This window comes from Chryseobacterium mulctrae (genome assembly GCF_006175945.1).
Classification (GTDB): Bacteria; Bacteroidota; Bacteroidia; order Flavobacteriales; family Weeksellaceae; genus Chryseobacterium; species Chryseobacterium mulctrae.
Genome location: NZ_VAJL01000001.1, coordinates 2249191 through 2364533, shown reverse-complemented (window position 1 = coordinate 2364533; position 115343 = coordinate 2249191). Strand labels below are relative to the sequence as shown.

The window sequence follows — 115343 nt, the reverse complement described above, 5'->3', positions numbered from 1 at the left end:
ATCTTTTCGGCAAAATATGCATCGCAAAACGGCGGATAAACTCCTCATGGCTCAAAACCATCTGCTTTTTGATGCCTTTTTGGCGGTAATCTTTGTACTCCAACGTTACATTTTCAGCATCAACTTTCCTGATTCTCTGGTTGCTGATCGCGATTTTGTGCGTATATCTTCCCAAATATTCCACCACAGATTTCGGGCTGCCAAAGGGTTTTTTAGCGAAAACTACCCAAGGTTTTTCCCAAAGTTTTTGTCTGAGTTTTTCATAAGTTTCTGCTTCATTTTTTCGGTTTTCAAATTGATTTTCATCATTTTCCGTCTGATTTTTATTACATTTTAATGATAACCGAACCTTCAGTTTCTCACAAAATTTAGCCCTGAAAACTTTGCTCAAAGCCTTTACAGGAAACAAAAAATTACCGTCGCTTCTGATGTTTTTCCAAACTCCGTTTTCATCCACGCCGCCACCCGGAACGATGCAGTGCAAATGCGGATGCAGACTCAGATTCTGTCCCCAAGTATGCAAAACAGCGATCATTCCCATTTTTAAACCTCGATTTTCACCAAAGGTTTGCAGCGTTTCCCAAGCCGATTCAAATAAAATATCATACAACATTTTCGGAGCATGAAGTGCGGTTTTGTTCAGCACTTCCGGAACGGTAAAAACCACGTGAAAATAAGGCACTGGAAGCAGTTCGGTTTCCCGGTTTTCAATCCATTTTTCGCGGTTTTTGCCCTGACATTTCGGGCAGTGCCGGTTTCGGCAGGAGTTGTAGCTGATGCTGATATTTCCGCATTCGTCACAAGCGTCAATATGACCGCCCAAAGCCGATGTACGGCACTTTTTTAACGCAAATAAAGTTCTTAATTGCCAGGAATTTAATCCTAAATTTTCTAGTTTTGAACCTAAAATATTCAACACATCTGCGACTTCGTATCGAGGTTGAGATTCAGGTTGAGCAGACTGTATTTTTGAGATTTCTAAACGTTGATTTTCATTAAATTTAAAGCTTGAATTTTGGCTTTTAACAAATTCAAAACCAACTACTTCGCTCTGCATTCCTCAAACAAAGTATCCAGTGGAGAGAAGAGTTTTTGGGTAGAAAGTTGGGCGATTTGAAGGTAAACGAGGGTCGTTTCGATGTTTTCGTGGCCGAGGAGATTTTTGATGCTCACAATGTTCATCCCATCCTCCAAAAGATGCGTCGCAAAACTGTGCCGAAGCGTATGAACACTCACTTCTTTCAATATTTTTGCCGTTTTTGAAGCCTGTTTCACCGCCCATTGTACGCCACGTTGCGAATATCTTGAATCGAATTCTCCACCTGCACGATTTGCTCGAGGTTCTCCAAAGAGAAAATCTTCCGGTTTTTCCGCTTCAATATATTTTTTCAAACCCCGAATCAAATGTTCCGACAAAGGCAAATAGCGGTCTTTTTTGCCTTTTCCCTGAACCACTTTCAGCTGTTTTCGGTAAAAATCCAAATCGCATAAACGGAGATTTCTGACTTCCAGACAGCGCAAACCGCAACCGTAAAGCAATCCGATTAAGATTTTATGTTTTAAAAGTTTACAGCAGGACAACATTTGCCAAACCTCCTGTTTACTGAGCACTACAGGCAGTTTTTTCTCTTTTTTAATTTCAGGTAAACTTAGATAATCGTAGCTCAAACCTTCCGATTTCAACAGAAAACGAAGTCTGTAAACCGTGTGTTTAAAATACGATTGCGAGGGTGATTTTGATTTTTTCTGAAGGTAAAAAAGGTAATCGTGGATCTGCTCAGGATCCAATTCTGTCGGGATTTTCCCGAAATGTAGCGCCACCGCAGCCACGTGTCGGGAGTAATTATTGAACGTACTTTGGCTTCTTCCCAGCACCGAAACGGTACGTTCAAAACGGCTTAAAAGTTCTGTAAAACCGGGAACTTCTCGCTTTTCCTGATTGATAATTTTGTTTTCTCTGAGCTCGTCTAAACTCTTTTTTTTGTAGCCATCCTAGTGATTTTTTAATTAACTTTACAAAGTAACTAATTTATGCGATTGGGAAAGCTACCGAAGGTTTAGTTCAACATGAACTGTGTAAAAAACCAAACATTTTAAGCACTTTTTACAATAAAATTATCCTGGTACGTTGTTTTGTTTTTTACTACCCCAAATACAATCTTGAGCAGCTTGTTGCACACCGCAATTACAGCTGCTTTTTTGTTTTTTCCTTTCTCTACCAGTCGGTCAAAAAGGGTCTTACATTGCGCATTGGTTTTCTTCGCATTTAGGGCACACATGTACAGAATATGGCGCAATTGTTTGAGGTAAGAAAATGAGCAGGGATAATCATGTTAGCGAAGCTTAAATACTTAAAGGGTTTGCCTATCTTATTCTGCTCATTTGTTCTTTCTTTTTTATAGTTTTATATTTAATAAATTTAAAGAATTGCAAACATAGGAAGGGTTTGGCAATAGCTGGCGGAAAGTCATCAGTTCACGTTTTCTGCTTCGGTAGTAATTTCTATTTTAGTTGAAAGTTTCAGCTTCGAAATGCCCGCCATCGCCAAGCCCCGAAACGTTATTAATTGCTATTAAAATCTCAAAAAACGATTCTAATTATGGAAGCATTTTATTATAAAAATGATGAGCCTTTTACATTAAATTTTTAAAAAAAATATAGTATTATAGTTTAATAGAATTTACGGCATAACAAATTATCTATATTCTGGTTCTTCAACATTAAAATTTCATATTTTTGCACTTAAAAAAGATGAAAAATAGTTTATATATCATTTTGATATGTTTAGTTAACCAATTAAACGCTCAAGTAGGAATTAATACGGCATCTCCCAAATCATCATTAGACATTTCTAAATCAGGCAATGCAGCAGTTCCGGAAGGTTTCTTAACATTAAGAATTACTGGACAAGAACTTGCTGCGAAGGATAATTTGTATGGTGCTGATCAGAATGCTACGACAGTTTATATTACAGCGATCCCTACATCATCAACAACTAAAACTTCAAATATAACAAGTCCCGGTTTTTATTATTACAAAAATAGCATTTCAAAATGGGTAGGTTTAACTATGCCTAAGTTTTTTTATATGCCTTCAATCCTTATTCCCACCACGACACTTGGTGCAGCTTCCCGCGATTTATATGCAGATTATCTGCAGCAATTTACAACGCCAGCAGTTTCGAGTGCTGGATCGTTGGGGAAAATACCAGTTTTGGAAAGAGGTGATCTCGAGTACTATGTAACATATCTCGATTCAACTGTTTTTACCAATGTTTCAATTACCAATGGTGGTGTTATGTCCTATACTGTGGCCAATAATGCAAATGAAAACAGTTTTATGAATATAGTTTTCGTAGTAAAATAAAAATGATATGATAAAAAAAAGAATAATTTTTTATAAAACACTTATTTTATTAATAACATTGGTTTTTTCTTTTGCTAGAGCACAATTTACGATCACCAATCCTCTTAAAACTCGAGATGCCAATGGTCTTCGTATCGGAGATAATGCCAAACTAACAGCAGCAGCCGGAATCGATCCTAATGGAGAGGGATGGCTTCGTCTAACCGAGGCTACCGGTAATCAGAAAGGGTATATGTATGTGCAACAGCAATTTCCTACAGGTTTAGGTGTCATTGCCGATTTTGAATATTTGGCATGGAGAAATGTTGATGATTTAACTTATGCTGGTGCAGATGGATTTTCTGTATTTCTGTTTGATGCATCAGTAACTGATCAAAATTTTAAGTTAGGTGGATATGGAGGATCATTAGGATATGCAACATACAGTAGTCCGGCAAACACTACAGGACTTTCAGGAGGTTATATTGGAATTGGTCTTGATGAATATGGCAACTATTCAAGAGCTGCTGAACAAAGGAATGGTGGAACTACCGGACTAAACCCAAACTCAATTGTACTAAGGGGACCTACCAATGCCACATTTACAAATTCTAATGTATATTTAACACGTCTAGATCTTGGTGATCGGTCAGGTACGGAAGGTGATATCAGAAAACGTGATGAAATTGATTTTAATACAACTACTCCTACACGACCTTCACCAGGTACATTCTATCGAAGAGTACAGATCAGTGTTACGAAACCAGGTAATGATTATGTTATCAATATAAAATGGAGGAAGCAAAATCAAACAACCTTCACAGATTTGCTAACGTACAATATGAATTCGACGACATATCCAATTCCTGCAAATCTAAAACTTGGCTTTGCAGCTTCAACAGGTGGAGGATTTAATTTTCATGAAATTAGAAATATTTTGTTAACGACACCAGGTAACTTGCGAGTTGACAGCAGATCAGATCTGGCATTTAGTTGTAATTCAAAGAAAAATACAATAACATTCAAAGTGGAAGTTACTAATGATACAGGGGCTGCTCTAAGTAATATTGGTGTAACTTCCAAAGTACAGGATGCTCTTAATAATGCTGTTCCAATTTCACTTTTTAAAATTACCGGAATTTCTACTATCGGATTTACTGCATCCACAATTCCGACATCCAGTCCAACATCCAATAATATAAGTGGAACTGTAAGTATACCTTCAAAATCTTCTGGTATACTGACTATCACAGGTGAATATACTAAAGGATTTAAGGCTAATTCTTCATTCAAACTTGTTTCTACTGTTGATCCGGGACAAATTCAAGATGATGATTTAACAAATAATACAGCAACTACCACAATTGATGTGCGTAAATGCAACGTGCCTACCAACCCAAGTTTGCCATCACGTTATTAAAATTGTATTTTTCTATTCTTAACGTGACAGTATTTTTTATAATTTTTTGTTTCATATATTGAATCTAAGTATCATTTTATTGCAAAACGATAAATTTAATATGTCTGTAATTATATAAAAACCAAACTTTATGCGAGAGAATATATTTGTTGAAACAGAGATTTCAGAATGGAAAGATTTTTTTAGATAAAAGAATCATTTATACGAAATTTCATTTTCAGAGGTCAAGGAGATAAAGATTGGACAATAAGTTCTTCTTTGGAAAGATTAGTGAACAGATTACATCCTCATTCTGTAGATCCCTTTCTAATACCTTCGCAGGAGTGGTACAATAAAAAAAGACGACACAGCACGCTGAATTACAATACAATTGAAGAATTTAATCATCAAAACAAAATTTATCAAAATGTAGCTTAACTGATACTGGACTTTTTGTTTGCATATCCAGATATGAACTTTTAACTAGTGTAACTGCTACTGTTTTTCCCAATATAAATGTTGCTCAAATGGCGGTAAATGAATTTAAGAGATTTAATCCCGGTATTGATGTTGACAATTTTAAATATGTTGAAGTTTTAAACTACAAAAAATAAATCTCAAAAAACGATAAAATGAAAAAGAAAATTCTTTTATTCCTAATTTTTAGCTACACATTGATTTTTAGCCAAAATAAAACAGTTCAAAACCATAATAATTTTTTACTAATGTCTAATTGGCCAAGAGTGTTTGTTAATAAAAAAGTAATTGCATATAGTTTTTATCAAAGTCATAAAATTAACGGGAAAGAGAAAACATCAACTAATAATCCTTCTTTAGATAATCCTTTCAATATTTATATCTCTTCTGATGAAGTGAAAGCATCTGTAAGAATAAATAACAAAAATATGAAAGAAGATATGTTTTTCTCCATTAATAAAATATACAAAGTACATGAAGATGCAAATGATTATGAATTTTTAGGAGATAAAAACTGTACAGTTAGTTATTCTTTACCAGGCGACCCAACCGACCATCAGAAATTAGTCATAGATTGCTATTATCCTAACGATGAACGGCTATTTCAAATATTCACAATATCACAGTATCACGAAATACCTAGATAAAATATTTAAATAAACAATGGATAAAGTACCTTTTACAACAGTGGACTACATAGTGCTAAATTTCTTTCAGGCGATGGCAGAACTCGTGAAGATGCAACGCGACAATATGGAACAGGCGGAAAAATGCAAGGCAAAAAATTTATGGTTTCTTCGACTTGGAACGCACCTAAAGCAAGTTTTGATGATCCAAGCAGATGCTTTTTGAAGGCAGAAGTACAGCAGATGTTTTAGTACAGATTACCAGCAACTATCGTTTTTGCGGTGTTGAAATTGTGGCTGATTATAATTGCTTTGACATTTTTAAAGATGGCGATATTGCGGGATGTTTAGAAAATTATCCTAAGCATCTGGTGAAAGTATTGAGTCTGTAACACGTTAGATTAATCGACCGTAAAGAAAAGTTTATAATACAATATAGGTAAGTACAAGGCTGAAGTGAGAACTTCAGCTTTTTTGTTTTGGTAAATTTGTATATTTATCAAATTGGAATATTTGAATTTTAATATGTTGTTTAATACTCCGAAAGTTAAAAAAGAAAAGTCTCAAAAAACGATACATTAGCTCAGGAATAGTAAATAAACTTATAATATGGACTCACGAAGAATAGAAAAAATTTTATTAGGTGCGCTTATAATAACGGTAATTATATTTCTAATGGAAATTAACTTCTATGATGATACTAATTACACGGCAAGTAAATTAAACGAAATATTGTTCTGGTCAATTATAAGAGGTCTAGTAATCTCTGGAAGTGTTAATATAGCAAACCATTATTTTTCGAAATTAAAAGATAAATAATACTGCATTTGCAATCTCAAAAAACGATAAAATATGATGAATTTATAATATTATTTTATGAAACTGCCACCAGAACTTGAGGATGAATATGTAAAAGAAGTTCTCTACAACTATTCTTTAGAAAATCTTCCTGATGAACAATGGAAGTCTATTGAAGGATTTGAGAATTATGAAATATCCAATTATGGAAGGGTGAAGAGTCTTAGCCGTCTTTCTCATACAACAATGGGAATAGAACATTGGATAACCGAAAAAATCCGCAAGCCGCATTTTACCAGACAGTATAATAACTACCTTAAAAACTACATTTACAATGTTAACTGTGGACTTTCTTCAGATGGATCTAAGTACACCAGATCTGTTGCACGTTTGGTATACTATCATTTTGTCGAAAGATTTGACCTGGAGGATCGTTCATTTGTGATTTCATGTAAAGATGATAACGTTTTTAATAAACACAGCAGCAATCTGGAGAAAATTTCAGCAAAAGAAAAGCGTATGACTATTTTTCGCAAGGATAGAACAAGAAACGTACATGTTGATTACATGAAACCAGTCAGCCAGTATACAGTAGAAGGGGATTTTATTGCTCATTATGAAAGTATCTATTCTGTAGAAGAAAAACTGGGTATCGCTTGTGAAAGCATTATGGATGTAATAAATAAGGTCATTCTGACGTCCGGAAAATTTCGATGGTTTTTGCAGGGAAATCCTCCAAAAAAAGAGGAATTTCAAATGGTCAAAATATCATATAATGTGAATAGTTTACTCAATAAATATCTCTGGGAGAAACTTGGTAAGCCGAACATTGACGCATATAACCCACCATCGTGTTTTAATTTATCCGTAAAAGATCTTTCCGGAGAATACTGGGTGCCTGTTCCTATTCCAGGCTTCGAATCCCGTTATCAGTTGTCTAACAAAGGACGGATAAAACGATTAAGCGGTTGGATTTCAAGAAACAAGTTTATTTTTTTACAGGAAAAAATACTGTCCCAGACCTTGATCATCAATAATGATAAAACTTACTCTTTGTCGTGCAAATTAAATAATGAAGGGAAATATATTCGGGTAGTAATGAGTAAACTGCTCTATTGTTGTTTTGTAGAAAAATTTGATTTATCAGACAGGAACTTGATGGTTGTCAATAAAAGCAATCCTCAATGGGATATTGATATTTCAAAACTCTCACTGCATCCGGCTAATGATGTGCTAAAAGGAAATTTTAGAAATTCTGATAAGAATGTAAATATAAGTAACTGAGTAAATAAGTTTACAACTATTCCGCGTGAGTTTATGCGTTACCATCAATCTTGAAAATATATTTATTATTCTTAAAAGGTCAATCAAAAACTCAAAACAACTCAATATGATATAGACATTATTGATAAAGCAGAAGATGCAAATGATATTGATTTACTATTAATAAGTAATAATTTCTCTTTTTCTTCTACTGAAAGTTTTGTCTTCAACGAATGTCCATTTAATACAATTAAAATAAATTCCTCTGAAATTTTAAATATTATCGCAAAACAGTTTAAACAAGGGAATTTTCTTGCTCATGCTTTTAAAACTGGAGTAGTAATTAAAGATGAGACCAGAGAGTTAATGCATATTAAGAAATACGTTATTGGGGATGTTCCTAATGCAGCAGCAGATGTAATAAGTTTTGATTTGAACGAAGTTAGATTCAAAATCAAAGATTACCTACAACCTATTAAAAAGGCTAAAGCATTAACGACGGAGAATTTTTTGCAAGCTTCGAGGGTCATTTCTTTATTAGTAGATTTTTTTCTTTTAAACAAAGGAATTTATTTAAAGACCGAAAAAAGTAAGAATAAATATTTTTTTCAAAATTTCCCTAATGAAGCTTTTGGTTTATCTACAGTTAACGAAAAATATTTATCTGAAGAAATCATTAGGGCAGGTTTAGGATGGTGGTACTTTAGGTATTCAGCTAATAAAAAATTAGGTGATTTGGAAAATATTGCAAGAAATAAAAAGGTTGGATTATGGAAAGATTCTAAAATGGTTGCGCCGTGGGAGTTTAGAAAATTAAAAAATTATAATTAATTCCTATATTTGTGTGATTCTCATGGTTAACTGAGTTTCATGGTTATTAGTTTTTAGTCCTCGAAATAGTCGGGGATTTTTTTTGTATTAAAAAAAATTTAACCGATGGCTCCAATCAAGCTGACAGAAGGCATTAACAAAGATGTTTAATCTCAGTGTCAACCCTTTTGTATATCAGCATTATTACTCTTAAATTTGTAAAATAAATGATCATAATATAAGGAAACTTAGTAATAAATTTTACCTTTTTGGAATCCGAAAATGCGCTTTGTATCTTTACAGTCTGAAAATACAGCCTAAAACAGCCAGAGAGAATTTTTAGTATCTTTGTAATACTGTCATCTGAAACGCCAATTTTCCAAGACAGTCAAACTTTTAAAATGTAAAAAACATATGAAATAAATCGTAGGTTCCACTTTTTGTATTCAAAAGCATCGTGCAGGGAACGCACTTTAATAATGCTTTTTGTCGGAGTATATATACTCAATTTAGGGTTAAGAAAATCAGTGATTACCAATGGAAATGATAACAATTTGGATTGTAGCGGTACTTTTATTTATATGTATCGTAGCAATCTGCTTGCTTTCACTAAAGAAAAAAAAGTTTAAGAGTACTCTTAAACTTTTTGAATTTAGTGTTGAAACAGAAGATTAGAAATAGATATCCGGAGCGCCGGATTAAGAATAAAAAAAAACTACCATCTGAAACGCCAATTCCCAAGGTAGTTTTTAAACTTTTAAAATGTAGAATCAAATGAAATAAATCAAAAGTTCCACTTTTGGCAAACATCGTGTACGGAACGCACTTTAATGATGTTTAGATGATTGTATAAATACAAATCAATATTTAAAGTTCAATATGAAACTCAGTGATTACCAAATTGCTGGGCTTCTTATTTAGTTTACAAAATTACAAAATTTTTTTTAAAAAAACTTAAAAATTATTTTTAAGTGGTTAAATCTCAATTAAACATTTATTGTATAAAAATTTAATTACGTCAAGTTCTGTCGTAGTGGGCATTTTGATTTGTTGCAGAAAACTTTAACAGGAAATCATAAATTAACTTATAAAAATCTGTCTAATTTTGTAGTGTGAAAAGTCCAATTCAATTATTAAAATTTACGGATGATGATAATATTATTATCCCTGTTCTCCCTGCCAAAGTAAAAGCAGGTGGTTACGGAAGTTTTGAAAGTCCTGCACTTGATTTTCCTGAAGATACAATAGATCTTCTAAAGCTTCTAATAAAAGATAAAGAAACTGTTTTTTTTGCTTTTGTTACAGGCGATTCACTAAATGGAATAGGAATTTTTGACGGTGATATTTTAATAATTCAAAAAGGAATGTTACCGAAAGAAAACGATGTAATTATTGTTTTTTTAGATGGAGAATTTTACGTAAAAAAATACAGACCAAGTTTCAAAGAAAATTCATCCAATCTTGAGAGTATTACACTGAAATCTGAAAATCCTGAATATTTGGATTTATTTATTTCATCGGATTCAGATTTTACATATTGGGGTAGATCAACATGGAACCTACATAGATTATAATAATGTTCGGATTAATTGACGGAAATAATTTTTACGCAAGTTGCGAACGCATTTTCCGTCCCGATCTTCGGGACAAACCTGTTATTGTACTTTCCAATAATGATGGTTGTGCTATTGCCCGAAGTCCCGAAGCTAAAGCACTCGGTATTAAAATGGGAGCTCCTGCCTTTCAAATAGAAGATCTAATCAAAAAATATAACGTAGCAGTATTTTCAGCAAACTTTGTATTATACGGTGATATTTCCAATCGAATTGTCAATATCAGCCGTAGATACTGCCGAGATATAGAAGTCTACAGCGTGGACGAATCTTTTCTTGATTTTCATGGATATGAATATTTAAATCTAAAAGATCATTGCAACGACCTTAGAAATACTGTTTTTAATGGTTTGGATATTCCTTGTAGCATTGGACTTGCACCAACTAAAACTTTGGCTAAAGTTGCCAATAAGATAGTTAAAAAACACTCTAATGAGTTAGGACACACTTACGTTATTGATTCTCAAAATAAGATAGAAAAAGCTTTGAAATGGCTACCATTGGAGGACGTTTGGGGTATAGGAAGAAGATACGCAGACAGATTTTCAAGAATCGGAGTAAAAAAAGCTTGGGATTTTACTCAATTGCCAGAAGCTTATTTACAAAAGGAAATGGGAATTTATGGTTTGAGAATGCACAAGGAGTTGCGGGGAATCCCTCAATATGAACTTTCCGAACATAAGCCAAAAAAAGGCATCGGTACAAGCAGAACTTTTGACAAAAGAACCGATAATTTAGAAGTTCTGAAGGAACGAGTGTCAACATTCGCATTTAAATGCTCAGAAAAATTACGCAAACAGAATTCTTGTTGTAATTTCATTACTATTTTTATTACTACAGATCGTTTCAAGCTTGATTTAAAGCAGTACAGCAACTCAATTACAATAGCGTTACCAAATCCATCAAGTTCTGCAATTGAATTGTCTGCAATGGCATTAAAAGGATTGGAAAAAATTTACTTACCTTTTTTTCAATATAAAAAAGCTGGCGTGATGCTCACAGAATTTGTGCCGGACACCGAAAGAATGACAAGCTTATTTGATGAAGATTTTCACGAAAAGCACAAGCCTATAATGACAGTAATTGACCGAATGAACAAAAGATTAGGTGCTGATAAAATAAAATTAGGCTCTATGGACGTGCAAAAGACATGGAAAATGAATCAGAAAAATTTATCTCCAAGACGTACAACAGATATAAATCAACTTTTAAGAGTGAAGGCATTGTAAATTTCATATCTTTTTGATATTTAAGTACAGATACAAATAAGCACAATTTTTGCACATTCATTTTGTCTAAATAATTAGAAAATGTGCTATAATTTTAATTCCAAAGGTGTAGATCTTAAAAAGGCAATTACTGATTTTGATGCAGAAGAAGCTGATACTTCTAATTTCAGTATAGGATTAATCAATGCTTTTGCAAAACAGACGAAACCAACAATTCCGGCAATTGTTAATCATAACGGCATTGTCCTGATGCCTACATATTGGGGTATTAAAGAAATAAAAAAATATCCTACCTCTGGTTTAAATTTAACATCTGAAAAAACATATCGGGATTATAAAAATATTCAAAAGAATGGATGTTTAATTCCTGCAACTTCATATTATGAAGGAAAAAAGGTGATTTTACCGACAAATAAATCAGGTTCCCAAAAGCACGAAATGTTTTGGAAAGATCACACTCAATTTTATATTGCCGGATTTTATGATTTTTGGTCAGATGGTAATATTGGTTTTGGACTTGTAACGACAGAACCAAATGAAGTACAGGCGCCAATTCATGACAGAATGATCATTACGTTAGATAAAAAAATGGGAAGAGAATTTTTAAATCAAAAACCAATTGAAGAATTTCAATTTCCTAATTTCTCGCCAAATCTTGATTTTCTAAATTTAGAACCGGAGAAAACTCCACAAACACTTTTTTGATATGAGCATACAAGATACAGAACAAGTGATAATGAATATCACTATGGATATGGCTGAAGATCCAGAAGGAGTTTACAATGATGTGATGGAACTCATCCGTGAAGAAGCGATTGAAAAAAAAATTGAATATGATGGTTATTATCGTATTAAATGGGAAGAAGAAGCTGAAAATGTAATGACCTTCGATAAAGAATATTTTGAAAACAAAGAACGGAGAGATTTATATGTTTTCAAGGCTGCTTTGGATGATAAAGAAATATTTCAATTATTGCATGGATATTACCTATATTCCAGTTCAGGGCGGCTATCTCTATCTTTGCGCGGTAATCGATCTGTACAGCAGGTTTGTGGTAGGCTGGAGCCTGAGCAACACGATGACTTCGGAATGGTGCCGCGATACCGTGGAGACGGCCATTGAAAAATACGGAAGACCCGAAATCTTTAATACCGATCAGGGCAGTCAGTTTACGGCAGATCTCTTCACCGAATTTATCACCAACCAGAGAATAGCCCTAAGCATGGATGGTAAAGGACGGGCGTTGGATAATATTTTTATTGAAAGACTCTGGCGAAGTGTGAAATACGAGAATGTCTATCTGTATGCTTATCAGGATGGACGAGCGTGCTATGACGGCCTGAAACAGTATTTTCAATATTACAACACGGAGAGAAGACATCAGAGCCTTGCATACGAAGTGCCCGCGCATGTCTACGACCGTACAAAAAAGGAAGCAGCATAAATGAACGTTCAAGCAGTTTTACACATTCCCACACTACACGGAAAAATCTTTGAAGGGATTTTCCCTATGTGGAAATGGGCAAAACTGCTACCCTCAAAACAAACAAAATCAAACTTAACTTTTACGATTTACTGTCCAAACTTTGGGGTTAACTATAGTGCGGGTAGTGAAGCTACCAAAAGTTCAGTTGGTTATTTTTTACAATATCGGAAATCACTTGCAACGATAATAGCGGTTTTTCGATGGAAATTTTAATCTTATTTCAAAAATAAATTACTTCAAATTATTCTATTTTAGTACTACGCAAGGCCTAAATCGGAATTTTAGAATCAATAATTACGTCATCAAACATTTTAAATTAATCAATAAAAAAAATAATGAACACATTTAAATTCTTATCCTTAGCAGCACTGACCACCTTTTTTATTTCTTGCAGCGACAGCAAATCGACCGCAGATGATGGCAATAAAGAGCAGACAAAAACAGAGGCAAAGCAAAATAATGATTTTTCGACAGGAATCTACACGGCAACATTGCCTTGCGCAGATTGTATGGGAATCGAAAACTATATTACCTTTCAAAAAGACAACAAAGCGGTTAAAAGCACCTCGTATTTAGACAGCGATGGTACTTCTGAGAACGAGTATGGTACCTGGACAAAGAATGATGATATTATTGAACTATCCATCGCAAATTCGCCCACAGAATATTATTTGGTAAAACCCAATAAAACCTTGGTAAGACTCGATGCTGATAAGAAAGAAGTAAGCGGAGAATTAGCCAAAAATTATATTTTTAAACAAATAAAAGCATATACGCCGGCCCAGTTGAACGGTACGTATCATAGCAACACCAGTGAGAAAGGATACAACGAAATCCTGACATTGACATCTGAAAACGACAGTATTTACTCAGTAAAAATTTCATTTACGGGTGCTGCGAAAGGGTGTACGTTTGAAGGAAAAGGAAAGTTAGTGAATAATCAGATTGATGTTGATTTAAAAACCATCAATAAAGATTTAAAAGGGACGATAACTATTTTATTTAAGGAAAATACAGCTGAAGTATTTACTTCCAAATTTGAAGATAGATTCGCATTAAATTACTTTTGTGGTGGCGGTGCAAGTTTAGCCGGAGATTATCATAAGAAATAGCATAATAAAGGTTTTATAAATAGCCTCGGTAAAAAACTTCGGTTGATGCATGGAAGTCCATTAACGAAAGTGTAGCTGAACATAAGGTTATTGAGCATTATATATTTTACCCTAAAAATTTTTAAAAAAATGGAAGAGACTTCCAGAAAGGTCTCTTTTTTTTGCTCGTGGTTTTCATCCGTTTTTTCAAAAATTCACAAATCCATTAGTATTTTATCGACACAATTTCAAACTGCTTTTCCGCTTTTCCCAATTTCAATGTCACGCGATCGCCGACCTTTCTGTCCATAAAGGTTTTCGCAATAGGAGAGGTAAACGCTATTTTCCCTTCTGCAACATTTGCCTCATCCACACCCACGATTTGATAATGCTGGGTTTTGGGATCGGAGTCAACTTTAAAGTACACTTCAGCACCGAACTTCACTATATTTTTGGGTTGTTTGGCAAGGTTAACAATTTTCGCAGACGAAATTCGATCGAGTAACAATTGCAATTTCGCGTTGATTAAATTTACGGCAATGCGATTTTCATTCTCGTCCGAAATCGAGGTATTGTCGCGCTCGTGAATCATTTGGTCACGTTCGGCGAGTAACTGACCGTATCCGACCTCTGTAACGAAGTTTACCGTACCGCGCGGTAAATCGGCACGGGGCGGAATCATCGGAATTTCCTCCTGATCACCCTCTTTCACAAATCCCCTACTCATATATTCCAGTTATACATTTATTCTGTTACACTTAAAATTATTGATATGTTTTGAGTTAAAAAACTACCAGATAAACATAACCGTTTTAAGGCTATAAAGGTTGCAAACCTGTTTCGAAAAGCACTTAACTACAAAGTGCGCAATTCAGACAACCGCTGTTTAGCCGCAATTGTTTCATTGTCTGCAATGTAAATATACATTTTTTAAGGAACTTCGCATTCTTCAGACGCAAGAATAAAATCTTTACAAAATGCACAATTATTTTTCGCACCGCCACTCAAGCAGCATCTCTGTCTGTACTTTGATATCTTTTCTAAACCTCACTTCTGATCCTACTCAAAGTTTCCTGAGAAATGCCAAGATAAGAAGCTATCATCCCAAGCGGAGCACGCAAAAGTATATCCGAATTATCTTCTAAAAGCTGAATATATTTTTCCCTTGCCGTCATATACTGCAAAGAATTGATGCGCCTTTCCATATTCGACATCAGTAGCCCCAACACACGGCGACTGAAATTGGCGATGGTAAGCGAAGTTTCGCAGAGTTCTTCCATTTTCGAGTAAAGGAAAAAGACAACTTCACTGTCTTCTATCGCTTCAATGGAATGCCGCGCCGGAATTTTCTCAAAAATGGTGTCTTTATTGGCCAGAATGCTGTTTTCAGGATAAAAATTGGTGGTGATGTCTTTTCCTTTTTCAAAATAAAACGAGCGCAGAAGTCCTTTTTCTACAAAATACACCTTGCGGTTTAAAGTGTTTTGATCGCTGATAACGGTACCCTTTTTCACAGAAATTTTTTCGGTCTGGGTGTTCAGAAAACTGCGGATATCATCGTCGATGGTGATGTAGGTGGCAAGCATTTCGGGAAAAGTCATCAGGATTCAATTTGTACAAAAATAAAAATAATGCCCCACAAATGAGGCATTATTCACAAACTAAACATTAAAAATAAACTATTAAAAATCAATCTCTTGTAACCACCTGAAAAGTTCGTCATACACTTTTATGCGCACCGGTTTTCTGGAAAGCACCAAATCGTGAATGCCGCCTTTTACGGGAACTATCGTGACATTCCCCTTAAAATTTTCAGCATTTTTATGAATATCATTCACGTTCAGGATGATATCGGTGGTCGTTACTTCCTCATTCCAGACTTTGGGATAGCCCGATTTTTCAGAATGCATCATCAATACCGGAACCTTGAGTTCTACATTGCGGATGTCTCTCTGTGCACGGTGAATAGCGCGGATAAAGCCAAAATTCACTTTCCCGTTGGCATTGGGTTTCAGTTTTAAATCATAATTCCATTCGCCCTTGAAATTTTTATGCAGGCTTTCACCGTATAACGTGGAAAATCCACCGCCAATTTTCGTGTCAGGATAATGTTTTCCCAAACCACTGATGATGGGAACCCCAATTTTTTTTGCCATAAACCCCATATTGAAATCGTAAAACGGACTGTTCACCCAAAGTCCGGCAATGTTCGGATTTTCAGTATGATATTTCATATACCGTGTCGTAATCAAGCCGCCGGTTGAGTGTCCTGCCAACAGAATTTTGTTATGATTTTCGGCAGCAATGATTTTTAAAGCCTCATCGATTTCGGCATTGTACTCGTCCAGATTTCTGACATTGTTAAAAGTTTGATGCGGCAAATAAGAACGCCCATATTTTCTTAAATCCAAAGCATAAAAGTCAAACCCTTTTTCATTGAATTTTTCGGCCATTTCTGCCTGAAAAAAATAATCGTTAAACCCGTGAATATACAACACTGTTTTATGGGTGGGACTTTCCGCTTTTTTACGGATGACTGTTGCGGTAACTTTTCCTTCGTAATCGTTTGGAAAATTCAATGTTTTCTGCTCAAAACCGTTTCCCAAAATATCCGGCTTATATTCCTGCGAGAAGAAAAACCCCGAAAGGAAAATCAGCAGCAGTAAAAAGTTCTTTTTCATTGTCCAGTTGTTTGTTAACGCAAAGTTCGGGCTTCTTTTGAAATTTGGCTTTGACATTTATCAAAAAAAAACGCTCGGAAATTTCCGGACGCTCTTTCTATAATAATGAAAACTTCTATTTCAAAAAGTCTTTACCCTGAAAAGTCGGGTTGGGATATTTATAAAAACCTTCGCCGCTGGAAACGCCAAGTTTTCCGGCATCGATAAACTGATTTTTCAGCACGTTGACAAATTTCATTTTTTCCTCATTTCCTGAGCGTTCCGCTTCGGTTTTAAAAATGTGGTATACCGTTCCCAAACCAACCACATCCAAAATACCGAACGGTCCTATTGGCGAACCGGTTCCGAGCATCCAGGTTTTGTCGATGGTTTCAATGTCCGCAACGCCTTTCGCATATAAAGTGATTCCTGAACTCAACAGCGGCACCAAAAGCGTATTGAGAATATAGCCAGGCTGTTCTTTTTTCAGTGGCAGCGCAATCATTCCGATTGATTTGGCGAATTCCACGAGTGTTGCAAATACTTCGGGATCGGTCTTTTCAGTGCCCATAATTTCCGCCGTGTTGTGTTTCCAGATTTCGTTGGCGAAATGCAAAGCGAGAAATTTTTCCGGCCTTCCGGTTTCATCCATCAATAAACTTGGCAAAAGCGTGGAAGTATTGGTGGCAAAAATGGTTTTTTCGGGGGCGATTTTGGATAAATTTCTGTAAAATTCCTTTTTAATGCCGATACTTTCCGGAATGGCTTCAATCAGCAGATCCGCATCGGAAACCGCGTCGTGAAGGTTGATTGAAAACTGCAGTTTTTGATAGGCTTCTTCCAGTTTTTCGGATGAAATCTGCAGGTCCGATTTGTATCGGGGCAGAAAAGTGTCAATCAGTTTTTTGGATTTTTCAATGGCTTCCCCATTGATGTCGTAAATGGTCACGTCATAGCCGTGCAGTGCGGATTGGAAAGCAATTTGCGAACCCAAAACGCCGCTTCCGGCTACGGTAATTTTTTTTATTGTTGTCATTTTTTTTTAAATTTTAGAAAACCTTAGAGGTATTCAAAACCTATAAGGCTTTTCAGGTTAAATAATTACTCCCCTTCTTGCTTATGCTCAAAGAGACTTTTTAGTTTGTCCCACTGCTGCGCGAAAAAACCATCGGCTTCGTCGTGCGAAATTTCCGGCAGAATATGCTCGAAATAGGTATCCTTCAAAACTTTATTCAGAATTCCGCTGCCCGGAAAACCTTTGCCGTCGTTCAAAGTATTGGCGGCTTTTAACAAATGACGGATGTCGTATTGCAACGGATTGATATCAGGGACCTGTTTGTTACTGTCAAGAAGTTCATAAACCGCAATTCTTGCCGTTCTTACTGAACTTTCCATTGTAAAAACTACATCGTTATTGGTTTCCACAAACTGTCCTACCAATCCGAGATTCACACAGCCATCGGGAACAACCTGTGGACGGTCACCTTTTGCACGCGGTAAAAACATGGAAGTGATATACGGCATGTAAGAGGTTTTCACGATCGTATTTTCTATGATATTATCCAGTTGATTTTCAATTCCTAAATGATAGGCCAACTCTGCCAAAATCTCGTTTCCAGTACATTCCGGCATTGTTTTCTGAACGAAATTTCCTTTTTCGTCCATCAGCAAAGCATACACCCAGATGACCAAAACATCATCCGGCTGATTCGGGAAATGAGGCTGTCTGTTGCAGGTAAAACTCATCACCCAGTTGCTGTCGGTAATCGAAATAATACCTCCTGTAACGGTTTTGCCGGAATAGGGATCGTTCACCGAATACTCTTTCAGTTTTTCTACAAAAGCAGACGGTTTACAGGTAAGCGTTGCCGACATCCATGCCGATTTGGAAACATCGGAATTGAATTTTTCAGGTTTGCCAAAAACTTCAGATTTTTTTGCCAGATTGTTCCAAACTGTCCATCCTTTTGATTTTCCGGAATTTTCTTTGGTAAAATCTACCAAGGGTGCCGTAACATTATCGCCGTAGCGTGTGTCTTCCGTCATAGAGCCGGTTGTGACGATCACAAAATCATTTTCGCGTACTGCAATGTTCACTTCAGAACCGTTCTGTTCGGTAATAATATTTCTGACAGTTTTTTTATCGCCTGCGATTTCGATATCCAGGTCTTTTACCACGGTATCAAACTGAATTTTGACGCCCAGTTCCTGTAAATGTTTCCGTAAAGGAACTACGAAGGTGTCATACTGATTGTATTTTGGAAAAACCAGCGAGGAAAGGTCATTCAAACCGTCAATAGCGTGCAGGAAACGGTGAAAGTACAGTTTGAGTTCCAGTAAACTCTGCCAGTTTTCGAAAGCAAACATGGTGCGCCAAAACCACCAAAAATTACTTTCTAAAAATGTTTCGGAAAACCAGTCTTCTATGGTTAAATCATCCAGTTCTTCCTTTTTCGCGAGCAGAAGTTTCATCACCGCCCACTGGTCTTTTTTGCTAAGCCCGAATTTGCTGAAATCCTTTACTTCGCCTTTGTTGTGAATGAGCCTTGCTTTGGAATGGTTGCGGTCGTTGTCGTTTACAATCCGGTATTCATCGAGCACGGAATAAGGCTTGGGAAGTTCCAAAGCGGGAATATCCTGAAACATATCCCAGAAATTTTCGTAGGTAAAATCCATTTCACGTCCGCCGCGAATAATGTATCCGGTTTGTGCGTTTCCGGAGCCGTCCAAAGAACCGCCTTCAATTTGGAGTTTTTCCAAAAAAGTAATATTTCCGGCAGGAATTTGGCCATCCCGAATGAAATAATAGGCAGATGAAAGTCCGGCGATTCCGCTACCTACAATATAAACTTTGCTGTCTTTAAATTTGCCGTCCGGAAGTCCTATATTTCTTTGGTAATTCCCAATCTGATCAGGAAAAGGCATTGTGTCGGTGGGAACATTCTGCAGGCGCGTTTGGCTTGCATCGGGTTGATGATTGACTTTTCTGTGATTTTCGGTTGTGTTCATAATTAATTTTTTTGTAGATTAATGATGACTCGAAGGTACGGTTTTTTTATCTTTTGACATTTGTCAAAAAGTGATTTTAACTGAAAGGAGCAAAGTTTGATAGGAGTTAGAGGTTACAGGTTAGAGGTTAGAGAAAGCGTGCTAGAACATCCACTAGTTAAGAAATTCTTTACCATAAATTTAGATTAGATTTATTTCGTACATCCTCTCAAAAACAAAAAAAACGTCCGGAAATTGCTTCCCGGACGAACAAACAAACTATAAAGAAATGAAAACTTTATATTTCTTGCGGTGTTGAGCCGTTTTCTTTGAGGTTATTTTCTGATGCTGTAATTTCATCAAAATCATCGCTTTCATCATCTTCTGAAATATGGTATTTTTTGTAGAGTGAGTTGATTTTAATTTTAAGCGCAATCCATCCTAATACAAAATACACTAACGCCAGGATCAAAAGATGGATGAAGTATTTTTGGGTTAAATAATCCGAACCACGCTCCACAACCATGATTTTTAATGCCTCGAGATAAGGCGTCAGGGGAATAATGGAATTGAAATACTGCACCAACTGAGGCATCGCCGACGTGGGCCACGTAAATCCACTTACGATGAACGCCGGAGAAGCAATCACCATCAGATATTGTGTCGCCTTCAGCGCGTCAGGAACCAGAATACTGAACAGCACGCCCAAATTGGTAGATGCCACCACGAAAATTGCGGTTAGCAGAAAAAAGTTGGGTACATTCACCGGTGACGGAATTTTAAAATAAAGGCTGCACAGGTAGAAAAAGAGGATATTGAAATTAGCAAAAACCCATACCGGAAGGCATTTTATCGCCATCACCAAAATCGCATATTTGTGTTTACCGGCAAAATCACGTTTAAAACTATCGCGCTTGAATTCCTCAGCAAAAGTCACGGCCATTGCCATCAAAATTACCTGCTGCAGTACCACCGCCATCATCGCGGGCCACATAAAAATCAGGTAATTACTCGTGGTGTTAAACAGCGTGATGTAATTGGCTTTAAACGGTTCGTACTGGGTTTTCGCAATTTCGGCATTCATGCCTTTTCTCTGCAGCCCCTTGATCTCTGCACCTGCCGAAAATGTTCCCAAGATCTGCTGAATCGCTTTCGTAGCAAAATTGGCAGTGAGTACATTGGACATGTTGACGTAAACCGTAATTTCAGGATACTTTTTCTGAAGCATCAGCGCCTCAAACCGTTCCGGAATGATGACAACAGCAGCCGCTTCGGTTTTAATGACCTCATCTTTCAGGGGAGCCGGCTCATCGATATAATTCAGGACTTTAATGGTGTGATTGTCCTCAAACATTTGGGTTACCTGGTCGGAAAGCGGTGTTTTATCGTGGTTGATGAGGATCACCGGAATATTTTCAACCTTCCCTTTTTTATACGTGAACCCAATGAGCAATGCGTAGAATGCCGGTGCCATAAAAAACACCGAAAGCATGGTTTTGTTGGTAAAAAAGAGCCGAAATTCTCTTCTCAGTAAACATGTTAACTGTTTCATTTTTAATAGAATAAAAATTCCGTCACTTATTTTAAAACCACATTGGCGTTCACCAGAATATTACCCAATTGGGCTCGATTATCTGGAATTACTTTAATCTCATAAACCGCATCTTCAGGATTATAATCCGGAAAAGCCGTCGTAATATCGGCGTATTTTGCCAATTGTTTGATGGAAACAATGCGCCCGGTAATTTCTTTTTGGTTGTAATTTACGACCATTTTTACGGTTTTCCCTTTTTGATAAGATGAAATTTTACTTTCCGGAACGGTGAATCTGAAATAAGTCGTGTCCGGAATATAGCCTGAAAAAAGCGCAAAACCGGCAGTCGCGAGTTCGCCTTTGTTCAAAGAAACTGTTTCGATTTCCATATCGTTTGTAGCGATCACGTACCTTTCAGAATAAGCCACATTCGCTTCCTGCAGCGCGCCAATCGCCTGATTGGCCTGTCCTTCCGCCATTTCTATTTTTTCGTATCGCGTACCGATCTGAACGTCGTGGAGTTCGGCATTTGCAGCGTCCAACTGTGCTTTAGCGCCTTGGTATTTCGCAAAGGCTTCATCATAATTTTGTGGCGAAAGCAGGCTGTCGCGGTACATATTTCTTGCCCTATTGTACGCTTTCTGCGCATACTGGTACTGCTCCTGAAGCCCTTTTTGTTTGGCTCTCAACTGTCGCATTTGGTCGGCGGTAGCACCGTTTCTTGCCATTAGAGCCTGTGCCTTGGCTGCGGAAGTCGCCCCCTTTGCCTGTGCGATTTTTGCAGAAACTTCAGGCACATCGAGTTTTGCCAGCGTATCCCCGGCTTTTACGGTTTGCCCCTCTTCCACATAAATTTCCAGTATTCTACCGGTTACTTTTGGTGAAAAAGTAATAAGGTCTTTTCTGGTTTTACCTTCAATGGCACGTTCTGCGGGCTTTTCGCTGCAATTGACCAAAGTTAACAGGGTAAGAACAGAAAGTATTTTTAATGTAGATTTCATTTCGTTTGCTTGTTTTTTAATTTTTTTAATTAATTAAAGATTTTCAAGATTAAGGTTTTGGGTAGATTTCATCAGTTCAATAGCGGAAACTCTCTGATTGAAAATCGCGGTCTGCAATTCCAGTTCGGCATTCTGTAAATCTGTTTCAGCGTCGATAAGGGCGGCGGAAGTTTTGGTGCCGTATCTGAATTCCTTTTCCACCTGTTCCAAACCTTTTGCTGCGATCTGTCTTGCCTTTTCTTTCAGTTTTATTTGTGCGTTCGCGATGTTGTAATTGGTTTGGTTGTTGGCGAGGTTTAAGTTCAATTTTTTAATTGCGTCTTTCTGTTTGCTCTCCAGAATTTCTTTGTCTATTTTGGCTTTTTCAATGGCGTGTTTACCTTCATTACCGTCGAAAACCTCCCATTTAAAACCAATCCCTGCGGTAAACATGGGAAATACGTTTATGGCACTGGGATGCAAATCGAGTTTTTTTTCTGTGCCGGGAAAAATTTCATCCGAGGTTGTAATGTGGTTGTTGTAAAGTCCGAAATACGACAGCGAAGTCTGCGCCTGAACTTTCGGAACCCACCATCTTTCTTCGGCTTTAATTTTAAAATCTGTCGCGTTAATACCATGCTGAAGCGCTTTCACTTCTGCCCTGTTTTCTACGGTTTCGTTCAGAACATCGTAGTTTATCGGCTGAAGGCCGTGTTCAATCATGGCAATACGCTCCCTTTCAATGCCGGTCAACAGATGGATCTGAGTGATCAGAAGATCCTTTTTACCTGCATATTCCACCATTTTGGAATCCAAAGTGGCCTGTGCAAGTTCTATTTTTTTGTGGTCGTAAGGCGTAATCAATCCGTAACCCAAGGCTTTGTCGGCCGTTTTTTTATTGATTTCCAAACGTTTTTTGGACTGATCCAGAACTTTTTTGGATTCATAGACCAGCGACAATTGGTCGTATGCTTTGGAAATTTCAGTAATGACGTCGTCCTTGGTTTTCTGCATCATCACTTCTTCCGAAAGATTTTTTTCGCGATTGGCTTCTTTCAGGTATTTTACCTTTCCGCCGGAATAAATCACCATACTGGCTTCGGCTTTTGCAGAGGCAGAAAGACCGGAAATATTGAATGTATTACTCAGTTGTCCTTCAGGCACCACCGCTCCCGGAAAAACCGGAGGAACTGCCGGAACTTTAATTTCCGGTGAACTGATATGCGCCGAAGTGTACATATAACCGGTTTTCCCGGTAACCTCCACTTTTGGGAGAAACACATCATTCAGTTTTTCGTCGTCGAGTTTTGTATACTTATTTTCTAAAACCTGCTGGTTCAGGGTTTCATTATTCTGCAGCGCACTGCTGATGAGTTCCTGCAACGTAGGTGCCTGCTGCGCATAGAGCGTGAGCGGCAGCGAAAAAACTGCGCTCATAAGGAGTTTGTGTATAGTTTTCATTTCTGTTTGTTTGTAAAATTGAACGTGCAAATTTGCGACCGCTGCAAATAAATTCCTTTGACAAATGTCAAAAAAAAAACCGGAAGCCCAAATGTTCCGGTCTATGTATTAAAATTTAAAATCATGAAATTGTTTTGGGTTAAACATTATCCGATTTTTGAAGCCTCGCATCAATGATTTCAAATGCCTTTTTTCATCTTCGAGGCTTACCATTATTTTCAAAGTGTTCGCCGTCGGCGTTGTGGTGAAGGTCATATATTTGTATTCGACCGTGTTTTCGATACCGGCATCCGCTAGTTTAGGTTTCACCAGCTGAATCTCCTGCTGTACTTCACTTTCAAATACTGGAACTTTGGTTTTGTTGGTTCAATTACCAGAGTTTCGGTGGGCTTGAAAAGCCAATAATGAATTAGAAAATCATCGAAACGAAATAAATAAATAAAAACGCTGAGATAAACGCCTGTTGGAGGGAAGCTTCGGGAGCTTTTCAGAAATTATGGGTTCATCGTAAAAAGTTTTAAAGAGATGAAGAGACCTCTAGAATGGTCTCTTTTTTGTAAGCCTGCTGTAGCCTTTTTTAATTGATCTTTACAAAGTTGTGCGAGTAGTTAAGCGACCAAAAATTAAGTTTGTTATTTTTTGCACTATGGGAAATCACCTGCCACGATAACAGCTGTTTTTCGATGGAAATTTATTCTTATCTCAAAAATAATAACTTCAAATTCTTCTATTTTAGTACTCCGCAAAGCCTTATTGGGTCTTTTAAAATTATTAATTAGGTCATCAAACATTTTAAACTAATCAAAAAAAAATAATGAACACATTTAAATTTTTAACCGTAGCAGCACTAACCACCATTTTTGTTTCTTGCAGCGACAGTAAATCAACCGTTGACACTGCAAATAAAGAGCAGACAAAAACAGAGACACAGCAGAATAATGATTTTTCTTCAGGAATCTACACGGCAACATTGCCTTGTGCAGATTGTATGGGAATCAAAACTTATATTACCTTTCAAAAAGACAACAAAGCGGTTAAAAGTACATCGTATTTAGACAGCGACGGTACTTCTGAAAACGAGTATGGTACTTGGACAAAGAATGATGATATTATTGAAGTATCCATCCCAAATTCGCCCAAAGAATATTATCTGGTAAAACCCAACAAAACTTTGGTAAGATTGGATGCTGATAAGAAAGAAGTAAGCGGAGAATTAGCCAAAAATTATATTTTTAAAGAAGTAAAAGCTTATACGCCCGCTCAATTGAACGGTACCTATAACACCAACGTCAGTGGGAAAGGATACAACCAAATTCTGGAATTGAAATCTGAAAATGACAGTATTTATTCAGTGAAAATTTCATTTACCGGTGCTGTGAAAGGCTGTACTTTTGAAGGCAAAGGAAAGTTAGTGAACAATCAGATTGATGTTGATTTAAAAACCATCAATATAGATTTAAAAGGGACGATGACGATTTTATTTAAGGATAAAACAGCTGAAGTATTTACTTCGAAATTTGACGATAGATTGGCATTAAATTACTTTTGTGGCGGCGGTGCAAGTTTAGCCGGAGATTATTATAAAAAATAATATTAAGGGTTTTATCAGTAGCTGATCGATAAAAAACTTCGGTTGATCGCTGGTAGTCCAATAATGAAATTGTTGTTGAACGGAAGGTTATTTAGCATTATAGATTTTACCGTAAAATTTTTTTAAAAAAATTGAAGAGACTTGTTGAAAGGTCTCTTTTTTTGTACGTCGTTTTCATCTGTTATTTTAATTAACTTTCTAGAGTAATTTTAAGCTGCCCAAGGAATCGTCTGAACTACTTTCTGCTGAACAGATTGTAGGTGGGCAGCACAATTTGATGCTGATTTGCGATGATCCACATTAACGTTGTTTAACATCTTTTGTATTTTTAGATTGATTAGGAAAACTTATTTTTGTTAGAAAGAGTTGAAGAACACTCTTAATAACATTAAAATTTTAAATTATGGAAAAGTTTGCAGTATTAGCAAGAGTAGAAGCAAAACCAGGTAAAGAAAATGAAGTATTGGAATTCCTAAAGTCAGCCTTGCCGCTTGCGGAAGGTGAGCCAGGAACCGTAAGATGGTATGCTTTACAAATTGGCCCTTCTACTTTTGGTATATTCGATACGTTCGAAACTACAGATGCAAGAGATGCTCACTTGAATGGTGAGATTGCAAAGGCTTTAATGGCCAATGCTTCTGAATTACTTGCTAAAGAACCTGTACTTGAAATGGTAGATCTGCTAGCAGTAAAGTAAGCAATCGAACACAAATTTTTAATACAGTTAAATGGAGCAAGGCATTTCCCCGGCTCCATTTTTTTTATATCATTTTGTGAAAGGTTGAACCTTTGCTGTGTATACAAGATTTATCTTGATTATTCAAAGAAAATTTTAATTTCGCATTAGTAATGAGGAACTTACTAATGATTCAGGTATCCAAATCTCAGGCGTTATGCAGCTAGTATAATAGAGGTAAACTTGCATTGGAGATCTTGTTGATTAAGAAAATATCTAAAACTATAAATATGGATTATGCACTAAATTATTGAGAAAAAATAAGTGAAAATGTTTTATAAAAAATTTTAAAAATAGAACGAATTAAATATTAAAATTTCTTATCCCCCCTTTGTTCCCCCTTAAAATAAAAAACTCTCTGTTAAGCGTAGTTACAGAGAGTTTTAAGTACCCCAGACGGGACTTGAACCCGTACATCCGAAGATACAGGATTTTAAGTCCTGCGTGTCTACCAATTCCACCACCAGGGCGTGATGTGAGCGAAAAACGGGACTCGAACCCGCGACCCCAACCTTGGCAAGGTTGTGCTCTACCAGCTGAGCTATTTTCGCAATAAAGTAGTGCGGATGAAGGGACTCGAACCCCCACGCCTCACGGCACCAGATCCTAAGTCTGGCGTGGCTACCAATTACACCACATCCGCATTATTATTGAGTTATTTTAAAGAACTTGTTTCGTTTTTGTGAGTGCAAATATAGGGCAATTTTCTTTACTTCCAAACCTTTTTGAAAAAAAAATTAATTTTTTGTAAAATTTATTTCCGTGTTGCTTTATTACATTTCAATTTACTACTTTTACAAAGTTAATATTTACGATATGGAATTACAAGGAACAGTAAAGAAAATCACTGATGTTCAAACATTTGCGAGTGGTTTCCAAAAAAGAGAAATGGTTATTCTTACACAAGAGCAATATCCACAGCCAATCAACATCGAATTTTTACAGGATAAAATAAATTTGCTGGATTCTTTGAAAGAAGGAGAAAATGTAAAAGTAGGAATCAACATCAGAGGTAGAGAATGGGTTTCGCCACAAGGAGAAACTAAGTATTTCAACTCTATTACAGGATGGAGAGTAGAAAAAGTTTTGGATAATGGTTCAGAACCTACCCAAGCTTCTCCGTCTCATTCTGCAGCTCCGGTTTCAAATGACAACCCTTTTGCTGGTGACGATGATGATGATTTACCTTTTTAATCAGAAATAAAATCAAATACTAATCCTGCTTTTTGAAAAGTGGGATTTTTTTTCTCATAATGGTTCGATTAGACGAAAACGAAATATCATTTCCCGATCCTGCACAGTATGACGGTCACGAAGGCATCATCGCTTTCGGTGGTGATCTATCTGTAGAAAGAATCTGGTTTGCTTATCAGAATGGTATTTTCCCTTGGTTTAATCCCGGTGAGGAAATTCTTTGGTGGTGCCCTGATCCCAGATTTGTGCTTTTTCCTGAAGAGTTGAAAGTTTCGAAATCGATGAGAAAAATTTTAGATAAAAAAGTTTTTACCATTACCGAAAACAAGAACTTCAGAGAAGTGATAAAAAACTGTCGCGAAATCAACCGTAAAGGACAGGAAGGAACCTGGCTTTCTGATGAACTGATGGAAACTTTTAACACCCTTCACCGTTATGGGTTTGCCCGAAGCGTAGAAGTTTGGCAAAATAATGAGCTCGTTGGCGGGCTTTACGGCATACAAATCGGGAAAGTTTTTTGTGGTGAAAGTATGTTTGCAAAGGTGAGCAATGCTTCCAAAGCAGGATTTATTCATTTTATAGAAACCCACCAAGACGATTTTGAACTGATTGACTGCCAATCTCACACCGAACATCTGGAAAGTCTGGGTGCGAGAATGATTCCTAAAGAAGATTTTTTAAAAATTTTACACCAAAACAATGAACGCAGATAAAGAAAAATGGCTTCTTCTGATTTTACTAAGTGTCATTTGGGGCTCTTCATTTATTTTAATTAAAAAATCCTTAGAACATTTCAGCCCTTATCAGGTAGGAGCTTTAAGAGTTTTAATTGCCGGAATTATCTTAATGCCCGTCGCTATTTCAAAGTACAAGCTTTTCCCAAAGAAACATTTGAAATGGCTTATTTTAGCAGCTTTTACAGGGAATTTTATCCCGATGTTCTTATTTCCTATTGCCGAAACAGAAATCAGCAGCAGCATCGCAGGAATCATCAATTCTATGATGCCGATTTTCGTCATTATTGTAGGCGCATTAGTTTGGAAATTTGAAACCACAAGAAGACAGATGACCGGAGTTTTTATAAGCTTTACCGGAGTTTGCCTGCTTGCTTTTGGGGGAGACGACAGTACTCAATTTAAAATATTTCCCATTCTTTTACTTCTTTTGGCAACATTGTGTTATGCAATGAGTACAACGACTGTAAAATCAAAGTTAATGGATGTTTCATCTACCATTTTATCGGCATTTGTATTTTCTTTCGTTTTGTTTTTACCTTCAGTAATTGCTTTACTTTCTACGGGTTTTGTTTCTGAATTCACTTTCAGCAAAGAAAATATGATCGGATTAGGGTTTGTAAGCTTACTTTCTGTTTTCGGAACCGGATTGGCTATGATGATGAATTATCGATTATTAAAAGTATCCACTCCACTTTTTGCATCAACTGTTACTTTGCTGATGCCGATTGTTGCTATTATTTGGGGCGTTTTAGACGGTGAAAAACTAACGACTTTGCAATTTGCTGGAACAAGTATCATTATTGCCGGTTTAATCTTTTTAAGAGCCAAAACAGCGGTAAAAAAATAGCCGATATAACTTTCCTATTGCTCATTTAATCTTTAAAATTAATTTAACGCAAAGTCCGCAAAGTTTTTTTTGCTATTGAAAATATTTTTCGTTCGCAAAGACGTTTCACTCAGCAAAGAAAGAAGATTCAAAAAAATCCCGCATCACTGCAGGATTTTCTTATTTTAATTAAATGTTGAAAATTGATTTCAAGAAGATTGAAAACTTCTAACTTCCATCGCCCAACATCAAGCTTATAAATTCTTCTTTTTAACCTTTGCTTTAGCTTTCTTCACCTCGTCTTTGATATACGGATATTTTTTCTGCATATCTGTAATCAATGAAGGATCTAGCTCCAAAGCCTTTTCCAAAGATTCAATACCTTCTTCTTTATTATTTAGAATAAAATTACAGTTACTCAACTGATAAAACAACTCTGCTCTGTAATGATGCTTCAAGGCCAAATTTAAAACTGTAACAGCTTCTTCATATTCACCCACCAACATCAAAACTTCAGAATAGGCATACCAATTGTAAAACCTTGAAGGTTCAGCATCTACCAGTTTTTTCAAACAAGAAAGGCTTTCTTCAAATTTACCGGAATCGATGAACAAAAACGCCAGTCTTTTCTGATAATCCAGGTTGCTGTCATTTAACAATGTCGCTTCTCTTGCAAAATGTAAAGCTTCAGGCATTCCGCCCATTTCTTCATAAAGATAAGACTGCTCCATCATCGCAAGATAAAACTGAGGATCTTCTCTTAATGATTTCTGAAAAGCATTTAAAGCAATGATCGGCTGTTTTAAAGCTTTGTGACACAATCCGATTTTATAAAAAGTAAATGCTTTTGTATATTCCAACTCCAACATTTCTTCGTATACTTCAATCGCTTTATTATACTGATTTAAAGCTTCATAACAAGCTGCTTTGCTCGCATAAACTCCAACTGCGCTGGAATTGATTGCCAACATATAATCGAAACCTTTGATGGCTTCTTCGTAATTTTTTCTATTGAAATAATATTGCCCATACTCGCTCCATGCAATTTCTGAATACGGGAAATCATCAAGATAACCGTTCAGAAAAGCTATCGCTTCCTCACTCTTATTCAAATCATTAAAGCACACCATAGCGTTTTCCAAAGAATATTCATCCATCGGATCTTCTTTGAGTGCTTGCTGATAATGTTTAAGAGCGTTAAAAGGATCTCCAAGATTCACATATTCGTCTGCAATAAAGTTATTGAGGAAGTTTTCTTCTTCCTTCAGTTCTAGGGCTTTTTTGCAGATTTCGATGGATCTTTTAGGATTTCCTAAATTCGAATAATATTTGGCATAGCAAACCAAAAAGTCTGTATTCTCCATAGAAGAACCTTTTAACTCGTTGATTAATTCTTTTGCCATATTATAATCTTCCCATTCTAAAAGAACCTCCAGCTTTTTAATCTTGATTTCTAAAGAATTGGGATGGAGTTTCAGACCAAAATTAACCGCCATATCGGCATAATTAAAGTCTCCAAGCTCCAAATAATAAACAATAATGTCTTCTAACTCTTCTGTATCGAAGTAGAATTCATCATTATTTTCCATCATTTCTTCGAACTTTTTTACCAGTTCATTTCCAAAATATTCTTCCAATATAAACGAGTTTAAGATTTAAGACCAGAGATATGAGATGTACAAATACTCGCTTCTGAAAATCTTATTACTATAAAGTTAATAAATAATTTTTTTAAAATGATGAATTTAGTTTGAATATTAAATCAAACTTTTGATCTTTGCGATCATATCATCACCCAATTTATCGGCTTCTTCCTGAGATTTAGCCTCTGTATAAATTCTGATAATCGGTTCTGTATTCGATTTACGAAGGTGAACCCAATTGTTTTCAAAATCTATTTTTACGCCGTCAACTGTAGAAACCTCTTCATTTTGATATTCTTTTTCCATTTTAGTTAAAAGATCATCCACATTAATTTCCGGAGTCAGCTCAATTTTCTTTTTACCCATAAAATAGCTTGGATAGCCAGCTCTCAGTTCGGAAACCGTTTTGTTTTCTTTTGCCAAATGCGTTAAAAACAAAGCAACTCCTACCAAAGAATCTCTTCCGTAATGAAGATCAGGATAGATAATTCCACCGTTTCCTTCACCTCCAATTACAGCATTTTTTTCTTTCATTAAATTCACCACATTCACCTCTCCTACTGCACTTGCAAAGTATTCTGAATTGTGAGTCTGCGCAACATCTCTTAAAGCACGGCTTGAAGAAAGGTTTGAAATCGCCACACCATTTTTATTTTTCAATAAATAATCTGCAACGGCAACCAAAGTATATTCTTCACCAAACATTTCTCCAGTTTCATCAACCAAAGCCAATCTGTCTACATCCGGGTCTACAACAACGCCAAAATCTGCATTTTCTTTCTTTACCAGTTCACAAATATCTCCTAAATGCTCTTTCAACGGTTCAGGATTGTGAGGAAACTGTCCGTTTGGTTCGCAGTATAATTTAATTGTTTCGCAACCTAATTGATCCAAAAGCATAGGAATTGCAATTCCGCCTGTAGAATTTACAGCATCTAAGACGATTTTATATTTTTTAGCTTTAATTGCTTTTACATCAATCATCGGCAAATCAAGAATCTTCTGAATGTGAATATCAAAAGCATCTTCTCTGGTTTCATACTGACCTAAATCATCAACTTCAGCATAGTTGAAATCTTCGCTTTCAGCCAAAGCTAAAACTTCAGCACCGTTTTCTCCGTTGATGAATTCTCCTTTTTCATTTAATAACTTCAATGCATTCCATTGTTTGGGATTGTGAGAAGCCGTTAAGATAATTCCACCATCTGCGTTTAATTCAGGAACCATTACCTCAACAGTAGGAGTTGTAGAAAGTCCTAAATCAACCACATTAATTCCCAATCCCTGTAACGTTGCTGTTACTAAAGAATTGACCATCGAGCCGGAAATTCTCGCATCACGACCAATAATCAGGGTTAAGTCTTTTTTATTTTTATTGTTCTGAAGCCAGGTTCCGAAAGCAGAAGCAAATTTTACAACATCAAGCGGTGTTAAATTATCACCAACTTTTCCACCAATCGTTCCGCGAATTCCCGAAATACTTTTTATTAATGACATCTTTTATATTTTTAATTTTCTGATTATTAACACGATGCAAAGTGCATCTTTAATTCTAATAATTCAAAAAGTATAGATTATTTTTAGTTTAAATTTTCCGTTTGCAAAGATACTGAAAAGACAGTTAACTCAGAGTAGCGGAATTTTTTTCTGAATTTTATTATAATTTCTTTCTACCACTTTTGGAGGTGGAAAGCGATAACCGATGTACAGAAGCCCATAAGTATTATTATTTTCTACCGTAGAATTTTCTTTTTCGTCATAAGCTGTTGCATTAAAATTAATTTTCCCGCCAAAAAGGAAACGGTCAGAATTGTATCCTATATGCAAACCTCCTGAACTTTTTACTGTTACATATTGCTCATTTTGTTTGGGTCCTCTTGTTCCATTATCTAAAGTATCTTTAAAGCTTGTAAATTTTCCACCAAAACCTACAGTTAAAAACGGAGCAATATTCACTTTTTCGGCAATCACCCAGTTGTAAAAATATCCGATGTTTGCCCCGAAATTATACTGATATTCTTTACTTTTCAAACCATTAATAGTATTTCTGAAAACTGTAAAGTCATAATCTAAAAACGGAACCCAGCTTCCTTTGCTGTTTTTTTGCCATTCACCTTGTGTATAAAGGCTTTTTAATGAAAAATCTTTCTTTAAAATATACGCTGTAGACCCACCAAAAGTCTGAACTCTTAAATCAGGAAATTTAATGTAAGGATCTCTGTCTTTTTGCCAACCCGGAATAAGATCCTGCATATTTTCGATATAAAACCCTTCTACATTTTTATAATACGCAGCCTGTATAAACCTATTTGGAAAAAATCTAAAACTGAAATCGGTATAAGAACTGTTTCCTTTTCTTTCGTTGTCATTATTTCCGGGGAAAAATCGAGGTGCAAAAGACAAAGTAGCACTTATAATCCTGTAATCAATAGACAAGGAAGCTTTTGTCTTGTTATTGATAGAAAGTATGGTTTGATTTAAATTTTCTTCGCCACCTTCAGAAAAAGTATAGTTTTCTATATTCGTATCAAAGTTTACACGAATCATTACCTGATCTGCGTAAGACTTTATTTTTGTGCTATCTGTTTGTGCTTTTGAATAAAAACCAGACAGACAAAGAAAAAAAACAGAGACTGCTTTTGAATTCAAATTGAGATTTAGTTTTAAGAAATGAAATTACTACAAATAATTTACATTTCTAAGAACATCCGCAATCTTTATCGCACCCAGATCTTTTGGAACTGAATTTCTTTGGCGAAAAATTTTTCCTGATAAATCTATACAAAGAATAACAAGCAAAAAGCACCAAAAGCGCAATAATGATATATTGAAAAATTAATGAAGAATCCATTTTACTTTAAAATTTGATAAGCTATCAACGACACAAAATATGCCAAACCGGTCATCATTGCCACCTGAAAGCCAGTCCATTTCCAGCTTTTGGTTTCTCTGTAGACTACTGCAAGTGTAGAAACACACTGCATTGCAAATGCGTAAAACAACAACACCGAAACCCCTGTAGCAAAATTGAAGACTTTTTCGCCATTCGGTTTGATATCGTGTCTCATTTTATCGATTACTTTTCCTTCCGGAGCATCGTCATCCAAACTGTATAAAGTAGACATTGTTCCTACAAAAACTTCTCTGGCTACGAAACTCGTAAGAATTCCCACTCCCATTTTCCAATCATAACCAAGCGGCGCAATTGCAGGTTCAATAGCTTTACCCATTTTAGCCAGATAAGAATGATCTAGATGAACATCGCTTGCAACTATTTCACTTGGATTTTGTTTCGGACCGAAATAACTTAATACCCAAATAATAATACTTACAATAAAGATAATCTTTCCGGCTCCGGTAATGAAATCCCAAACTTTTCCTAAAACCAGTTTAAAATCGTATCCGAAAAGAGGTTTTTTATACGTCGGTAAGTCCATCACAAGATAAGTTTTACCATCTTCTTTAATGAAGTTTTTAAGAATTGCAGCCGATAATAGAGCTACAAAAAAGCCTAAAAGATACATTCCTAAAAGTACCAAAGCTTTGTATTGAATTCCAAAAATTGTGGCATCAGAAATAATTAAGCCAATAATAATACTGTAAACCGGAAGTCTTGCAGAACAAGTCATAAACGGTGTTACCAAAATCGTGAGTAATCTTTCCTTTAAATTTTCAATATTTCTGGTTGAAATTACCGCAGGAATTGCACAAGCTGTACCTGAAACCAATGGAACAATACTTTTTCCGTTTAATCCAAATGGTCTTAAAATTCTGTCCATCAGGAAAACAACTCTTGCCATATAACCTGAATCTTCAAGTAAATAAAGAAAATACAGAAGAATTCCGATTTGTGGTGCAAAGATGATAATTCCTCCTAAACCAGGAACAATTCCTTGTGAAACCAAAGAATTAATTGGTCCTTCCGGAAGATGTTCTCCTGCAAAACTAGAAAGCCAAGCAAAAGCTTCGTCGATCCAGTTCATCGGATATTCTGCCAAAAAGTAAACACACTGGAAAATAATTAAAAGAATAAACAAGAAAACTACATATCCCCAGAATTTATGAACAAGAACTTTGTCTAATTTCTCGGTTAAAAGTTCTTTAAACTGAGCTTTTTTAGTAATAACATCCGCTAAAATCTTGTCAACATTCTGATAACGTCTTACCGTTTCCTGAACCTGTAATCTTTTCGGAATTATATTTTTTGATTCTGAATCTGAGTTTTTTCCAAGCGTAAAATTAATCCAAGATTGATACTCATTCTCTGAGTTTTTATCAAGAAGATTTTTATGCTCGGCAGGAATTTCAAAACTCGGCTTTTCAGAAGTCACAAAATCATTAGTGAAAACAGCTTCTTTAATTGCTTCTATTCCTATCTGTTCTTTTGCATTGGTCTGAATAACTTTAATATTCAATGCCTGAGACAGTTTTTCAACATCAATGTGAATTCCTCTTCTTTCCGCCTGATCAATTTGATTTAAAACCAAAATCATCGGAATTCCCAGATCCTGAATCTGCTGAAATAACAAAAGACCTCTTTTAATGCTTAATGCTTCCAAAATATAAACGACTCCGGAATAGTTTTTTTGTCCGTCAATAAGAAATTTAGAAAAAATTGCCTCATCCTCAGAACTCGGATAAATACTGTAAGATCCGGGAAGATCTACAATTTCAACTCCTTCGTTTTTATAAGAATAATTCCCTGAATGACTTGATACTGTAACACCTGCATAGTTTCCCGTTTTCTGCTTTTTGTTTGATAAAGCGTTAAAAACGGTTGATTTTCCTACATTCGGGTTTCCTACTAAGAGTATCTGTTTTTTATTATTTTCCTGCATTAATCAATTCTTCTACAATGATGAAATCTCCTTCTTCTTTACGCAAAGCAATACGGCTTTTTTCATCGCCAAATTCAATGTAAAGGGGGCCGTTAAACGGTGCCTGATAAAGAATTTTAAACAGAGTCTCGGGAAGAAGCCCCATTTCTATAATTTTGGTCGGCATTTTTAGGTTATCATTATCATAGTCTACTATTTTCCCAATTTTATTTTTTGGAAAGCTGCTTAATGTATGTAATTGAATATCCTTCAAGACCCTAATTTTTTGTGACTGCAAATATAGTTATTTAAATTTAATCTAAATAACGTTAGTTTTCATATTTAAAGGCAGTTAGATTTAAATTATTTTCAATCATATGATACAAAAAACCCAAACACATCACTGCATCTGGGTTTATTTTAAATATAATTTAGTTGATAAGGATCTTATTTTTTGTCTTTTTCTTTACCTACTTTTTCAAGATTTCCAACACTTACAGAATTTGGTTTTTCTATAGGGTTATCATTTGCATTATAAAAATCTTTATACATTTTCTCCTGCTTTTTCATCATATCTCCTATTGTACCATCAGTTCCCGGCATTGGTCTAGACATTATTTCCTGGGTCATCATCGGTCTTACAGAAGCAAAAGGATCTTTTTTGAAGTCATTAAAAGTCTTATCAAATTTTTCTCTCGTCAATTCTTTTGGTTTACCACCCGTTGCTTGCATTAGGCTTTCGATATAAGAAAACTCGTTATATTCTTTTATTTTTTTATTTCCTTGTAATACCCAAGAATAATTTTTGTCGGCATCTTCAATTTTTACAATTAAACCAGGAAGTCCATTGAATTTATATGGGCCGTCCTGAAAAGGAATGTCTGAAGAAAACCAAGCCGTCCAAGTTCTTCCTCCATATTGGGCAGTTGCTTTTTGCGTGTTGTATTCACCAATTTTTTGCTTTTCGTTTGAGATTTTCCAATTAAGTTTCAAATCTTCTGTATAAGCAATATTTACCGGAGTAATTCCATTCGCCACTTTATCGACATACTCAATTTTCATACTTGGATAAAATTTGTGGATTCTTGCAGAAAATTTTGGTGTTTTAAGTGATTTTGAAAGATCCTTATAAACTCCTGCTTTTTGCATTGCTTCCATTTCTACTTTTGTAATAGAATCTTGAGAGATCACAGTGTAATCCTGATAAACAGATCTGTTTTTATCTGTAATATCAAGTACTGTAATTACTTTATCAACCTTAGCAGAATCTTGTTTTGGCTTAAAGGTAAGTTCGTAAAAAAAGCGGTTTGAGCTTTCTTTTGATTCTTGTGCGTTTGCAAAAGCAAAAACAGCAACAAATAGTATTGAAAATATATTTTTCATTATATAAAAGGTTTACTCAATTAGTTTGCATTAGTTGTTTTTTGTTACAGATTTTTTTAATCTTTTATTTAAAAAATAAATTTTGGTTCTTTTAAAAGTTTTAAATTTAAGCTTACCTAAACAAAAATAAATATGGATACTTTGAAACAATTAGAAACCGAGCTTGATACCGAATATCAAACTACAAAACGATTTTTAGAAATCTTTCCTGATGATAAAAATGATTACAAGCCACATCCAAAAAGTATGAAGATGATGCACCTTGCCACCCATATTACGGAGGTTTTTGGTTGGCCAGGATTTATGCTAAATTCCTCAGAACTTGATTTTGCCAAAAGCGGAATGGAACCGAAACTTCTTACCACAAAAGATGAGCTTTTAAAAATTTTAGAAGAAAACCATAAAGCAAGTATGCAAGCTCTGGATAAGGCTTCTGAAGATGATCTAGAACCAAGATGGGCTTTGAAAAACGATGGCCAAGAATTGTCTTCTTGGACAAAATATGAAGCGATTCGTCACAGTTTAAACCAAATTTCGCATCATAGAGCGCAATTGGGAGTCTATTACAGATTGAATGATATTGAACTACCCGGCAGTTATGGTCCGACTGCAGATAACCCTAATTTTTAAAGTAAATCTTCGAAGGATTTTAAAACAAAAAACCAATCTCGGTGAGATTGGTTTTTTGTTTTTATTTAAAGTTGAATTTTACTGTAAACATTACCTGACTTGGTCGAAGTTGAATCCTTGTATATCTCACTGCATTTTGTGATGCTAAAATATCGTAAGTTTCAAACACTTTTCGGTTAGCAATGTTCATCCATTTTAGCTCAAAATCAATTTTCTTAGCAGACCATGCAAACTGGTAAGAAAGGTCAAAAAATGCATTGTCAAACTTTCTTGTTCCATCAGTTGAGTTTACTTGATCCCAATTGAAACCTAAACTATGATTTTCCAAAGGATAAATAAAGGCTGCAAGATTATGATTGAATCCTTTATTCGGAGCAAGTTTTCCTCCTTGAGGAAGTCCTCTGTTCTCTTGTGTACTTCTCGAAATACTCACGTTATAATCTATGCTCATCCAACTAAAGTAAGTATTGTTAAATTTAAGACCATAAGACTGTGTATTGTTTAAGCCCTCATACTGAGTGTTGTTAAAAAAAGCATCAGAAACAGTTCTCGAATTTCTATAGTTTAATGATAAATTGGATTTAAAGTTCGGAAAGTATTTTCCGATTTCTCCACTAATACTATTACTGGTTGAAGTGTTGTCTTGATTTCTATACTGTATCAATGTAAACCCCGTGTTTGGGTCTAAGATAGGTGATGAAAGCAAGTTTCGCTTTGTATCGCTAATTCTATAATTTACATTAAAAAACAAATTATTTAATGGATTTCTATATTCTAATCTTGAACCTACAGATTTTGTATCAATTTCCGGTATAGGATTATTAGGATCCATCACATTGAAACCAGAAGGACTCAACAACATATATCCTGCATAAGCAGTTTGAATATCTCCGAAATTATTACTGATATTTCCACTTACACTTGCTTTAAAGAATGAAGCAAATGAATATTGTATAAATGCACTAGGAGTAAAAGTTGTTTTGTTTAATGACTTTGAAACTCCTCTCAGATCATCTTTAGCATTGATATTGTTTAAATTGACAGGAACATTTGCAAATATACTCCATGCATCTGATTTATAATTTATTCCGACAGATGCAGAAGGAACTGTTTCTGTGAAAGTTAAATTATTTTCATAAATTGAACTTGAAAAATCAGGCTGAACATTACCGGAACCTGTAGGTATAGTCAATCCGTCAAAGTTTGTATTTAATTTGTCCGTTGAAAAGTCGATCCCAATTTGCGGTGTAAAAGTCCATCCTTTCGTTGTAAAGCTTATATTCGCAGAATGTGACGTATCCAAAGTTTTTAGTCTAAAATTTTGAATAGCATTTGTTCCAGGTACAAAATTTATAATTCCGTATACATCTGGATCTTCTGGTTTTGCTTTTGGCTGTAGATAAGGAAACTGCATATAACTTGCAGGAGAAACTTCTAATGTTTGTCTGTCATCTTGATAATTGATATAAGACTTAAGGTTTACCATCTTTTCTTTCCAAGGAATAATGGTACTTAATGAATTTTGAAATGATGATGTCGGAGACTCTGTAGATTGATTTCCTACTCCATTGTTTCTATACGCCAATGCTCTGTCGGCATTCCAAAATTGAGAGAAAGTTGTTGTATTTTTAAAAAAACCTTTCTTTGCATTTTTAGTGAAAATCAATTCTCCTTTCAACTTATCTGTATAAAAATTATTTCTGGTAGAAGTTGTAACTATATTTAAACCATTTGAATAAATAGTTTCTACATTATCTTCTCTTTCTACAGTATTATTTGTATAGTTTGCGTTTGCTTTAAATTCCCATTCCTTTTTGCTGTCAATATTTGTCAAATAATTTGCAGAAAGATAATGTACATTATTAAATAAATATCTTTTAACAGGAAGATTAGGTGTATTTGCCGTTTCTACATTCAGCCACGTATTTTGTGAAGCATTTCCTCTTCTTCCTTCCCAAGAACTTCCAAAAGCTAAAATATTTCCTTCATTTTCCACCTGCTCTCCCATATTATTGGTCTTGTAATTCATCACCCATTGCTGCTTTTTACTGAAAAACATTGGTGTTAATTTTACATTCCAAAGCCATGGGTCTCCAAAACCAGAACCTACTTCTCCTCTACCCGTCATTGTAACTGATTTCTTCAGTTTAATATTAATTGCCGCAGCATCAGAAGGAATTTTTCCCTGTAACATTTTTACAGGCTGGTGATTTTCTAAAACTTCAAGCTTTGCGACTGCATCTTTTGGTAATGAGTTGGTAATTGTTCCATAGCCTCCTTCCATTAAATCTTTACCTTCAACATAAAATTTATTGATCGCATTCCCTTGATAAAGAATTGTACCGTCAGTTTTCACTTCAATACCAGGAATTTTTTTCATAATATCTGCCAAGGTACGGTCGCTTTTGTTGTCGAAAGCTTTCAAATCATAGGCAATGGTATCACCTCTTGCAGTAATCATTTTTGTTTTAAGCTGTACTTCTTTGATCTCTGTAGCTTCAGACTGTAATTTGAAGGTAAGTGTCTGATCACTGTTGCTGATTTGTTTTGTAATCGGTTTTTGGTTAAAAGCTTTTACTTTTAAATCTACATTTGATTCTGAAGAGGTAAAAGAAACTTTGTATTCTCCTTTAGAATTGGTAATTCCATAGGCAAGAATTGCGTCTTTTCCAGGTTCTTCAATCGTTACACTTGCGCTTGGAATCGCAACACCATCTTCGTCAGTAATTTTTCCGGAAACTGTTTTTTGGGCGAACGTAATCACGGAGAAAAACACCATCAGGAAAAGGTAAATTTTTCTTTTCATATGTATTAATTTATTTTTTAACTTTTATATAGAATCGCAAAACCTAGATTCATGATGATTATTTTATCAATCACAGCGATTTCATAATTTATTATTTGAGTAATTAGTTAGTTCTTACTGTTTTTTGTTACACTTTCATAGAGATATAAATTTTAGCCGATAGTTAAATAAGAATTTTATAACTACAAACATAGTTATAATTTTAAATAATAATTCGACTCTGTTTATAATTTATAAAACTTTAACTTTATGAACTTGTTAAAACAATAAAAGCTACAAAAGCAATCACACGTAAGTGAACAACTGTTAAAATGTGGTGAATTAAAAAAATAAAGATTCCCTTTTTAAGTCCAATTTAAAGTAAAAACAAATCTAATTTCGACTCAATTAAAATGTGATTAAGGTCATAGATTAAAAATATCTTAATTTATATTATGTAAGTAAATATTTAATAATTTTGTAACATAAAATTAAAAAAAATGGGGGTTATTCTAAAGCCTATAGATATTGTTGACGATATTACTCAAGAAGAGTTTCGTGAGAAATATCTGATACCAAGAAAACCAGTTGTGATAAAAAATATGGCCAGAAAATGGCCAGCCTATCAAAAATGGACGATGGATTATGTGAAGGAAGTGGTAGGAGACGTTACAGTTCCCCTATATGACAGTGCAAAAGCAGATCCTGCCGCGCCCATCAACACTCCCACAACGGAGATGAAATTTGCAGATTATATCGATTTAATACAAAGAGAACCTACCGATTTAAGAATTTTCTTTTTTGATCCTATCAAACGTGCCAACAAACTTCTTGAAGACTACATTTCTCCTTCAGAATTGATGGGTGGGTTTTTAGATAAATATCCTTCCATGTTTTTCGGTGGAAAAGGTTCTGTAACATTTTTACATTACGATATCGATCTAGCTCATATTTTCCATACTCATTTTAACGGAAGAAAACATGTATTACTTTTTGAGTATAAATGGAAAGAAAGGCTTTACAAATTGCCTTACGCAACCTATGCTTTGGAAGATTTTGATATTTCAAATCCTGATTTTGAAAAATTTCCGGCTTTAGACGGTGTGGAAGGAATTGAATGTTTTCTTGAACATGGTGATACTTTATTTATGCCAACCGGATGGTGGCATTGGATGAAATATCTGGATGGCAGCTTCTCTCTTTCACTTCGTGCATGGGATAAATCCTGGGCTGTAAAAGCCAATTCTCTGTGGAATCTTACCGTTCAGAGAAATTTTGACAATATCATGAAAGGTCAATTCAAAAAGAAATATATGGATTGGAAAGAAAAAAAGGCCGTAGAAAGAGCCAATTACGCATTAAAAAAAGGGTTACCTAAAAAATAAAAAATACGCTTCAAATTGAAGCGTATTTTTGTTTAATATGAATATTTATTTTAAATATTCTTTGATCAATATATCCCTTCTATAAGAGCTCTTCCATTTTCTCAAAAAGCGGGATCATTGATTTGCCTTTTTCAGTAAGATGATACTCTATATGTAATGGTTTATTCTTAATTACAACTCTTTCCAGAATATCTGCTTCTGTCAAATCTTTTAATGCAATTGCCAATGATTGCTTATTTGCACCTCTTATTTCACGAAGTAAGGTATTAAATCTCAGAGAGGATTTTGTGGCAAGAAGAAAAATTTCAGGTTTCAATTTTCCAGAAAACAATTTTAAAAGCCTTTGTAAAGGGCAAATTTGTAAATTATCATTTGTGTGTTTGGTAGTCATATTTTTTTTACTTATTGTAAAGTTATTCTAAAAAACTAATATTTGTATAAAATTATTTTTAGTAATAAGCATGATATAATTGTCAAGACTATTAAAAACATACAAAAATAATTAACTCTAAAACACATTAACGAAATGGAAAAAAAATCTTTTCTAAAAATTCTGTTTTTATGTTTAGGTCTTATGTATATCCCTATTTATTCTCAAAATATAGTGGATTTAGACCCGAATATTGAAATTACCCAAACAGTTAACCAAAAAGGTGCTGTTGTGATTAAAGGCAATTTTAAAAAGCCCGTAACCTCAGACCATGTAGTCGTTACAATTAAGTACAAAGACGCATTGGGAAGTTGGATTCCTGTATGGCACAAAACATTTATTGCTGCTAATGAATTTAACCAAAATTTAACAGCTTCTTTTGAATTACCTCCTTCTAGTGTTGCTATACAAAATGTTAAAATTGAATTAAGTTCTAATTCAAATCTTTCAAACTGGCAATCGATTCTTTGGCAAAAAACGGTATCTCATTATAAGCAATCGGATTATACATCAGGGAAATGTCAATTGGATGAAAGTGAATATACTTATTTGTTTACTCCAAAAACCATTGGAACAGTTGTACTAAATCCAGACGGAACTGTAGGAAGCGTAAAAGACAGAGTAACATCTTTGCAATTAGGCAAAAAACTAGATAATATTTCTTTATCAATCAATGCAAACGGAACATTAGATAATTCAAATCCCGACGCACCGGTTATTAATATTGAAAATCCCAATAATCTTGCATCTATAGCAAGTTCTCAAAAATATATTTATCAGGGAAGTGATACAAGTCCTTGGGAATACTCTTACCATGATCCGGTTTACATGTTTGCGGGTAAATTTTCCGCTGCTGGTTTCTTTATTAATTTCAGTAACTGGGCTTTACCTCCGGAAGAAGGAGGTGAACAAGCAGGCAGAGGATATTTGGACTTTAAAAACCCAAATGCTTTAGTCAATAGATATTATAATCTTTACAATTATATCAATGAGAAATTGACTGATGTAATCACAGATCAAGAACCTGTAGTAATCGTTATTAGTAAAGTAACCGGATTGAGAATATATAAAGCCAATGGAAGTTATGTTACTATTAATGCAATGAGTAATTATAATACGGTTAATGATTATGGCTATCCCCCTTTATACAATAAGGACAGAGGCCCCGGATCTGAAAACTTCTTCCTGAACAATACTTCAAAAGCATCCATATATGGAGTTGGAGCTATAAGAAATAGACAAGTTACTCCTGGCTGGAATGGGACTTCCAGACCTTTAGCTGAGATAGAAACAGAAATTAATAAATTTATTAATTATGTCGGTATTTTTGGTAATACAGTCAATCCTGATACTGCAGCTTGTATAACAATTAATCCAGGGGCTCAGCCAGATATCGTTGACTGGACGAAAGCACCAAACAGTTATGTTTTCACAGGTAAAGACAAAAATGGGAATAATGCAGACGGGCTATATATACCTGTAAAAAAAGCCTATGAAATGTGGAGAAACGGAAACTACATGAAAGGAACTCCTATCCCTTCAGGAGCAATAACTGCCGATGTATTGTGGGAAGACAATATGGGACTGATAAAGTCTAAAGAAAATTATATCCTGGATATTGTAGGAGTCGGTGAAAATGCAGAAATAAAAGTATCTGTAGATAAAATAAAAAAAGGAAACGCCGTTATAGCTTATAAAATAAATGGTGAGGTATATTGGTCATGGCATATTTGGGTAACCGATGATCCAACAAATGGTTCCACATATAAAAGTTATGACGATGTGAAACGAGAATTAAGCAACGGTACGGTAGAAAATATTCCAAATTCTGAATGGGGCTGGATGGACAGAAATCTTGGGGCTATTGGCAATTCATTTACTGGTGAAGGCTGGAACAGAAATGGCGGGCTTATGTACCAATGGGGCAGAAAGGATCCTTTCCCTCCATTAACAAATAATGACGCCAGTTTTTATCAAATAACCGGGAGTCTGGGAAAAATTGTTTATGACGAGGCAAAAGGAAGGCTAGAGTTCGCAAACAGCCCTTTTAATGATTACAAGAATTTTAATAGTTTCACAAAATTTGTAAATAAATCAACTGCGAATATAACAGATAACATTAGACAATCAGTAAAAAATCCATTAAGTTTAATTTATGTAACTGATGATGGAACAACCATACCATCTGTTTATGGTACCATTTCTGGTGTTCCATATTATTACAATTGGTTTGGGCAAATTCCAGGATTACAAACCAATGAATTAAGTAAAGCCAATTTATGGTCAGATAATTCCCTCGGAATACAAGCAACAGATATTACAGTTCCACAACCCTATAGAAATAAATCTTCTTACGACCCATGTCCAAACGGGTGGAGGCTTCCTTCAGCTTTGGTTGCATCAGCAACAAAAAATGTAAGGATGGATTTTACACCTTTTGGCCCTAAAGTAAGCAGCCCTCTTTCAGCTTTAAATGGAGTACAGTCAAATATTCCTCCAGGATTGTCTAACTTAAAACCATACCTTGCCGGCATAAAAGTATATCCTCAATATGGCTTTGATATGACTAATGTAGGTGGTAACAATATTGGTATATTTCCGGGAACCGGTTGGATCGGAAGAGGAAAAAGTGGAGATGGTAGATATCATACGAAATCAGCTTTCACAGATCAGCTTGAGACTTATTTATGGACTTCAACAATGACTACTTTTGGAAATATTTCATCAATAGCTAGTGCGTTAAGATTAATTCCGTCCGCAGATCAAATTGTAAATAATTATCAACCTGATGCCGCAAACTATCCTAATGTTTATGGTTTGTACAGTTATAAACCAGCAGATGATTATCCTACTAATAATGCACATGCCTGCAGATGTATAAAAGACCCTTTGTTTGTAAAAAACAACTATGATTTTGAAACGAAATTCTTCAGTGAAACAGAAACGTATAAAGTGGGATTAGATAACCCTAACAGTTATATGATCACAAAATCTACTGCAGACCAGGTAATTTCAATACCAGTAAGTAAAGCCTTTTCTGCACAAAGTAATTATTTAGGGAATACTCAAATTTTAAACCCTGCAAGTTTTAATGATTTAAAAGCAAATGTGCTTTGGACGGATAATAATGGTTTAATAACCCAATTAACTATAGATAATACATCTTCTAAAGAAGCCAATATAAATGTAAAGATAAATGCTAACAAGGCAGGAAACGCTGTAGTTACGTTACATAATGGTTCAATTAATAATCCTGTATACTGGAGTTGGCATATTTGGGTCACAAACACCGCAGTTAATTCTTTTACACATGTAAATGATACTCCTGTTACAACTGATAATTATATGAATTATACTCAATATGGAACCATCATGAAGACAACGATTATGGATAGAAATTTAGGTGCTATTGATACCACACCAACTTCTTATTCTAAATCGGCTGCGGATATACTTCAATTGAATAATTCGCAAGGATTACATTACCAATGGGGTAGAAAAGACCCTTTACCAACATTCACTAATATAGCACCACTTCTTACTAAATTTAATGTATTTACCGGCAGTACCAATAATGGCATTGTTACATATTCCACTTTGACAGAAGCTAATTATAGCTCTGGAAATGTAGTGAACTATAACACTTACAAAAGCAGCATCAATACAACTGATAAAATAGATGTAAGAATAGAAAAAATACTTGGCTATTCTGTAGCAAATCCCCTAAATTTTATGATGCCAAATGTAAAATATCCAACACGTTCCGATATAAACTTTATTCTTGGTTCCGACTGGTTATTTGATACCAATTATCATGCTTTGTATGCTGAAAGATGGGGTATTGGCAAAAAAAAATCAGTGTTTGATCCTTGTCCAAGTGGATGGAGAATACCTGAGACTGGAACAAGCCCTACAAAATCTTCCCCTTGGAGTTTAAAAAATAATCCAGAGTATATTGCCTATTCAGGCAGTGAAGGTCAACCTGTTGGTAATTCTGAAATAGGTTATTACGGATCGGTCATTTCCCATATTCCATCAGGAACCAATCCCTATGGAAGAACGGTAGGTTTTATATTTAATAATAGTCAGTACAATACCGGTAATTACCCAAAAGGATATATCAGAGGTAAAAGGTCTGTAATATATACTGCTCCTTTAACTAGTGAAATTGATCCTAATGTCGCTGGTATTCCAGGTGGAATCTGGTATGCTAATTTACAGCAAAACCTTACAGGAAGAGGCACTTATATGAATTTCGACAGATTCTCCAGAATTCTTGTGAAATATACAGATGTAGATCCTTACGCAGCGATGAATTGCAGATGTGTAAAACAGGAAGACAATGGTACAACCAGAGGACCTTTACCAGGTATTCCGGTGACACCAAATATAGGTGGACAAGCCAGAACTACTTTCACAAAAGAAGTGATAGAAGAAAAAGTAAAAACTGATAAATTAGCTTTATATCCTAATCCTGTAAGAGACATTCTGCATATCGATGCAAAAGATGATAAAGATTATTATTATCAGATTTATAATATGTCTGGACAGCTTGTAAGAGAAGGGAAATTTGAGAACAAACAAACCAATGTTTCTTCTTTAACCACGGGAGCTTATTTAGTTCGAATAAATAATTCTGAACTAATTGTGAAAATCATTAAACAATAATTTTTTTTGCAAAAGCAAAACAAAAACCCACGCATATTGCGTGGGTTTTGTTTTTATATATCTTACTTAATGCATTCTTCTTACTAATAAAATCCCTCCATATTTCTCGTGATTTCATTCACGGCAAATACAGACATTTACGGACAAAATCCAGAAACGGAGCATGAGTCTAAGTTAAATTTTAAATTTCAGCAATTTGGGCCTTACGTTATCTTTATTTCTACCTTTTTCATCAGGATATAAACTAGGAAGCAGATCACTTTGCCAGAATTCTTTGGTATCAACATTCATGATTGTTAAAGCTCCTGTGAATGCAGCTCCGGTATCTAAATTCCAAACATTAGCTTTATTGATTGGTTCTTTAATTCCCAAATGTAAAGTCGGCGTATGGCCAATGAAAATTTCTTTGTATAGAAGCAATCTTTTCGGATACAGCTCTGAGTTTTTTTCTAATTTCTTATCCATTGCAACAGCAGTTTCCCAAAGGGTTCTGTCCCATCGATAATTGCTGGAATATACTTCTTGTTCAGGACCGTGCATAGAAGAGTATCCCGCATGAATAAACAGACGCTTTTCTTCATCAACATAATAATTTTTCATTCTCTGAAAAAACTCCAGATGAATTTCCATATCTTCCAAAGAATAGTCACAGTAACTGTCAACTGTACTTTGTCCCCCGTTGAAAAGCCAGACATCGGGAGCGCTTTCGAAAGAAAGCCAATCTTCCGTCCATGCATCATGATTTCCTTTGATGAAAATACATTCTTGTTTTTCTGAAAGTTCTATTAAAAATTGAATGATTTGGGAAGATTCACTCCAGCCATCAACATAATCTCCCAAGAAAATCAATCTATCATTCTCAGTAACTTTGGCTTTTTCGAAAACCTGTTTCAGTGCTTTAAATCCTCCATGAATGTCTCCTATTGCTAATGTTCTTTTCATTTAAATCTTTTGTTATAATTCGGACAAGATTTGATAATTTCCATTGCTTCTGATAATTTACAATTTTTGTGTGCTATAATGAAATGTTTTAATGGAACCTAACCTGTCCCTTTTCTAATAAATCATCAACTTTTTATTTAAATCTTCTTTATCAAGAGAAAAGTTTTCTATCTCATCTAAAAATTCACGATCTGTCATTGTGAAATATATTTAGTATCTACAAAATCTGTCAGCCAAACATTATTTTCGGAAAGATAAAATTTTATTTTATCATCAAACATTTCCTTTGTTTTAATGGTCAGAATAATTGGTTTTCCGTGGCGCATTCCAACTTTGGTTGCAGTTTCTTTATCCTGACTCAGATGAACGTGTTGTCGGTTTCTTTTTTCAATTCCTTTTTCCAGAATGGAATCGATATTACTTTGAGCCGTTCCGTGATATAAAAATTCAGGTGGTTTTTGTGGAATTAAAGCCAGATTAATATCAATAGAATGTCCTTGATTTGCTCTGATTCTGGTTTTATCTTCATTAAAAATAAACCGTTTTTTATCGTTGGTTTCCACAATTTCATCCAATTCTTCAAAGGTAAGTCCCTGATAAGAATCTCTCTTTGATTTTGTGATTAATTCATCAACATTTGCCCATCCGTTTTCATCTAAATTTAAATTGATGAGTTCGGGATGATGTCTGAGAACGTAGCTCAGAAATTTGCTTGTTTTTTTCTTATGTTGTTCATTCATGTTTGTGTTCTAAAATATTAAGAATGTTTTGAACGTTAAAATAATCTTGTTTTAAATTTTCGAAAATCTCTTTTTCTTCTTTATCTAATCTTGCTAAAAGAGCTTTCTGTTGGTAATAATATTCCTCAAAGTTATCATTCTCATTTTCCATTTTTCTTTCTAATTCCAAATATTTTTTGATTTCATCTTCTGTAAAATTATATGACAGAAGCTTTACTTTATTATACCAATTAGAATCATATTCACCACCTTCTTTCACTTCTCTCTGAATCTTTTCTATTTTTATCTTATTTTCTTTCAAAGTTTCCCAATTATTTAATTTCCTCCATAATAAATCATAAATTATTCCTTCACCTAACTCCCCACTATCTGAAAAACTATTGCGAATAAATTCTTCAAGATCATTTAAAAATAATTCATTCTTGTTTCCATGCAAGAAAAGATTCCTAAGGTACATTCCATATCCGAAGTGCAAAGCGGAATCACCACCAAAATATCCAAGCCTTGACGCAAGAGATATATTCTTTAAAGATTTTGTACTTTCTTCGCTTAAATCTTCATTTATTAAAAAATCAACAGCCTCTTCTACAGAATTCAGATTCCTTCGTTTTTCTTTCATCTTTATTGAAATAACCTCATCTTCCCTAACCATATCTTCTATTTGTTTTCTTATTTCTTCGTCTGTAAATTTTTTAGGTTCTTGCTCTTTTACAATTACTGTATTAAAAAGATCAGCTAAGATTATTTCTCTTGAATTAGTTTCGAGAAATGTCTCCATTCTGTGTTTGAAAAAATATAATTCTTCCTCTACAATCATTTTTATTTTGGCACAATCTGCATTCTGAAGATCTTTTCCGAAAACATTTTCAATTTTAATTTTATCAATTAAAGAATGATTAAAGGTGTTCGTTTTCACTTCTGAAAGTCCACCAAACTCCGTCGGATTTTCATCAGGATGAGAATCTTTATACTCTGAAAAGCGAATCCAATCACAATCTATCTTTGCTGTAACTAAAATATTTTCGGTATACTCTATTGAAGTCTCCGCAAATTTTTCAATGCTTTCCTTATTAAATGTAAAAGGAATTTCATTGAACGGAAGTTTTGTAAAGTTATTTTTAGCAAGAAACTCCAGATCTTTCAATGTAAGCAATACGTAGAATGTGATTATTTTCTTCATTTTAATTTCTCATTTAATTTTTCACTTAGCTTTTCTATATCTTCCTTCCTCACCAACACATCAATCCATTCTTCAGGAATATTTTCAAAACCATAGTAAATCCCTGCAATTCCTCCTGTAATCGCTCCGGTTGTGTCGGTATCTTCTCCTAAGTTGACTGCTTTTAAAACAGCTTCTGAATAATTTTCAGAATTTAGAAAACACCATAATGAGGCTTCTAAACTGTGAAGAACGTAGCCTCCTGAACTAATTGTATCTTCATCATATTCTGAAATATCATTCTTTAAAACCCTATCAAAAAGTTGAATCTCCTTTGGGTTAAACCCTTGATTTTCTGTAAATTTCAACGCTACATTTTGCGTATGATGATAAGCATCTTTTTTGTCTTTTCCTTTTATTAATTCAATCGCAAAAATTACATAGATAAAACATGCAAAAACAGAACGAAAATGCCCGTGAGTAATTGAAGAAACTTCTTTTACAACCTGATATAATTTTTCAATATTTTCTTCATCTTTAAGATAAAAAGCTAAGGGAAGCGTTCTCATTAAAGAACCATTTCCATTATCTTCTTCAAAAATATTTCCTGAAAATCTGGCACTTTCTCCTTTAATTAATCTTGCAATGGAATGTCGTGTTGTTCCGCCGATATCGAACAGTCTTCCATGGGCCGTCCAATGTCCGAATTTATTCCATTTTACAAAGCTTTGTCCAATTTTTTCGAGATCATAACCTTTTGTCAATTCTTCTGCGATACAAAGCGTTAAAGAGCTATCGTCGCTCCAAGTTCCTTTCGGCTGATTCCAAGAACCAAACTCGCGCATATTTTCTACAGGGAAAACTTTTAAAGTTTCTCTTTTGTTGAACTCAACCGGGACACCTAAAGCATCGCCGATACAAACTCCAAAAATTCCTGCTTTTACAATGTTTTCCATTAGGCAAGATTTAACAATTTATCGTACAATAGTTTCATTCCTTTGGTTGCGGTTTCTTTCATTACAACGGCTCTTTGTCCGTATCCGAAGCCTGTTTCATTAGGGTTGATGACAATTAAAAGACAATCATCTTTAATATCATGAAGCAATCCTGCAGCCGGATAAACCTGCAAAGACGTCCCGATTACTAAGAAAATATCTGCTTCCTTTGCTTTTTTAGTTGCTTCATTCATTAATGGAACATCTTCCCCGAACCAAACGATGAAAGGTCGCAATTGCGCTCCGTCATCGGCTTTATCACCAATAATGATATCATCTTTTTGTTCGTAAATCAGATTTTTATTATTGCAAGAACATGATTTGAACAATTCCCCATGAAGATGAATGATATTTTTAGAACCTGCTCTTTCGTGCAAATCGTCAATATTTTGTGTGACAATCTGAACATCAAAATGTTTCTCCAAATCTGCGATTAATTTGTGTGCATCGTTTGGCTCAACTTCATGAAGCTGACGACGTCTCTGATTGTAAAACTCCAATACCAAAGCTCTGTCTTTTCGCCATCCTTCCGGACTCGCCACATCGGTTATACTATGATTTTCCCAAAGACCATCTCCGTCTCTGAAGGTTTTTATTCCGCTTTCGGCACTGATTCCCGCGCCGGTTAATATGGTTAGTTTTTTCATTTGTTTAATTTTTATCTCTCGCAGATTTAGCAAATTATGCAAATCTTTTTATCTGCTCAATCGAATTAATCTGCGAGATTATTTAAATTCGGAATATTTAAATTCATTCCAATAATTTCTTATAAATCTCTTCATTTTCGTCATCAAAACAGACGAAAATAATTTTTTCTATAACTTCTGATTTGAAATTTTTCACCTCATCAACAGCAATTTTTCCAGCCAATTCTTTTGGAACCTATACACTCCTGTACTGATATTTGGAAAAGCAATTGTTTTTATCCCTAAGCTTTCAGCCAATTTTAAAGAATTTTTATAGCAATTTGCTAATAGTTTTGAGTCTTTTTCTTCATTGTCATTCCAAACGGGACCGACTGTGTGAATCACATATTTCGCAGTAATATTTCCGGCTGTTGTTACAACAGCTTCTCCTGTTGTGCATTTTCCTTGTCGGTTTCTGATTTCAATACATTCATCTAAAATCTGTTTCCCTCCTGCGCGATGAATCGCTCCATCAACTCCACCTCCTCCAAGTAAGGACGAATTGGCAGCATTAACAATTGCATCTGCTTGTATTTTGGTGATATCTCCTTTTATTAATTCAATTTTCATAAAATCTGCTGTTTTTCCAATTTTCAACATTTTTAGTCCAATCAGGAACTGAGTGTCCATCACAACATAAAATGCTTATTCCTGCTGCCATTGCACAGGTTGTATCTCTGTCTCCCAATGCAGAAACGGTATTCCAAAGACATTCTTCAAAATTATTTCTGTATCTCGAAAGCATCCAAACAACAATCGGAATGGTATCTTGAGCAGTCATGTTAATTCCGTTTCCTAAAGTTTTAACTAATAATTCAATGCTTGGATTTCCATCTAAATATAAAGCTTTGTTTAGCTTACTTTTCATATCAGAATCATCTAGTTCATCTTGAATTTTTTGAATAAAATCCTGTTGGCTAAGTTTTATCAATCTCAAATTTTCCTGAATAGCAAAAGCTGCTGCCAATGCAATTGCTTTTGTTCCTTCAATCGCCTCTTTATTGGCATGAGTCACTTCACAAGAAAGTGCTGCATTCAATTTAAGCTGATCCAAATCGTCATAAAAATAAGCTCCAACTAGCGAAGCTCTCATCGCACCTCCATTTCCCATTGAGCCTTGTCCTTCAAACTTTGAATAAGAAACTTCATTCCAGTTTTCTCCTTCTTTTATTGCTCTAAAATACTGATGCATTGAAGGTCCGTATCCTCTATTGATGTCTAAATAATAATTTTTTGTAAACTCTTCCGCCAAAAAATCTTGATTGATCTTACCAAATTTTTCCAAAGATTTGAAAACAGCAATTGCCATAATCGTATCATCAGTAAAATCCAAAGAACTTTCAGGAACGATTCTCTCTTGAATATAACTTTTCATCAAATTTTCTTCTCCGAAAAAGCTTTCTCCAAAAGCATCGCCAACAGAAATTCCTGTAAGTGATTTTGAAGCGAGTAAGAGTTTATTTTTTTCCATTATATTCCTTCAAACGGTTTTATCATTTCCTCCTTTTTTGAGAGAATCGCAAAAACCACTCTTTTAAATTTATTTTTATACTTTCCGTGAAGATGCTTTTTAAATAATTCTGCAATTTCGTTTGGATCATTTTTAAAAACACCACATCCCCAAGCTCCTAAAATCAAGGTTTCATTTCCCTGACTTAAAGCCAAAGCCAGCATTTTATCTGTTCTTACATCCATTGCGCCGAAAATCTCGTGAGCTCTTTCCGGTTCCTGACGTTTTACAACTCCTGCATTCACCGCCGGAGAGGTAATGAAATTACACAAAACTGGCTTCGATAACAATTCGCCTTTATCTTTTCTGAAAACCGGAACTTTCGGACTATAAATCATCGTATCGGTGTAGAAACAAGATTCCATTTCGCGATGAATTTTGTAATAATCCCAGCCTTGAAGCAAACTTTCATATAATCCAGAAGTTCTTGCGAGACTTTCTTCCTGAGCTTCGGCACCATTGATGAAACCACCGCCCGGATTTTTTGCCGATGCGAAATTCAGACACATGAGTTTTTCCTGATTTTCTTCTTCGGTTAATTGTAAAATTGCTTTTAAAGAACTGCATCTCCAGACTTCAAACTGAGTTTGAAAATCAGTTTCAGGAAGTTCATTTTTTGTCATTTCCGAAAGTTCTTCCGGTGAAAACAAAATGGTTCCCTTCGTAGAAGTTTCCAGTTCATTTTCTATATTTATTTTTTCGTTGTGTTCGTTTATATAAAATTTCTTGGCAAGGATTTCCAATGTATCTTTTGCCATTCCTTTATTTGTCATCGTCAGTTTTTTTATGTTTAATAATAAATTTTCTACATCAGCATTTGCAGGCTCTTTAAAATCTTTCCCCATAAATACTTTTGTCACTTTAATATTTCCTACAATCGCCTGATTAAAAGTATCCATTTCTTCCGAAGGAACCCATAGTTCATTGTGATCTCTTGCTCCAACATTTTGGGCAGGATATTTATTGATCTCTTCTTCCAACACTTCAAATTGGGTAACAAAACCAAGATAATTTCCTGCTTCATCTCTCGTGTTCCATTTTTCTGCAATTTCGGAAGCATAATACACATCCAAAACAGGATAAAAAATTGGTTGCCATTCCAGTCTTGGAGGAAATTTTTTGTAATTGCTTTCGATAATTAAAATCATTTCTTTTTCTCCGACGGGTCTGTATAATGTTATAGTTTTCATGGTTGTGCTTTTTTATATTTTTAATTTGTTTTTTAACGCAAAGGCCGCAAAGATTTTGTTTTTAAAACTTGATGTATATTTTTTAAGTTCGCAAAGGCGTTTCACTTAACGAAGATCACCAAGAGTTCTTTATGATGATAAATTTTGACTAATAATTTTATTTCCTTCAGTCTGCGGATTTGTTGCCTCTCCTTTCAAATATGTTATTGTTTTCATGTTGATTAAATTTCAATTTTATTTAAACTTCGGCACTTTTCAATGTTTTTTAGTGTTCCACTTTTTCTTTTTTCATCAGTATTAAAATCAGCGGCTAAAAAGTGTGTACAATGTTCAATTCCAAATTGATCTCTTTCATAATCAGAAGTAAAACCACCTACTATTTTCCATTTCTCTGCCTTTGTTTTAAACAAATTGGCAAAATATCTTGGTCTTATTCCTACATGAAGAATCGTTACGTTTTCAGATTTATCTTTTAAAAATTCCATCATCAAAGTATCAGTTCCTGAAAAATCTCCTATAATAAATTCGTATTCGGAAAGATTTAGTTTTTTTAATGGTTCAATATAAAATTGATGAAAGTTTTCCCATGTTACATTCCCATTTCCAGATACATATATTTTTTTCATCGTTGTGTTTTTAATATTATTTTTAACGCAAAGTCCACAAAGCTTTATTTACTACTATCTGCTTTTAAGTTCGCAAAGGCGTTTCACTTAGCTAAGTTCACAATGTTTAATCAATTCTTTTAAAATCCTTGGAACAAGGCGAATAAGATCCAAAAACCTGATCAAATTTCACCTTAAGATTTTCTATTTTAAATGCTTCATCCAACTGATCAAGACAAGTTACCACTAGATTTTTCTTTTGCGCAACAACGTAAGCTTCATCCAATTTCAAGGCATAATTCAATAAATCATAATCCAGATCACCGAAACGCAAATCCTTTTGAAATTCATTAAAAGTACAAGTTTCCTCTTGATTATTTTTAAGGTTTAGCGATTTTTCACTACTCATCCATCCACTTCCGTGACGGGTTGAATAAGATCTTGTCACATAAAAAATTTCAACATTTTCAATCTTTAATAACTGACAGATTTCATACGCATTTTTAGAAGTTGTATTTGCAAAAGTTACATTCGGAAAAACACCGTGATCCATATCCAATAAAATTCCCTGGCTTCCTTCAAAAATAAGATGATTAAATGATTTTAAATACTCATAACCTTCTATTTTCCAATGTATTTTATCAATAGCTTCCAAAAAATCCTGCAACGCGTTTTCAATTTCTTCTCCTTCTTCAAAACCATAATAATTGGCGATTCCTTTCAATTTTTCAATCAACATTGTTCTTGGAGCGATTAAATCAACTGCAAATAACTTGTACGGACTTTCATTTCTTTTCATCGTTGCACCAACCCCTTTTCCGCAGGTTCCGTGTTCTAAGTTTTTGACATTTTTTCTGTTGTACAAAACATCAAAAGGTGTTGTCACTTTCGCCAACGGATGAATATACAATTCTATATTTCCGTTTTTCTGAATTAACTCTTCTCTTTCATTGAATAAAAACGTCGGGTGAATCGTGCAATGTTCTGTAAAATACGAAGGCAAACCACGCAGCGCACCACTCGCAAAGCTGGAATGAATGTGTTTTTTCTCATCAATCATCACCGTATGCGCCGCCTGTTGACCTCCTGAAAACCGAATAACTACAGACTCAGGATTTTGCTGAGCCAGAAAATCGGTGGTAATGCCTTTGCCTTCGTCCCCAAATCCTAAGCCTATAATTATTTGTGCTGTTTTCATTTCTTAATACATTTGAATATTATCTAACCCTAAATTCTCTGTTGTTTTCGTAAAACTATCTTTAAATTTACTGCAAACAACTTCTTTAATCACCTTTGGAACATCTCTGTAATCTTCAATAGACAAACAGTTTTGCCCCAACAGATCTTTCCAGCCTTTATCTGCATCTACCGCCTGTCCGGAATGTAAAACGCTGATGTGAAAAACTTCATATTTCTTTTGAGCTTCAGCCAACAGTTCCGTATGTTTGAAAGTCTGTTGACCCGTTCCCATCAATTCTCGGATTGCAGAAGCAGGAAGTGTTTTCAGACAAGGTTCATCACCAACAGTGAACAATAATCCTTTTTGATTTCTCTTTTCAAAAGCATCCGTTCTTGTGTGAAAAGCCGCAAAATACCAAGCCAATAAATAACTTTCTCCTGCATTTCCTCCACCTCCAGACTCAATGTAAGTTCTTGTTAACCACATATCAAGCTCTTCATCTCCCGATTCGAATTGCCCAACTTGCAAAGGATAACCGTCACATTCATGATCTCCGATTCCTAAGAATAAAAGTGCCGGATCAGGAACTCCGCCTTGGATAATTCCGCCCATCAATTTTGGAAGACCTTCTTTAATCAAATCGTAAGGAATATGTCCCATACTTCCCGTCACATCAAGCCCTAAAATAATCGGAACTGAATTCGGATGAACCGCAGAGTCTCTTGATTCTCTGAAAGAAACACCATGTGGATTCATAGATTCATGTGCTTTTCTTTTTGCATTCTGCGTGAAAATCTCACTTGCAGATTTTGATGCATATCCTGCTTTCTTTGCTCTGTCGAAACGAGCATCCATGTCGTATCTTGTACTTCCCATAACTTAAAATTTTTTGCCAAATAAATATTCGAATCTTGTTCTTGTTAATTCTAATTGAATATTTAAATTTCTGATGATTAATGATAATTCTATGTCTCTCTGAACGAATGCTTCCGGCTGAAAATCAGCGAATGTCAAACTGTTTTTGTCTAAAGGACTGATGTCGATCAAGCCTTCCTGTTCTCTTTCCAGTCTTTTGATTTTCAGTTCGATATCTTCTACTCTCCGCCTGTAAATCAGCTCTGCATCTTCTCCGATAATTCGGGCACGGTCTTCTCTTATCTGGTCATTGTTTCTTTGTAATGACTCGATGAATCTGGGTTTTAAGTCTTCTTCCATAATTTATTTTTGTTTGTGTTGTTTTTACACTAATTAAAAACTGCATGGTTTGGCTTTAATTCTTTTCGAATTTCAATAAAAAGGATTAGCTAGGATTCTTTTTAATATTAATATTTTATGTTTGGTTTTGTGTTTTTTACCTTCTTAATTCGTCTCTTACTTCCATTAAAGCAAATCCTAATAAATTTTCACCATTCCATTGTTGTGGATTTTCCGCTTTTGGATCCGTTTCCAGCATTCCGATTCCCCAAATTGTATCGTAAGGACTCGCTTCTACCAAAATTTTATCGTTTGTTGAAAGCAAAAATTCTTTAAATTTTTCGTTTTGTGAAAACTTCAACAGATTTCCCTGTTTTACGATTTCATATTTATGTTCATCCCAAAGTTGAGGATCAAAATTTTTGACTTTTCTTCCTAAACTTTTTGCCTGATTTGGAGTCTCTGCTTTTAAAATTTGTTCTAAAGTTTCAATATCATTAAATAATTTAGCTTTTCCAGCCATCATATAATGTTCAGCAGTTTTATAACTCATTCCATTTTCTTCAAATTCATAAGGAAACCATTGGCTGAAACATGCTTTTGTAATTTCTTCTTTCACAGTATGTCCCCAAAAGAATAGAAAATCTAATTTTTCTTTATTCTGAAATTTCTTAATGATATTTTCTAATGTGTATCATGATTGCGTTATTATTACACAAATGTAAAAGATTATGGTTTTAACTTCCAAATTTATTTGTGTTTATTTTACGCTAATTAATTTAATTGATTGATTTTCAGGTATAAAAATTTATTTTATAAAACACGAATTACACAAATATTTTTCACTAATAGCACAAATGATTATTGTTCATTTAAGTTTTTGGCTAAAGCCGATTGGAATTTTTGTTTATTAAAAAACGGGCTAAAGCCCGTTCCTATTGATGTTAAAATTGTATTTATTGAACTTATAATTTTGATGTAGAAAGAATCTTTAAATTACATTAAAAGATTCTTCACTCCGCATTGCTCCGTTCTGAATGACAAAGGGGAAAAATCATTGGTGAAAATTAGTGTAAAAATTAGTGATATCTGTGTTTAAATTTATTTGATCTCGAAATAAAAACCCTGCTCTTCAAGTTCTTTATATTTCTCTTGATTGAAAGTAAATAATTTTCCAGGTCTGCCGCTGCCTTCTTTTTTTAAGTTATTGGTTTCATTTAAAAGTCCGTAACTCATTATTTTTTTTCTGAAATTTCGACGGTCAATTTCCTGTCCAATGATGGTTTTATAGAGATTCTCAAGTTCAGAAAACACAAATTCATCATTTAAGAGATTAAAGCCAATCGGTTGATATTGAATTTTTGTACGAAGTCTTTTTAACGCAATATCAATAATCGTTTGATGATCAAAAGCCAATTTCGGAAGTTGATTCACACTGAACCATTGTGCATCTTCAGCATCAGAATCAGCAAACAATTCATGATAAGAAGGATTAACCAGCCCTAAATAAGCCACTGAAACCACTCTATTTCTAGGATCACGACCTACGTTACCAAAAGTATAAAGTTGTTCCAAAAAATCAGGTTTTATACCCGCCTCTTCCTTTAATTCTCTTTTTACTGCATCATCCAGATTTTCATCATCTAAAACTAAGCCTCCCGGAAGTGCCCAACCTCCTTTGAATGGTTCAATATTTCTTTTAATTAAAAGAATCTGAAGATCTTTTTTATCAAAATATCCGAAAATAACTGCGTCTACAGCAACTTTTATATCCTGTAATTTTTTAGGAGAATCCATAATTTAATTTGCGTTACGAGTACACAAAAGTAACCATTAGAAACTTTAATTTCAAAAATAAAATAATATTTTTTCCGATTCTATTTTTTGCTACATTTATAATCATCTTAAAACTAAATATTTATGAAAAATTTATTCTTTGCAGCCTGCGCTGCTCTTCTATTCATCGCATGTGATAAAGCAAAAATTGACGTGAAAACTTCAACCGGAACAGATTCTATCACCAACGAAGAATGGAAACCGGTAGATTCTGCAACCGCAAACAAAGCATGGATGGATTTTGCTACTCCTGGAGATATGCAGAAAATGCTGGCAAAATCTGATGGGGTTTGGTCCGGAGAAAATACGATGTGGATGGAAGACGGTGGAAAACCTATGACAAGTACATCGACAACGACCAATAAAATGATCTTTGATGGACGATATCAATCTAGCGAACACAAAGGAAATTTTATGGGAATGCCTTTTGAAGGAATGAGTATTACAGGTTATGACAATGCTAAAAAGAAATTTGTAAGTACTTGGATCGACAATATGGGAACCGGATTAATGACCATGGAAGGAGATTGGGATGCATCCAAAAAATCAATTGAATTTAAAGGAAAAATGACAGATCCTACAAGACCCGGAAAAGACTGTAATATGAGAGAAGTTTATACTTTTGTTGACGATACTCATCAAACATTAGAAATGTATGGTCCTGATTCTAAAACAGGCAAAGAGTACAAAACAATGGAAATAAAATACACAAAAAAATAAGACCTAAGCCGTTTCACCTGAAGCGGTTTTTTTGTACATTCAAAATTCTTACAAAAAGATTTGAATGAATAAATTCCTTTTGATTTTAATTGTATTCCTGATAAGCTGCAAGGAAGAAAAATCTTTTGCAGATGATATTGTCTTGAGTTTCCCAAAAGATGAGAAACTGACTTTTCAAAAGTTTAATGAAGGAATCGGAGAAAGCGGATCTGGAATAATCTATATTGGAAAAGATACTACCAAAATTGATGTGAAATATAACAAATCAATGATTGCTCCACCCGAACCAAATCCAAATTATATAATTAATGCTGACGAATTACAGAGGGAAAAAGAACTCTTAAAATATTTTCATCCAACTTTTGACAGAATAAAATTTTCTGAAACTCCTATCGATTTTGACTCTTTTTCCAATCGTAATGTAAAAATTGAAATTAAAATTCAGGATACTATTCCAAAATATGCTTACAACTACGAAACTGGAGATATAAAAAAATATAAAGCTTTCCCTGTATTTATAAAAAATATTTCTGGACGAAAATTATGTCTTTCTGAATTTAAAAATTTTCCTTTAGCTGTTCTCAGTGATAAAAATAAATGGCAAACAATATGGAATGACAATGCCTTTATATGTGGTGATCCCAGATGGCAATATCGTTATTGGGAACTCAATCCAGATGAAATCATTGTTGTCTCAGTTAATTATTTAACAGGAAAAAGTCAAGGCAAATTTAAAATTTGGACTGGAAGTTCTTCATCAGATGAATTTACAATGAATTACGATAAACAAATTATAAAAAACCAAAAACATTATTTTGAAGTAAAATAAAAAATCCGCAGAAAATTTCTGCGGATTTTACTTTTATCTCTTGCCTTTTTACTTGGCTCTTTAGCTAGTCATTCAGTTTCAAAACAGCCATAAATGCTGATTGCGGAACTTCTACTCTACCAATTTGCTTCATCTTTTTCTTACCTTCTTTCTGCTTTTCAAGAAGCTTTCTCTTTCTTGAAATATCTCCACCATAACATTTTGCGGTAACATCTTTTCTTAAAGCTTTAATGGTTTCTCTCGCAATAACTTTCGCTCCTAAAGCAGCCTGAACAGCAATATCAAACTGTTGTCTCGGGATCAGCTCACGAAGTTTTTCACACATTCTTTTACCAATGTAATATGCATTAGAATCATGAATCAATGAAGATAAAGCATCTACCATATCTCCGTTGATCAGGATGTCCATTTTCACCAATTTAGAAGCACGCATTCCGATTGGTGAGTAATCGAATGAAGCATATCCTTTAGAAATTGATTTTAATCTATCATAGAAATCGAAAACAACTTCCGCCAATGGCATATTGAAAGTCAATTCTACTCTATCTGCAGTCAGATAACTTTGGTTAACAATTTCACCTCTTTTCTCAATACATAGTGTCATTACAGCTCCAACGAAATCAGATTTTGTAATGATTGAAGCTTTAATATAAGGCTCTTCTACCCTATCTAAAAGATTAGGATCAATCATTTCAGACGGGTTGTTGATTAAAATTGCAGTTTCAGGATCTTTTTTAGAATATCCGTGATATGAAACGTTGGGAACCGTAGTAATCACGTTCATATTAAATTCTCTCTCTAAACGTTCCTGAACGATTTCCATGTGAAGCATTCCTAAGAATCCGCAACGGAAACCGAAGCCTAATGCTGCAGAACTTTCCGGTTCGAAAACCAAAGAAGCATCATTTAATCTTAATTTTTCTAATGAGAATCTCAATTCTTCAAAATCCTCAGATTCGATAGGGTAAATTCCGGCAAAAACCATTGGTTTTACTTCTTCAAAACCATCAATTGGTCCATCTGCAGGATTTACAAAAGAGGTAATTGTATCTCCTACTTTTACTTCACGGGCATCTTTAATCCCTGAAATAAGGTAACCTACATCACCACATTCTATCGTTTTCTTTGGAACCTGTTTTAATTTTAAAGTTCCTACTTCATCAGCTCCGTATTCTTTTCCTGTTGCGAAAAATTTAATTTTTTCGTTTTTAGAAATACTTCCGTTTACGATTTTAAAATACGCTTCAATTCCTCTGAAAGGGTTATAAACAGAATCAAAAATCAAAGCTTGAAGCGGAGCTTTAGGATCTCCAACCGGAGGCGGAACTCTTTTTACAATTTCTTCCAATAGTTCGTGAACTCCTTCCCCTGTTTTACCAGAAACTCTAAGAACGTCTTCATATTTGCATCCTAAAAGTCCCATAATTTCGTCGGTAACTTCTTCAGGATTTGCAGACGGAAGATCTATTTTATTAAGAATCGGAATAATTTCCAAGTCATTTTCTAAAGCCAGATATAAATTTGAAATTGTTTGTGCCTGAATACTTTGCGCAGCATCTACAATTAAAAGTGCGCCTTCACAAGCTGCAATTGAACGGGAAACTTCGTAAGAAAAATCTACGTGTCCCGGTGTATCAATAAGGTTTAAAGTATATTTTTCGCCATTAAGCTCATAATCCATCTGGATGGCGTGAGATTTAATCGTAATCCCACGTTCTTTTTCCAAATCCATATCATCAAGCGTCTGAGATTGTAATTCTCGTTGGGTCACCGTATTGGTGTACTCCAAAAGACGGTCTGCCAAAGTACTCTTACCGTGGTCAATATGGGCGATTATGCAAAAATTTCGTATGTTTTTCATTTAAGAACTATGTAATTTGCAAAGATAAAAAAAAGAGGGACAAATTGTCTCTCTTAATCTGTAAGCAATGAAATTATTATTTATTTATCAGAAAAATCGTATTCTCCCGTCAAAGAATCTATGTAAATTTCTTCTTTATCTTCATTTTTCATTTTCTTTTGTTTAGCTGCTTGGTCGATAGAACCAGCAACCGCTCCTATTAAGCCAAACATGCCGTAGGTACTGTTGTATTGCGCAGGAAAAATATATCCTCTGTTTGCCACTACATAAAATCCATTCTCATTTTTATTGATTTCTATGAACCCAGACATCGTTTTTCTATAAGCTTTTCCGTTTTCAACATAAGCAAACATTTTATAAGCAGGTATCTTATCTTTTTTACCGTTCTCTATTTTTATTGCTTTCGTAACTTCTCCTTTATCATTTCTTTCTAAAATATAATTTCCTTGTTCCGGATTTTGATTGAAAAACGAAGTGAAGTCTAAATAGATTCCATCCTTTAATTGTTCATTTTTAAAAGCTTCGTAGTTATTTTTAGTATAAGCTTCATAATCAACAAGATCATTGAATGTTACTGCATTTTGAATAGGTTCTAAAGTGTAAGCTTTTTTAATAAAAATAGAAAAAATCGTTGGAATATTTTTTACCATTAATTCTGAAACTTCTTTATCCTGAAAAGCAAAAACAGTATCTTTTTTATACAAAAATCTGTATTTATCTCCTTCTTTTTGAAATAATTGTGCAGCGAAATCCATTTTTCCGTTTGTTTTTTTTCCGTCACTTTCTCCTGTTGAAAGTTTCAATCTCTTTAAAATAAGAACCAATTCATTTTTCCCCGTTAAAGAATTCCCTTTATTAAACCAAGCTTGAAAATCATTTCCAGGAGTTGTAGGAAAAACAACTTCTTTCATTTCTTTATTATCACCAAAAGGGATCATACCGATTGATTTATCTTGTCTTTGATCTAAAACCTTAAATCCTTTATAAGTAACATCATCAAATCTGGTAATATTTCCTCTAAATTTGATAGCTTCTGTAGCCTGAGAAAATGATAAGATTGCCATAAAAGAGAATACAACCTGAAATACTTTTTTCATAATTATTTTTTTGCAAAAATAGATATTTCTTAAAAATTAAACGACCCTCACAATAAATTGCAAGAGTCGTCCAACATTAAAAAAATAAACTATTATGGAGTTTGCTTCGATTCTGAAGCATTCTTTTTTCCGCCGTGAGGTTTTCTTTCATTCATTTTATCTCTCATCATTCCCTCAGACTGAAAAAGCTTCAAGACTTTTTGACAAGGAATCACAGTCTGCATCTTCTCAGCATACTTTTTTCTATTATCGAATAATTTTTGCCCTACATCAAAACTTTGCTGAAGTTTTACTTTTGCTTCTTCTTCCGTGAGTTTTGCCGGGTCAAAATTTGAATCGAACTGACTTTTAATTTTTTTCTGATTGTCTAAATATTCATTATACATCGCAGTAAATTCTGCTTTATCCTGTGGAGCAACATCCAGCATATCAACAACCATGTTATTCCTGAATTGCGTAAGAAGCGCTTTTCTTTCATCTGGCGAAAGATTGTTTATTACCTCTTTTCTTTGATCGGGATTCATTTTCTTCCAATCATACTCTTTGATTTGAGCTTTGAGCCCAAAACTTGAGATAATAAAAAGTGTAAATAATATTTTTTTCATCTTTCTTTTAATTATATAAATCTAAATAAACATCTTGACTGGAATTGTTTGCCAATTCTGCAATTTCTGAATTGGGAAGCGATTCTAAATATTCATTCATATGGATTTCATTAGCCGTTTTTATCGCTTTTTTATTTTGATTTCCCGAATTATTATTAACAACCTGCGAAACCACAGGCTTTATATCCATTTGTTTTTCAACTCTTTGATCACGATTTTCTACTGAAGTTAAATCTGACTCTAAAGTTTCGTATGCTATCTGACTTTCCTTTTTAGGGGCTGTTCTGTTATCAGCATAATTTCCATTTAAATCTCCATTTGTAGAAGAATCTGAATTAGATTGATATACAAATGTCGCTCCGAAAATAAGAGCCAAAGACGCTGCTGCAGCATATCCCCAATTCAATTTGAAAATCGGAGCTTTGCGTTCAGCTTTTATTTCACTCATCACTCTGTCCTGAATATTTTCAAAAATATTTTCAGGGACTTTGTAAATGTTTTTGCGTTCTAATTTTTCTAGATCAAAATCATTCACTTCGCTCAACACTCTATTCTGAATGCTTTCAAACATATTGTCTGGCATTTTATAAATGTTTTGGCGCTCTAATTTTTCTAGATCAAAATCTTTCATGTTGTGGGTTCTCAAAAATTATCTCTCGTAATTCTCTTTGATATATTCTTCTATTTTTTGTTTGGCGTAATGATAATTTGTTTTTAAAGTTCCTACCGACATATCAACTATTTTTGATATTTCTTCGTAAGGTAAATCATCATAATACCGCATCATAAATACCAGTTTCTGCTTTTCGGGCAGGCTTTGTATAGCTCTTTGCAAAAAAACTTGTATTTCTTCAGCATCACTGTGTGTGTTATCGGCAACCAGATTCTGCATATAATATTCCGGATCTTCATCGGTTTTCTGCATTTTTTTCAGTTTATTAATCTGCTGCAAAGCTTCATTGGTTGCAATTCTGTACAGCCAAGTATACAACTGACTGTCATTTTTAAACTGATGAAAATTTTGGTAAGCTTTTATAAATGTTTCCTGCAAAGTGTCCTGAGCTAGGTCTCCATCTACAATAATGCGTCTGATATGCCAATATAATCTACTCTGATAAGCATCCATCAACACCCGAATACCTTTATCAAGTGTTCGTGGGTTTTGCATCAGCGCAATAATTTCTGCGTCTTTAATCTTCATAAGATGCTTTCATTGTTTTGGATTACAAAAATATCTAAAAGTTAAATTACTTATTCAATTTTGAGTCCAATATATTAACTTTTAAGATTTATAGCAACAATATTTATTCTAAAATGTCCATTATAATTCGGCTTTCATCTCAAAACTAAAAACTCTTATCTTTGTTTTATGCAAACAGTCATTATCGGTTCCGGGAATGTTGCCTATCATTTGGCAAAAGCTTTCGTTCAAAATGGTATTTCCATAGCCCAAATCTTTGGAAGAAATGAGAAAGAATTGAATAAAATTTCAGAAGAATTAAATATTTCAAATTCAACTAAAAATCTAGTTGATTCGGATTTGTATATTATTTGTGTAAGTGACGGTTCTATAGGAGCTATTTCTAAATTGATTACTAAAAAAGATTGTCTCGTTGCCCATACTTCAGGATCTCTTCCGAAAGAAATTTTGGTTGGAGAGTACAGGAAATCCAGTTTCTACCCTTTACAGACTTTTTCTAAAACTAAAAATTTAGATTACAAGAAAATTCCTTTTTTTATTGAAGCTGAAAATGAAGAAGACCAAAAAACTTTAACTGATTTGGCTTCTAAAATTTCAGATAATGTAATGGAAAGCACCCATGAAAAAAGAAAATATATTCATCTAACTGCAGTATTTGCCTGCAACTTTGTGAATCATCTTTTTGCAAGAGCCAAGGAAATTTCAGATGCACAAGAAATTCCGTTTGATTATTTTTTACCGTTGATTAATGAAACAGTTCAGAAAATTAATGAAATAGATCCTAAATCAGCCCAAACCGGACCTGCCGTAAGAAACGACCAAAGAGTTTTGGAATTGCATGAGCAGTTATTAAAAGATGAAAGTCTTGAGATTTATAAAACAATAAATCATTCAATTAAAAAAATGTATCAATTACCATAAATTTTTAACTTTGATGAAAACCGAAAAAATGGACACAAAAATTATTCGTTCTCTCATCATCGGAGCAGCAATCGTTATTACAGCTTTCGTCTTAGGTTCAAGTTTTAAAAACAGAAATTTAAAACAAGATACAATATCCGTCACTGGTCTTGGTTCAAAAGATTTTATTTCAGACGAAATAAGTTGGGGCGGAAGTTTTGATGCAAATGCAATGGATGCAAAAGAAGCATACAATCTGATTTCGCAAGACAAAGAAAAAGTAAAGGCATTTTTCTACAGCAAAGGTTTCAAAGCTGGTGAATTTGCTTTTGGCGGAGTCAATTTTTCAAGGTCTTATCGTACGGTTACTACAAAAGAAGCAGATGGAGCAGAAAAATCTGAAGATGTTTTTGACGGATACAAAGCTACCCAAAGTGTATTTTTCAGAGCTAAGAAAAATCCGGCTTTGATGAAAAAAATTGAAAGCGTAATTGATAAAACTGCAGAACTCATCAATAGTGGAGTACAGTTTGAACCATCTTCAGCACAATATACTTATTCTGACCTTTCTTCGTTGAAACATAGCTTGATAGAACAAGGCTCCAAAGATGCGAGAGAAAGAGCGGAGAAAATTGTAAAAAGTGCAGATGGAGACCTTGGCAAATTAAAAGACGCTTCGATGGGTGTTTTTCAAATTACTGCAAAAGGTTCTACAGATGAAGATAGTTATGGAGGAAATTTTGATACATCAAGTAAGGAAAAATCAGCGAGAATTACAGTAAGACTTACTTACAATCTCGACTAATATATTTATTAATAAAAAACAAGGAATTAATAAATGCGATTGATTTGATTTTTATCATTCATCAATTAACATTTATCAATCATTAATTAAAATGAGTTATAAAGAGAAATTAAAAGATATAAAAGCATTTGTATTTGATGTAGACGGTGTATTTACAGACGGAAGCGTTTATCTAATGCCCGGAGGAAATATGAGTCGTGTAATGAATGTTTTGGATGGATATGCAGTGGTAAAAGCTTTAAAAAACGATTATCTGATTGGAGTCATTACCGGAGGAAACGACGAAATGGTGAGACATAGAATCAATTATTTAGGAATACAGGATTACTATGCAAAATCTCATGATAAAATGGTCGATTATGAAGATTTTAAGGCTAAATATAATCTTAAAAACGAAGAAATCTTAACGATGGGAGATGATGTTCCGGATCTTCATATGATGCAGAATTCGGCAATTGCAACGTGTCCTGAAAATGCCGTTCCCGAGATAAAAGGAATTGCAGATTATATTTCGCAAATAAAAGGTGGAAGTGGAGCAGTACGTGATGTGATTGAGCAGGTGATGAAAGTTCAGGGAAAATGGCATGATGATAATACGCAATCTGTATAAATAAGATGGCAAAAAATAGATAAAAGACTTACAATCAATTATCTATTCTCATGAAATATAAAATATCATCTACCATTAATCGTTTATTATTTATAAAATACTGATGAAAATACTTTTAGCATCACAATCTCCGAGAAGGAAAGAATTACTGTCAAATTTAGGTTTTGATTTTGAAGTCGTGAAAATTGACTGTGAAGAAATTTTACCCGAAAATATAAAAATAGAAGACGCTGCAGCTTATTTGTCTGAATTAAAAGCAAATGCATTCGGAAATCTGCAAAATGATGAAGTTCTATTAACTGCAGATACAGTCGTTGCCAATGAAGATCAGTTTTTGGGAAAACCAAAAAATGAAATTGAGGCAAAAGAAATGCTCAAGTCATTATCCGGAAAAATACATCAGGTTTATACTGGAATTACCATTAAAACTTTAGATAAAATCATTACAGAAACTGATGTTGCAGATGTAGAGTTTGATGAAATTTCTGATGAAGAAATTGATTTTTATATCAAAAACTATCAACCATTCGACAAAGCAGGAGGTTATGGTATACAAGAATGGCTCGGAATGTCAAAAATTAAAAAAATTAATGGAAGTTTTTATACCATTATGGGACTTCCGACGCATTTAGTCTATAAAATTTTGAAGGAATTATAGATATTTTCAAAATAAAATTTTATTATTTTTACAAAATCATCAAACTGCTGATAATAAAAAGTAAATTAGCGAGTTATATTGAAATAATGAAAAAGAAAATAGTATTCCTTTTAGCAGCGATTATTGTCGTTTCCTGTGGCACGAAAGTGAAAAAACCGGAAGCCAGATCAAAGTTTTTGAAAGGATTTTCAACCTATTATAATACCCTGTTTAATGCAAAAGATGCCTTAAACAGTGAGTTTACAGAAAGAGACAAAGCTCATAAAGATAATTTTTATGCGCCCTATATTCCCATATTAACTTATGAGGAACAACCTTTAGGAAGTGATTTGGGACAATCTTCTGCTTTTGCAGAAAATTCTATGAAAATGGCAGAAGTAAACCGACCACAAAAAAATAGTAGAAACGCTCCTACAGCGTTATCAAATGGTCCCGGAATGCCTGGAAATATGCCTCAAGATCCTAACAATCCGGGAGGAAACAAAGGAGCAACGGTTTTAGAAATTGCTGAAGCAAAAGCTTTGAAAGCAATTAATAAATATTCTGTCATCAGAAAAGGAGAGGAGCAGAACAAAACAATCTTTGATGCTTATATTATTCTAGCTCAATCTAGAATTTATCAGGGAAAAGCAATTAAAGCTTTAGATGCTTTAAACTATGTTTTCACTCACATGAAGGAAGATAAAAGACTTCCTTTAGCTCATATTTACGAAGCTTTAGCGTATTCACAAATTAAAAATTATCATAAATCTGATGAAATTTTTAATAAACTTAAAAGTGAAAAATTAAGCAAGGATCATGATAAACTGTTGAGCATTTATTACGCTGAATCTCTTTTGGATCATGGTAAAAAAGAAGAATCTATAAAAGAATTAGACCGTGCTTTTGAACTCAACAGCAACAGAAAACTAAAAAGCAGAATTGCATTTTTGAGAGGTCAGGTTTTACAAGAAACAGGAAAACAAGAGCTTGCAAGAGAGAGCTTTTTAGCCGCTTACAAATATGCCAATGATTTTGAATTTGAAGTAAAATCTCAGATCGAGATCGCCAAAACATTCAACGGAAAAGGAAATTATGAAGGCGCTAAAGATTATCTTGAAAAAATAAGCAAAAAAGGAACATACGGATCCAGAAAGAATGAATTTTTCTATGCTTTAGGTTTAATGGCCAACAAAGCCGGTAAGAAAAAAGAAGCGCAGGAATTCTTCAGAAAATCACTGCTTGAAAAAGTTTCAGACGGACAGGTGAGAGGTTTGGCTTATTATGAAATCGGTAAAGATTATTTAGACAGAAATGATTATATCGGAGCAGGAGCTTATTATGATTCTGCATTGGTTGCAATGACGTATGAACCTTCTAAAATTTTGCTGCAAGATCAGTCTAATTACATTAAAAAAATCTCTAAAAACTATTATTTAATTAAGAAAAACGACAGTATTCTGTCTTTGGCAAAAATGTCAGATGCGCAGAAAACTGATTATTTTGCAAAATATATTGAAAAACTGAAAATTAAAGAAGAAAGAGAAGAACAAGAAAGGAGACGCGCCGAAAGAAGCAAAGGTTTTGATACCGGGGATTACAATGCCAATTCTCTTTTTGCGAACAGCTCAAATTCTTTCGAAGATTTTGGGATTGCTGCAAAAGGTTTTTATTTTGGAAATACAGGGACTGTGAGCAAAGGTACATCCACCTTTAAACAGGTTTGGGGAGATCGTGCATTGGTTGACAACTGGCGTTATTCTAAAAAAATGGCATCTCTTCAAGACATGAAGAATGAAGCTTTGGGAGTGACTTCTGCACCCAATCCGAGACGTTTTGAACCTTCATTTTATATTGAGCAAATTCCTTCAGATGCCGGAAAATTATCTCAGTTGAAGAAGGATAGAGACACTGCTTCATTAGGTCTTGGAGTAATGTATCAGAATTATTTTACCAATACTCCTTTAGCAACAAAAACGCTTTATGATTTGGTAGATGTAAAACCGGAAGAAAAAGTAATGCTTCAGGCTTTGTATGAAATTTTTGCGATGAATCATGAGAAAAATCCTCAAGCTGCAGTCAGAGCAAAACAGATTTTATTGACCGATTATCCTTATAGTTCTTTTGCAGAATTCGCAAGAAATCCTAAAAGCAATACTTTTGTAAAGTCTTCAGAAGAAGTTGAAAACGAATACAAAATGGCTTTTGCCTTATATGAATCTGAAAAGTTTGCAGAAAGTCAGGGTAAAATAGAGCAGGTGGTTCTTAAATATCCTAAAGATGCGTTAGTTCCTAAACTGAATCTTTTAAATGCATTCAATGCAGGAAAAACAAGCGGAAAAGAAGTGATGATTCTGCAGCTTGAGCAAATCGTTTTGAATTACGCTAAAACCCCTGAAGGAATTAAAGCTAAGGAAATGCTGAATTATCTTAAAAGTGATATCGTATTCCAAGCAACTGATAATAAAGGAAATAAAATGCCAAATAATCCTTTTAACGGACCGGGGCAACCAACTAATATTCAACAGTCTCAAAACAGTAATCTTGTTCCAGGTAATGCTTCCAGTTCACCCATGAATAATAATGTTCCGCAAAATAACAATATTCCTAAAAAACCAGGAAATAACTCGATGCAGAAACTTCAGCAGGCTCCAGTTGAAATGAAGCCGATGAAACAATAAAAAAAGCGAAGATTATTCTTCGCTTTTTGTTTTTTTCTTTACTCCATGAAAATCTTTAAGATAGAAAGGCTCAAAATAAGCTATATCTTCAAAATCTTCATTCTTTATTTTTTCTAAAGTTTTCTTTATTAAAAACTGAGCAGAAGGATATATCTCTGCATTAAACTCTGCATTTGGAAGCTTCAGTATTTCTTTTGCTTTTAACGCTCCGTCGCCTACAAAAAGTACTTTTTTATCTTTTAATTCTTCAAAAGAATTTTCATCTAAAACTTTAGCTTCGGTCTGAATAAGTTCTTCCCCCGAAATTCCATCATAAACAGCGGTATAAACCTCCATTCGTCTTGCGTCGATCAAAGGGATGATTAATTCATAGTTTTGTTCTAAAAAAGGCTCTATCATGCTTTCCATGGAATTGACCGCAATCAAAGGAATTTTAAGTCCGTAGCAAAAACCTTTCGCAGAGGCGGCTCCAATTCTCAAACCTGTATAAGAACCAGGACCTTTTCCTAAAGAAATGGCTTCAATATCTTTTATTGATAATTTAGCTCCTTCCAAAGCCCATTCTACAAAAGTGTGGAGCGACTCGCTCTGTTTATAGTTTTCTGAAACTTCTTCTGTAGAGCAAAGCAGTTTTTCATCATCTGAAATGGCTACTGAACAGTTTTTTGAGGAGGTTTCGAGATATAATATTTTCATTTTTTATTTTAATCTTTTCCTAATTTTTTAATTTGCTTATCAAAGTCCGAAATTATTTTTTGAGTTTTGTTAAAAGTCTCATATTCTTTAATTGCTTTTTTTTCTGCAGCAATTTTAGATATATTTCCTTTTCCTTCCAGAATTCTGTATTCGTTAAAATCTAAAAACCGATTGACACTTTTAGCCAAAGATTCCATTGTAAAAGTATTTTGTCTTTCAATCAACCCTTCTATATAATCAAAATATACTGACACGGTTCTTTCCAGTTGTTTAATTTCTTTTTCTTGAAGGTAATTTTTAGCTATTAAAATATCTTGCTTCAAAACTCTTCCATCCGGAGCATTTTTCCAAGATGTTAAGCCCATATTGTCTTTGGTACAATCGGCAGTTTTATAAATAATTTCAGCAGCAGTTTTTCCGGTAATTGCAAAATGAAATTTATTCTGAACCATTGCGTAAAAGTTTTTCGTAATCTCAGAATTTCTATCATAATCAATACTACACTCAGCAAAAATATCGGTGATTTGTTGGTAAACTCTTCTTTCACTTGCTCGAATAGAGCGGATTCTCTGCAGAAGTTCTTTAAAATAATCTTTACCAAATACATTTTGACCTTGTTTCAATCTTTCATCATCTATTACAAAACCTTTGATGATAAATTCTTTCAAAGTCTGTGTTGCCCAAATTCTAAATTGGGTCGCTTTGGATGAATTCACACGATAACCAACTGAAATTATAGCATCAAGATTATAGAATTTTTGGTTTCTTTCAACCATTCTATTACCTTCTTTTTGAACCTGTAAGAATTCCTTACAAGTTGCCATTTCACTAAGTTCTCCACTCTCAAAAATATTTTTTAAATGAATTGTAATATTTTGAGGTGTTGTTTCAAATAAACTCGCCATTGCCTTTTGAGTTAGCCAGAGTGTTTCATTTTGTAAAAAAACATCAACTCTAACTTTTTCATTAGGCGTATTATAAATTAAAAAATTTTGAATCTCTTCTTTCATTGTGTTGATATTCTATGCAAATTTATGGCTTTATTTCCACACTTTGCCGGCTCCACAATTTCCAATTAGATTTCTTTTTTATCCAGATTTCAAGTAAAGCCAGTTTCATTTCAAAACTCTGATTTTTATAAAGACCAGCAACTTTTATAGTTCTTCGAATGCTTACTGTATTTTTAAACTGTTTTAATTCTGAAATTTCAAGTTGTGTAATTTCTTTATAACTGACTTTTTTAGAAGAAAAATCTTTCTTGAAATCTTCCAAATTCTGAATCCATCCATTGGAATGACCAAACGAAACATCTGAACAAAATAAATCGATAATTTGAGTATCATTATTCGACATCAGAGAATCAAGCTTTTTTGCTTCCAATAAAACCGCTTTCTCATCTTTTGAATAATTTTGGGAAAATCCAAAAACAAAGCAAAACAAAAATAGAATAGGGAAGAACCTCATTTTTCAAATTATCCTTTTCTGTAAATTGTTCTCGGCTCGCTCTGTGCACTTGGATAAATCGTCATATCAGAAACCGTTACATGTTGTGGAGCGTTGATGCAATAAGCAATCGCATCAGCAATATCTTCGGCTTTTAAAGCTTCGTAACCTGCATAAACGGTTGCAGCTCTTTCCTGATCTCCTTTAAATCTGATTAAAGAAAAATCTGTTTCTACAGCTCCTGGTTGAATATTGGTAACTCTGATTCCGAATTCTGTGAGTTCAATTCTCATTCCTTCAGAAATAACATCAACTGCTTTTTTGGTAGCACAATACACAACGCCATTCGCATATGTTTGTCTTGCAGCAACTGAACTGATATTAATAATCTGACCAGAATTTCTTTCTTTCATCATCGGAATAAGCGTTTTAGAAACGTATAAAAGACCTTTTACGTTTCCGTCGATCATAGAATCCCAATCATCCGTACTTCCAGCTGAAAGAGGCTCTAAACCATGTGCATTTCCCGCATTATTAATCAGTACATCAATATTTTTCCATTCTTCAGGAAGTGATGAGATGGCGGTTTCAACTTCTTCAAGATTTCTTACATCAAATTTTAAACTAAAAACTTCAGTTAAAGATGATAATTCTGCTTTTACAGATTCTAAAACTTCTGGTCGTCTTCCACAGATAATAATTCTGTTTCCTTGTTTTGCTAAAAGTTCAGCGGTAGATTTTCCTATTCCGGAAGTCGCTCCGGTGATGAGTATTGTTTTCATAAAAATTTTCAATTTTTAAATTTAACAATGTATCAATATAACAGTTTACCAATAATTGGTACATTGCTATATTGATACATTGTTAAATTAATTTAGTTTGCATCAAATGCTTCAAAAGCATCTTCAATATGTTCTATAATGAGTTTTCCTTTTTCGTCGGGAAGAACAGAAATAATATCAAATCGTACTTCCTGATCTTTATTAAATTCTTCCATAAAATGATTGGCGGCAGTAACAATAAGTTTGATTTTACCTTTTGTAACAGCTTCCTGAGGCAAAATGAAAAAATCGGTTGATCTCGCTTTTACTTCTGTTACAATAATTAAATTATCCTTTTCAGCGATAATATCGATCTCAGCTTTCTGATACCGGAAGTTTCTCACAAGAATTTTGTAGCCGTTTTCCTGTAAAAACTGAACTGCCAAATCTTCTGCTAGTTTGCCGAGGTCGTTGTGATCTGCCATTTGAGTTGGAGTGTTTGAGAGTAGGGAAGTTTTAGGGTTTATTTAAAACTCAACCTTTACCTTATCATTAATCTTTACCTTAACCTGGCTTCCAATAATCAACGGTCGATTATCCTTAATGTGTCCATTTGGAAAATCAAAAACAACCGGGAAATTATACTTTGAAATTCTATCGGCAATAAGCTGGTTTGCAAATTTATCAAAGCTTTCTTCGTATTGTTTGTTGTCTTTTTCGTCACCCATATTGGTCATTCCACCAACAATTAAACCTTTTATTTTTGTAAAAACTCCCGCTAATTCAAGACTCATCGTCATTCTGTCGAGCGCATAAAAATTTTCACCAATATCTTCGATGAATAATATTTTATCTTTAAAATCAAAAGAATATTTGGTTCCTAAAAGCGCATAAATAAGCGCTAAATTCCCTCCAATCAATTCGCCTTCAATATTTCCTTTTTTATTAAATTGATTTGATTCTAAACTGTATTTTGGCTTTTTCCCTTTTAAAATATCAAAAATAAGATCATAACTTTCTTCAGTAACTCCGAAGCTTGATGTTTTAATGGTTTGACCGTGTATGGAAACAAAACCTTTTTTCAGTAAAAAACTTTGAATTACGGTATTATCAGAATAACCGATGTACCATTTCGGATTTTTGGTAAATTCTTTTAAGTTTAAACCATGAATTAAATGTTGACAGCCATAACCACCTCTTGAAGCCCAAACTGCAGAAATTTCGCTGTCATTTAAAGCCCAGTTCATATCTTTCAATCTTTGCTCCTCAGTTCCGGCGTAATTGTATCCGTTTGAAAATTTAGTATAAAGATTTTCGCCCAAAACAGGTTCAAAACCTTTAGATTTAATCATTTCAATCCCTTTTTCTAATTGAGTGGGTTCCACTGAACCTGCAGGAGAAATGATGGCAATTTTATCGCCTTTCTTAAGTGACTTTGGAAATATTTTCATTAATCAGTTGTTGTTTTTTAATATGATTATTTTAGTGATTCTTAAAATTTAACGCAAAGTTCGCAAAGATTTCTTTTACTATTATTCTGCATATTTTTTGTTCGCGAAGGCGTTCTACTTAGCAAAGAAACCCAAGATATTTTCAATTGAAAAATGATTATTTTTTATATTTTAATTCCTTTTTTTCGGCTTCTTCCAGCTGTTTATCAAATTGATTAAACATTTTAAAGCTTTGAAGGAAAATGAAAAAACTGAAAATAATCAGCACAACTCCCACCCCTTTTCTGATGTTGTTTGCCAATTTTTGAGTCAGTTTATAATGGAATTGTTTTGCAAGAAAAATTTTAGCAAAATCAATTAAAAGATAAGTTGCGATTACAATTGCCAGGTAAAGAATCAATGTTTCTGTATCAGGATACTGATTTCGAACTCCAATTACTGTTACCAACCAAAAAAGAATAACTCCGACATTGAGAAGATTTAAAAGAAATCCGTTGAGGAATGTTTTAAAATAATTCTGGCTGATTATTTTTTCTTCACCCGGCAAATGCATTTTGGTTTTTGTCACCATCATGATGATTCCGTAGGTAAGAATAAGAATGGAGGTAATTCTGTAAAAACCGGGATGTTTATCAATTAAATTAACAATATCTGCACTTGCATAATAGGCTGCAACGATACATAGTAAATCTGCTGTAATAACACCAAAATCTAGCGCTAAAGCATGTTTAGGACCTCTTGTGAAACTGGTTTCAATCAAAAGGAAAAAAATAGGACCAATGAAAACCAGGCTCAACATAAAACCAAGACCAATGGCCGACAATATAAGTTCAAACATTCAAAATTGTTTCTATCCCAAATTTAAAAATTATATTTCTATTTGTCTGCAAAAATGAGTTTTTTAAACCTGAATTGTACAATAAAGACTTTTTAAAACAAAAAAAGACTGCCACAATCGGGCAGTCTTCTGTATTTATTTTTAAAATCTTAATCAACAATCTTAAAATCGAGCTGTTTCTGAATTAAATTGGCCTTTACCACTTTAATCTGAACATGATCTCCCAATTGATATCTGTTTCCTGTACGAGATCCGTAAACAGCATGTGTTGCTTTATCATACGTGTAAGAATCATCCATCAAATCGCGAAGTTTGATTAAACCTTCTGCACCGTTTTCAGGAATTTCTACCCAGAAACCAAATTCTGCGACACCGGAAATTACCCCTGTGAAAGTTTCTCCCAAATGTTTTTCCATGAATTTCACCTGCATAAATTTGATAGAATCTCTTTCTGCATCGGCTGCCAAACGTTCCATTGCGCTACAGTGTTTTGCTTTTTCTTCCAATTCATTTCTGTCGGGAGATTTTCCTCCATCCAAATAATGCTGCAACAATCTGTGCGCAAGCAAATCCGGATAACGACGGATAGGAGAGGTGAAATGCGAATAATAATCAAATCCTAAACCGTAGTGACCGATAGGATCTGTAGAATAAACTGCTTTACTCATACTTCGCATCGCCAAAGTTTCGATCATATTTTCTTCGCCTTTTCCTTTTACATCTTTCAACAAAGTATTTAAAGATTCTGCTACTTTTTTGGTATTGGCAAGATCCATTTTGTATCCAAAAGTAGAAACGAAATCTCTTAAAGCTTCAAGTTTTGCAGGATCCGGATCATCGTGAATTCTATAAATGAATGTGTTTTCATTCGGTCTTCCGCTTTTCAACGAAACAAATTCTGAAACTTTCTTATTAGCGAGCAACATAAATTCTTCGATCAGGTGATTAGAATCTTTACTGATTTTAAAGTAAACTCCAATCGGCTGATTATTTTCATCTAAATTAAATCTAACCTCACTTCTGTCGAAAGTAATCGCACCGTTTTTGATACGACCTGCACGCATAATTTTAGCCAATCTGTCTAAAACATTGATTTCCTCCTGCAAATCGCCTTCTTTAGTTTCGATTCTTTCCTGAGCTTCCTCGTAGGTAAATCTTCTGTCGGAATGAATTACTGTTCTTCCAAACCATTGTTTCTGAATTTCTGCATCGTCATTCAACTCAAAAACAGCAGAGAAAGTATATTTATCTTCATTCGGACGAAGCGAACAAACATCATTACTTAAAACTTCCGGAAGCATCGGTACAACGCGATCTACCAAATAAACAGAGGTTGCTCTTTCGTACGCTTCATCATCCAAAATAGTTCCAGGAACTACGTAATGAGAAACATCTGCAATGTGAACTCCAATTTCCCAGTTTCCGTTTTCTAGTTTGCGCATCGACAAGGCATCATCAAAATCCTTTGCATCTTTCGGGTCAATCGTAAAGGTTAAAACATCACGCATATCCCAACGTTTTGCAGCTTCTTCATCGGTAATTCTGCGGTCTATTTTATCGGCATCTCTTTCCACTTCTTCAGGAAATTCGTACGGTAAACCGTATTCTGCAAGAATAGAGTGGATCTCAGTTTCATGATCTCCTGGGTTTCCTAAAACCTGTAAAATTTCTCCTTCAGGATTTTTATCCCCAGGTTTCCATTCTGTCATTTTTACAACGACTTTATTACCGTTTTCAGCACCATTTATTTTCCCTTTCGGAATAAAAATATCGGTATTGATGGTTTTTTTATCACAAACTACAAACCCAAATTCTTTATGTGGAACCAATTGGAAAGTTCCTACAAATTCTGATCTTTTTCTTTCCAGAACTTCCAAAACTGAACCTTCCAGTTTTTTACCTTTGAAATTGTAAGTAACAATTAAAACTTTATCGCCCTGTAAAGCGTCTTTTACGTTTTTAGAGTGAATGAAAATATCATCTTTTAGGTTTTCTACAGTAACGTAAGCATTTCCGCTTTGGTTGAAATCGATAGTTCCCGTTAAAGTACCCTCAATATTGAGATTAATACTGAATTTGCCCTTTTCAGTTTCTTTAATTCTCTGGTTTGCCAGCAATTTGTGCAAAGCTTGAATCACCATTTCCCTTTGTCGAGGATTTTTGTGATCAATTCCGTCTGAGATCTGTTTGTAATTGTATAATTTGGTTTGATTTTGATTCATAAATTTCATGATCAATCTTCCAATTTCCATTAATTTATGATCGTTTTTCTGACTTATATATTTTTTCTTTTTTGCCATTTTTTAATTTAATTGTATAAAGGTATTTCCTTTAGCTTGTAATCGGAAATATTTTGTTTTATTTCTAAATTTTTATTTAATTTTTTGATGAAGTTTTTTTTAAATTAATCATCATCATTTTTTTTGGATTACTATCCTTTTTTGTTTTAGTAATAGATTATTTAGTTTTTTCTTCTAAAAAATTCCATTTTCCATCCTTGTATTGGTAAAGCAAATATCTTTTGCTGAGTTCTTTTTCTCCATTTCCTAAAATGATTGTAACGCTATAAACGCCCGAATTTTCACTTACGACAGGAAATATTTTCATATCAAGTTGAAGGTAATTCTGTGCAATTATTTTATTCTTGTCAAGGCTAATTTCTAAGCTCTCTTTTGTTTTTTTATGAGATGAATAATAAAATTCTTTCTTTTTATTATTTAAATCTCTGTAAATTCCTTTGTGAAAAGGTCCAATATTTCGTGTTTTAAGATAATTATTTTCATCCTTCATATTTTGTTCAAAAGACCAAAAAGGCAATTCAATCAAAGGAATAATTATTTTATTATCAAAGAAATTTAGAATTTTTAAATAGCCATTTTTATTCCATACCTTTTCGAAAACATCTTTGTTAATATACTTTTCATAATGTTTGCATTTAAAAAAAGAATCATTCCCGCAAGAAAATGTTATTGTAATGTAATCAGGATTAAGTATAACTATTTTTCTTTCATCAGATTTTATTTTCTGAAATTCTTTCAGTTTTAAGATCTCATCAAATAATGTTTCAAAATTAAGTTTCTGAAGCTCTTCCGACTGCTTTTCATAAAGTGCTTTTTCTTCATCATAGATTTTTTGACAATCTACTTTTCTTAGTCCTAAAATTACAACATCTTCAATTTTTTCATTGTTTACAGAATCTTTTTCCTGTGCTTGAAAACACAGAAAACTTAATAACAAGAAAAATGAAAATATAAATTTCTTCAAAAGTTAAATTTCTTTAATCAAAACCTATCAATTTTCCATTTGGAATATTTACGATGAAAGTTTTAGTTAAATTTAAAACAAATATGGAGAAGGAGAGAGAAAATTTTCTGAAAGTCTTTATAAAAGAATCTGAAATTTCGTTAGGAATCAACAGCTTGGTAATTTCTGTTGGACAGTGCAAATATATAAAATAAAAAATAAATAAGGCTTGTAATTTGATTTACAAGCCTTTACTAATTTAGCAGAATGCAATTTTATCTACTCTGTTTTGGTGTCTTCCTCCTTCAAATTCTGTATTCAAAAAAGTTTTTACAATTTCCAAAGCATATTCTTTAGCTACGAATCTTGCAGGCAATGCAACCATATTCGCATTATTGTGTTGTTTAGATAAAGCCGCAATTTCCGGCATCCAGGAAAGTGCGCAACGAATTCCTTGGTGTTTATTAGCAGAAAGCTGTACGCCTTGTCCGCTTCCACAAACTAAAATTCCTAATTCATTGTCTCCATTTTCAACAGAAGAAGCTGCTGGATGTACAAAATCAGGGTAATCTACACTTTCAAGAGAATGAGTTCCAAAATCCTGAATTTCAAATTCGTCTTGTAACTGCTGTTTCAAATATTCTTTATATTCAAAACCTGCATGATCTGCTGCAATAGCAATTTTTCTTTTCATTTTTTACTTTTAAATTTATTTTACTTTTTATCTTATATCTGCAGTTATTAAATCTTTTGGCAAAGTTACGTTAAATCCGAATTTAATCTTCTTAGTTTCATTAGGTTTTATCTCAAAATTCCAAATCAGGAAACCCGAGCTTTTGTCATAGTCTGCGTTATCCGGATTAACAGCTTCTATTTTTATATTTTCTGCCATCGAAAGCGGAATCTGATCTTTCACTTCAAGTTTCACAGAGGTATCTTTATTATTTTTAATAGTGATTTCGTAGAAGTAATTTTCAAACTTCTCCTTTTCACCTAAATCTTTAGTTTCACTTTTTACCATCTCTCTTTTGGTAAGAATATTCGGATCACTTCCAAGACTGATCAGCATTTCACTCGTCAATTGATTCGTATCAATATTTGCTGTCCCAATTTGTACATCTTCCATGAAAATATCTGCATTTCCAGGTAAGAAATTATATTGTGAATAATCTTTTATAGAAGCCAGAAGAAAAGTTTTGTTTTCTAGCTTTGGTGTTGCAAAATATTTATAATTAGTCGTTACTTCAAAGTCATTCAAATCCTCCGTTACTTCAACATCTGAAGGAAGCACTACATTTTTATCTAAAGAAATTTCTGTTTTCATCGTTCTTTGAGAAATTCTTGATCTAGAGTCTCCCAATACTGCATATTCAGCTACGTTGGAAGTTTTCTCATTACTCTTCGGTCTTTGAAATGCCTGATTAGAAACATAATAATCTCGCTCTGTTCTCAAAAACCAACGGTCCAATTCATAAGGTTTATCTTCTGAACTAAAACTTCCGTTGATTAGTTTTACAGGAATATTTTTAAATTCTAAACCTGTGTTTTGTTGAATTTTTGCTTTGTAAGAAATCTTAAGTGGAGATTTTATACCATTAGATTTTATCACATAGTAGGGTCTCCAATTCGCATTTTGAATTTGCTGATTGACTTCAAAATTAACTGTTTGCCTTTTATCACTTGTAATTTGAAGAACAATAATATTATTATTTGAGATTTCATCATCTTTGGACGATGCATATTTTCTATTCTCCAAAACCGAAATTCTTGATTGATTTTTTGCAATCTTCGCCTGAAAATCAGTTTCCTCTTTGTATAAATTTTTGAGAGTTGTCTGATTAAATTCTATCATTTTTAAAATTTCTGCAGAAGAAGGATTCCCCAATGTCTGGTTTTTCTGAATAATTCCTATTGAATTTCTAGTTAGAGTCAGCTCCTGTTCAATCTTTTTGTTAGCATTTTTATAAAATTCAATGCTGTCATTTATAGGACCAATGTTTTTATTTTTACCAAGTTTTTCTGCGTAGTTACTATTATATGTTTCGTAACGTAAAAGGTTAATCTTTTTGTCTGGTTTAAAAGATGAAATATCCATTCCACTGTTTCTCCCAAACTCTTTGATGATGATGAAATTTTTTCCTTGTGCTACATCTGCCGAGAAAGAATGTTTGATAATTCCGCCATTTGAATAAATTTTGACTTCTTTAATTTTTGAGGAGGTTGTAGTATAGTTTTCTTGTCCAAAACAATTGAAAACGATTAATACAAAAGACAATAAATTGATTTTCAGCATATTTTTAATTTTTATTTTCACTTTTTCCCAATTCTCATAAATTGTTAGTTAGTTACTCACAAATTGTTAAGATCATTGTTAATAACTGTGGAAAAGTTTGTTAAAAATAATATTTTTTTTCTTCTGAAAAAGTTGTAATAGAAATTACTTCCTAATATTTGAGTAAAAATTTTTAAAAACTTTTTTCAGAGTATTCGTTAGTTTTTCCATAAATCAGTTATTCATAATCAGAATAGTGGAAAAGTTATCCATAATTGTTAGTAAGTAGGCGAAAAAACAGATTTTCAGCATTTTAAAATGTGAATTAAATCTGAGTTACGCATAAAATAGATGTTATCAAGTTTTATCGTTAAAGTTATCCCCGAAACTCACAACACTCAACAACAGTATTCATTCTTTCTTTTAAAAAAAAAAGATGATAGTGTTGATTGGTGGGTAAAGCTTTGTGGGGAATTTTTTGAAAACTTTTAAAAGATTCGATTTTTTGCGAGACATTAAAATCTTACATTTGTGAAACTAAAATTCAAAATTATTTGTGAAATGCTTCTGAGCTTTGAAAATTTAAAATTTCAATTTGATGAAACAGTTTCACAGCACAAAAAATATACATTTAAGTATGAAAACAATCAACGATTTCAATTTTAAAGATAAGAAAGCTCTGGTAAGAGTAGATTTTAATGTTCCTCAGGATGATCAACTAAAAGTTACAGACAATACAAGAATTGTTGCGGTGAAACCAACCGTTGAGAAAATTCTTAAAGATGGAGGTTCTGTAATTTTGATGACTCATCTTGGTAGACCCAAAGGAGAAATAAAAAATGAGTTTTCTCTAAAAAATATTTTAGAAGAAGTTTCTGCAGTTTTGGGTCAAGAAGTAAAATTTGTAGAAGAGTCTGTAGGAGAAAAAGCAGAAACGGCAGCTTCTGATCTTCAACCAGGTGAAATTTTATTATTAGAGAACTTACGTTTTCATAATGAAGAAGAAAAAGGTGATGAAGGTTTTGCTGAGCAACTTTCTAAGCTAGGTGATGCTTATGTGAATGATGCTTTTGGTACAGCACATAGAGCTCATGCTTCTACTGCAGTGATCGCTAAATTCTTTAACTCAACTAAATTCTTCGGTTTATTGATGGCTAATGAACTAAAGGCTATTGATAAAGTTCTAAAAAGTGGTGAGAAACCAGTTACTGCAATACTTGGTGGTTCAAAAGTTTCAACTAAAATTACCATTATAGAAAATATTTTGCCTGCAGTGGACAATTTGATCATTGGTGGAGGTATGGCTTTCACATTTATTAAAGCGCTTGGTGGGAAAATTGGTACTTCTTTGGTTGAAGAAGATAAATTGCCATTGGCTCTAGAAATTTTAGGAAAGGCTAAACAACATAATGTAAAAGTATATCTTCCTTCAGATACGATTATTGCTGAAAGCTTTAATAATGATGCTGAAAGAAAAGAAGTAGATATTTATGAAATTCCAGAAGGATGGATGGGATTGGACGCTGGTGCAAAATCTAGAGATCAATTTAATGATGTATTGTTAAATTCCAGAACTATTCTTTGGAATGGACCAATTGGCGTTTTTGAAATGTCTAATTTTGCTGCAGGAACAATAGCTCTTGGTGAAAGCATCGCTGAAGCTACGAAATTGGGAGCTTTTTCTCTTGTTGGAGGAGGGGACAGTGTTGCCTTTGTAAAACAGTTTGGTTATGCTGATAAGGTAAGCTATGTATCTACCGGAGGTGGAGCCATGCTTGAAAGTTTAGAAGGTCTTGAACTTCCTGGAGTTGCTGCCATAAACAACTAAACTTTAAAAATATATCGAAAGTCTGCTATTTATAGCAGACTTTTTCTTTTTCTTTTTCAATTTCCTCGATTTCTTTGTATTTCCTTAATTTTTGACATTAACTTTAAAATAGAATTTTATTTTTTTAAATTTTAAGGTTTTCTCTATCTGATATACTGTGTTGTTATCAAGAAAAAAAATTCTATGCGATTCTCAGAGGGTTTGTTTGAACTTTCGTGTACGTTCTATTTTCAAATTTAGATAATCTTTTCAAAAATTTTTAAAAAATAAAATTATTTGAGTTTTACTTTTTTTAATTTGTGTTGTTTTCTATCTCATGTACTGAGTTATTATTCATTAAAAAATTTCTGTAGCATTCTCAGAGGCTTTATTTGAATTAAGAATTAAAGCTATATTTTTGAAAATTGATTTAAACCTTTCATGTGATAAAATTCAAAACATTTGATTTTTATTTTTTTGATTTGTGCTGTTCTATTTCTGCTATCCTGTATAATTATTAATTAAAAAAAATCTACGAGATTCTCAGGGGGTTAATTTTGGTTTAAATATATTTTCTCTTTTTATTAAATATACCACTTACTAACATTTTGCTAATATTTTTAGAATTGAAATCTTTAATTTTTTAAATTTTATTTTTTAAATAAAATATGGAATTAAAATTTAGAGTAGGGGAGTAGTGAATAAAATAAAAAACTCGAGATTGTGTCTCGAGTTTTTATTTTTTTAATGAAAATAGGGAAAATTGACCTTCATAAACGGCTTAAAAATCAATTTTCTATTTTTTTTCGATAATGTATATCAAACTCGAAAATTCGTTAGAAAAAAGGGCTTTTACGTTAGAAATCGTTCCGTAGATGACTGCTTTTAGCCAAAATAGGGGAGATTTTTTGTATTTTTCGCTCAACATTGAGATGTAATACGAATCTAAAACTAACGGTTTGATTTTTCTCATTTTCCAATTTGGTTTCTTTGCAATAAGATTTTCCATTCCATTTTTTGAGAAATGATAAATATGTCTCGGCACATCATAAGCTGCCCAATATTCTTTGTAATGTTTTGCATCGTAAGAAGTAGGGTTGGGAACAGCAATAATTAGTAAGCCTTTTTCTTTTAATTTTCTATTAAAAATTTCGAGCATCTCATCTTGATTTTCCACGTGCTCGAAAACATGCCAAAGTGTAATTGCATCTAAACTATGGTCTTCAATAGTATTGATATTATCTAAAATGGTAGCTTTTGAAATCTTATTTTGTACAGCTTTTCTTGCATCTGCATTTGGTTCAAAACCGAAAACTTCAAAATCATTTTCTATATATTTTACAAATTCTCCGGCTCCACATCCATAATCCAATACTCTTGAGCCTTTCTTTATTCTGTCTAAAAGAATTGTTTTTTTATACTGTAAATTAAAAGACTGTAAAAATTTGTACAATTTTTCTTTTAAACTTCCCGAATCCTGATGATGAGATATATAATCTTCGCTTTCATAATATTTAGAAATATTCGATGGAATAGGGGAGGTTTTAAAAACTCCTTTTGTTTCTGTTTCTTTAATTTCAAATATTTCCTGTGAAAGAAAATGATCCTTTATTTTCATTTAGCTTGTTTCTTTTAAATTAAAAATTAAGATATTCAGAGTTTGGAGTAAGCTCATAAATACCTTAATTTTCGCTTTTATTTTATAAATGTTTCACGTGAAACATTTTGTGTTTAACGTCCTAAATAGATAAGTAAAACATTGATATCTGCCGGTGAAACGCCACTTATTCTTCCAGCTTGAGCTACCGTTTTTGGTCTTACATTATTCATTTTTTGTTTTGCTTCAGCAGATAAGCTTGAGATTTTTAAATAATCAAAATCTTCAGGAATCTTTACATTTTCTAGGCGATTAAGCTTTGCAACGTTTTCTTTTTCCTTTTCAATATAGCCTTTATACTTAATATTTACTTCAGCCTGCTCTCTTACTTCATCGCTATATTGAGAAGAAACTTCTTTTATAGCATCAATTTCTTCCAATTTTTCTAATGTAATATTAGGTCTTGTAAGGAATTGAGAAGCTCTATAAGCTTGATCTACAGGATTACTTTCCATGCTTTCAAGAATAGGATTTATGATTCCTGGCTTTAAAGAAGTTTCTCGTAAAAAGGTTTCAAGTTCCTGGCTTTTAGCTATTTTCTCTTCAACTCTTTTTAGTCTTTCCTCTTTTGCTAGACCTAGTTGATATGCTTTTTCAGTTAGTCTGATATCTGCATTATCCTGTCTTAAAAGAAGCCTGTATTCAGCTCTTGAAGTAAACATTCTGTATGGTTCCTCAGTACCTTTTGTAATTAAATCATCAATTAAAACTCCAATATAAGCTTCATCTCTGTTAAGGATAAATTCATCCTTTTCGTGAACCTTATTGTGTGCATTGATACCCGCCATCAAACCTTGTCCAGCTGCTTCTTCATAACCGGTTGTACCGTTGATTTGACCTGCAAAATATAAATTATCTACTAATTTTGTTTCTAAAGTATGCTTTAACTGAGTAGGGGGGAAGTAATCATATTCAATAGCATAGCCTGGTCTGAATACTTTTACATTTTCAAATCCTGGGATATGTCTCATTGCTTTAATCTGTACATCTTCAGGAAGAGACGAACTAAAACCGTTTACATAGATTTCTACAGTCTTCCAACCTTCCGGTTCTACGAATAGTTGGTGTCTTGTTCTTTCTGCAAAACGATTGATTTTATCTTCAATACTTGGGCAATATCTTGGTCCTAAACTTTGAATTGTACCGTTGAACATTGGGCTTCTGTCGAAACCTTCACGTAAAATATCGTGAACTGCCTCGTTTGTATAAACGATATGACAGCTTAATTGTTTGGTTAACTTCGGAGTATCTAAATAGCTGAATTTTTGAGGGTTTTGATCTCCTTTTTGCTCTTCCATTTTAGAATAATCAAGGCTTCTTCCATCTACTCTCGGTGGAGTACCTGTCTTCATTCTTCCTGCTTCAAAACCTAAAGAAACCAATTGTTCTGTGATTCCTAAAGCTCTTGGTTCACCCATTCTTCCACCTCCCAATTGTTTGTCTCCTACGTGAATTAATCCATTAAGGAAAGTTCCATTGGTTAAAACAACAGATTTTGATCTGATCTCAATTCCCAATGAAGTTACAACACCAACAGCTTTGTTATTCTCTATAATTAAGCTTTTTACCATATCCTGAAAAAAATCAAGATTTGGAGTATTTTCTAATGCTAAACGCCATTCTTCTGCGAAAAGCATTCTGTCATTCTGTGTTCTTGGAGACCACATTGCAGGACCTTTTGAAAGATTCAGCATCTTAAATTGGATTGCAGATTTGTCTGCAATAATTCCTGAATATCCTCCCATCGCATCGATTTCTCTTACGATCTGTCCTTTGGCAATTCCACCCATTGCCGGGTTGCAGCTCATTTGTCCAATGGTCTGCATATTCATTGTAACCAATAAAGTTTTTGAACCTAAATTGGCTGCAGCAGCAGCAGCTTCACAACCTGCGTGACCTGCACCTACTACGATTACATCATATATTTCTGAAATCATTTTTTATTGCTTGTTTTAAGCCTTAAATTTTATTTTTTATCAAAATGTTTCACGTGAAACATTATTTAAATTTACAAGCTATAATGGCTTGTTGTGTGATTGTTTTAGCCCCGATCGTAGCATTTGTTTGAGCTCATTTTCTTTAAAAAAGAAAATAGCGAGTGCGGAGAGCGGGAATAAGCTCTAAAAAGATTTAGTTATACTTTGCAATATAAAAATCTTCTTTATTTCGCATTAACTGTTCTTCCTCCTTAGTTTTATCTTTATATCCGCAAAGATGAAGAATGCCATGAGCCAAGACTCTTCTGAGTTCTTCTTCATAATTTTTGGATAGGGTAGAAGCGTTGTCTGAAATGCGCTGCAAAGATACGAAAATCTCTCCGCTTATTGTTTTGCCTTTCACATAGTCGAAAGTAATGATGTCTGTATAGTAATCGTGCTGTAAATAATCCTGGTTTACCTTCAATAAATATTCGTCATCGCAAAATATATAATTGATTTCTCCCAACTTTTTACCTTCTGAAAGAATGATGTCTTTCAACCATGTAGTGTATTCTGTATTTACCGATTCGGGTAAATTTTCGTAAAAGAATTGTATCATTTTTTTTAAAACCAGTGTCCTAAAATTACACTGAATATGCCTTTTTGATTATTTTTTAATGAGTGACTGAAATTCAATTTTATTTGTCCAAACGGAGATTTATAGCCTAGAGTAGCACCTACAGAGCTATAATTAACTTTCACAGCGTCTTCAAAGCTTATGTCGTCTGAAATATTGGCGAAAGAAAAGTTTCCGCTCAAAAATAAATTTTTATAAAATTTAAACTGAAGATCATTCGAAATTAAAACTACATTATTGGAGTTGAGCTGTGCAAAATAAAACCCTGAAAAGTTTTTGAAATTGACAATATTCTGCTCAAATATTCCTCCCAATCTGTACTGATAATATTCGGGTAAATTTTCGCCGATGGTAATTCCGCCATAAAGATTCAGGTGATAACTAAGCTGTTTTGTAATTGGAAGATTAACTCTCACATCGGCTTTCACTTGGATTAATCTTTTTTCAACTTCAGATTTCATTAAGTCGATTACCTTTCCTTCGGCATTAAGATAGAACCCTTTTGTAGGAAAATCGCGGTCGTTTTGAGTATCGCTCTTTAGAAATACATAAGGGTTGAGGAAACGGTTGTATCGCTTATTTAAGCCGTTTATTTCGGCTTCAAAGTAATCATGGCTAATTCCGGTTCCTATAGCGAATTTATCTCTCCAAACAGACTGTATATAAGCTTCGTTGCGGAGCCATTCCCATTTATCTGCATTAATATTTAAATTATTTTTTAAGTCGAAACTCATTCCTGAAGAATAAATACCAAATCCGGGAATATATCCGTTATCTATAAAATAGTTTAAGTAATATCTGGGTTTATCTCCTACAACTACGTCTAAAGAAAGATTTGAATTTTTAAATAAAAGTCTTTTGGCTGAATAATTTAAAAGAAGCCCTGTTTTGAAAATTTCATCATAGTGAAGTCCAACTTTCAGAAAATGTCTTGCTTCGTCTTCGGTTACATATAATTTGAGATAATTAAAATTATTTTCTGTAACGATATCATAATTAATAAAACGGTAATTATTGGTGGCAACCAATTTGTCTAAACCTTTGTTGATGCTGCCGTAAGTTTGCAAAGAGGGAAGGCGAAGTCCCATTTTCCCGAGAACGTAGTTTTTTCCGTAAATTTTACCACCTTCTATCGAAATACTGTCAATCTTATATACATTAGAATATATTGGATTTACAGCCTGTCTGAGACGGTCGAATTCACGTTTTGGTAACTGATCTAGTATTGCAGTATATTTTAAACCTTCAACATATCCGCTATCGAGAATTTTTTTCTTGTCATCGTAGCTTGTAGCAGTCATTCCGGTAAGATTAGGTTTGATATTGATATCGGTATGTTTATACTGTCTTCTTGTATCTTTCTGAATGCCGAAATCGATGACCTGATTGAGAATTGAAATAATATTATTTAAATCTTCTCTTTTAGATAAATCCTGATTTAAATCTACACCAATTACAATATCAATTCCTTTATCTTTTAAAGGTTTTGAAGGATAATTTACGGTCATTGCACCATCTATATAAATACTGTCGCCAATTTTTACAGGATCCATTAAAGATGGAAATGCAGAACTTGCCATAATAGACTGTACCAAATCTCCGCTTTCAAAAATCTGCATATTTCCACTTTCTAAATTGGTGGCAACACACATAAACGGAATAGGAAGTTTTGAAAAATCATTAACGTTCGAAACGTTTTTAAATAATTCTTTTAAAAGATAAACATTCTTCTGCCCCGAACTGATCGAAGAGGGAAGGGTTATCTTTCCGTTTTTTAAAGGAATAGAAAAAAGATATTTGTCGACAGATTTATTGAAAAATGAACTTTCTTTTCTTGATTTTGGATCTCTGATTAATGAATAGAAATCAGTATCCATCACAATTTTTTCAATTTCCTTTCCAGAATATCCGGAAGCATACAAACCTCCTACAATCGCACCCATACTTGTACCCGAGATGTAATCTACTTTTACACCTAAAGAATCGAGTACTTTGAGAACTCCTACGTGAGAAAAACCTTTAGCTCCACCACCTGCAAGGGAAAGACCGATTTTTGGATTTTTAGGAATCACCAAATCTTTCTTTACCTGAGACTGTATCAAAAGTAGCTGAAATACAAACAGCAAAGTGAGGAGTTTTCTCATAGTTAGTCTTTTACATAAATCCGTTTTACACGAGGTGAAATGGAGGTTAATACTTCATAAGTTATGGTTTTGCAGTATTCTGCGAATTCTTTTAAGCTTGGTTTTGCATTGAAAACAGTCACCGTATCGCCTTCTTTTACATTGGGAATATGATCAACATTAATCATCATCATATCCATACAAATGCTTCCAACAATTGGCGCTAAAGTTTTATTGACGCCCACATTTCCGATTTGGTTTCCAATGAGTCTTGGAATTCCGTCTGCATAACCTACAGGAATTGTGGCAATTTTTGTCGCTTGATTAGGTTTAAATCTTCTACTGTATCCTACAGATTCCCCGTTTTCTACTAAAGAAATTTGTGAAATTACAGTTTTAAAACTTACGACAGATTGTAATTGTTTTTGTATTTCACTATTTGGTGATTCTCCGAGCATTCCTATCCCAATTCTCACCATGTCATACTGGTGATTGGTATAGCTTGTAATTCCTGATGAATTTAAAATATGTCGAATAGGAGTGTAACCCAATTTTTCAATTAAATAGCTTGAATTTTTCTCAAAAGTTTCCAGCTGCCTTAAAGTAAATTCTTTCTCGGTCGGCATATCTGAAGACGAAAGATGGCTAAAAATACTTTGAACTTTTAGGCTGGTTTTATTTAAAGTCTGGCTTAATTGATCCAATTCAAAATCTTTAAATCCAAGACGATGCATTCCTGTCTCAAGCTTGATGTGAATAGGATAATTTTTGTCATATCCTGATTTCTGAATGGCTTCATAAAATAATTCTAGAATACGGAAACTGTAAATTTCTGGCTCTAAATTATATTGAATCACCGTGTCATAACTATGTTGTTCAGGATTCATGACAACAATAGGAACGGTAATTCCTTTTTTTCGAAGCTCAACTCCTTCGTCAACGAAAGCAACTCCTAAATAATCAATATGATGGTGCTGTAAAAATTCTGAAATTTCGTAACTTCCTAAACCGTAAGCATTTGCTTTTACCATGGCCATCATTTTTGTGGCTGGTTTAAGCAAAGATTTATGATAATTAATGTTGTGCAGAAGTGCATTTAAATTGATTTCTAAAACCGTATCATGCTTTCTAAGCTCTAATAAATCTTTTATTTTCTCAATTTCAAATTTTCTAGCTCCTTTAAGTAAAATAATTTGATTTTCTATTTCTGTAAGATGTTTACTGTCAATTAATTCCTGAGTATTAATAAAAGTATGGGTTTTAGCTTTAAATAAATCACTAAATTTTGATATTTCATCACCGATTAAGAATACAGAATCAAATTTTTGTTCATTAACCAATTCTGAAACTTCTTCATACAGCTCTTTTGAATTGGAATTAACACCGACAATATCGGTCAACACCAATGATTTCTTCGGTTTTTTGTATTCATTTAAAAACTGAAGAGCAGTCTTAAGAGAATCTAAATCAAGATTAAAAGAATCATTAATCACAATATTGTTTTTTTGTCCTTCAATCGCTTCAAGTCTCATTTCGACAGCCTTTAAAGCGTTGATTTTTTCGATGATATTTTGATTTTCGATACCTAATTCTTTCAAGACCGTAATCAGCGCTAAAACATTCGTTAAAGTCACTTCATCTCTTTGATGAACAGGGAAGGATATTTCTTCACCAAAATAATGTACAACAAACTTCTCGTCTTTTGAAATGTTATTTTTAAAGTAAACCTGATTAGAATCTGAAAGTCCGTAAGAAATTAATTTTTTACTTGAATATAAATCACTTAATTTTTTATCAACAAATGGATTATCACCGTTATAAATTATCACTTCAGAATCTTTGAAAAGCTGTATTTTTTCATCGATCAAATCTTCTTCAGACTTGAAATTAGCAAGATGAGCCGTTCCGATATGGGTTAATAAACCAATTTGTGGCTGGAAGATATTTTCCAGCTTTTCCATTTCATTAGGTTTAGAAATTCCTATTTCAAAAATTCCCAGTTGATGGGTATCACTTATTTGAAGTAAAGAAAGTGGAAGTCCGATTTGTGAATTAAAACTTTTTGGGCTTTTCACCGTTGGAAACTCATTCCAAAGACATTGATACAACCATTCTTTTAAAATAGTTTTTCCATTACTTCCTGTAATTCCGATAGATTTTATTTGAGAATTTTTGAAATGAAATTTGGCTAATTTTTGAAGAAATTCTACAGAATTTTCTACAATAATCCAGGTTATATTTTCAAACTGAGAATAGTGATGCTCAGAAATAATGACATTGATTCCTCTGTCGATGGCAGATTCAATAAATTTTTCGCCAGAATTTTTAGAAGTATTAATGGCAATGAACGCAGTATTTTTGGTTGAATAAATAATTCTGCTATCAAAAGCAATGTTTTTGATAATCAGATTTTCGTTACCAATAATTTTTGCATTGGTGATGTCTGCGATTTGGCTTACTGTATAATTCATTTCATTTTAAAGATCATCAATCACAAATTTTTTATCTTCGTTTTGATAATTGTTATATAACCTCAGTATTTTGAGATATTTCGTTTCTAATTTGTAAATAAGTGTGGTCTGTTCAGTAATCAGAAGTTTATTGTAATCAGGTGATTGTTCTAATTTTTGAAAGATTACTTTTCTGTCCAAAATCAATTCAATTTTACGGTTAAGAATCTCTATGAATTTCTGATACTCTTTGTAGGTAAAACGATTTCCTATATAATCTTCAATTTGCTCGAGATCTTGAAGAGCAAAATTAGACCATCTTATTTCCATATTTCTTCAAAAAACGTTCTTCAGAAATTTTCATTACATCACTGTGAGAATAATATTTTCCTTCATCCAATTCTCTTTCTGCCTCTTTTAAAGATTGCAAAAAAGAATTTTGAGGTTCAATAATCTCAGCAATTTTCAGCAATTCTTCAGGTAAAAATTTTTTCTCCTTCATTTTTCTAAAAAATGTGGGCTCAGAAATTCCTGTCTTTTCAATAATATATTTTATTTTGAAAGGAGAGTTTCTCAGAATCTCATCAATAGAATTACTTATTTTTATATAATTTTTAATTTCTAATATCATTTTTTGATAGTTTTTACTATTAAAATTTAAACAAAATTAAAAATAAATTTGATATTAAACTTCTTTTTTGTTTAAAACTTCATCTACAAAAACTCTTCGGCTTACTGCATCGTAAGATTCTGTTTCTCCGAGTTCTACCAAGTTTTTTCCTTCGGAAGTTCTCATCGAATAATTGGCTAAATTTCCTGTTCTTCTACAGATGGCGTGTACTTTTGTAACGTATTCGGCAGTTGCCATCAAATAAGGCATCGGTCCGAAAGGTCGTCCCAGAAAATCCATATCCAAACCTGCAATGACTACCCTAATTCCGCTGTTGGCCAACTGATTGGCAATTTCTACAATACTCTCATCAAAAAACTGTGCTTCATCAATTCCGAGAACATCACAATTTGACCCCAACAAAATAATTTCGTTAGGATTTTCTACCGCGGTACTGCGAATCTTGTTTTTGTTGTGCGAAACGACATCTTCATCAGAATATCTCGTATCGGTTTTAGGTTTAAAAATTTCCACATTCTGCCCCGCCATTTCAGCTCTTCTCAGCCTTCGGATCAACTCTTCGGTTTTTCCGGAAAACATTGAGCCACAAATAACTTCCATCCAACCGCTTTGTTTGGAATGATTAATTGTATTTTCTAAAAACATTTGTTAAATTAGCCGTAATATTTTAAGATCAAAAGTAAGCAATTTTAATAAGAATCTACGATGCAGAACATTCAAGATTTAAAGGATAAGATTTTTTTTGAATCCAGGAATATCATTGATATTTTGGGTGGAATAAACAACGTTGACGAACTGATTTCGAAACAAGATCTCTTGAATGATCTCGTGGAAAAAATTGCTTTTTTAAAATTGTTGGATAAAAATCTGGGCGATTACCAACAGCAAAATTCAAATTTTACTGATTATCAGAAAGGTGAATCTTTGGTTTCTAATTATTTGGTAACAGAAGAGGAAGCGATTTTTAATAACGAACTAAACGAAATCGGAAACGAATCTTTTTCTGAAAGCGAAAATAAAATTGAGGAAGAAGAAGTCATTTTTAATAATCAATTGAATGAAATTATTGAAAGTGATTTCCATGAAAATATTGTCAATTTTGTTGGAGAAAATGAGCCTGAAGCTGATATAAATTTTGTGTCAGACGAAATTTCAGATCATCTTGAAGAAGAAGCAGTTTTCAATAATCAGTTAAATGAAATTGACGAAGATGAATCATCGGAAAATCCTGACCGAGTTTTGAGTTTTGTAGATGAAGAAAGAATTTTGGAAGATTCTCAGCCGGAAAGTGATGATGATTTTAGTGAAGAAATTTTTAATGAGGAGGCAACTGAAGAAGAGATTTCTTTCAATGATCAGTTAAATGAAATTATTGAAGAAGAAAATCATATTTCTGAAAAAGCATCTGCTGAAACTCAAATTATTCCCGATATTTTTGAGAATGAATTTGATGAAGATGAAATTTTAATTGAAGAAACTGAGAATGAATATGTTTCAACATTTAATCATGAAAATGATGAAATTATCTCAGAAAGTTCAAATGTAAAATCTATTTTAAATGAAATTAAAAAAGATTTTGAAGCTCCTGAAGAAGAAGCTGAGCTTAAAACAGAAGATTCAGGGAGAGGAAAAATTGTAGAAATAGATAAACCACAACCTGAAATAACAGCAGAAATTCCAAAATCAGACGAAAGTTTTGAAAATCTGGATGCTTATCATCAGGAAAAGAAAATAAAGCTCGCCAATATAAGAGGTTTAAAAAATATTCAAACCTTATTTGATGACGATCCTTTGGAAAGAGAAACTCTGCATGAAAAAGTTGAAATTCCAGTTGTAAAAGAAGATATCGGAAGTTTAATAAAAACAAATATTCCGACTCAATTTATGGAAGTCGAAAAGCCAAGACCAGAATTCAGACTTGATCTGAATGACAGGATTGCTTTTACAAAGGTGCTTTTTAACGGAAGCCAGACAGATCTGAATGATTCAATTTCTGAGCTTAACAGATGTAAAAATATCGAAGAGGCAAAAGAATATCTCAGCGAGCTGTATTATGATAAAAATTGGGAAAAAGTAGATGAATATGCCCAAAGACTTTGGGTATTGGTAGAAAATAAATTTTTATAATTTTGAGCGGTATTTTATATTTTGTTCCGACACCGGTCGGAAATCTTGAAGACATGACTTTCAGAGCGATCAATACGCTGAAAGAAGTAGACTATATTTTGTGTGAAGATACCCGAACTTCGGGAATTTTATTGAAGCATTATGAAATTTCAAAACCTTTGAAATCTTATCATCTTCACAATGAGCATCAAGCCACTGAAAAAGTGATTGCAGACCTTAAAAACGGTCAGAATATTGCCATAATTACCGATGCAGGAACTCCGGGAATTTCAGATCCGGGTTATTTGTTGGCGAAAGCTGGGTCAGATCACAATATTGAAATGATTTGCCTTCCCGGTGCAACCGCTTTGATTCCGGCTTTGGTGGTTTCAGGTTTGCCGAATAATGAGTTTCTTTTTGCTGGTTTTCTTCCTCAGAAAAAAGGTCGACAAACCAAGCTTAAACAGCTTGCAGAAGAAAAAAAGACAATCGTTTTGTACGAAAGTCCACACAAAATCAATACAACTTTAGAACAGATAAAAGAATTTTTCGGTGAAGAGACCAGAGCAAGTTTAAGCCGTGAAATTTCGAAAAAATTTGAAGAAACTAAAAGGGGAACAATCAATGAATTAATTGAATTCTCTAAAAGTAAAACTTTAAAAGGTGAAATTGTTTTAATCGTTAATAATTCTTTAAAGTAATTTCATTGAAAAAATTAGTTTTCATTCTGCTTTCAGGTATTTTTTCAGCACAAACCAATCAGTATAAAGAGATATTATTGTCTAAACAAGTTGGGAAAGAAGTACGCTTTTATACCAATGGTTACGGAATCATTTCAGATCCAAATTCAGGAAACTCTTCTATAGTAGATTCTCTTGGAACTATTTCTTTTAATTATCCTTTTAAAAGTGAAATTCTCCGTTTGTCGAAAGACAGATTTATTTTAAAGGTAAAAGAAGGTGAATCGAACGGAAAAACAGCTTTAATTGACGGAAATGGAAATCAGCTGATTCCATTAGATAAGTTTAAATATAAAACCTGGGAAAATAGAGACCGTTTAATTGTATCAAAAGATGGAAAAGACGGTGTTTACGATTACAATGGGAAACAGATTATTCCGTCTCAGGATAAAATAGAATTCGCAAACGACAGCAGATTTTTTATTAAAAAAGATAAGCTTTGGTTTATATATAATTTTGACGGACAACAGGTTTCTGATAGAGAATTCAAGGAAAACTTGAGATTCTATAAAGGAAAAGTTTATTTAAATACCGGAATTAAAACCGGAGATGTGATAGATATCGATGGTAAAACGGTGAGCCAGTTTTCAAATCATTATATTGAGGATATTAATGGTTTTCCCTTTTTAATTACGAAGGACATTGCCAAAAATAAGTATGGAATTGTAGATGAAAATGAGCAGGTTTTAGCGGAAAATATCTACGAACAGGCTTTTGTAGGAAGAAATTATATTTACCTTATTAAAGACAATAAAGTAAGCGTTTTTTCTAAAGCAGAAAAAAAAGTTTTCCCTACGGAATATCATTATGTAAATCATTTGTTTAATGGTAATTTTAAAACATTAAAAGATTATAAAAATCCTAAAATTGCAGTTATTAAAGAGAGTGGGGAAGTTGTTTTGCCTAAAGAATATGACGTTGTAGAAGGTTTTAAAATAAAAGGTGAAGATTATGTTTTTGTAAGCAAAGACAATGAAGAAAAGCTTTTAGATAAGAATTTTGAGAGCGTTTTGGATGAAGGCTTTCAGATCGAGAAAATCTTCTTTAATAATGTAATTGTTAAAAAAGACGAGGTTTATTATAAGTTTTCACCAACAGATAAATCTTACACGCCGATTAAAGATATTGTTTCTATAAAACCGTTTCAGTTTTACCCTGCAATTATCTGTAAAAATAAAGAAAACCTTTACGGAATGCTTGATGAAGAAGGAAAGGAAATTGTTCCGTTTATCTACGATGATATTGTAAGTTTTCTTTCTGGGGATGAAGTTGTGGTACAGAAAGGAGATAAATTCGGGGTAACGAATCTTAAAAATGAACCGCTTAAAGACGTTATTTACGACAAATATTCTGCAGATAACAAAAAGCTTACGCTCACAAAAGATAAAGAATCGGAAGTGATTGATTTTAGTTCTTCAGAATATAAAGTGATGTTTTAAAACAATGTTTAATTAGTGAATTAAAACTCGCAAAAACAAAATATATATATTTGCAATCTGAATAATTTTAAACCACTCAAGTTATTTGGATTTTTAAAATAAATAATCATTATATGAAACTATTAGAAGGAAAAGTAGCGCTAATTACCGGAGCTACAAGAGGAATCGGGAAGGGTATTGCCGAAATTTTTGCTCAACAGGGAGCGAAAGTAGCATTTACGTATGCTGGTTCTGTAGAAAAAGCGAAAGAATTGGAAACTGCTTTAAGTTCTGTTACTCAGATTAAAGGTTATCAGTCTGATGCATCAGATTACGATGCTGCACAAAAATTGGTAGATGATGTAATGGCTGAGTTTGGTAAAATTGATATTTTGGTAAACAATGCAGGAATTACGAAAGACAATCTTTTGATGAGAATGTCAAAAGACGATTGGGACACTATTATCAAAGTAAATTTAGATTCTGTATTCAATCTTACTAAGGCTGTAATTAAGCCAATGATGAAGGCTAAATCGGGCTCTATCATCAACATGACTTCTGTTGTTGGGGTAAAAGGTAATGCAGGACAGGCAAATTATGCAGCTTCTAAAGCTGGAGTTATCGGATTTACTAAATCTATTGCATTGGAATTGGGCTCAAGAAACATCCGTTGCAACGCAATTGCTCCAGGATTTATTGAAACTGAAATGACGGCTGCTTTAGACGAAAAAACAGTACAGGGATGGAGAGACGGTATTCCTTTGAAAAGAGGAGGACAACCGGAAGATGTTGCCAATGCATGTGTTTTCTTTGGTAGCGAAATGTCGTCTTATATTTCTGGTCAAGTTTTAAACGTTGACGGGGGAATGTTAACTTAAGAAAATTATTATTCTACAATATAAATCCCTTTCATAAGCTTTATGAAAGGGATTTTTTATGATTCAGAGTCGATATAATTTCTAAGCCATATCTGAAGATCTTTTTCTGGAGACAGGTGAATCTTTTTTCTGAAATTATAACGGTTATTTTCTATTGTTTTTATTGCTTTAAAAGTGCAATCTGCAATCTCTTTTGTTGTAAAACCGAGATAAATATAAGCTGCAAAAGTAAGTTCGCTCGGTTTCAGGCTTTCATTAAGCTGAAGCATTTTAGACTGAAATTTAGGATATACTTCCTGAAATCTTGTATAAAATGAAGGATTATTATCTTTTGCCAACTGAATGATTTCGTCGAAAGCTTCGTTAACCTGTTGTTTCAATTTATGCGTTTCCTGTTCGGTGATTTCTTTTTCTTTAAGCAGTTTTTGTGCGATTTCGATAGATTTCAGATTCCTAGATTTCGATTTTTTAAGAAGATAAATAATAAATAAAGTGATGAATATCAGTGAAGAAATGATGATTAAAGTTGTTCTCTGAGTTTTTTTTGTTTCAAGAGTATGCTTTATTTTTTCTTCTTTCATTACTTCATTCAACGCAAAATCTCTTTCATTCTTCATTCTGTCATCCAATTCTTTATTCGTTTTCAGATAAAGATCCTGATATTGTTTTGCTTCTGTCGCATTTCCCTGAGCAATTTTCAGCTCCGCAATTTTTTTGTACAATTCGCTCAGAATATCCGGGAAATGATGCTGATCAAAACTTTTTAAAGCCAGATTATAAAAACTTTGCGCTTCAGAATATTTTTTTTGAACAGTAAAAAGATTTCCAAGTCCTATTAATGATTCAATTTTGCAGGGATGGATTTTATTTTTAAAATAATCTAATGATTTGCTGTAATAATATTGAGCCGAGTCGGTTTTATTTTGATTCAGATAATAATTTCCAAAACCTAAACAAGAACAACCTTTTTGAATATATGCATCCTGCAAATCGATTTTTTTAAGAATCGTATCTTCTTTTTTCAAGAAGTAATGCATAGAATCCGGTTTATTGATATTTTGATAGATGTAGCTCAGGTGCGAATAAATAGCACTTTCTGTGAGAGAATCTTTTGCTGTTTTATTGGGGTTAGTTTTTAATATTTCAAGCGCCTTTCTATAGTTTTTAAATGATAGGGTATAAAGCTCGAGAAGTAGGTAATTTCCGCCTAATAAAGATGAAATATTGGCAGAATGTGTTTTGTCTGTCTCTAAATAAGAAGTATATTTTTGAGCTTCTTTTGCATAATCAATGCTTTGTTTGAACTTGGCATGATCATAATAATAAGAAGCTATATAATAATTACCATAACAAAGGCCTTTCTCATTTTTTGAAGCATTCGATAAATCAATAAGCTTTTGTGAAGCCTCCAAAACTTTGTCAGACTCTCCGGATAGCTGAATGGTATTGATTTGTTTCACTAAAAAATCAACATTTGATTGGTCTTGAGCATAAAAAAGATTGCTCAGAAGAACAAGGCTAAGTAAATATTTGTACGAATGGAGATAACCCATTTAAATAACTTGGTATTTAACTCACTACATAAAAACTTAACACCTCACGAATGTATTATTCATGGGTGTTACAGTCTTTTTCACTGTATTTTTTCACTCAATTTTTGTGCCAATATAAGCCAGTAAATTGAAAGAAACGTTTGTCAGAAGGCATAATTTTAAAGGATTAATTAAAATTAACTTTCAATTTGTTTTAAATAGATTTCATAATGAATAGATTTTGATAACTGTCGTGAATTTTTAAACTAGATAAAAAACGATTTATTATTGTAAATATTATTCAAAAAGGTACGAATTATTAAGAGTTAATCAGCCTATTTATTATTTAAAGATTTCATTAAATCAAGGCTTGCCAAATTAAACTCAGATAATGATAGAATTAGGAATTCTAAAAAGGATATTATTAAAGTAATAAATAGAAAAAAGAAGGAGGATTTTAGATATATGTATCAAAAAAAACCTCCGGAATTTTAAACTAAATTGTTTAAAATCTCCAGAGATTAATTTTTTTCTCCATCATTCGGATTTCAGTTTTTTCGAACAATACAAATAGAAGAAAAAGTAGAAAAAAGAGCAAAATATCTGGCCCTCAATTTGCCCTCTAATTTAATAAACTCTTTATTTATAAGGTTTTATAAAATATTTGAAATTATTGCAATTAATTAAATTTAACGCAAATTATATTACAATTAATCATTATAAACCTGATTTTCCTGCTCCTGAACTCTTATAAAAGTCGTTCTTTTAGATAGTTCTTTTAAGGTAGAAGCACCAACATAAGTACAGGTAGAGCGTACTCCACCCAATATATCTTTCACTGTTTCCAGCACTGTACCTTTGTAAGGAACTTTCACCGTTTTTCCTTCCGAAGCTCTATATTCTGCAACACCACCAGAATGTTTATCCATTGCAGTTTTTGAACTCATACCGTAAAATAGTTTGAATTTTTTACCATTTTCTTCTACCATTTCTCCACCGCTTTCATCGTGACCGGCAAACATTCCACCCAACATCACGAAATCTGCGCCGCCGCCAAAAGCTTTGGCTACATCACCCGGAACTTTGCAGCCTCCGTCTGCAATAATGTGACCTTTTAAACCATGTGCAGCATCAGAACTTTCAATAATTGCCGATAATTGAGGATAACCAACTCCGGTTTTTACCCTTGTTGTACACACAGAACCGGGACCAATACCTACTTTAATAATATCTGCACCTGCCAAAAGAAGTTCTTCCACCATTTCTCCAGTTACCACATTCCCGGCAATAATGATTTTATCGGGAAAATTGGCTCTTGCTCTTTTCACAAATTCTACAAAATGCTCAGAATACCCATTGGCTACATCAATGCAGAGAAACTCAATTTTTGGGTAGTTTTCGAGAATCGTTTTTATTTTTTCTTCATCCGCTTTTCCGGTTCCTGTGCTTAAAGCGATGTATTGATAAATATTTTCGGGCTGATTATTGAGGAAATTGCTCCATTCTTCAACCGTATAATGTTTGTGAATGGCAGTGATAATTTTTTCTTTGGAAAGCTCAAGAGCCATTTCAAATGTTCCCACCGTATCCATATTGGCTGCAATAATCGGTGTGCCTTTCCATTTTTTTTGAGTGTGAAGAAAGGTAAACTCACGGTTTAAATCTACTTCTGAACGAGATTTTAGGGTAGAACGTTTTGGTCTGAACATAACGTCTTTAAAACCAAGCTTTATATCATTTTCTATTCGCATAATTTAGAAATTATTTTAAATAAAATTAGGGAAAAGATTGATAGAAAAGCTTAAAATAAATGATTTTATGGTTTATTTATGACAGAGTTAATTTTCCCGCAAATCCACAGATTAATATAGATTTTATGCGTAATCATCCGTGAAAATCAGCGTCATCTGTGAGAAAATAAATTTTTGAAAAAAAGAATTGCATCATCATATTTTGAAATATCTTACTTTTGAACCAATGGATTTTCCTGTTACATTTCAGATTTTTGGTAAAACGATTCTTGCACATCCTGTGTTTGAAACCGTTGGGATTTTCATTGGGATGCGTTTTTATTTTTATTTGAAAAGAAAATCAAAAGAAAAACTCTCTTTCAATACTTCTGCAGCAGTTCTTATCGGTGCTACAGCAGGAGCTCTGATTGGTTCAAAACTCATTGGAAATCTAGAAAATCCCTATGTTTTTTTTAATGATTTTAATTTCAAAAGATTCTGGACAAATAATACCATTGTTGGCGGATTGGCTTTCGGGCTTATCGGAGTAGAACTGGCAAAAAAAATAGCTGGTCATAAAGAAAGCACCGGAGATTTGATCGTTTATCCTTTAATTTTAGCAATGATTATCGGGCGAATAGGCTGTTTTCTCACAGGAATTCATGAAGAAACTTACGGATTGCCGACAGATTCTATTTTCGGAATGCATCTGGGTGACGAATATTTAAGACATCCTGTTGCGCTGTACGAGATTGCTTTTTTGATTTTCATGTGGTTTGAACTAAAGATGATTTCACGAAAGAATAAATATCCTTCAGGTTTTATTTTTCAGCTTTTTATGTTGAGTTACTTTAGTTTCAGGTTCTTTTTAGATTTTATTAAACCTAAAATTGATATTATTGGAAATTTAGGAGCTATTCAGCTGGTTTGTATTTCAGTGATTATTTATTATTTCTTTAAACTGAGAAAAACAAAATTTGTAACTTCACTTTAAAATATCAAATCATGAATTTACTGACATTACTCGAAGTAGGAAATCTTGGCGGTTTGGTGGCGATGATTATCGGAATAATTTTCATTGTAGTTTTCGTTGTTTCATTAGTGGTTGCTGCGATTGCAAAAGTGATTTATGAATGGGATAATCAAAAGAAATTTACAACCGGACAATTTTGGAGAACGGTTTTGATTTCTATGTTGATTGGGGGATTGATCAGTGGTTTTGTTTGTGGTGGAATGTAAAAATAAATTATGCCGGTAAGAAATTATACGTATTACGATTATACAATCAGTCTTTGCCCGGAATGCCTGAAAAGGGTAGGAGCAAAGATTATCATCGAAGACGACTCTGTTTTTATGACAAAAAGATGTCCTGATCATGGTTTTTTTAAAACGATGATTGCTTCGGATGTTCAGTATTATAAAAACATCAGAAACTACAATAAAGCATCAGAAATGCCCGTTCATTTCGGTACCGATGTAGAATATGGTTGTCCCTACGATTGTGGTTTGTGTGTTGATCATGAGCAACATAGCTGTCTTTCGATTGTAGAAGTTACCGATCGTTGCAATTTGACGTGTCCAACCTGTTATGCGATGTCCTCACCTCATTACGGAAGTCATCGGACTTTGGAAGAAATTGAGGCAATGTTTGATATCATTGTCAAAAACGAAGGCGAACCGGATGTTGTACAGATCAGTGGAGGCGAACCGACGATTCATCCTGAGTTTTTTAAGATCATGGATATTGCCAAATCGAAACCGATTAAACATTTAATGCTTAATACTAACGGAATCAGAATTGCGAATGATCCTGGCTTTGCTGAAAAATTAGCGACTTATGCTCCCGAATTTGAAATTTATCTTCAGTTTGATTCTTTTAAACCCGAAGTTTTAGAAGATTTCCGAGGAAAAGATCTTACGAATGTTCGGATGAAAGCTTTGGAAAAATTAAATGAATTAAATCTTTCTACAACGCTTGTTATTGTTCTCCAAAAAGGTAAAAATATCGACGAAATCGGGAAATTAATTGATTTTGCTTTAAAACAAAAATGCGTCCGTGGAATCACTTTTCAGCCTGTAGAAGTTGCTGGAAGAAATCGTGAAGATTCTGCACACGAAAAAATTACTTTAACGGAAGTAAGACAGGAAATTTTAAACCAATTTCCGCTTTTGAACGGAGATGATATCATTCCTGTTCCTTGTAATCCGGATGCTTTGGCAATGGGGTATATTTTAAAACTGGAAGGCGAAACGATTCCTTTAACACGATATATCAATCCTGCTGATTTGTTGAACAATGAAACCAGAAATACTATTGTTTATGAACAGGATCAAGGTTTGCAGATGCAGCTTTTAGATATATTCAGTACCGGAATTTCTGTAGATAAAGTACAGCCTAAAGTAAACCAATTACTTTGCTGTATTCCAGAAGTTTCTGCTCCGAATTTAGATTATGATAACCTCTTCAGAATCATTATCATGAATTTTATGGATGCACACGATTTTGATGTTCGAGCGGTGAAAAAATCCTGTGTTCATATTGTCAATAAAGATTTAAAAATGATCCCTTTTGAGACGATGAACCTGTTTTACAGAGACGATAAAAGTAAATATCTGGAAGAGCTGAGAAAAGAGGATAAGGTTTTATTTTAAATAAAAAAAACACAGATTTTACAAATTATCGGGATGAATGTTTGTAAAATCTGTGCTGATTTGTGAGATGTGTGGGATCAATTAATTTTAAACTTTTACACCCCATAAATTTATTTTACCTCTCAGATCAAAACCCAATTTTTCATAGAGTTTCTTTGCTCCGAAATTGTTCTCAGCAACATGAAGAAATGGTGTTTTACCATCTTCAAATATTGTATTGGAAACAAATGCGACCAACTGTTTTGCGAAGCCTTTTCCCAGATAATCTATGTCTGTGATAACGGCACTTACTTCTGTCATGTCATTCATCTGCATTCTCTGACCTGTTACAGCAACAAGTTTGTTATCTTTAAAAATACCGAAATATCTTCCTAATTCAGGAGTTCTGCTTTTAAAATAATGAGGATAAAACTTCTTAACAAAAGCCAATAATTCTTCATGGTTTTCATTCTGAAGCTCGATAATTTCTTCAGTATAATCAAGCTCAATTTTGTTTTCTAAAACGTATTGATCACAAACTAGCTGAGACATTTCTGTCTTAAATTCTCTTAGATCCGGTTTATTTCCGAAAATGAGAAAATCATCACAGATTTTTGAATATTCTGTGATGTCTTTTTCTTTTGCAAAATTTAATGAACCTCCGAAAGCGGCGACTTCAGGATTGTAAAATTTAGAATCTCCGAAGTTTAAGCAAAACTTTTCATGATATTCATTAAGTGAATGATATACAGGATTGTCTAGTTTTTCGTACATTATTTAAAATCCATTACTTCACGAAGGGTGTTCATATATTCATAAGCGGTCATATCAAACTTCACCGGAACAATTGAGATATATCCGTTTGCCAAAGCTGTTTCGTCTGCATCTTCAGATTCATCCATATTGTTGAAATATCCGGTCAACCAGTAATATTTTTTACCATGCGGATTGATTCTTTCATCAAAACTTTCTTCCCATTTTGCATGAGCCTGTTTGCAGATTTTTACTCCTTTTATTTCTTCTTTTAAAAGCTTAGGAATATTTACATTAAGCACAACTCCTTTAGGCATTGGATTTTCTAAAGTTTTTCTTACAATTTCCTGAATATATTCTTTTGCCTGCGTAAAATCCGCTTCCCAACTGAAATCTAAAAGTGAAAAACCTATCGAAGGAAGACCTTCTACACCGCCTTCTACAGCTGCAGACATCGTCCCTGAATAAATTACATTGATAGAAGAGTTTGCACCATGATTGATTCCTGATACCACAAGATCCGGTCTTCTTGGAAGTATTTTATCTAAAGCCATTTTTACACAGTCAACAGGAGTTCCGCTGCACGAATAATCGGTTTGTGGGCCTTCAAGCTGTACTTCTTCATAGCTTAATGTAGAGTTTATCGTGATTGCGTGACCTTTTCCGCTTTGTGGCGAGTTGGGAGCAACCACAATTACTTCCCCTATTTCATTCATAAATTCTACAAGATTTCTGATACCCGGAGCTGTAATACCGTCGTCATTTGTTACCAGAATAAGTGGTTTTTCCATAAAAATTTAATTTTAACAAAATTACTTAAAACTAATTGATAATTGTAAATAAGGTATTAAATTTGATAGTTTGTAACAGTCATTTAATAAATGCTACTTATTGGATGATTTAAAAGAATTTAATAAAAATATATTACAGATTTATGTGGAAAAATTTTAAGCTAAATAAATTTCTACTCTTTATTCCATTAACAAGTCTTATGTTTTGTTTCAACTCGCCAAAAAATGACGATGAGAAAATGCAGACGATAATGGTGAGTGTTAAAAATACTCTTTCTTATTTACACTACAGCCCAAAGCCGATTAACGATGCTTATTCAAAAGATGTTTACAAACATTATTTTGAAATGATTGATCCTGGGAAAAGATACTTTCTGCAGTCTGATATGAACGAATTTGCCAAGCACGAAACAAAGCTTGACGATTATATCAATCAGGGAGATTTGCAGTTTTATAAGCTGACGATCGACAGATTGTATCAAAGAGTAGATGAAATCGATAAGATTACCCAGGAAATTTTCAGCAAACCGATTAATTTGGAAGAAGATGAAACGCTTACTTTGGAATCTAAATTGAAAAAAGTTCCTGCAGATCAAAAGGAGCAGTATAATGAGTGGAAAAAATTCATCAAATACAATATTCTTCAGGAAATTGAATCGATGAACAGTAAAGAAGAAGCTCAGAAAGAAAAGAAAGATTCTGTACAGAAGTTTAAGCTGAAAGATACCATTAAACTTGAAATTTTGAGCCCTCAGCAAAAGTTGACAAAAGCAACTGATGAAGTAAAAGATTTGGTGAAGGAAACATTTACCAGATTCAAAAAAAGAAAGAAAATGGACTGGTTTTCGGTGTATATGAACGCTTATACAGAAGTTTTCGATCCACACACCAACTATTATTCTCCAAAAGATAAAGAAGATTTTGATACTCAGTTCAAAGGAAAAGTGATCGGAATCGGGGCTATTATTCAGGAGAAAAAAGGAAATCTTTATTTAGGTGCATTAACGATCGGGGCTCCGGCTTGGAAATCTAAAAAGCTTTCTGAAGGTGATAAGATCTTAAAGGTAAAATCTAAACCGAAAGAAGACCACGTAAACGTTGTGGGAATGCTTTCTGATGAGGCAGTTCGTTTGATCAGAGGAGAAAAAGGAACTCCGGTTACTTTAACGGTTCAGAAAAAAGATAAAACGATCGTAGAAGTAACGATGATCCGTGAAGAAGTGGCTATTGAAGACACTTTTGCGAAAAGTATTATTGTAAATTCTCCAAATGGAAAGAAATATGGATTCATCAATCTTCCAAGCTTTAATGCTGATTTTGAAGATGAAAAAGGAAGAAACGCTTCTGATGACATCAAAAACGAGATCATTAAGCTGAAAGCTCAAAATATTGAAGGAATTGTTTTAGACCTTAGAAATAACGGTGGTGGTTCATTAACGGAAGTTGGTGATATCATGGGATTATTTATGAATGCAGGTCCTTACGTTCAGGTAAAAGACGGAAACGGAAAAATTCAAACGCTAAAAAACAAGCAGGAAACTCCAATCTGGACGGGTCCTTTAGTAATTATGCAAAACGAAATTTCAGCTTCTGCTTCAGAAATTTTAGCTGGTGTAATGCAGGATTACGGAAGAGCAATTATTGTAGGTTCGCCTCAGTCTTATGGTAAAGGAACGGTACAAACTTTCGTAGATCTAAACAGATTCTTAAATAGTGAAGACGATTTCGGATCTTTAAAACTGACAATTCAAAAGTTCTATAGAATTACCGGAGAATCTAATCAGAGAAAAGGGATTGTTTCTGATATTCAGATGAAAGACTTCTTTACTTATGCAGAGATTGGTGAAAGATATGATGATTTTGCTTTGGCTTGGGACAAAATTCCGAGTGCTAATTTCCAAAAGTTGAGCTATTTTGATGTTAAAGCTTTAGAAAAAGCAAGCAACGATAGAATGGCAAAAAATGCAAACTATCAATTGTTGCTTGAGTCGGCTCAATGGAGAGAGCAATTAGACAAAGAAGAGACCATTACCTTAAATATCAATAAGTTCAATGACTTGATGAAACACAGAAAGTCTCAAATTGAAAAGTTTAAAAAGCTTACGAAATTTGACAACGGATTAAAATTTGAAATGTATCCTGCAGAGATCGAAAGAGAGAAGAAGGATGAGGTTTTCAAGAAGAAATCTGAAATGTGGATCAAGAACCTTAGAAAAGATTCTTACCTTCAGGAAGCAATGAATATCGTTGCAGACATGAAGGCTAAAGTTTAAGATGATATTATAATAAAGCGGCGCTAATCGAAGATTAGCGCCACTTTTTTTGTTAAGAATAGGAGAAGTTATTTAATTTCTATACAACCCACTCTTCCGCCTGCATTTCCTGTTGGCTGCGTCATAAAATCGTCTTTATCAGCATGAATGATGATTCCTTTTCCGATAATGTTTTTAGACTCGTCAACACAGTCTAAACACCATTTATCAGTTTTAAAGGTCAGTTTTGCTTTTCCATCTGTTCCGGCTTCCAGATTTCCGATATCTCCCATGTGGAAATGCTCAGATCCCCATTTTCCATGGTCATTTTTACCGGGATTCCAATGTCCGCCTGCAGAAGTTGCATCCGGAGCAGAGCAATCGCCTTTTTCATGAATGTGTACTGCATGAATTCCTGGGGTAAGATTCGTTACTTCCAAATCCATAACCACTTCGTTAACGTTTTGAGTAAATTTTGCCGTTCCGCCGGTTTCGGTTCCGCTTTTTGCCAGAACGTTGTAGGTTTTACTAGAACTGCACGATGCTGCAAATAAAGCGCAACTTGCTAATAATGTTAATGTTTGTAGTTTCATAAATTAATATTTAAATGTTGTGATGATAATTACAGAGTAACAATCTTGATACCGAAATTGATTTAGAATAAATTTCTAAAATCAAAAAAAGCGATTCAGTTTCCAAATTCTACAGCTCAGTAACAAAAAATTTAAAGGCATTAAAATTCATCCTATTTTTGATTCGAATTAAAACAGCTATGAAAACAAAACTATTATTTCTCATCTCTTTTTTCTCTTTTGCTCTGAGTTTTTCTCAGACAAAAATTACAGGAAAGGTGACTTTTAAAAATAAAGGAATAAGCCAGATCAACGTGACTTTAAAAGACTCTTACGACGGTGCAACAACAGATTCCGATGGAAATTTCTCTTTCGAAACTTCCGAAAAAGGTAATCAAATCCTGACTTTTGTTCATCCGAAATACAATGAAATTCAAAAACCGATTTTAATTGAAGATAAAGAAATTTCAGTAAATGCCGAATTAAAAGAACAAATCAATGAGATCGATGCAGTCGTTATTTCTGCAGGCTCAATAGAAGCGAGTGATAGAAAAAGAGCAACCGCTTTATTGACGCCAATTGATATTTACACAACAGCAGGAGCCGACGGACAAATTTCTTCCGCTTTAACCTATCTTCCCGGAGTTCAAAAAGTGGGTGAAACCGAAGGTTTATTCGTTCGTGGAGGAACAGGAACTGAAACCAAAATTTTTATGGACGGAAGTTTGATCAACAATTATTTCTCCAGTTCGGTTCCCGGAATTGCTGGAAGAGACCGTTTTAACACGTCTCTTTTCAAAGGAAATATTTTTTCGAGCGGTGGATATTCTGCTTTGTACGGACAGGCTCTTTCCGGAGCTTTGATGCTTGAAAGTGTAGACCTTCCAGACCAGAGTTCTTATGATTTTGGAGTTTCTCCAATATTTTTAAGTGGAAGTTTCCAGAAATTAGGTGAAAATAAAAATCATTCTTATGGTGCAAGTTTAGGATATTCAAACTTAGGTTTGATGCAGGAAGTTTTTAATTTTAATACTGATTTTATTGATGCTCCAAGAGGTTTTAATGGTGATGCAAATTTTAGAATCAAAACAAAATCCGGTGGATTTTTAAAATACTACGGAATGTTTGATACGAATAAAATGGGCGTAAAAACCGAAAGTTTAGAACCGGGATATGATTTTGCTTTGGTAAGATTAAATGGTGAAAATACCTATCATAACTTGTCTTTCAAGCAAAAATTCGGGAAGTATCTTTTCAATACAAGTGCTTCGTATTCTTACAATCAGTCGGATTTAAATTTTTCTACGGAAACCAATCAAACTGAATCGGAAAGAACAGAATTATTAAATGATGGAAATTATATCAATTTTAAAGCAGTTATCGACAGAAAGATCAATAAAATAAGCGCTTTAAGAGGAGGATTTGAAATGAATTATGCCAATGAAAAACTAAATTTCGGTGAGGTTAATAAGAATTATCGTGATTTGATTTCTTCAGGTTTTGTGGAAACAGATTTAGGTTTCAGCAATAATTTATCTGCGAAAATTGGAGTAAGAGCCGAAAACTCTTCTTATCTGAATAAAAATAATTTGGCACCGCGTTTTGCTTTGGCTTATCGTTTGGCAAAAGACTGGACAACCTCTTTTGCATACGGATTGTTTTTCCAAAATCCTGAAAGTAAATATATTAACTCATCTGCAGATTTAGGTTTTCAAAAGTCACAACATTATATTTTTCAGGTTCAAAGGTCGACAGAAGGACGAAGCTTGAGGTTTGAAGCTTTTTATAAGAAATATGATGAATTGATCAAAACTCAGAATATTGTTCCAAATTCTAGCCAGAATCAGCAAGTGCAAACCGCTTTTAATAACAACGGAAATGGTTTTGCAAAAGGGCTTGAAGTATTTTGGAGGGACAAAAAAACGTTTGAAAATATCGATTACTGGATCAGTTATTCCTTCCTGGATTCTAAAAGAGATTTTCTGAATTATCCGGTAAGTTTAAAACCCAATTTTGCTGCTGAACATACGCTTTCCGTAGTTGCTAAAAGATTTATCCCGGAATGGAAGACCGGAGTCAATCTTTCTTACACTTACGCAAAAGGACGACCTTATTACGACATCGTTACCCAAAATGACATCAATATTATAAGAAATGAAGGAAGATTGAAAGATTACAATGCTCTGAATTTAAGCTTCAATTACCTTCCGAATATTGGTAAAAAAGACTCAAAAGCATTTACTATTTTCGTTTTAAGTATTTCAAATGTTTTAGGAAATAAAAACGTGTACGGATACAATTTTTCACAAAACGGAAACCAAAGTTCCGCAGTTGTTCCGCCCGTCAATACATTTGTTTTTGTAGGAATGTTTATCAGTTTCGGAGTTGATAAAACACAAGATGCGATCAATAATAATCTTTAATAAAATTAATTTAACGGAAAGTTTAACCTTCATAAACTTTATATTTAAGAAGCAACGATGGGTCAATAAATTGATTTTATAAAGCTTATGATTTCAAGCTTCGTCAGCGACATTGTCGCCATTCTTTGCTCCTTTAAATAATACGTTTGAAATTAAAACCTTTGCGTCAAAAAGTATTTCCGGATTTAATGATTTTAGAATTTTTAAAACACATATAATCATTTAGAAAAAATATCTTTAAATAAAAAAATAACATTAAACAATTTAGAAACTATGAAAAAATACATTTTAAGTTTTGCTTTAGCTTGTATGAGTTTATTATCTTTTGCTCAGGCTAATTATGAAAAAATAATGACAGAGAAAATCGCTAAAATTGAAACCTGCAAAACACCGGAAGACTTTCAGGTTTTAGCCAACGATTTTCAGAGAATTGCAGACAAAGAAACCACAAAATGGCTGCCGAATTATTATGCTGCTTTTTCTTACATCCAAAAAGGCAGAGTGTTGATGAGAGAAGGAAAAATGCAGGATATGGATATTGTTGCAGACCAGGCTCAAAAATTTATTGATGCCGCAGAAAGTATTGAAAAAGAAAATTCAGAGATTCATTTGCTTCAAAAAATGGTTTATTCACTGAAAATGATGGTCAATCCGCAGGAAAGATACATGACTTTTGGAATGAAAGCTCAGGAAGAACTTACGAAAGCTGAAAAATTTGACCCGAATAATCCGAGAGTCACACTTATAAAAGCAGAAGATATTTACTTTACACCGGAGCAATACGGAGGAAGCAAAACAAAAGGAATGGAAATGTTTAAAACTGCTTTGGAAAAATTCAATTCGTTTAAACCAAAAACAAATTTAAGTCCGAATTGGGGAAAAGGAGAAGCGGAATATTTTATTAATCAACCGACAAAGTAATCGCTAAATTTTTAAAAAATGTATGTCTCGCAGATTTTACAGATTAAGCAGATGATATGGGAAAAAATCTGCAAAATTTGCCCGATCTGCGAGATATTAAATTAGCCCTTTCAGCACTAGAAATGCTGAAAGGTTTTTAAGATTATAAAATGATTTGTATTACCAATTGTCATATAATTAAAAATAAAGAGCCTTTGTCATGCTGTAAGCATCTCTACAAAGTTAGCTTAGATTCTTTCAGAATAACAAACATCTGTTTATCAGTTTAGAGGTATAAACAGATAGAATTATTATTACAGTTCGGAACGAAAAAGCAACCATTCAGCGAGAAAAAATTTTCACAGAGTTTAATAAAAGCTAATTTTGAAGTATAAATTAACCAATGAAACGTAAGGATTTTATCATTTTATTTTGGGTGTCTTTGGTAACTACTCTAATTTTCTTTTTCCTTTCGACGGAAGAAAAAAATCTTGAGAATTTCTCGCTTACTTTATTTATTTCAGCAATGTATTCTTTTTTGATAGGAATCGGAAATGGCTTGATTAATAGTTTTCTCAACAAAAAAGTTCCGTGGTCTGAAGCGACAACCAAAAGAGCGATTTTAAGCATTGTTTCAATTCTTATTGCCAATTTTATTTTGGTCTATTTCTGCAACTATATCAATTTTGTGGTTATTCAAAAAGCAGCAACAACAGAAGCATTTTTCTCTGGGAAATACAATTTTATCAATTGGTTTATGGTGAATGTTGCTTTGCTGATTTCAGCTTTTCTACATGCTAAAAGTTTTATGAAAGAGCTGAAAAAATCTTCCAAAAAAGAAGTGGTTGAGCAGAAACTAATCGCAAAATCTGCCAATGCCCAATTTGAAAGTTTAAAAAATCAGCTTGATCCGCATTTTTTGTTTAATTCCTTAAATGTTTTAAGCTCGTTAATTGATGAAAATCCGAGCCAGGCTCAGAAATTTACCGCTTCAATGTCAAAGATTTACAGATATGTTTTGGAGCAGAAAGATAAAGAATTAGTGACTATTGAAGACGAAATAGAATTTGCAAAAACTTATTGCGGCTTGCTGAAAACAAGATTTGAAGACAGTGTTAATTTTATTTTTGATGTAAAAGAAGACGATTTACGACGATTTGTAGTTCCGCTTTCTCTGCAATTGCTTTTGGAAAACTGTATCAAACATAATCTGGCAACATCTTCAAAACCTTTGCTGATCAGAATTTTTACAGAAGGCGACACTTTATGCATAGAAAACAACCTGCAGATCCGAGAACAGATCAAAGAAAGTGCTGGAATTGGTTTGGCAAACATTGTACAGCGCTATTCTTTACTGACGAAAAAGAATGTTTTTATAGAAAAATCTGAAGATTATTTTAAAGTAAAACTTCCGATCTTATCTGAAAAACCAAACACGGCAAGTATCGATATAAAAAGTCAGGACAAAGCTTACGAAAGAGCCAAGAAAAGAGTAAAAGAGATCAAAGGTTTTTATGGAAATCTTATTTCCTACTGCACAGTTATTCCTTTCCTAATCTTTGTGAATCTATATACTCAAAATCATTACTATTGGTTTTGGTGGCCGCTTTTAGGGTGGGGTGTCGGTGTGGCTTCTCACGCGTTTCAGGTATTTGGAATCGGAATTTCTTGGCAGGAAAAAAAGATTCAGAAAATTATGGATAAACAGAAAAAATAGAAACAATGGAAAAATTTGACGAAAATGATATCAATTATCAACAGGCAAAAAGACAGGTAGAAAGGTTGAGGGGTTTCTACGGACATTTATTTTCTTACGTAGCTGTAAACCTTTTGATCATTTATTATAATTATATCAATTTAAAACCAAATGAGAGCTATTTTCAGTTTAAAAATTTTATTACGGCTGCATTTTGGGGAGTAGGTCTTTTGGCTCATGCTTTATTTGTTTTTCTGCCCCGATTCAACTTTGCAAAAAAATGGGAAGAAAAGAAGATCAAAGAATTAATGGATAAAAATAAATAGAAAGCCAGCATTGAAAAATGCTGACTTTTTTAGTAATTAAATTACTTTTTTACGGTCATTTTGAATACTTGGAGCTTTTCTCCTTTTTCATTATTTACTTGTACTAAATAATTTCCTGAGGTTAAAATACCTTCTAAATCAAATTGTTGCTCTTTTTTGCGTTCCAAATTCTTTTTGACGATAATCTTTCCAGACATATCATAAATTGCGATGGAGCATGATTCATTTTGTAAGATACTTCCGGAAATACTAAATTTTCCGTTATTTGGGTTGTTGTACAAAATCAAATCTTTTTTAGTATTCGATTCTTCAATAGATAGTTCGTTTTTTTTATTTAATCTTGCAATATAACCTGTGTTTTCTGTTGTTGTACTTGGGTTTCTATATGGCATAAAAGCCCCTTCTGTTGCGTAGCCAACGTTGGAATTGGTATTTCCGAAAAGAAACAAAGAATTATTATCATATTTAACATTGATAGATTTCATATAAGGAGTATTTGTTGAGCTTCCCCCATAGTAAGAACACCAATCTAAATCTCCTGAAGAATTAAATTTAGCAAAGAAATTATTGGTCATATTACTGGCTAAACTTTGAGGTGAGCTTTGATATGATCCCGGAGTAGCAATATTATCTGTTGATCCTGTTGTAATTCCTGAGATGAATATTTCATGTCCGTTGAGATCAATTACTTTATCGAAAGTATTTAAGTCATCACCATTTCCTCCAAAATAAGTACTCCAAACTCTATTTCCATTATGCGAAAATTTAGAAATAAATAGATCTGAACCACCTGTTGCCTGTGTTTTATAAGCATTCGGTGTTGCAAAGAAATGGGAGTTGTTCCAATTATAATCGGTACCTGCAATATAGATTCCCGTTTCATTTACAGACAAATCATATAAAAAGCAAAAAGATGTTCCTATTGAAGGTCCATAATACGTTCCCCATACTCTTTGTCCGTTCTGAGCGTTTATTTTTGTGATAGAATAATCTGAAGTATTTGTTTGAAATGCTCCTGCGGTAGCTATTGTATTGAGTGATGGATTGGTATTGGTTGCTGTTATCATGTACAGTGCACCGTCATAGTACTTCATAGAAAAGATTCCGGTAGGAAAATAGGTTGACCAGATGAGCTCTCCATTTGAATTTAGTTTAGTTAAATAATTATTACTTTGAATATTTCCCTGAGAATAAATTACATCAAAATCTTCTTGAAAAACACCCGATGTACTTATATTTTGCTGAATGGTTGATGCCGTAATGTAAATATTTCCGGCAGAATCTGTTATCACATTAGCATGGAAAGTTTCATCAGGTAAATATGTTGCCCAGAGTATCGATCCGTTTGGAGATTTTTTCACAAGCATGTGTTTCAAAGACGTTTGAGGATTAGTCTGTAACCATGTACCTATTGTTGGATTCATAGTAGATGCTGAAGCTCCCAAATATCTGTAAACTTTGTTGTCCTGATTATCAATTGCCATTAATAATTCGAGGTCCTGATTAAATGTACTGGCATTGTAAGCATGATAACCAAAATAGTCAATCGTTCCTGTTGGGGTAATTCGGGTAGTAAAACCATTATTTATTTGGTTTGTTGTGGTATAATTTCCACCTCCGGCAATAACAAATTGATCATAGTAAGAAGCAGTATATAGACTATTAGAGAAAACACTCGCTTTTATGTGCATATTTTTTTGAGAATCGAAAATAATTCCCTGAGAAACATAATCCCCTGTAACATCAGTACCTACAGGACCAAAATACGTTCCCCAAATTCTTTCGTATTCCTGTGCTGAAACTGAATTTAATGATATTGTAAATAATAAAATACTGGTTATTTTTAGTAAATTTTGTTTCATATATATTCTCGTTTGATGTTGATGTAAATATATAAAATTCTTATAAATGTGATTTAATTGTTTTTGTTTATCGATCTTTTCATATTTCATTTTTACAGTTCAGTTATTAAATTCTACAGCTCGGTCATATTAAATTGATTTGAGAACGTGATCTGTTCTACATTTGTCTCAAGAAAAACAAACAAATAGTAATTTAAAAATAAAAGATCATGGAAAATTTATCATTAAACAAAGAA

The 115343-nt window shown here is 33.6% G+C and carries 105 protein-coding genes and 3 tRNA genes (2 of these 108 only partly in view); 42 read left to right on the top strand and 66 right to left on the bottom strand.

All coding sequences use genetic code 11. The annotated features are described in order from the left end of the window. The 3 genes from FDY99_RS10790 to FDY99_RS10780 form a co-directional block, all read right to left on the bottom strand. On the bottom strand, window positions 1-1057 hold the 5' portion of the coding sequence (locus FDY99_RS10790) for an IS91 family transposase (protein WP_228448774.1). The gene continues 236 nt to the left of window position 1, outside the view; the window shows 1057 of its 1293 coding nt (coding positions 1-1057); it begins with the start codon at window positions 1055-1057; the stop codon falls past the left edge of the window. Continuing rightward, window positions 1042-1875, bottom strand: coding sequence for a tyrosine-type recombinase/integrase (locus FDY99_RS10785; RefSeq protein ID WP_228448773.1), 834 nt, complete (start codon window positions 1873-1875; stop codon window positions 1042-1044). The genes FDY99_RS10790 and FDY99_RS10785 overlap by 16 nt, the downstream gene beginning before the upstream one ends. A gap of 218 nt (window positions 1876-2093) precedes the next feature. Then, a complete protein-coding gene (locus tag FDY99_RS10780) occupies window positions 2094-2279 on the bottom strand; it encodes a hypothetical protein (RefSeq protein ID WP_139421402.1) in 186 nt (61 codons plus the stop codon). A 496-nt stretch (window positions 2280-2775) separates the two neighbouring features. Between FDY99_RS10780 and FDY99_RS10775 the strand changes: the two genes are divergently transcribed. The 13 genes from FDY99_RS10775 (at window position 2776) to FDY99_RS10720 (ending at window position 14159) form a co-directional block, all read left to right on the top strand. Further along, window positions 2776-3366 carry a hypothetical protein gene (locus tag FDY99_RS10775; protein ID WP_139421400.1) on the top strand — a complete coding sequence of 197 codons (591 nt, stop codon included), beginning with the start codon at window positions 2776-2778 and terminating at the stop codon, window positions 3364-3366. 7 nt (window positions 3367-3373) lie between these two features. After that, on the top strand, window positions 3374-4765 hold the full coding sequence (locus FDY99_RS10770) for an L-type lectin family protein (RefSeq protein WP_139421398.1): 1392 nt from the start codon (window positions 3374-3376) through the stop codon (window positions 4763-4765). A gap of 611 nt (window positions 4766-5376) precedes the next feature. Beyond that, on the top strand, window positions 5377-5868 hold the full coding sequence (locus tag FDY99_RS10765; protein WP_139421396.1) for a hypothetical protein: 492 nt from the start codon (window positions 5377-5379) through the stop codon (window positions 5866-5868). A gap of 194 nt (window positions 5869-6062) precedes the next feature. After that, a complete protein-coding gene (locus tag FDY99_RS23200) occupies window positions 6063-6239 on the top strand; it encodes a hypothetical protein (RefSeq protein ID WP_185148725.1) in 177 nt (58 codons plus the stop codon). Between the two features lie 484 nt (window positions 6240-6723). Next, complete coding sequence (locus tag FDY99_RS10755) at window positions 6724-7929, top strand: NUMOD4 domain-containing protein (protein ID WP_079467325.1); 1206 nt, start codon at window positions 6724-6726, stop codon at window positions 7927-7929. Window positions 7930-8274: 345 nt separating this feature from the next. Further along, window positions 8275-8739, top strand: a complete 465-nt coding sequence (locus FDY99_RS10750) for a thermonuclease family protein (RefSeq protein ID WP_139421394.1) — start codon at window positions 8275-8277, stop codon at window positions 8737-8739. Between the two features lie 1091 nt (window positions 8740-9830). Continuing rightward, entirely contained in the window at window positions 9831-10292 is a 462-nt protein-coding gene (locus tag FDY99_RS10745; RefSeq protein ID WP_139421392.1) for a LexA family protein, read from the top strand. Window positions 10293-10294: 2 nt separating this feature from the next. Further along, window positions 10295-11560 (top strand): Y-family DNA polymerase, encoded by a 1266-nt coding sequence (locus tag FDY99_RS10740; protein ID WP_139421390.1) that lies wholly within the window; start codon window positions 10295-10297, stop codon window positions 11558-11560. A gap of 81 nt (window positions 11561-11641) precedes the next feature. After that, window positions 11642-12265, top strand: coding sequence for an SOS response-associated peptidase family protein (locus FDY99_RS10735; RefSeq protein ID WP_139421388.1), 624 nt, complete (start codon window positions 11642-11644; stop codon window positions 12263-12265). A gap of 1 nt (window position 12266) precedes the next feature. Then, entirely contained in the window at window positions 12267-12683 is a 417-nt protein-coding gene (locus FDY99_RS23540) for a hypothetical protein (RefSeq protein WP_262711398.1), read from the top strand. Further along, window positions 12592-13005 (top strand): DDE-type integrase/transposase/recombinase, encoded by a 414-nt coding sequence (locus FDY99_RS10730; protein ID WP_262711425.1) that lies wholly within the window; start codon window positions 12592-12594, stop codon window positions 13003-13005. Before FDY99_RS23540 ends, FDY99_RS10730 begins: the two co-directional genes overlap by 92 nt. Then, window positions 13006-13260 (top strand): hypothetical protein, encoded by a 255-nt coding sequence (locus FDY99_RS10725; RefSeq protein ID WP_139421385.1) that lies wholly within the window; start codon window positions 13006-13008, stop codon window positions 13258-13260. A gap of 122 nt (window positions 13261-13382) precedes the next feature. After that, entirely contained in the window at window positions 13383-14159 is a 777-nt protein-coding gene (locus FDY99_RS10720; RefSeq protein WP_139421383.1) for a copper resistance protein NlpE, read from the top strand. Window positions 14160-14364: 205 nt separating this feature from the next. Here the strand turns inward: FDY99_RS10720 and FDY99_RS10715 are convergent, their stop codons facing one another. The 8 genes from FDY99_RS10715 to FDY99_RS10680 all read right to left on the bottom strand — a co-directional run bounded on the left by FDY99_RS10715 (window position 14365) and on the right by FDY99_RS10680 (window position 23761). Next, a complete protein-coding gene (locus FDY99_RS10715) occupies window positions 14365-14865 on the bottom strand; it encodes a GreA/GreB family elongation factor (RefSeq protein WP_139421381.1) in 501 nt (166 codons plus the stop codon). 313 nt (window positions 14866-15178) lie between these two features. Continuing rightward, window positions 15179-15739: a Crp/Fnr family transcriptional regulator gene (locus FDY99_RS10710; RefSeq protein WP_139421379.1), complete on the bottom strand. Its 561-nt coding sequence runs from the start codon at window positions 15737-15739 to the stop codon at window positions 15179-15181. 81 nt (window positions 15740-15820) lie between these two features. Continuing rightward, the gene (locus FDY99_RS10705; RefSeq protein WP_139421377.1) at window positions 15821-16819 is read right to left on the bottom strand and encodes an alpha/beta hydrolase; all 999 of its coding nucleotides are present in this window, start codon (window positions 16817-16819) and stop codon (window positions 15821-15823) included. A gap of 115 nt (window positions 16820-16934) precedes the next feature. After that, the gene (locus FDY99_RS10700) at window positions 16935-17834 is read right to left on the bottom strand and encodes a 3-hydroxyacyl-CoA dehydrogenase (protein WP_123248463.1); all 900 of its coding nucleotides are present in this window, start codon (window positions 17832-17834) and stop codon (window positions 16935-16937) included. Between the two features lie 65 nt (window positions 17835-17899). Beyond that, window positions 17900-19807 carry an oleate hydratase gene (locus tag FDY99_RS10695; RefSeq protein ID WP_139421376.1) on the bottom strand — a complete coding sequence of 636 codons (1908 nt, stop codon included), beginning with the start codon at window positions 19805-19807 and terminating at the stop codon, window positions 17900-17902. A gap of 277 nt (window positions 19808-20084) precedes the next feature. Beyond that, window positions 20085-21338: an ABC transporter permease gene (locus FDY99_RS10690; RefSeq protein WP_139421374.1), complete on the bottom strand. Its 1254-nt coding sequence runs from the start codon at window positions 21336-21338 to the stop codon at window positions 20085-20087. A gap of 26 nt (window positions 21339-21364) precedes the next feature. Further along, complete coding sequence (locus FDY99_RS10685) at window positions 21365-22321, bottom strand: HlyD family secretion protein (protein WP_139421372.1); 957 nt, start codon at window positions 22319-22321, stop codon at window positions 21365-21367. 33 nt (window positions 22322-22354) lie between these two features. Next, window positions 22355-23761: a TolC family protein gene (locus tag FDY99_RS10680; RefSeq protein ID WP_139421370.1), complete on the bottom strand. Its 1407-nt coding sequence runs from the start codon at window positions 23759-23761 to the stop codon at window positions 22355-22357. Window positions 23762-24575: 814 nt separating this feature from the next. Between FDY99_RS10680 and FDY99_RS10670 the strand changes: the two genes are divergently transcribed. Together FDY99_RS10670 and FDY99_RS10665 are read left to right on the top strand one after the other, a co-directional pair. Continuing rightward, window positions 24576-25352, top strand: coding sequence for a copper resistance protein NlpE (locus tag FDY99_RS10670; RefSeq protein WP_139421368.1), 777 nt, complete (start codon window positions 24576-24578; stop codon window positions 25350-25352). Between the two features lie 403 nt (window positions 25353-25755). After that, complete coding sequence (locus tag FDY99_RS10665) at window positions 25756-26049, top strand: putative quinol monooxygenase (protein WP_139421366.1); 294 nt, start codon at window positions 25756-25758, stop codon at window positions 26047-26049. 427 nt (window positions 26050-26476) lie between these two features. Here FDY99_RS10665 and FDY99_RS10660 read toward each other — a convergent pair. From FDY99_RS10660 to FDY99_RS10650, 3 genes are all read right to left on the bottom strand, one after another. Next, window positions 26477-26558 (bottom strand) — tRNA-Leu (locus FDY99_RS10660). A gap of 8 nt (window positions 26559-26566) precedes the next feature. Then, window positions 26567-26639, bottom strand: a tRNA-Gly gene (locus FDY99_RS10655). Window positions 26640-26649: 10 nt separating this feature from the next. Further along, window positions 26650-26731: transfer RNA gene (locus tag FDY99_RS10650), tRNA-Leu, on the bottom strand. Window positions 26732-26904: 173 nt separating this feature from the next. On the opposite strand from FDY99_RS10650, the gene FDY99_RS10645 reads away from it, so the two are divergent. Genes FDY99_RS10645 through FDY99_RS10635 form a run of 3 tightly spaced genes read left to right on the top strand, consistent with a single transcriptional unit; the run spans window position 26905 to window position 28866 of the window. Continuing rightward, window positions 26905-27282 carry a DUF3127 domain-containing protein gene (locus FDY99_RS10645; protein ID WP_074230509.1) on the top strand — a complete coding sequence of 126 codons (378 nt, stop codon included), beginning with the start codon at window positions 26905-26907 and terminating at the stop codon, window positions 27280-27282. A gap of 59 nt (window positions 27283-27341) precedes the next feature. Next, complete coding sequence (gene aat / locus FDY99_RS10640) at window positions 27342-27995, top strand: leucyl/phenylalanyl-tRNA--protein transferase (protein ID WP_139421363.1); 654 nt, start codon at window positions 27342-27344, stop codon at window positions 27993-27995. Beyond that, complete coding sequence (locus tag FDY99_RS10635) at window positions 27982-28866, top strand: DMT family transporter (protein ID WP_139421361.1); 885 nt, start codon at window positions 27982-27984, stop codon at window positions 28864-28866. Before aat ends, FDY99_RS10635 begins: the two co-directional genes overlap by 14 nt. A 233-nt stretch (window positions 28867-29099) precedes the next feature. Here the strand turns inward: FDY99_RS10635 and FDY99_RS10630 are convergent, their stop codons facing one another. From FDY99_RS10630 to FDY99_RS10605, 6 genes are all read right to left on the bottom strand, one after another. Next, window positions 29100-30482: a tetratricopeptide repeat protein gene (locus FDY99_RS10630; RefSeq protein WP_139421360.1), complete on the bottom strand. Its 1383-nt coding sequence runs from the start codon at window positions 30480-30482 to the stop codon at window positions 29100-29102. A gap of 120 nt (window positions 30483-30602) precedes the next feature. After that, entirely contained in the window at window positions 30603-31985 is a 1383-nt protein-coding gene (gene glmM / locus FDY99_RS10625) for a phosphoglucosamine mutase (RefSeq protein ID WP_139421358.1), read from the bottom strand. 129 nt (window positions 31986-32114) lie between these two features. After that, on the bottom strand, window positions 32115-33137 hold the full coding sequence (locus tag FDY99_RS10620) for a DUF4421 family protein (RefSeq protein ID WP_139421356.1): 1023 nt from the start codon (window positions 33135-33137) through the stop codon (window positions 32115-32117). 203 nt (window positions 33138-33340) lie between these two features. Beyond that, window positions 33341-35326 carry a ferrous iron transport protein B gene (feoB, locus tag FDY99_RS10615; protein ID WP_139421354.1) on the bottom strand — a complete coding sequence of 662 codons (1986 nt, stop codon included), beginning with the start codon at window positions 35324-35326 and terminating at the stop codon, window positions 33341-33343. Continuing rightward, a complete protein-coding gene (locus FDY99_RS10610) occupies window positions 35313-35579 on the bottom strand; it encodes a FeoA family protein (RefSeq protein ID WP_139421352.1) in 267 nt (88 codons plus the stop codon). The genes feoB and FDY99_RS10610 overlap by 14 nt, the downstream gene beginning before the upstream one ends. Window positions 35580-35752: 173 nt before the next feature. Then, the gene (locus FDY99_RS10605; RefSeq protein ID WP_139421350.1) at window positions 35753-36688 is read right to left on the bottom strand and encodes a GLPGLI family protein; all 936 of its coding nucleotides are present in this window, start codon (window positions 36686-36688) and stop codon (window positions 35753-35755) included. A 132-nt stretch (window positions 36689-36820) separates the two neighbouring features. Between FDY99_RS10605 and FDY99_RS10600 the strand changes: the two genes are divergently transcribed. Next, window positions 36821-37318, top strand: a complete 498-nt coding sequence (locus FDY99_RS10600) for a DinB family protein (protein WP_139421349.1) — start codon at window positions 36821-36823, stop codon at window positions 37316-37318. Between the two features lie 61 nt (window positions 37319-37379). Here FDY99_RS10600 and FDY99_RS10595 read toward each other — a convergent pair whose 3' ends face one another. After that, entirely contained in the window at window positions 37380-40124 is a 2745-nt protein-coding gene (locus FDY99_RS10595) for a TonB-dependent receptor (protein ID WP_139421347.1), read from the bottom strand. Between the two features lie 479 nt (window positions 40125-40603). Between FDY99_RS10595 and FDY99_RS10590 the strand changes: the two genes are divergently transcribed. After that, window positions 40604-41488 carry a cupin-like domain-containing protein gene (locus FDY99_RS10590; RefSeq protein WP_139421345.1) on the top strand — a complete coding sequence of 295 codons (885 nt, stop codon included), beginning with the start codon at window positions 40604-40606 and terminating at the stop codon, window positions 41486-41488. A gap of 79 nt (window positions 41489-41567) precedes the next feature. Here the strand turns inward: FDY99_RS10590 and FDY99_RS10585 are convergent, their stop codons facing one another. Further along, on the bottom strand, window positions 41568-41879 hold the full coding sequence (locus tag FDY99_RS10585; protein WP_139421343.1) for a winged helix-turn-helix transcriptional regulator: 312 nt from the start codon (window positions 41877-41879) through the stop codon (window positions 41568-41570). A gap of 135 nt (window positions 41880-42014) precedes the next feature. Between FDY99_RS10585 and FDY99_RS10580 the strand changes: the two genes are divergently transcribed. Then, on the top strand, window positions 42015-46586 hold the full coding sequence (locus FDY99_RS10580) for a T9SS type A sorting domain-containing protein (protein WP_139421341.1): 4572 nt from the start codon (window positions 42015-42017) through the stop codon (window positions 46584-46586). A gap of 174 nt (window positions 46587-46760) precedes the next feature. Here the strand turns inward: FDY99_RS10580 and FDY99_RS10575 are convergent, their stop codons facing one another. From FDY99_RS10575 to FDY99_RS10505, 14 genes are all read right to left on the bottom strand, one after another. Further along, window positions 46761-47528 (bottom strand): metallophosphoesterase family protein, encoded by a 768-nt coding sequence (locus FDY99_RS10575; RefSeq protein ID WP_139421339.1) that lies wholly within the window; start codon window positions 47526-47528, stop codon window positions 46761-46763. Window positions 47529-47722: 194 nt separating this feature from the next. Further along, the gene (locus tag FDY99_RS10570) at window positions 47723-48268 is read right to left on the bottom strand and encodes an RNA 2'-phosphotransferase (protein ID WP_139421337.1); all 546 of its coding nucleotides are present in this window, start codon (window positions 48266-48268) and stop codon (window positions 47723-47725) included. Continuing rightward, window positions 48261-49448, bottom strand: coding sequence for a hypothetical protein (locus FDY99_RS10565; RefSeq protein ID WP_139421335.1), 1188 nt, complete (start codon window positions 49446-49448; stop codon window positions 48261-48263). The genes FDY99_RS10570 and FDY99_RS10565 overlap by 8 nt, the downstream gene beginning before the upstream one ends. Further along, window positions 49445-50383, bottom strand: coding sequence for an ADP-ribosylglycohydrolase family protein (locus FDY99_RS10560; RefSeq protein ID WP_139421333.1), 939 nt, complete (start codon window positions 50381-50383; stop codon window positions 49445-49447). Before FDY99_RS10560 ends, FDY99_RS10565 begins: the two co-directional genes overlap by 4 nt. After that, a complete protein-coding gene (locus FDY99_RS10555) occupies window positions 50383-51069 on the bottom strand; it encodes an SIR2 family NAD-dependent protein deacylase (protein ID WP_139421330.1) in 687 nt (228 codons plus the stop codon). The genes FDY99_RS10560 and FDY99_RS10555 overlap by 1 nt, the downstream gene beginning before the upstream one ends. A 192-nt stretch (window positions 51070-51261) precedes the next feature. Next, on the bottom strand, window positions 51262-51678 hold the full coding sequence (locus tag FDY99_RS10550) for a macro domain-containing protein (protein WP_317129825.1): 417 nt from the start codon (window positions 51676-51678) through the stop codon (window positions 51262-51264). Then, window positions 51668-52579: an ADP-ribosylglycohydrolase family protein gene (locus FDY99_RS10545; RefSeq protein WP_139421329.1), complete on the bottom strand. Its 912-nt coding sequence runs from the start codon at window positions 52577-52579 to the stop codon at window positions 51668-51670. Before FDY99_RS10545 ends, FDY99_RS10550 begins: the two co-directional genes overlap by 11 nt. Then, on the bottom strand, window positions 52579-53808 hold the full coding sequence (locus tag FDY99_RS10540) for a TIGR02452 family protein (RefSeq protein ID WP_228448772.1): 1230 nt from the start codon (window positions 53806-53808) through the stop codon (window positions 52579-52581). Before FDY99_RS10540 ends, FDY99_RS10545 begins: the two co-directional genes overlap by 1 nt. A gap of 221 nt (window positions 53809-54029) precedes the next feature. Next, complete coding sequence (locus tag FDY99_RS10530) at window positions 54030-54434, bottom strand: hypothetical protein (protein WP_139421327.1); 405 nt, start codon at window positions 54432-54434, stop codon at window positions 54030-54032. A 106-nt stretch (window positions 54435-54540) separates the two neighbouring features. Continuing rightward, window positions 54541-55611, bottom strand: coding sequence for an adenylosuccinate synthetase (locus FDY99_RS10525; protein ID WP_139421325.1), 1071 nt, complete (start codon window positions 55609-55611; stop codon window positions 54541-54543). 3 nt (window positions 55612-55614) lie between these two features. Beyond that, window positions 55615-56469 carry a hypothetical protein gene (locus FDY99_RS10520; RefSeq protein WP_139421323.1) on the bottom strand — a complete coding sequence of 285 codons (855 nt, stop codon included), beginning with the start codon at window positions 56467-56469 and terminating at the stop codon, window positions 55615-55617. Between the two features lie 3 nt (window positions 56470-56472). Continuing rightward, window positions 56473-56808: a hypothetical protein gene (locus FDY99_RS10515; RefSeq protein ID WP_139421321.1), complete on the bottom strand. Its 336-nt coding sequence runs from the start codon at window positions 56806-56808 to the stop codon at window positions 56473-56475. Window positions 56809-56944: 136 nt separating this feature from the next. Further along, window positions 56945-57466 (bottom strand): NADAR family protein, encoded by a 522-nt coding sequence (locus tag FDY99_RS10510; RefSeq protein WP_139421319.1) that lies wholly within the window; start codon window positions 57464-57466, stop codon window positions 56945-56947. 422 nt (window positions 57467-57888) lie between these two features. Continuing rightward, entirely contained in the window at window positions 57889-58584 is a 696-nt protein-coding gene (locus FDY99_RS10505; RefSeq protein ID WP_074230534.1) for an NUDIX hydrolase, read from the bottom strand. Between the two features lie 123 nt (window positions 58585-58707). Between FDY99_RS10505 and FDY99_RS10500 the strand changes: the two genes are divergently transcribed. Both FDY99_RS10500 and FDY99_RS10495 read left to right on the top strand, forming a co-directional pair. Then, a complete protein-coding gene (locus FDY99_RS10500; RefSeq protein ID WP_139421318.1) occupies window positions 58708-59343 on the top strand; it encodes a DUF1579 domain-containing protein in 636 nt (211 codons plus the stop codon). Between the two features lie 64 nt (window positions 59344-59407). Further along, complete coding sequence (locus tag FDY99_RS10495) at window positions 59408-60172, top strand: hypothetical protein (protein ID WP_139421316.1); 765 nt, start codon at window positions 59408-59410, stop codon at window positions 60170-60172. A gap of 64 nt (window positions 60173-60236) precedes the next feature. On the opposite strand, the gene lepA is transcribed toward FDY99_RS10495, so the two are convergent. The 5 genes from lepA to FDY99_RS10470 all read right to left on the bottom strand — a co-directional run bounded on the left by lepA (window position 60237) and on the right by FDY99_RS10470 (window position 64936). Beyond that, window positions 60237-62033 carry a translation elongation factor 4 gene (gene lepA / locus FDY99_RS10490; protein WP_074230536.1) on the bottom strand — a complete coding sequence of 599 codons (1797 nt, stop codon included), beginning with the start codon at window positions 62031-62033 and terminating at the stop codon, window positions 60237-60239. Window positions 62034-62113: 80 nt separating this feature from the next. Next, entirely contained in the window at window positions 62114-63130 is a 1017-nt protein-coding gene (locus FDY99_RS10485; RefSeq protein WP_139421314.1) for a hypothetical protein, read from the bottom strand. A gap of 92 nt (window positions 63131-63222) precedes the next feature. Then, entirely contained in the window at window positions 63223-63735 is a 513-nt protein-coding gene (locus FDY99_RS10480; protein WP_074230538.1) for a hypothetical protein, read from the bottom strand. Between the two features lie 7 nt (window positions 63736-63742). Further along, a complete protein-coding gene (locus FDY99_RS10475) occupies window positions 63743-64318 on the bottom strand; it encodes a hypothetical protein (protein ID WP_228448771.1) in 576 nt (191 codons plus the stop codon). Window positions 64319-64384: 66 nt separating this feature from the next. Further along, window positions 64385-64936 (bottom strand): RNA polymerase sigma factor, encoded by a 552-nt coding sequence (locus FDY99_RS10470; RefSeq protein ID WP_074230539.1) that lies wholly within the window; start codon window positions 64934-64936, stop codon window positions 64385-64387. Between the two features lie 168 nt (window positions 64937-65104). Between FDY99_RS10470 and FDY99_RS10465 the strand changes: the two genes are divergently transcribed. The 5 genes from FDY99_RS10465 (at window position 65105) to porW (ending at window position 70569) form a co-directional block, all read left to right on the top strand. Further along, entirely contained in the window at window positions 65105-65857 is a 753-nt protein-coding gene (locus FDY99_RS10465) for a Rossmann-like and DUF2520 domain-containing protein (protein ID WP_139421312.1), read from the top strand. A gap of 28 nt (window positions 65858-65885) precedes the next feature. Then, window positions 65886-66641 carry an SIMPL domain-containing protein gene (locus FDY99_RS10460; RefSeq protein WP_162304161.1) on the top strand — a complete coding sequence of 252 codons (756 nt, stop codon included), beginning with the start codon at window positions 65886-65888 and terminating at the stop codon, window positions 66639-66641. A 91-nt stretch (window positions 66642-66732) separates the two neighbouring features. Next, window positions 66733-67251 carry a KdsC family phosphatase gene (locus tag FDY99_RS10455; protein WP_102979063.1) on the top strand — a complete coding sequence of 173 codons (519 nt, stop codon included), beginning with the start codon at window positions 66733-66735 and terminating at the stop codon, window positions 67249-67251. A gap of 103 nt (window positions 67252-67354) precedes the next feature. Further along, complete coding sequence (locus FDY99_RS10450; protein ID WP_139421308.1) at window positions 67355-67909, top strand: Maf family protein; 555 nt, start codon at window positions 67355-67357, stop codon at window positions 67907-67909. An 86-nt stretch (window positions 67910-67995) separates the two neighbouring features. Beyond that, complete coding sequence (porW, locus tag FDY99_RS10445) at window positions 67996-70569, top strand: type IX secretion system periplasmic lipoprotein PorW/SprE (protein ID WP_228448770.1); 2574 nt, start codon at window positions 67996-67998, stop codon at window positions 70567-70569. A 12-nt stretch (window positions 70570-70581) separates the two neighbouring features. On the opposite strand, the gene tsaB is transcribed toward porW, so the two are convergent. The 11 genes from tsaB to FDY99_RS10390 form a co-directional block, all read right to left on the bottom strand. After that, the gene (gene tsaB / locus FDY99_RS10440; RefSeq protein WP_139421307.1) at window positions 70582-71265 is read right to left on the bottom strand and encodes a tRNA (adenosine(37)-N6)-threonylcarbamoyltransferase complex dimerization subunit type 1 TsaB; all 684 of its coding nucleotides are present in this window, start codon (window positions 71263-71265) and stop codon (window positions 70582-70584) included. An 8-nt stretch (window positions 71266-71273) separates the two neighbouring features. Next, window positions 71274-72275 (bottom strand): virulence RhuM family protein, encoded by a 1002-nt coding sequence (locus tag FDY99_RS10435; protein ID WP_139421305.1) that lies wholly within the window; start codon window positions 72273-72275, stop codon window positions 71274-71276. Between the two features lie 22 nt (window positions 72276-72297). Next, window positions 72298-72729, bottom strand: a complete 432-nt coding sequence (locus FDY99_RS10430) for a nuclear transport factor 2 family protein (RefSeq protein ID WP_139421303.1) — start codon at window positions 72727-72729, stop codon at window positions 72298-72300. Window positions 72730-72737: 8 nt separating this feature from the next. Next, the gene (locus FDY99_RS10425; protein ID WP_074230547.1) at window positions 72738-73490 is read right to left on the bottom strand and encodes an SDR family NAD(P)-dependent oxidoreductase; all 753 of its coding nucleotides are present in this window, start codon (window positions 73488-73490) and stop codon (window positions 72738-72740) included. 92 nt (window positions 73491-73582) lie between these two features. Further along, window positions 73583-73954, bottom strand: coding sequence for a YraN family protein (locus FDY99_RS10420; RefSeq protein WP_139421301.1), 372 nt, complete (start codon window positions 73952-73954; stop codon window positions 73583-73585). 42 nt (window positions 73955-73996) lie between these two features. Continuing rightward, window positions 73997-74920 carry a S66 peptidase family protein gene (locus FDY99_RS10415; RefSeq protein WP_139421299.1) on the bottom strand — a complete coding sequence of 308 codons (924 nt, stop codon included), beginning with the start codon at window positions 74918-74920 and terminating at the stop codon, window positions 73997-73999. 157 nt (window positions 74921-75077) lie between these two features. Beyond that, window positions 75078-75758 (bottom strand): LysE family translocator, encoded by a 681-nt coding sequence (locus FDY99_RS10410; RefSeq protein ID WP_074230550.1) that lies wholly within the window; start codon window positions 75756-75758, stop codon window positions 75078-75080. A gap of 149 nt (window positions 75759-75907) precedes the next feature. Then, window positions 75908-78058 carry a ribonuclease R gene (rnr, locus tag FDY99_RS10405; RefSeq protein ID WP_139421296.1) on the bottom strand — a complete coding sequence of 717 codons (2151 nt, stop codon included), beginning with the start codon at window positions 78056-78058 and terminating at the stop codon, window positions 75908-75910. A 157-nt stretch (window positions 78059-78215) separates the two neighbouring features. After that, entirely contained in the window at window positions 78216-79022 is an 807-nt protein-coding gene (locus tag FDY99_RS10400; protein WP_139421294.1) for a hypothetical protein, read from the bottom strand. Window positions 79023-79260: 238 nt separating this feature from the next. After that, the gene (rpiB, locus tag FDY99_RS10395) at window positions 79261-79695 is read right to left on the bottom strand and encodes a ribose 5-phosphate isomerase B (protein WP_074230553.1); all 435 of its coding nucleotides are present in this window, start codon (window positions 79693-79695) and stop codon (window positions 79261-79263) included. A 27-nt stretch (window positions 79696-79722) separates the two neighbouring features. Continuing rightward, window positions 79723-81294 carry a DUF4139 domain-containing protein gene (locus FDY99_RS10390; RefSeq protein ID WP_139421292.1) on the bottom strand — a complete coding sequence of 524 codons (1572 nt, stop codon included), beginning with the start codon at window positions 81292-81294 and terminating at the stop codon, window positions 79723-79725. A gap of 616 nt (window positions 81295-81910) precedes the next feature. Here FDY99_RS10390 and FDY99_RS10385 point away from each other — a divergent pair. Next, window positions 81911-83101, top strand: coding sequence for a phosphoglycerate kinase (locus FDY99_RS10385; RefSeq protein WP_139421291.1), 1191 nt, complete (start codon window positions 81911-81913; stop codon window positions 83099-83101). Between the two features lie 775 nt (window positions 83102-83876). On the opposite strand, the gene FDY99_RS10380 is transcribed toward FDY99_RS10385, so the two are convergent. From FDY99_RS10380 to FDY99_RS10345, 8 genes are all read right to left on the bottom strand, one after another. Beyond that, a complete protein-coding gene (locus FDY99_RS10380; RefSeq protein ID WP_139421289.1) occupies window positions 83877-84698 on the bottom strand; it encodes a class I SAM-dependent methyltransferase in 822 nt (273 codons plus the stop codon). Between the two features lie 113 nt (window positions 84699-84811). Next, window positions 84812-86674, bottom strand: a complete 1863-nt coding sequence (mnmG, locus tag FDY99_RS10375; RefSeq protein WP_139421287.1) for a tRNA uridine-5-carboxymethylaminomethyl(34) synthesis enzyme MnmG — start codon at window positions 86672-86674, stop codon at window positions 84812-84814. 193 nt (window positions 86675-86867) lie between these two features. Beyond that, window positions 86868-87275, bottom strand: a complete 408-nt coding sequence (gene ybeY, locus FDY99_RS10370) for an rRNA maturation RNase YbeY (RefSeq protein WP_139421285.1) — start codon at window positions 87273-87275, stop codon at window positions 86868-86870. Window positions 87276-87280: 5 nt separating this feature from the next. Next, window positions 87281-89437 carry a patatin-like phospholipase family protein gene (locus FDY99_RS10365; protein WP_139421283.1) on the bottom strand — a complete coding sequence of 719 codons (2157 nt, stop codon included), beginning with the start codon at window positions 89435-89437 and terminating at the stop codon, window positions 87281-87283. A gap of 2 nt (window positions 89438-89439) precedes the next feature. Beyond that, window positions 89440-91887, bottom strand: coding sequence for a bifunctional UDP-N-acetylmuramoyl-tripeptide:D-alanyl-D-alanine ligase/alanine racemase (locus FDY99_RS10360; RefSeq protein ID WP_139421281.1), 2448 nt, complete (start codon window positions 91885-91887; stop codon window positions 89440-89442). A gap of 6 nt (window positions 91888-91893) precedes the next feature. Then, entirely contained in the window at window positions 91894-92196 is a 303-nt protein-coding gene (locus tag FDY99_RS10355) for a type II toxin-antitoxin system RelE/ParE family toxin (RefSeq protein WP_139421279.1), read from the bottom strand. Further along, window positions 92177-92497, bottom strand: coding sequence for a hypothetical protein (locus FDY99_RS10350; RefSeq protein ID WP_139421277.1), 321 nt, complete (start codon window positions 92495-92497; stop codon window positions 92177-92179). Before FDY99_RS10350 ends, FDY99_RS10355 begins: the two co-directional genes overlap by 20 nt. 54 nt (window positions 92498-92551) lie before the next feature. Beyond that, window positions 92552-93142, bottom strand: coding sequence for a thymidine kinase (locus FDY99_RS10345; protein ID WP_139421275.1), 591 nt, complete (start codon window positions 93140-93142; stop codon window positions 92552-92554). 60 nt (window positions 93143-93202) lie between these two features. Here FDY99_RS10345 and FDY99_RS10340 point away from each other — a divergent pair, with 60 nt between their 5' ends. The 4 genes from FDY99_RS10340 to fabG all read left to right on the top strand — a co-directional run bounded on the left by FDY99_RS10340 (window position 93203) and on the right by fabG (window position 97639). Next, window positions 93203-94624 carry a hypothetical protein gene (locus FDY99_RS10340; RefSeq protein WP_139421273.1) on the top strand — a complete coding sequence of 474 codons (1422 nt, stop codon included), beginning with the start codon at window positions 93203-93205 and terminating at the stop codon, window positions 94622-94624. 2 nt (window positions 94625-94626) lie between these two features. Further along, entirely contained in the window at window positions 94627-95304 is a 678-nt protein-coding gene (gene rsmI, locus FDY99_RS10335; RefSeq protein WP_074230564.1) for a 16S rRNA (cytidine(1402)-2'-O)-methyltransferase, read from the top strand. Window positions 95305-95309: 5 nt separating this feature from the next. After that, window positions 95310-96782, top strand: coding sequence for a WG repeat-containing protein (locus FDY99_RS10330; RefSeq protein WP_139421271.1), 1473 nt, complete (start codon window positions 95310-95312; stop codon window positions 96780-96782). Between the two features lie 113 nt (window positions 96783-96895). Next, window positions 96896-97639 (top strand): 3-oxoacyl-[acyl-carrier-protein] reductase, encoded by a 744-nt coding sequence (fabG, locus tag FDY99_RS10325; RefSeq protein WP_056027660.1) that lies wholly within the window; start codon window positions 96896-96898, stop codon window positions 97637-97639. 56 nt (window positions 97640-97695) lie between these two features. Here the strand turns inward: fabG and FDY99_RS10320 are convergent, their stop codons facing one another. Further along, the gene (locus tag FDY99_RS10320; protein WP_139421269.1) at window positions 97696-99192 is read right to left on the bottom strand and encodes a tetratricopeptide repeat protein; all 1497 of its coding nucleotides are present in this window, start codon (window positions 99190-99192) and stop codon (window positions 97696-97698) included. Window positions 99193-99881: 689 nt separating this feature from the next. Further along, a complete protein-coding gene (locus FDY99_RS10315; protein ID WP_139421267.1) occupies window positions 99882-100922 on the bottom strand; it encodes a GMP reductase in 1041 nt (346 codons plus the stop codon). A gap of 187 nt (window positions 100923-101109) precedes the next feature. Here FDY99_RS10315 and FDY99_RS10310 point away from each other — a divergent pair, with 187 nt between their 5' ends. Genes FDY99_RS10310 through FDY99_RS10300 form a run of 3 tightly spaced genes read left to right on the top strand, consistent with a single transcriptional unit; the run spans window position 101110 to window position 103553 of the window. After that, complete coding sequence (locus tag FDY99_RS10310; protein WP_394344539.1) at window positions 101110-101895, top strand: prolipoprotein diacylglyceryl transferase; 786 nt, start codon at window positions 101110-101112, stop codon at window positions 101893-101895. 11 nt (window positions 101896-101906) lie between these two features. After that, on the top strand, window positions 101907-102140 hold the full coding sequence (locus tag FDY99_RS10305; protein ID WP_228448769.1) for a hypothetical protein: 234 nt from the start codon (window positions 101907-101909) through the stop codon (window positions 102138-102140). A gap of 9 nt (window positions 102141-102149) precedes the next feature. Continuing rightward, a complete protein-coding gene (locus tag FDY99_RS10300) occupies window positions 102150-103553 on the top strand; it encodes a radical SAM protein (RefSeq protein WP_139421265.1) in 1404 nt (467 codons plus the stop codon). Window positions 103554-103640: 87 nt separating this feature from the next. On the opposite strand, the gene FDY99_RS10295 is transcribed toward FDY99_RS10300, so the two are convergent. Then, the gene (locus FDY99_RS10295; RefSeq protein WP_139421263.1) at window positions 103641-104306 is read right to left on the bottom strand and encodes a GNAT family N-acetyltransferase; all 666 of its coding nucleotides are present in this window, start codon (window positions 104304-104306) and stop codon (window positions 103641-103643) included. Next, on the bottom strand, window positions 104306-105076 hold the full coding sequence (gene surE / locus FDY99_RS10290) for a 5'/3'-nucleotidase SurE (protein WP_074230573.1): 771 nt from the start codon (window positions 105074-105076) through the stop codon (window positions 104306-104308). The genes FDY99_RS10295 and surE overlap by 1 nt, the downstream gene beginning before the upstream one ends. Window positions 105077-105219: 143 nt before the next feature. On the opposite strand from surE, the gene FDY99_RS10285 reads away from it, so the two are divergent. Continuing rightward, window positions 105220-107349, top strand: coding sequence for a carboxy terminal-processing peptidase (locus tag FDY99_RS10285; protein WP_139421261.1), 2130 nt, complete (start codon window positions 105220-105222; stop codon window positions 107347-107349). Between the two features lie 68 nt (window positions 107350-107417). Here the strand turns inward: FDY99_RS10285 and FDY99_RS10280 are convergent, their stop codons facing one another. Next, window positions 107418-107921, bottom strand: a complete 504-nt coding sequence (locus tag FDY99_RS10280; protein ID WP_139421259.1) for a superoxide dismutase family protein — start codon at window positions 107919-107921, stop codon at window positions 107418-107420. A gap of 179 nt (window positions 107922-108100) precedes the next feature. On the opposite strand from FDY99_RS10280, the gene FDY99_RS10275 reads away from it, so the two are divergent. The 4 genes from FDY99_RS10275 (at window position 108101) to FDY99_RS10260 (ending at window position 113245) form a co-directional block, all read left to right on the top strand. Then, on the top strand, window positions 108101-110323 hold the full coding sequence (locus FDY99_RS10275) for a TonB-dependent receptor (protein ID WP_139421257.1): 2223 nt from the start codon (window positions 108101-108103) through the stop codon (window positions 110321-110323). A 273-nt stretch (window positions 110324-110596) separates the two neighbouring features. Beyond that, a complete protein-coding gene (locus tag FDY99_RS10270; RefSeq protein ID WP_139421255.1) occupies window positions 110597-111244 on the top strand; it encodes a hypothetical protein in 648 nt (215 codons plus the stop codon). Window positions 111245-111626: 382 nt separating this feature from the next. Next, window positions 111627-112940 (top strand): 2TM domain-containing protein, encoded by a 1314-nt coding sequence (locus FDY99_RS10265; protein WP_139421253.1) that lies wholly within the window; start codon window positions 111627-111629, stop codon window positions 112938-112940. Between the two features lie 5 nt (window positions 112941-112945). Continuing rightward, window positions 112946-113245, top strand: a complete 300-nt coding sequence (locus tag FDY99_RS10260) for a 2TM domain-containing protein (RefSeq protein WP_139421251.1) — start codon at window positions 112946-112948, stop codon at window positions 113243-113245. 41 nt (window positions 113246-113286) lie between these two features. On the opposite strand, the gene FDY99_RS10255 is transcribed toward FDY99_RS10260, so the two are convergent. Further along, complete coding sequence (locus FDY99_RS10255; RefSeq protein WP_162304160.1) at window positions 113287-115107, bottom strand: T9SS type A sorting domain-containing protein; 1821 nt, start codon at window positions 115105-115107, stop codon at window positions 113287-113289. A 209-nt stretch (window positions 115108-115316) separates the two neighbouring features. Here FDY99_RS10255 and FDY99_RS10250 point away from each other — a divergent pair, with 209 nt between their 5' ends. After that, a protein-coding gene (locus FDY99_RS10250; RefSeq protein ID WP_139421247.1) for a 2TM domain-containing protein crosses the window boundary here: on the top strand, window positions 115317-115343 show its 5' portion. The gene runs 270 nt beyond the window's last position; the window shows 27 of its 297 coding nt (coding positions 1-27); the start codon lies at window positions 115317-115319; the stop codon falls past the right edge of the window.

Bases quoted from the DNA above. Each gene is read 5' to 3' on its own strand.
- tsaB (WP_139421307.1), bottom strand. From the start codon at position 71,265: ATGAAAATATTATATCTCGAAACCTCCTCAAAAAACTGTTCAGTAGCC.
- fabG (WP_056027660.1), top strand. From the start codon at position 96,896: ATGAAACTATTAGAAGGAAAAGTAGCGCTAATTACCGGAGCTACAAGA.
- FDY99_RS10410 (WP_074230550.1), bottom strand. From the start codon at position 75,758: ATGTTTGAACTTATATTGTCGGCCATTGGTCTTGGTTTTATGTTGAGC.
- FDY99_RS10770 (WP_139421398.1), top strand. From the start codon at position 3,374: ATGATAAAAAAAAGAATAATTTTTTATAAAACACTTATTTTATTAATA.
- FDY99_RS10280 (WP_139421259.1), bottom strand. From the start codon at position 107,921: ATGAAACTACAAACATTAACATTATTAGCAAGTTGCGCTTTATTTGCA.
- FDY99_RS10520 (WP_139421323.1), bottom strand. From the start codon at position 56,469: ATGGGAAGTACAAGATACGACATGGATGCTCGTTTCGACAGAGCAAAG.
- FDY99_RS10540 (WP_228448772.1), bottom strand. From the start codon at position 53,808: ATGAAAACTATAACATTATACAGACCCGTCGGAGAAAAAGAAATGATT.
- FDY99_RS10485 (WP_139421314.1), bottom strand. From the start codon at position 63,130: ATGAAAAAAGTATTTCAGGTTGTATTCTCTTTTATGGCAATCTTATCA.
- FDY99_RS10415 (WP_139421299.1), bottom strand. From the start codon at position 74,920: ATGAAAATATTTCCAAAGTCACTTAAGAAAGGCGATAAAATTGCCATC.
- FDY99_RS10495 (WP_139421316.1), top strand. From the start codon at position 59,408: ATGAATAAATTCCTTTTGATTTTAATTGTATTCCTGATAAGCTGCAAG.
- FDY99_RS10665 (WP_139421366.1), top strand. From the start codon at position 25,756: ATGGAAAAGTTTGCAGTATTAGCAAGAGTAGAAGCAAAACCAGGTAAA.
- rpiB (WP_074230553.1), bottom strand. From the start codon at position 79,695: ATGAAAAGAAAAATTGCTATTGCAGCAGATCATGCAGGTTTTGAATAT.
- FDY99_RS10645 (WP_074230509.1), top strand. From the start codon at position 26,905: ATGGAATTACAAGGAACAGTAAAGAAAATCACTGATGTTCAAACATTT.
- lepA (WP_074230536.1), bottom strand. From the start codon at position 62,033: ATGAAAAACATACGAAATTTTTGCATAATCGCCCATATTGACCACGGT.
- FDY99_RS10385 (WP_139421291.1), top strand. From the start codon at position 81,911: ATGAAAACAATCAACGATTTCAATTTTAAAGATAAGAAAGCTCTGGTA.
- FDY99_RS10470 (WP_074230539.1), bottom strand. From the start codon at position 64,936: ATGAAGATTAAAGACGCAGAAATTATTGCGCTGATGCAAAACCCACGA.
- FDY99_RS10425 (WP_074230547.1), bottom strand. From the start codon at position 73,490: ATGAAAACAATACTCATCACCGGAGCGACTTCCGGAATAGGAAAATCT.
- FDY99_RS10545 (WP_139421329.1), bottom strand. From the start codon at position 52,579: ATGGAAAAAAATAAACTCTTACTCGCTTCAAAATCACTTACAGGAATT.
- FDY99_RS10525 (WP_139421325.1), bottom strand. From the start codon at position 55,611: ATGAAAACAGCACAAATAATTATAGGCTTAGGATTTGGGGACGAAGGC.
- FDY99_RS10695 (WP_139421376.1), bottom strand. From the start codon at position 19,807: ATGAACACAACCGAAAATCACAGAAAAGTCAATCATCAACCCGATGCA.
- FDY99_RS10720 (WP_139421383.1), top strand. From the start codon at position 13,383: ATGAACACATTTAAATTCTTATCCTTAGCAGCACTGACCACCTTTTTT.
- FDY99_RS23540 (WP_262711398.1), top strand. From the start codon at position 12,267: ATGAGCATACAAGATACAGAACAAGTGATAATGAATATCACTATGGAT.
- FDY99_RS10570 (WP_139421337.1), bottom strand. From the start codon at position 48,268: ATGAATGAACAACATAAGAAAAAAACAAGCAAATTTCTGAGCTACGTT.
- FDY99_RS10480 (WP_074230538.1), bottom strand. From the start codon at position 63,735: ATGAAAAAAATATTATTTACACTTTTTATTATCTCAAGTTTTGGGCTC.
- FDY99_RS10255 (WP_162304160.1), bottom strand. From the start codon at position 115,107: ATGAAACAAAATTTACTAAAAATAACCAGTATTTTATTATTTACAATA.
- FDY99_RS10260 (WP_139421251.1), top strand. From the start codon at position 112,946: ATGGAAAAATTTGACGAAAATGATATCAATTATCAACAGGCAAAAAGA.
- FDY99_RS10285 (WP_139421261.1), top strand. From the start codon at position 105,220: ATGTGGAAAAATTTTAAGCTAAATAAATTTCTACTCTTTATTCCATTA.
- rnr (WP_139421296.1), bottom strand. From the start codon at position 78,058: ATGGCAAAAAAGAAAAAATATATAAGTCAGAAAAACGATCATAAATTA.
- FDY99_RS10360 (WP_139421281.1), bottom strand. From the start codon at position 91,887: ATGAATTATACAGTAAGCCAAATCGCAGACATCACCAATGCAAAAATT.
- FDY99_RS10300 (WP_139421265.1), top strand. From the start codon at position 102,150: ATGCCGGTAAGAAATTATACGTATTACGATTATACAATCAGTCTTTGC.
- FDY99_RS10725 (WP_139421385.1), top strand. From the start codon at position 13,006: ATGAACGTTCAAGCAGTTTTACACATTCCCACACTACACGGAAAAATC.
- ybeY (WP_139421285.1), bottom strand. From the start codon at position 87,275: ATGATACAATTCTTTTACGAAAATTTACCCGAATCGGTAAATACAGAA.
- FDY99_RS10305 (WP_228448769.1), top strand. From the start codon at position 101,907: ATGAATTTACTGACATTACTCGAAGTAGGAAATCTTGGCGGTTTGGTG.
- FDY99_RS10340 (WP_139421273.1), top strand. From the start codon at position 93,203: ATGCAGAACATTCAAGATTTAAAGGATAAGATTTTTTTTGAATCCAGG.
- FDY99_RS10715 (WP_139421381.1), bottom strand. From the start codon at position 14,865: ATGAGTAGGGGATTTGTGAAAGAGGGTGATCAGGAGGAAATTCCGATG.
- FDY99_RS10560 (WP_139421333.1), bottom strand. From the start codon at position 50,383: ATGGAAAACATTGTAAAAGCAGGAATTTTTGGAGTTTGTATCGGCGAT.
- FDY99_RS10605 (WP_139421350.1), bottom strand. From the start codon at position 36,688: ATGAAAAATATATTTTCAATACTATTTGTTGCTGTTTTTGCTTTTGCA.
- FDY99_RS10530 (WP_139421327.1), bottom strand. From the start codon at position 54,434: ATGAAAAAAATATATGTATCTGGAAATGGGAATGTAACATGGGAAAAC.
- FDY99_RS10740 (WP_139421390.1), top strand. From the start codon at position 10,295: ATGTTCGGATTAATTGACGGAAATAATTTTTACGCAAGTTGCGAACGC.
- FDY99_RS10355 (WP_139421279.1), bottom strand. From the start codon at position 92,196: ATGGAAATAAGATGGTCTAATTTTGCTCTTCAAGATCTCGAGCAAATT.
- FDY99_RS23200 (WP_185148725.1), top strand. From the start codon at position 6,063: ATGCTTTTTGAAGGCAGAAGTACAGCAGATGTTTTAGTACAGATTACC.
- FDY99_RS10680 (WP_139421370.1), bottom strand. From the start codon at position 23,761: ATGAAAACTATACACAAACTCCTTATGAGCGCAGTTTTTTCGCTGCCG.
- FDY99_RS10435 (WP_139421305.1), bottom strand. From the start codon at position 72,275: ATGAAAGAAGAGATTCAAAATTTTTTAATTTATAATACGCCTAATGAA.
- glmM (WP_139421358.1), bottom strand. From the start codon at position 31,985: ATGTCATTAATAAAAAGTATTTCGGGAATTCGCGGAACGATTGGTGGA.
- FDY99_RS10430 (WP_139421303.1), bottom strand. From the start codon at position 72,729: ATGAGGTTCTTCCCTATTCTATTTTTGTTTTGCTTTGTTTTTGGATTT.
- FDY99_RS10700 (WP_123248463.1), bottom strand. From the start codon at position 17,834: ATGACAACAATAAAAAAAATTACCGTAGCCGGAAGCGGCGTTTTGGGT.
- FDY99_RS10565 (WP_139421335.1), bottom strand. From the start codon at position 49,448: ATGAAGAAAATAATCACATTCTACGTATTGCTTACATTGAAAGATCTG.
- FDY99_RS10590 (WP_139421345.1), top strand. From the start codon at position 40,604: ATGGGGGTTATTCTAAAGCCTATAGATATTGTTGACGATATTACTCAA.
- FDY99_RS10275 (WP_139421257.1), top strand. From the start codon at position 108,101: ATGAAAACAAAACTATTATTTCTCATCTCTTTTTTCTCTTTTGCTCTG.
- FDY99_RS10345 (WP_139421275.1), bottom strand. From the start codon at position 93,142: ATGTTTTTAGAAAATACAATTAATCATTCCAAACAAAGCGGTTGGATG.
- FDY99_RS10595 (WP_139421347.1), bottom strand. From the start codon at position 40,124: ATGAAAAGAAAAATTTACCTTTTCCTGATGGTGTTTTTCTCCGTGATT.
- surE (WP_074230573.1), bottom strand. From the start codon at position 105,076: ATGGAAAAACCACTTATTCTGGTAACAAATGACGACGGTATTACAGCT.
- FDY99_RS10635 (WP_139421361.1), top strand. From the start codon at position 27,982: ATGAACGCAGATAAAGAAAAATGGCTTCTTCTGATTTTACTAAGTGTC.
- FDY99_RS10765 (WP_139421396.1), top strand. From the start codon at position 5,377: ATGAAAAAGAAAATTCTTTTATTCCTAATTTTTAGCTACACATTGATT.
- FDY99_RS10575 (WP_139421339.1), bottom strand. From the start codon at position 47,528: ATGAAAAGAACATTAGCAATAGGAGACATTCATGGAGGATTTAAAGCA.
- FDY99_RS10515 (WP_139421321.1), bottom strand. From the start codon at position 56,808: ATGGAAGAAGACTTAAAACCCAGATTCATCGAGTCATTACAAAGAAAC.
- FDY99_RS10585 (WP_139421343.1), bottom strand. From the start codon at position 41,879: ATGACTACCAAACACACAAATGATAATTTACAAATTTGCCCTTTACAA.
- FDY99_RS10750 (WP_139421394.1), top strand. From the start codon at position 8,275: ATGCATATTAAGAAATACGTTATTGGGGATGTTCCTAATGCAGCAGCA.
- FDY99_RS10365 (WP_139421283.1), bottom strand. From the start codon at position 89,437: ATGAGAAAACTCCTCACTTTGCTGTTTGTATTTCAGCTACTTTTGATA.
- FDY99_RS10550 (WP_317129825.1), bottom strand. From the start codon at position 51,678: ATGAAAATTGAATTAATAAAAGGAGATATCACCAAAATACAAGCAGAT.
- mnmG (WP_139421287.1), bottom strand. From the start codon at position 86,674: ATGATTTCAGAAATATATGATGTAATCGTAGTAGGTGCAGGTCACGCA.
- FDY99_RS10690 (WP_139421374.1), bottom strand. From the start codon at position 21,338: ATGAAACAGTTAACATGTTTACTGAGAAGAGAATTTCGGCTCTTTTTT.
- FDY99_RS10390 (WP_139421292.1), bottom strand. From the start codon at position 81,294: ATGCTGAAAATCAATTTATTGTCTTTTGTATTAATCGTTTTCAATTGT.
- FDY99_RS10475 (WP_228448771.1), bottom strand. From the start codon at position 64,318: ATGCCAGACAATATGTTTGAAAGCATTCAGAATAGAGTGTTGAGCGAA.
- FDY99_RS10380 (WP_139421289.1), bottom strand. From the start codon at position 84,698: ATGAAAATAAAGGATCATTTTCTTTCACAGGAAATATTTGAAATTAAA.
- FDY99_RS10315 (WP_139421267.1), bottom strand. From the start codon at position 100,922: ATGCGAATAGAAAATGATATAAAGCTTGGTTTTAAAGACGTTATGTTC.
- FDY99_RS10270 (WP_139421255.1), top strand. From the start codon at position 110,597: ATGAAAAAATACATTTTAAGTTTTGCTTTAGCTTGTATGAGTTTATTA.
- FDY99_RS10780 (WP_139421402.1), bottom strand. From the start codon at position 2,279: ATGTGTGCCCTAAATGCGAAGAAAACCAATGCGCAATGTAAGACCCTT.
- FDY99_RS10350 (WP_139421277.1), bottom strand. From the start codon at position 92,497: ATGATATTAGAAATTAAAAATTATATAAAAATAAGTAATTCTATTGAT.
- FDY99_RS10455 (WP_102979063.1), top strand. From the start codon at position 66,733: ATGAGTTATAAAGAGAAATTAAAAGATATAAAAGCATTTGTATTTGAT.
- FDY99_RS10265 (WP_139421253.1), top strand. From the start codon at position 111,627: ATGAAACGTAAGGATTTTATCATTTTATTTTGGGTGTCTTTGGTAACT.
- FDY99_RS10685 (WP_139421372.1), bottom strand. From the start codon at position 22,321: ATGAAATCTACATTAAAAATACTTTCTGTTCTTACCCTGTTAACTTTG.
- FDY99_RS10555 (WP_139421330.1), bottom strand. From the start codon at position 51,069: ATGAAAAAACTAACCATATTAACCGGCGCGGGAATCAGTGCCGAAAGC.
- FDY99_RS10320 (WP_139421269.1), bottom strand. From the start codon at position 99,192: ATGGGTTATCTCCATTCGTACAAATATTTACTTAGCCTTGTTCTTCTG.
- FDY99_RS10460 (WP_162304161.1), top strand. From the start codon at position 65,886: ATGGACACAAAAATTATTCGTTCTCTCATCATCGGAGCAGCAATCGTT.
- FDY99_RS10710 (WP_139421379.1), bottom strand. From the start codon at position 15,739: ATGACTTTTCCCGAAATGCTTGCCACCTACATCACCATCGACGATGAT.
- FDY99_RS10500 (WP_139421318.1), top strand. From the start codon at position 58,708: ATGAAAAATTTATTCTTTGCAGCCTGCGCTGCTCTTCTATTCATCGCA.
- FDY99_RS10450 (WP_139421308.1), top strand. From the start codon at position 67,355: ATGAAAATACTTTTAGCATCACAATCTCCGAGAAGGAAAGAATTACTG.
- FDY99_RS10735 (WP_139421388.1), top strand. From the start codon at position 11,642: ATGTGCTATAATTTTAATTCCAAAGGTGTAGATCTTAAAAAGGCAATT.
- FDY99_RS10580 (WP_139421341.1), top strand. From the start codon at position 42,015: ATGGAAAAAAAATCTTTTCTAAAAATTCTGTTTTTATGTTTAGGTCTT.
- FDY99_RS10420 (WP_139421301.1), bottom strand. From the start codon at position 73,954: ATGGCAGATCACAACGACCTCGGCAAACTAGCAGAAGATTTGGCAGTT.
- FDY99_RS10505 (WP_074230534.1), bottom strand. From the start codon at position 58,584: ATGGATTCTCCTAAAAAATTACAGGATATAAAAGTTGCTGTAGACGCA.
- FDY99_RS10705 (WP_139421377.1), bottom strand. From the start codon at position 16,819: ATGAAAAAGAACTTTTTACTGCTGCTGATTTTCCTTTCGGGGTTTTTC.
- porW (WP_228448770.1), top strand. From the start codon at position 67,996: ATGAAAAAGAAAATAGTATTCCTTTTAGCAGCGATTATTGTCGTTTCC.
- FDY99_RS10755 (WP_079467325.1), top strand. From the start codon at position 6,724: ATGAAACTGCCACCAGAACTTGAGGATGAATATGTAAAAGAAGTTCTC.
- FDY99_RS10465 (WP_139421312.1), top strand. From the start codon at position 65,105: ATGCAAACAGTCATTATCGGTTCCGGGAATGTTGCCTATCATTTGGCA.
- FDY99_RS10600 (WP_139421349.1), top strand. From the start codon at position 36,821: ATGGATACTTTGAAACAATTAGAAACCGAGCTTGATACCGAATATCAA.
- FDY99_RS10295 (WP_139421263.1), bottom strand. From the start codon at position 104,306: ATGTACGAAAAACTAGACAATCCTGTATATCATTCACTTAATGAATAT.
- FDY99_RS10670 (WP_139421368.1), top strand. From the start codon at position 24,576: ATGAACACATTTAAATTTTTAACCGTAGCAGCACTAACCACCATTTTT.
- feoB (WP_139421354.1), bottom strand. From the start codon at position 35,326: ATGCAGGAAAATAATAAAAAACAGATACTCTTAGTAGGAAACCCGAAT.
- aat (WP_139421363.1), top strand. From the start codon at position 27,342: ATGGTTCGATTAGACGAAAACGAAATATCATTTCCCGATCCTGCACAG.